59 protein-coding genes and 4 pseudogenes (1 of these 63 running past the window's edge) are annotated in these 115,343 nt (G+C 72.0%); 34 read left to right on the plus strand and 29 right to left on the minus strand.

The window, feature by feature from the left end; genetic code table 11:
- Positions 1-107 precede the first annotated feature (107 nt).
- Positions 108-506 carry a DUF6197 family protein gene (locus ACSYGN_RS40520; protein ID WP_460405836.1) on the plus strand — a complete coding sequence of 133 codons (399 nt, stop codon included), beginning with the start codon at positions 108-110 and terminating at the stop codon, positions 504-506.
- Positions 507-579: 73 nt separating this feature from the next.
- Here the strand turns inward: ACSYGN_RS40520 and ACSYGN_RS40525 are convergent, their stop codons facing one another.
- The 3 genes from ACSYGN_RS40525 to ACSYGN_RS40535 form a co-directional block, all read right to left on the minus strand.
- Positions 580-1,395, minus strand: a complete 816-nt coding sequence (locus ACSYGN_RS40525; RefSeq protein WP_460405838.1) for an NADase-type glycan-binding domain-containing protein — start codon at positions 1,393-1,395, stop codon at positions 580-582.
- 234 nt (positions 1,396-1,629) lie between these two features.
- Complete coding sequence (locus ACSYGN_RS40530; protein ID WP_460405840.1) at positions 1,630-2,418, minus strand: Pvc16 family protein; 789 nt, start codon at positions 2,416-2,418, stop codon at positions 1,630-1,632.
- A gap of 115 nt (positions 2,419-2,533) precedes the next feature.
- Positions 2,534-3,187: a helix-turn-helix transcriptional regulator gene (locus ACSYGN_RS40535; protein ID WP_460406244.1), complete on the minus strand. Its 654-nt coding sequence runs from the start codon at positions 3,185-3,187 to the stop codon at positions 2,534-2,536.
- Between the two features lie 812 nt (positions 3,188-3,999).
- Between ACSYGN_RS40535 and ACSYGN_RS40540 the strand changes: the two genes are divergently transcribed.
- Positions 4,000-6,816, plus strand: coding sequence for a helix-turn-helix transcriptional regulator (locus tag ACSYGN_RS40540; RefSeq protein ID WP_460405842.1), 2,817 nt, complete (start codon positions 4,000-4,002; stop codon positions 6,814-6,816).
- Between the two features lie 97 nt (positions 6,817-6,913).
- Here the strand turns inward: ACSYGN_RS40540 and ACSYGN_RS40545 are convergent, their stop codons facing one another.
- Positions 6,914-7,969 (minus strand): medium chain dehydrogenase/reductase family protein, encoded by a 1,056-nt coding sequence (locus tag ACSYGN_RS40545; protein ID WP_460405844.1) that lies wholly within the window; start codon positions 7,967-7,969, stop codon positions 6,914-6,916.
- Positions 7,970-8,129: 160 nt separating this feature from the next.
- Between ACSYGN_RS40545 and ACSYGN_RS40550 the strand changes: the two genes are divergently transcribed.
- Positions 8,130-8,846, plus strand: coding sequence for a TetR/AcrR family transcriptional regulator (locus ACSYGN_RS40550; RefSeq protein WP_460405846.1), 717 nt, complete (start codon positions 8,130-8,132; stop codon positions 8,844-8,846).
- Between the two features lie 307 nt (positions 8,847-9,153).
- On the opposite strand, the gene ACSYGN_RS40555 is transcribed toward ACSYGN_RS40550, so the two are convergent.
- Positions 9,154-9,642: a GNAT family N-acetyltransferase gene (locus tag ACSYGN_RS40555; RefSeq protein WP_460405848.1), complete on the minus strand. Its 489-nt coding sequence runs from the start codon at positions 9,640-9,642 to the stop codon at positions 9,154-9,156.
- A gap of 367 nt (positions 9,643-10,009) precedes the next feature.
- Between ACSYGN_RS40555 and ACSYGN_RS40560 the strand changes: the two genes are divergently transcribed.
- The 11 genes from ACSYGN_RS40560 (at position 10,010) to metK (ending at position 20,263) form a co-directional block, all read left to right on the plus strand.
- Positions 10,010-11,374 carry a TrpB-like pyridoxal phosphate-dependent enzyme gene (locus ACSYGN_RS40560; RefSeq protein WP_460405850.1) on the plus strand — a complete coding sequence of 455 codons (1,365 nt, stop codon included), beginning with the start codon at positions 10,010-10,012 and terminating at the stop codon, positions 11,372-11,374.
- A gap of 85 nt (positions 11,375-11,459) precedes the next feature.
- Positions 11,460-12,467, plus strand: a complete 1,008-nt coding sequence (locus ACSYGN_RS40565; RefSeq protein WP_460405852.1) for a DMT family transporter — start codon at positions 11,460-11,462, stop codon at positions 12,465-12,467.
- A gap of 15 nt (positions 12,468-12,482) precedes the next feature.
- Positions 12,483-13,277, plus strand: a complete 795-nt coding sequence (locus tag ACSYGN_RS40570; RefSeq protein WP_460405854.1) for a LuxR C-terminal-related transcriptional regulator — start codon at positions 12,483-12,485, stop codon at positions 13,275-13,277.
- Positions 13,278-13,505: 228 nt separating this feature from the next.
- Positions 13,506-14,999 carry an AMP-binding protein gene (locus tag ACSYGN_RS40575; protein WP_460405856.1) on the plus strand — a complete coding sequence of 498 codons (1,494 nt, stop codon included), beginning with the start codon at positions 13,506-13,508 and terminating at the stop codon, positions 14,997-14,999.
- Complete coding sequence (locus tag ACSYGN_RS40580) at positions 14,996-15,253, plus strand: acyl carrier protein (RefSeq protein WP_460405858.1); 258 nt, start codon at positions 14,996-14,998, stop codon at positions 15,251-15,253. Before ACSYGN_RS40575 ends, ACSYGN_RS40580 begins: the two co-directional genes overlap by 4 nt.
- 125 nt (positions 15,254-15,378) lie before the next feature.
- On the plus strand, positions 15,379-15,756 hold the full coding sequence (locus ACSYGN_RS40585) for an ectoine synthase (protein ID WP_460405860.1): 378 nt from the start codon (positions 15,379-15,381) through the stop codon (positions 15,754-15,756).
- An 18-nt stretch (positions 15,757-15,774) separates the two neighbouring features.
- Positions 15,775-16,935, plus strand: a complete 1,161-nt coding sequence (locus ACSYGN_RS40590; RefSeq protein WP_460405862.1) for an acyl-CoA dehydrogenase family protein — start codon at positions 15,775-15,777, stop codon at positions 16,933-16,935.
- An 89-nt stretch (positions 16,936-17,024) separates the two neighbouring features.
- Positions 17,025-17,726 (plus strand): transglutaminase-like domain-containing protein, encoded by a 702-nt coding sequence (locus ACSYGN_RS40595; protein ID WP_460405864.1) that lies wholly within the window; start codon positions 17,025-17,027, stop codon positions 17,724-17,726.
- A 1-nt stretch (position 17,727) separates the two neighbouring features.
- A complete protein-coding gene (locus ACSYGN_RS40600) occupies positions 17,728-18,294 on the plus strand; it encodes a hypothetical protein (protein ID WP_460405866.1) in 567 nt (188 codons plus the stop codon).
- 16 nt (positions 18,295-18,310) lie between these two features.
- Positions 18,311-19,027 carry a nucleosidase gene (locus ACSYGN_RS40605; RefSeq protein WP_460405868.1) on the plus strand — a complete coding sequence of 239 codons (717 nt, stop codon included), beginning with the start codon at positions 18,311-18,313 and terminating at the stop codon, positions 19,025-19,027.
- Positions 19,028-19,039: 12 nt separating this feature from the next.
- Positions 19,040-20,263 carry a methionine adenosyltransferase gene (metK, locus tag ACSYGN_RS40610; protein WP_460405870.1) on the plus strand — a complete coding sequence of 408 codons (1,224 nt, stop codon included), beginning with the start codon at positions 19,040-19,042 and terminating at the stop codon, positions 20,261-20,263.
- A gap of 242 nt (positions 20,264-20,505) precedes the next feature.
- Here the strand turns inward: metK and ACSYGN_RS40615 are convergent, their stop codons facing one another.
- Entirely contained in the window at positions 20,506-21,852 is a 1,347-nt protein-coding gene (locus ACSYGN_RS40615; protein ID WP_460405872.1) for an acyltransferase, read from the minus strand.
- 293 nt (positions 21,853-22,145) lie between these two features.
- Between ACSYGN_RS40615 and rfbH the strand changes: the two genes are divergently transcribed.
- Complete coding sequence (rfbH, locus tag ACSYGN_RS40620) at positions 22,146-23,447, plus strand: lipopolysaccharide biosynthesis protein RfbH (RefSeq protein WP_460405874.1); 1,302 nt, start codon at positions 22,146-22,148, stop codon at positions 23,445-23,447.
- On the opposite strand, the gene ACSYGN_RS40625 is transcribed toward rfbH, so the two are convergent.
- Together ACSYGN_RS40625 and ACSYGN_RS40630 are read right to left on the minus strand one after the other, a co-directional pair.
- Positions 23,428-24,699: a macrolide family glycosyltransferase gene (locus ACSYGN_RS40625; RefSeq protein WP_460405876.1), complete on the minus strand. Its 1,272-nt coding sequence runs from the start codon at positions 24,697-24,699 to the stop codon at positions 23,428-23,430. The two genes, rfbH and ACSYGN_RS40625, sit on opposite strands and share 20 nt — an antisense overlap.
- A 109-nt stretch (positions 24,700-24,808) precedes the next feature.
- Positions 24,809-25,432: a dTDP-4-dehydrorhamnose 3,5-epimerase family protein gene (locus ACSYGN_RS40630; protein WP_460405878.1), complete on the minus strand. Its 624-nt coding sequence runs from the start codon at positions 25,430-25,432 to the stop codon at positions 24,809-24,811.
- A 167-nt stretch (positions 25,433-25,599) separates the two neighbouring features.
- Here ACSYGN_RS40630 and ACSYGN_RS40635 point away from each other — a divergent pair, with 167 nt between their 5' ends.
- Positions 25,600-26,592 (plus strand): NAD-dependent epimerase/dehydratase family protein, encoded by a 993-nt coding sequence (locus tag ACSYGN_RS40635; RefSeq protein ID WP_460405880.1) that lies wholly within the window; start codon positions 25,600-25,602, stop codon positions 26,590-26,592.
- Positions 26,593-26,660: 68 nt separating this feature from the next.
- On the opposite strand, the gene ACSYGN_RS40640 is transcribed toward ACSYGN_RS40635, so the two are convergent.
- From ACSYGN_RS40640 to ACSYGN_RS40655, 4 genes are all read right to left on the minus strand, one after another.
- Positions 26,661-27,449, minus strand: coding sequence for an AfsR/SARP family transcriptional regulator (locus ACSYGN_RS40640; RefSeq protein WP_460405882.1), 789 nt, complete (start codon positions 27,447-27,449; stop codon positions 26,661-26,663).
- Entirely contained in the window at positions 27,443-28,462 is a 1,020-nt protein-coding gene (rfbB, locus tag ACSYGN_RS40645; protein ID WP_460405884.1) for a dTDP-glucose 4,6-dehydratase, read from the minus strand. Before rfbB ends, ACSYGN_RS40640 begins: the two co-directional genes overlap by 7 nt.
- A gap of 195 nt (positions 28,463-28,657) precedes the next feature.
- On the minus strand, positions 28,658-29,905 hold the full coding sequence (locus ACSYGN_RS40650; protein WP_460405886.1) for an activator-dependent family glycosyltransferase: 1,248 nt from the start codon (positions 29,903-29,905) through the stop codon (positions 28,658-28,660).
- Between the two features lie 30 nt (positions 29,906-29,935).
- Positions 29,936-30,205, minus strand: coding sequence for a ferredoxin (locus ACSYGN_RS40655; protein ID WP_460405888.1), 270 nt, complete (start codon positions 30,203-30,205; stop codon positions 29,936-29,938).
- Between the two features lie 266 nt (positions 30,206-30,471).
- On the opposite strand from ACSYGN_RS40655, the gene ACSYGN_RS40660 reads away from it, so the two are divergent.
- The 3 genes from ACSYGN_RS40660 to ACSYGN_RS40670 are packed head-to-tail and all read left to right on the plus strand — an operon-like array spanning position 30,472 to position 34,444.
- A complete protein-coding gene (locus tag ACSYGN_RS40660; RefSeq protein WP_460405890.1) occupies positions 30,472-31,740 on the plus strand; it encodes a cytochrome P450 in 1,269 nt (422 codons plus the stop codon).
- A gap of 26 nt (positions 31,741-31,766) precedes the next feature.
- Positions 31,767-32,987 carry a cytochrome P450 gene (locus ACSYGN_RS40665; protein ID WP_460405892.1) on the plus strand — a complete coding sequence of 407 codons (1,221 nt, stop codon included), beginning with the start codon at positions 31,767-31,769 and terminating at the stop codon, positions 32,985-32,987.
- A gap of 38 nt (positions 32,988-33,025) precedes the next feature.
- Positions 33,026-34,444 carry an acyltransferase gene (locus ACSYGN_RS40670; protein WP_460405894.1) on the plus strand — a complete coding sequence of 473 codons (1,419 nt, stop codon included), beginning with the start codon at positions 33,026-33,028 and terminating at the stop codon, positions 34,442-34,444.
- A gap of 50 nt (positions 34,445-34,494) precedes the next feature.
- On the opposite strand, the gene ACSYGN_RS40675 is transcribed toward ACSYGN_RS40670, so the two are convergent.
- Both ACSYGN_RS40675 and ACSYGN_RS40680 read right to left on the minus strand, forming a co-directional pair.
- Positions 34,495-35,091: a hypothetical protein gene (locus ACSYGN_RS40675; protein ID WP_460405896.1), complete on the minus strand. Its 597-nt coding sequence runs from the start codon at positions 35,089-35,091 to the stop codon at positions 34,495-34,497.
- 14 nt (positions 35,092-35,105) lie between these two features.
- Entirely contained in the window at positions 35,106-36,323 is a 1,218-nt protein-coding gene (locus tag ACSYGN_RS40680; protein WP_460405898.1) for a helix-turn-helix domain-containing protein, read from the minus strand.
- 250 nt (positions 36,324-36,573) lie between these two features.
- On the opposite strand from ACSYGN_RS40680, the gene ACSYGN_RS40685 reads away from it, so the two are divergent.
- Complete coding sequence (locus ACSYGN_RS40685) at positions 36,574-36,822, plus strand: hypothetical protein (RefSeq protein ID WP_460405900.1); 249 nt, start codon at positions 36,574-36,576, stop codon at positions 36,820-36,822.
- 53 nt (positions 36,823-36,875) lie between these two features.
- On the opposite strand, the gene ACSYGN_RS40690 is transcribed toward ACSYGN_RS40685, so the two are convergent.
- The 5 genes and pseudogenes from ACSYGN_RS40690 to ACSYGN_RS40710 all read right to left on the minus strand — a co-directional run bounded on the left by ACSYGN_RS40690 (position 36,876) and on the right by ACSYGN_RS40710 (position 57,136).
- Complete coding sequence (locus tag ACSYGN_RS40690) at positions 36,876-37,322, minus strand: hypothetical protein (protein ID WP_460405902.1); 447 nt, start codon at positions 37,320-37,322, stop codon at positions 36,876-36,878.
- Entirely contained in the window at positions 37,319-37,585 is a 267-nt protein-coding gene (locus ACSYGN_RS40695; RefSeq protein WP_460405904.1) for a hypothetical protein, read from the minus strand. The genes ACSYGN_RS40690 and ACSYGN_RS40695 overlap by 4 nt, the downstream gene beginning before the upstream one ends.
- A gap of 294 nt (positions 37,586-37,879) precedes the next feature.
- Positions 37,880-46,828 (minus strand): annotated as a pseudogene (locus ACSYGN_RS40700) (type I polyketide synthase); the annotation flags it as partial.
- Positions 46,829-46,948: 120 nt separating this feature from the next.
- Positions 46,949-56,101, minus strand: a pseudogene (locus tag ACSYGN_RS40705) (SDR family NAD(P)-dependent oxidoreductase); the annotation flags it as partial.
- 165 nt (positions 56,102-56,266) lie between these two features.
- Positions 56,267-57,136 carry a 1,4-dihydroxy-6-naphthoate synthase gene (locus tag ACSYGN_RS40710; protein WP_460405906.1) on the minus strand — a complete coding sequence of 290 codons (870 nt, stop codon included), beginning with the start codon at positions 57,134-57,136 and terminating at the stop codon, positions 56,267-56,269.
- Between the two features lie 232 nt (positions 57,137-57,368).
- On the opposite strand from ACSYGN_RS40710, the gene mqnE reads away from it, so the two are divergent.
- The 10 genes from mqnE (at position 57,369) to ACSYGN_RS40760 (ending at position 69,798) form a co-directional block, all read left to right on the plus strand.
- Positions 57,369-58,532, plus strand: coding sequence for an aminofutalosine synthase MqnE (gene mqnE, locus ACSYGN_RS40715; RefSeq protein ID WP_460405908.1), 1,164 nt, complete (start codon positions 57,369-57,371; stop codon positions 58,530-58,532).
- A 117-nt stretch (positions 58,533-58,649) separates the two neighbouring features.
- The gene (locus ACSYGN_RS40720; protein ID WP_460405910.1) at positions 58,650-58,952 is read left to right on the plus strand and encodes a ferredoxin; all 303 of its coding nucleotides are present in this window, start codon (positions 58,650-58,652) and stop codon (positions 58,950-58,952) included.
- A 114-nt stretch (positions 58,953-59,066) separates the two neighbouring features.
- Positions 59,067-59,861, plus strand: coding sequence for a thioesterase II family protein (locus tag ACSYGN_RS40725; RefSeq protein WP_460405912.1), 795 nt, complete (start codon positions 59,067-59,069; stop codon positions 59,859-59,861).
- A gap of 107 nt (positions 59,862-59,968) precedes the next feature.
- Positions 59,969-60,874 (plus strand): menaquinone biosynthetic enzyme MqnA/MqnD family protein, encoded by a 906-nt coding sequence (locus ACSYGN_RS40730; RefSeq protein ID WP_460405914.1) that lies wholly within the window; start codon positions 59,969-59,971, stop codon positions 60,872-60,874.
- Between the two features lie 124 nt (positions 60,875-60,998).
- On the plus strand, positions 60,999-62,204 hold the full coding sequence (gene mqnC, locus ACSYGN_RS40735; protein ID WP_460405916.1) for a cyclic dehypoxanthinyl futalosine synthase: 1,206 nt from the start codon (positions 60,999-61,001) through the stop codon (positions 62,202-62,204).
- Between the two features lie 50 nt (positions 62,205-62,254).
- Positions 62,255-63,277, plus strand: coding sequence for an ATP-binding cassette domain-containing protein (locus tag ACSYGN_RS40740; RefSeq protein ID WP_460405918.1), 1,023 nt, complete (start codon positions 62,255-62,257; stop codon positions 63,275-63,277).
- Positions 63,278-63,282: 5 nt separating this feature from the next.
- Positions 63,283-64,191: an ABC transporter permease gene (locus tag ACSYGN_RS40745; RefSeq protein WP_460405920.1), complete on the plus strand. Its 909-nt coding sequence runs from the start codon at positions 63,283-63,285 to the stop codon at positions 64,189-64,191.
- A 37-nt stretch (positions 64,192-64,228) separates the two neighbouring features.
- Entirely contained in the window at positions 64,229-68,227 is a 3,999-nt protein-coding gene (locus ACSYGN_RS40750; protein WP_460405922.1) for an AMP-binding protein, read from the plus strand.
- A 26-nt stretch (positions 68,228-68,253) separates the two neighbouring features.
- Positions 68,254-69,285: a ketoacyl-ACP synthase III family protein gene (locus tag ACSYGN_RS40755; RefSeq protein ID WP_460405924.1), complete on the plus strand. Its 1,032-nt coding sequence runs from the start codon at positions 68,254-68,256 to the stop codon at positions 69,283-69,285.
- A gap of 27 nt (positions 69,286-69,312) precedes the next feature.
- Positions 69,313-69,798 (plus strand): NUDIX domain-containing protein, encoded by a 486-nt coding sequence (locus ACSYGN_RS40760; protein ID WP_460405926.1) that lies wholly within the window; start codon positions 69,313-69,315, stop codon positions 69,796-69,798.
- 113 nt (positions 69,799-69,911) lie between these two features.
- On the opposite strand, the gene ACSYGN_RS40765 is transcribed toward ACSYGN_RS40760, so the two are convergent.
- Positions 69,912-71,888, minus strand: a complete 1,977-nt coding sequence (locus ACSYGN_RS40765; RefSeq protein ID WP_460405928.1) for a ricin-type beta-trefoil lectin domain protein — start codon at positions 71,886-71,888, stop codon at positions 69,912-69,914.
- A gap of 278 nt (positions 71,889-72,166) precedes the next feature.
- Between ACSYGN_RS40765 and ACSYGN_RS40770 the strand changes: the two genes are divergently transcribed.
- A complete protein-coding gene (locus tag ACSYGN_RS40770) occupies positions 72,167-72,439 on the plus strand; it encodes a CopG family transcriptional regulator (protein WP_460405930.1) in 273 nt (90 codons plus the stop codon).
- Complete coding sequence (locus ACSYGN_RS40775) at positions 72,436-72,849, plus strand: DNA-binding protein (protein ID WP_460405932.1); 414 nt, start codon at positions 72,436-72,438, stop codon at positions 72,847-72,849. The genes ACSYGN_RS40770 and ACSYGN_RS40775 overlap by 4 nt, the downstream gene beginning before the upstream one ends.
- Before the next feature lie 64 nt (positions 72,850-72,913).
- On the opposite strand, the gene ACSYGN_RS40780 is transcribed toward ACSYGN_RS40775, so the two are convergent.
- The 3 genes from ACSYGN_RS40780 to ACSYGN_RS40790 form a co-directional block, all read right to left on the minus strand.
- Positions 72,914-73,294, minus strand: a complete 381-nt coding sequence (locus ACSYGN_RS40780; RefSeq protein WP_460405934.1) for a DUF1003 domain-containing protein — start codon at positions 73,292-73,294, stop codon at positions 72,914-72,916.
- Between the two features lie 322 nt (positions 73,295-73,616).
- A complete protein-coding gene (locus ACSYGN_RS40785) occupies positions 73,617-73,817 on the minus strand; it encodes a DUF397 domain-containing protein (RefSeq protein WP_460405936.1) in 201 nt (66 codons plus the stop codon).
- A gap of 4 nt (positions 73,818-73,821) precedes the next feature.
- Positions 73,822-74,673, minus strand: a complete 852-nt coding sequence (locus ACSYGN_RS40790; RefSeq protein WP_460405938.1) for a helix-turn-helix domain-containing protein — start codon at positions 74,671-74,673, stop codon at positions 73,822-73,824.
- A 193-nt stretch (positions 74,674-74,866) separates the two neighbouring features.
- Between ACSYGN_RS40790 and ACSYGN_RS40795 the strand changes: the two genes are divergently transcribed.
- The gene (locus tag ACSYGN_RS40795; RefSeq protein WP_460405940.1) at positions 74,867-75,283 is read left to right on the plus strand and encodes an ATP-binding protein; all 417 of its coding nucleotides are present in this window, start codon (positions 74,867-74,869) and stop codon (positions 75,281-75,283) included.
- Between the two features lie 40 nt (positions 75,284-75,323).
- Here the strand turns inward: ACSYGN_RS40795 and ACSYGN_RS40800 are convergent, their stop codons facing one another.
- Positions 75,324-76,607, minus strand: a complete 1,284-nt coding sequence (locus ACSYGN_RS40800) for a hypothetical protein (RefSeq protein WP_460405942.1) — start codon at positions 76,605-76,607, stop codon at positions 75,324-75,326.
- Positions 76,608-76,667: 60 nt separating this feature from the next.
- Positions 76,668-77,738 (minus strand): NAD(P)H-dependent glycerol-3-phosphate dehydrogenase, encoded by a 1,071-nt coding sequence (locus ACSYGN_RS40805; RefSeq protein WP_460405944.1) that lies wholly within the window; start codon positions 77,736-77,738, stop codon positions 76,668-76,670.
- 39 nt (positions 77,739-77,777) lie between these two features.
- Between ACSYGN_RS40805 and ACSYGN_RS40810 the strand changes: the two genes are divergently transcribed.
- Positions 77,778-79,643 (plus strand): hypothetical protein, encoded by a 1,866-nt coding sequence (locus ACSYGN_RS40810; RefSeq protein ID WP_460405946.1) that lies wholly within the window; start codon positions 77,778-77,780, stop codon positions 79,641-79,643.
- Here the strand turns inward: ACSYGN_RS40810 and ACSYGN_RS40815 are convergent.
- The 4 genes and pseudogenes from ACSYGN_RS40815 to ACSYGN_RS40830 form a co-directional block, all read right to left on the minus strand.
- Positions 79,621-90,426, minus strand: a pseudogene (locus ACSYGN_RS40815) (type I polyketide synthase); the annotation flags it as partial. The gene ACSYGN_RS40810 and the pseudogene ACSYGN_RS40815 overlap by 23 nt on opposite strands.
- Before the next feature lie 130 nt (positions 90,427-90,556).
- Positions 90,557-100,690 (minus strand): type I polyketide synthase, encoded by a 10,134-nt coding sequence (locus ACSYGN_RS40820; RefSeq protein WP_460406246.1) that lies wholly within the window; start codon positions 100,688-100,690, stop codon positions 90,557-90,559.
- Positions 100,691-100,750, minus strand: a pseudogene (locus ACSYGN_RS40825) (polyketide synthase docking domain-containing protein); the annotation flags it as partial. It abuts the gene before it with no gap.
- A protein-coding gene (locus ACSYGN_RS40830; RefSeq protein WP_460405948.1) for a type I polyketide synthase crosses the window boundary here: on the minus strand, positions 100,734-115,343 show its 3' portion. 9,789 nt of this gene lie beyond the right edge of the window; 14,610 of the gene's 24,399 nt are visible here — the last part of the coding sequence; its start codon lies off the right edge, out of view — the gene reads right to left on this strand; the stop codon is at positions 100,734-100,736. The gene ACSYGN_RS40830 and the pseudogene ACSYGN_RS40825, both read right to left, overlap by 17 nt.

The raw sequence follows: 115,343 nt of genomic DNA on the forward strand, positions 1-115,343 counted from the left end.
CCACACCACCCGGTTCCACCCCACACCACCCGCTGCGCCGGACGCCTCATCCCCCAAGGCACCGGCGCAGCACCCACATTTCCCGCCACGAAAGGCAACCACCCCCAATGCCCACGCAGCTCCACTCCTCCGACGCACACACCGCCGCCCCCCAGACCGCCGCCCAGATCGACGAAGTCCTGCGGCGCAGCGCCCTGTTGCTCACCCGGCGCGGCTGGTGTCAGGGGCACAGCCTCCACTGCATCGGCTCCCCCCACGATCCCCACGCAGCGAGCCTCACCGGCGCCCTCGCCTGGGCCGCCACCGGCAACGCCCACACCCACAACGAGAAGGTGAACACGCTCGTCGCCCACATACGCACCCGGCTCGACCCCGAAGGCAGCGCCTTCTCCGACGACCTGGAACTCCTCACCGCCTGGAACAACACCCCCACCCGCACCCGCACCCAGGTCATCAACCTCCTCCTGTCCAGCCGGCACTGCGACGCGCAGCCCGTGGCACGCTGACGCCGGCACGGCCCGGCCCCGGGCATGCCGCACGCCCTGTCCCCCGCCGGGGGCGCAGGGCGTGCGCGTCGTTTCAGGAGCTGCTGTTGGACGGGCCGAAGAACTCGATCTCGGCTATCGCGACCTGCTTGTCGGCGGCCGCCGCGTAGGCCGTCTCCAGGGTGAAGCGGACCGACACGGCGTCCTTGACGCGGAACGGGCGGCGCTGGCCTCCGGCGCCCTGGTCCAGGTTGAGTTCGCGGGTCTGCGTCGTGCCATCGGCCGTCCTGACGGTGGCCTTGATGCGGTGCGGCAGGGCCGACCGGGAGATCTGGTCGGCGCGGGTGGACGTGCCCGGGGTGACGACCAGGTCCAGCAGCCGCGTCGGGTCGGTGAAAATCGCCTCGATCCACTCGCCCTGGCCGGACTGAGTGATCCCCGGGCCCCACCAGGTGTTGTTCAGCTTGTCGAAGGCCAGGTCGGGCTGGTGGCCGGGGTAGGAGCGGGACGCCGTCACCTTGTCCGGGGCGACCGGCGCGCGCTTGGAGAAATGGTCCTTCGTCGCCTGGATGCCGCGCGGGATGTTCACAGCCAGCACGACCAGAAGGGTGAGGACCAGGCCCACGCCCAGCCACGTCAGGATCCGGTCGAAGGTACGGCGCAGCCGGGGGCGGTCGCCCGCCCATGGGGTCTCCTGGCTGCCGAAGCCGAAGATACGGCGCCACCAGGGTCGGCGGCCCGTGGCGTGGCCGTCGGCCGCCATCGGCATGGCGCAGCGGGTGCAGTAGTGGCGTTCGGGGTGGTTGGGGGTGCCGCACCAGGGGCAGGGGATGCCGCCGTCGGCTCCGAGTTCCCGGCCGGGGGCGCGTACCGTCTGGGGGCGCCGGGCGACCGGCCTGCCGGGCAGCACCGGGGCGACCGTAGGGGGTACGGCAGGGCGGGGTCCGCGTCGGCCACAGGGACGAGGAGGCGGCGGGCGCGCTCCGACATGGGGTCGTCGTCATCCCGGACGGTGCCATCATCCCGGACGGTGCCATCATCCCGGACGGTGCCATCATCCCGGACGGTGCCATCATCCCGGACGGTGCCATCACGCCGGACGGTGCCATCACGCCGGCCGACGTCGTCGCCCCGGGCATCAGCGTCATGCTGTGCTTCGGGGTCGCGTCGGGCTTCGGGGGCGCCGGGGGCGTCTTCGTCGTTGCCGCGCGGGGTGGCGTCCGGAGTGGCCTCGGGTTCGTTCCCGCCCTCCGCACCGGGGGTGGTGGCGGGCGCCGGGATCGCCCTGCGGACCGGCTCCGCGGGAGCCGTGTCGCCGACGGACGGTGCCTGCGGTACCGCGGCGGCAGACGCGTCCACCGCAGCCGAGGCCGCCGTCGCCGTCGTGGTGGCGGGGCGGGGGTCCTGTTCGGGGCGTGGGGTGGTCAGGGTGGAAGGGTGCGGTGACCACCACGTCCAGGGACGGGCGCAGTTCGCCGCCGAGCGCGGACCAGATCTCCGCGAGGGAGCGCGACTCGGTCTGGATGCCCGCCACCGAGATCGGCACCGACAGACCGAGCGCCCGCAGGGAGCCGGGGAGTTCCTCGGGCGCGAGCATCTCGCGCGGGATCAGGGTGGCCAGCACGGCGGAGATCAGCCGGTGTTCGTCCTCGGGCTGCTTGGTCCAGGCGATCACCAGGTACGAAAGGCGGAACCAGCGCGGCGGCTGACGGCGTTTCACCACGACATCCCGCTGGTCGCGCACCTCGACATGGCCGCGCTGGCGCCGGTTGACGTCCTCACGGATGTCGTACAAGTAGGCATTGATGACAGGGCCGTTGCGGCGGGCGGACCAGTCGCGGGTGGGGGCCTCGAAGGAGACGTCGATGCCGGAGCCGGTCAGCGCACCGCCCCGGAGCAGGTCCTTCAGAACCCGGTCCACCTCGTGGATCACGCCGACTCGCCTTTCCTTGCCCCACCGCCCATCCTGCCCGCCGGTCCGTCCGCCCCGACAGACACGCCGGGGCAGATCCCGCTGCCCCAAGGTCCGGTGTCGGATGTCTGTTCGGTCAGATGTAGCCTTCCCGCAGTGCGTGGGCGACGGCGTGAGCGCGGTTGCGCAGATGCAACCGTGTGGTCAGACCATGCACCACATTCTTGACGGTGCGTTCGGAGTAGGACAGCTTGCCGGCGATCTCTTTGGTGTCGAGCCCCTCGGCCACCAGCCGCAGCACGTCTATCTCGCGCTGCGTCAGGACCGACGACGGCACCCCGGGCCGCCCGGCGGCACCGCGGTGCAGGGTGCCGACCTGGCTGATCAGCCTGCCGAGCAGATCGGCGGGCAGATCGCCGTCGCCGCGCGCCGCCGCGAGCACGGCCTGCGCCAGCCGGTCATGGGTGGCTTCGTGGCGCCAGACGATCGCGCCGACCCCGCACTCGATCACATCGAGCAGCTCGTTCTCGCGCAGTGTCCCCACCACGAGCACGGCGCGCGCGCCCTCGCTGCGCACCAGTCGGCGCAGCCGGGTGAGCCCGGTCCCGTCGAGGGTGTCGCCGATGAGGACCGCCACCGTGCCGGGGGCGGCCTGGCCCTCCTCGCACAGCTCGATCTCCGGGTGGCGGCGCAGCTGGCAGATCGCGCCTTCCCGGGAGATCGGGTCCGGTGCGTGCACGGCCACCTTGATCCGTCCCGCGCCGTCCGCGCCGCCTGCGGCGGAAGGCAGGGCGGTGAGTGCGGCCGTGGTGCCGGGTCCCGTCGTGCGAGTGGCTGCCCCTCCGGTCGTCCGGCCGACCGCCGCTGCGGTCGTCCGGGTGGCTGCCCCTCCGGTCGTCCGGGTGGCTGCCCCTCCGGTCGTCCGGGTGGCCGCCGCTGCGGTCGTCCGGGTGGCCGGGCCGCTGTATGTGGTGCGGGATGTGCTGTGCAACCGCGTCCCCTGTGCTCTCGTGCCCGTCGCCCGCGCGGGGCCTGTGACAGGCGTGACACGTCCACACTCGTGTGACCCGCGGGGCGGCGGCAATCGTGGAACACCACGACACCGACCACGAGATCCCACGTCCCACGACCACGAGGTTCCGCAGCCCCGAGAGGCCCACGACCACGGGGGTCCGCAACCCCGAGAGGCCTACAAGTTCCCGGGGCCCGGCGACGCGGGCGGAGGCAGGAACGGGGGCGGGAGCGGGGGCGGGGGCGGGGGCGGGGGCGGGGGCGGGGGCGGGAGCTCCGGCCTTGGGGGTCCGCGCGAAGGCCCCGGAAGCGGGTGTCCGCCCGGGAGCACGCCGCCGTACGCCGACCACGGCGGTGCGCTCCGGGCGGACCCCGCCCCTCACTACAGCGGCTCACCCCCGCGACCGTGTCACACCGACCGCGGCGGCGTGCCCGGACGGGCACCGCGACGGACCGGCCACGGTGTGCCCGGACAGCCGCCACGGCCGACCGGCCGCGGCGCACTTCCGCACGCGCCGCACTCAGGCATGTCCCGGCTCGCCGAGCCGTCTCCAACGGGGAACCCCAGCAGGTCCGCGCGAAGAGGTGGCCATGTCGCATCATTTACCTGAACTGCGCGAAGCCGTCGCGCTGGTGGCCGCGGAGGCCCGGCGTGCCCGGTCCGGCAGCGGCTGTCTCGTGCTGCTGCGCGGCGCGAGCGGCACGGGCCGTACGACCGTCCTGGAGGCGGCCGCCGCGGAGGCGGCCGAGGCCGGGACGGTGGTGCTGCGTGCCCGCTGCTCCCCTGCGGACGCCGCGGTCCCCTTCGCCACGGTGCTGCAACTGCTGGGTCCGGTACCGGAGTTCGAGGACCTTGCGGCGGACGGCGACGAGCGGACCGTCGCGGCCGGGCTGTGGCGCGTGCTGCGTTCCTGCGCCGAGCGGGCACCGCTGCTGGTCGCGGTGGACGACGTCCATCTCGCCGATGCTGCCTCGCACCGCTGGCTGGTGGAGGCCGCCCGGTACGCGGACCGGCTTCCGCTGGTGCTGGCCGTCACCGAGCGCAGCCAGTACGACGTGGACCCGCCCACGCCGGGCATCGCGCACACCCTGGCGCCCGCCCTGGTACGCACCCACATCCTCACCCCGCTCACCGAGAGCCAGTCCGCGGACCGGGTCCGGGCGGTGTTCCCGGACGCCCCGCGGTCCTGGGTCGACGGCTGTGTGCGGGCCGGTGCGTGCAGCCCGCTGCTGCTGCACGCCCTGCTGACCGACCTCGGCGCGGGCCGTCACACCACGGTGCCGGTGTCCTGCGCGGCCCTGTATCCGGGGGCGTACCGGGAGGCGGTGGCGTGGTGCCTGGACAGCGCGGGGCCCGGTACGACCGAGGTGGCGCGGGCGCTGGCGGTGCTGGACGAGGGCTGGGACCGGACGGCGGGCGGCTGGGCGCGCGACGCCATGGACATCCCGTCGGCCGTCGTGCCCGGCTGCCCCGGCGGGCCCTGCTGTCCCGCCGAGGACCAGGCCGGGCTGCTGGCCGAGTTGTCGGACACCGATCGGGTGCGGGTGGCGGGCTGGCTGACCGCGATGAGCGGGCTCGGTCTGCTGCGCCCCGGTCCCGGCGGCCATCTCACCTATGCCCACCCGCTGCTGCGGGACGCGGTGCTCGCCGACGTACCGGCCGTACGGCGGCATGCCGCGCACCGGGCTGCCGCCAAGACGCTGCTGCGCCGGGGCGCCTCCGCCGACGCGGTGGCCCGCCGGCTGCTGCTGGCCGATCCGGTGGCCGCCCCCTGGGCACTGGCCGTGCTCCAGGAGGCGGCCTCCCTCGCGCTGCGCGAGCACCGCTCCGGCGATGCGGTGGCATTCCTGCGCCGCACGCTCCAGGAGCCGCTGGCCGACAACCGCCGTCAGCCGCTGCTGACCGAGCTGGGCAGTCTGGAGTACACCGCCGGGTACGCCTCGGCCGGCATCCCCCGGCTGGTGGAGGCGCTGCGGCTGCCGGGCACCCCGCTGGACCGGGTGCGGGCCGCGGTGGCTCTCGGTACGGCGCTGACCGGCAAGGGCCGTACCCGCGCCGCCGTGGAGGTGCTGCGCTCGGTGGACGGCCAGCTGGCCGACCGCCCCGATCTGGTGCGCACCCTCCAGACGGCGTCCGCGCTGCTGGCTGCGGACGGGGACGGCGAGGTCCGCCAGGAGGTGTACGGCTCGCTGGCGCGGACCGCGGAGCACTCTCCCGAGCTGGTCGGCGCGGCCGGGCAGGCGCTGCTGGTACGGCACGCGGCGACCGCCGGGCTGCTGTCCGCCCGGGGCGCGACGGCCCGGCTGCAAGCCCTGCTCGCCGAGCCCGCCGATCCGCTGTCCGAGCCGTTCCTGGTGGGCACCGCGGCCGCGGTCAGTCAGTGGGCCGACGACCTCGACGAGACCGAACGCCTGGTGCAGCGCGGTCTGGCCGCCCTCCCCGACGTCCTGCACCCGATGCACGCGGCACTACTGAACGTCCGTACCGACACGGCGGCGGCACGCGGCGACTGGGCGCTGCTGCTGGCCGAGCCGCTGCCGCCGCCCCCGTCCGCCGCCTGTCCGGCGCCCCTCAACGCCCATGCGCAGGCCCTGATCGCGCTGGTGGAGACGGATCGGCTTGCGGAGGCGGAGCGGCTCGCGGCAGCCTTCGATCTGCGGGAGGCGTCCGACTCCTGGGAGGTGAACCGCTTCCTGTACGCGCGGGGTGTGCTGCGCGCCGCCACCGGCGATCCGGCCACCGCCGTGCACGACTTCGTGGAGTGCGGGCGCCGTCAGTCGGCCCGCGAAGTGGTCAGCCCGGTCGTCACCCCGTGGCGCACGGCCACCGCCGAGTGCCGGCTGGCGCTCGGCCACCCCAGGGACGCGCTCGCGCTGGCCGAGGAGGAACTGCGGCTGGCCCGGCTGTGGAACACGCCCCGCACCCAGGGGCGGGCGCTGCGGGTCCTCGGTACGGCGACGGGCGGCCGGCACGGTCTGGAGCTGACCACGGAGGCGGTAGGGCTGCTGCGGGACTCCCCCGCGGTCACGGAACTGGTGTCGGCGCTGCTGGCGCTCGGCCGTCAGCTGGCGTCCGCCGGGGAGACATCCCGGGCGCGGGAAGTTCTGCGGGAGGCTGCCGACCGGGCGGAGGCGGCGGGGGCGCTGCGGCTGCGGGGGCTCGCGGAGCGGGCGCTGCGGGACGGCGGTGCGCGGCGTGCCAGGGCCCGCACCGGGGCCGGTTCGCTCACCGGGAGCGAGCGCCGCATCGCCGAACTGGCCGCCGTGGGGCGGACGAACGCGGAGATCTCCGACCTGCTGCATCTGGCCCGCCGTACGGTGGAGACCCATCTGACCAACAGCTACCGCAAGTTGGGGATACGGCGGCGCAACGAGCTGCGCACGGCGCTGGGGGGCGAGGAGGGCTGACGGACGTCGGCCGGCGGCTGCGGGTTCTCGTGCGCCGGTCGGCCCGCGCGGCCGGGTGGCCGGGTGGCTGCGGCTACGGCTACGGCTACGGCTACGGCTACGGTACGAGGACGACCTTGCCGTTGACCGTGCCGGACTCGGCGAGGCGCAGGGCCTCGGCCGCCCGGTCCAGGGGGAGTTCGGCGGCGACGGTGGCCGTGATGTCGCCGCGCCGCAGCGCGGTGAACACCTGGGTGAGGTCGGCGCGCAGCCGGGCACGGAAGCGGTTCTTCGAAAGGGCTTTGCCCGCCCAGACGTTGAAGAAGTACGCGTGGCGGCCGTTGGGCAGCGCGTTCCACATCCAGACGCGGGCCAGCAGCTTGAGCACCGGCCACTGCTTGGAGCCGGTGGCGTCGCGGGTGGCCGCGCTGCCGTAGGAGACGAGGGTGCCGCCGGGGGCGAGCAGCCGCCAGGAGTCGGTGAGGCCGGGGCCGCCCACATGGTCGAAGACCGCGTCCACGCCGCCGGGGGCCAGCTCCCGCACCCGGGCCGGGAGATCGGGGGTGCGGTAGTCGAGGGGGGTGACGCCCCGGGTGCGCAGGGCGTCGTGGTGGCGGGGCGAGGCGGTGCCGATGACCCGGACCCCGGCGGCACCGGCGAGCTGGACGAGGACCGAGCCCACGCCGCCGTTGGCGCCGTGCACCAGGATCGTGCCGCCGCGCCGTACCCGGGCCTTGCGGTGCAGCATCTGCCAGGCGGTGATCCCGTTGAGCACCGCGGTCTCTGCCTCGGCGGCGCCGATGCCTTCGGGCACCTCGACCGTGTCGGCCGCGTCCAGCACCGCATGGCTGGCCCAGCCGCCGGTCTTCGTCAGTGCCGCCACCCGGGTGCCGAGCAGGCCCGGGTCCACTCCGGGGCCGGTCGTGGCGACGGTGCCAACGAGGTCGTAGCCGGGGACGAACGGGAACGGCGGCTGGTCGTAGTACCGGCCGCGGCGCATCTGCTGCTCGGCGAAGGACACGCCGGTCGCCTCCACCCGGACGACGACCTGGCCTGCGGCGGGGGCGGGCACCGGGCCACGGCGCAGCTGGAGCTCCTCGGGCTCGACCTTGCCGGGCAGGACGACCTCGGTGCGCTCGGTGGTGTTCGGGGCGCTCGTGTTCGATGTGCTCATCACAGACTCCGTTAGTAGATGTTTCTTGCGTTAGATGCTCTAACCGCCGGGGACAACAATGCTCCGCGACACCCCGCCCCGTCAAGGACGGGTGGAAGTTTTTCTAAGCATCTATGCCGACAGTGATAGCCTCTAACCATCGTCCGACAGGTGGTGAACCATGGCCCAGCACACGACCCCCGTGTCCTCCCCCCGGGACCGGTACCGTGCGCAGGTGCGCACCGAGATCAAGGAGCACGCCTGGGAGCAGATCGCCGGCTCGGGCGCCTCCGCGCTCTCCCTGAACGCCATCGCCAAGCGGATGGGTATGACGGGTCCCGCGCTCTACCGCTACTTCGGCAGCCGCGACGAGCTGATCACCGCCCTCGTCACTGACGCCTACCGGAGCCTGGCCGACACCTGCCGGGAAGCCGCCGCGTCCGCCGCATCCGAGGGGGACCTCCCAGGCCCCGCGCGACTCAAGGGCCTCGCCCACGCGATGCGCCGCTGGGCCCTGACGGACCCTCACCGGTACTTCCTCATCTACGGCACCCCCGTGCCCGGCTACCACGCCCCCGACGACGTCACCCTCATCGCCGCCGAGATCATGGCCACCCTGCTCGACGCCTGCGCCGCCCTCCCGGTCGACGGCGTCGAACTCCACCCGGACGAGGCGGAGTTCGACGCCCATCTCGCCGAGCACCGGGAGTGGGACCGCGGCCACCCCGCACCCACGCCGGTACTGCGCCGCGCCCTCGCCGTCTGGACCCGGCTGCACGGCGTGCTGTCCCTCGAACTCGCCGGGCACTTCACGGGGATGGGCTTCGACCCCGGGCTGCTGTTCGAGGCGGAGCTCGACGCACTGGTACGGGGCACCCAGCGGGACGGTGTAGAGTAGATCTTGAGCTCGCCGCCCCGAACAAAGCGAACAAGGGGAAGCGCGCCGCGCGTTGGTGGTCCAAGGAAAGACGCCCCGCTTCCTGCGGGGAAATGCAGGTGCAAGGCCTGCCCGGCGCTCCGAGTGAGAGTCCCCGCCCCTGGTGTCCAGGAGCGGGGACTTCTTTGTGTCCGCGCACTGCGTCCGTGTCATGTGTGCGCGCAGTGTGGCCACCGGTGTGGCGGCCGGTGCCGACCCGAAGGGGGGAGGCCGGCACCGGCCGCAGGGGGAGGGAAGGTCCGAAGGGCCAGGAGCCAGGGGCCGGGGGCTACGCCTGGCGGGCGAGGTCCGCGAGCGGGGCGCCGGAGAGCCGGAAGACGGTGAGTTCCTTGCCCTGCACCGAGGGGATCTCCGCGCCGAGCGAACGGTAGTAGGCGGCGACCGGTTCGTTGGTGACCCGGCCCCACCACTGCATATGGCGGTAACCGCGCTCGGCGGAGATCGCGGCCAGATGGCTCAGCAGCGCGGTGTCGACGCCGGTGCCGATGGCGTCGGGGCGGATGTAGATGTCGTCGATGTGGATCGCCGTACCGCGCCAGGTGCTGTGGACGAGCGCCCACAGGGTGTACCCGACGACCTCGCCGGTCTTGTCGTCGACCGCGAAGTGGGCCCAGGCCACCGGCTCGGGCCCGAACAGGGCGCGGCCCAACTCGTCCTCGCCGGTGCTGATCTGTTCGGTCGCCTCCTCGTTCTCGGCCATGCCGTGCACCAGCGAGTGCAGCAGGCCGAGGTCCTCGGCGGTGACTGGACGAATCATGTCTGCCATCCCCTGATCCGGTCGGCCCGGACGGTCCGGACGGTCCGCCCCGGGCTCGGACCACCACGGTGGCACACGGCCCGGAACACCGGACGGGGACGGCCGGGAAACTGGTGGAATCACCAGTCTTCGAAGTCGCCGGGGAATTCCATTGTTTTCCCTACCACCTGTCGGCCACCGTATCCGTGCGCTCTCTCCGCTGGCGAGAATGCGTTGTCCGGAGGCGGCCTTGCCCCTTGCCCCTTGCCGCGTGTCCGAAGGCGGCCTCTACGACAGGCCCAGGGTCCAGACGGGGCCTAGGTGACGGCCCGGGAGACCGACGGTCGCGGTGACCGCACGACCTATTCCATTGCGCAGAGAGGCAGCCATGACAGAGCCGGTACGGTTCGAACTCAGCTCCCGGGAGATACCCGAGACCTGGTACAACATCGCCGCCGACCTCGATTATGTGGCGCCGGTGCTGAGCCCGGCGACCGGCAGGCCGGTCACGCGTGACGAGATGGCCCGCACGATGCCCGAGGCCCTGGTCGACCAGGAGCTCAGCCGGGAGCCGGAGTTCGAGATCCCCGGAGAGGTACGGCAGTTCTACGCACGCTGGCGGCCCTCCCCGCTGCTGCGCGCCCGCGGTCTGGAGAAGGCCCTGGACACCCCGGCGCGGATCTACTTCAAGTACGAGGGCGTGGCGCCGACCGGCAGCTTCAAACCGAACTCCGCGATCCCGCAGGCCTATTACAACAAGCGTGCGGGCCGCACCGGACTGATCGCCGAGACCGGCGCCGGGCAATGGGGCAGCGCGGTCGCCTTCGCGGCGTCGCTGTTCGGCATGGAGGCCAAGGTCTTCATGGTGAAGGTGAGTTTCCAGCAGAAGCCGTATCGCCGCGCGCTGATGGAGACGTTCGGCGCGAGCTGCACTCCGAGCCCGAGCATGGAGACCGAGGCCGGGCGGGCCGTGCTGAAGGAGGACCCGGAGCACCCGGGCAGCCTCGGCATCGCCAAGTCCGAGGCGCTCCAGGTGGCGTTCTCCGACCCGCGCTGGGGCTACACCCGCGGCAGCGCGCTCAACCATGTGTGCGCGCACCAGACGGTCATCGGCCAGGAGGCCATCATCCAGATGGAGAAGGCCGGGGACTACCCCGACATCGTGGTCGGCTGCGCCGGCGGCGGCAGCAACCTGGCCGGTCTGTCGTTCCCGTTCCTGCGCGCGCAGCTGCACGGCGGCCCGCAGATCCGCCTGATCGCCGCGGAGCCCGCGGCCTGCCCGTCGCTCACCCAGGGCCGGATCGCCTACGACTACTCGGACACCGCCGGGCTCACCTCTCTGACCCGCACCCACACCCTGGGCCACCAGTTCGTGCCGCCGGCCGTGCACGCGGGCGGTCTGCGGGCGCACAACATCGCCCCGCTGGTCAGCCGGGTGGTGGAGGAGGGCCTGATGGAGGCGGTCGCACTGCGCCAGCGGGACTGCTTCGAGGCGGGTGTGCTGTTCGCCCGTACCGAAGGCATCGTGCCCGCCCCCGAGTCCACGCACGCGATCCGCGGCGCGGTCGACGAAGCGGTGCGCTGCCGTGAGGAGGGTGTGGCGAAGACCATCCTGTTCGGGCTGTCCGGGCACGGCAACTTCGACCTCAGCGCCTACGACCGCTACCTCAGCGGCACCCTCGCCGACGACAGCATCGACCCCGCCGCCCTCGAAAAGGGGCTAGACAGCATTCCGGCGCTGGTCAACGCCTGAACCCGACCGATGCCGGAGCCGACCGGCGCCTGTGCAAGTCGGCATCTGAGCCAGCCGCGCGCGAGAGAAGGGACGGGACGATCCCGTGAAGCGTGTCAGCGCCCTCCAGTTCTTGGCCCTGGGAATCATCTGGGGCTCCAGCTATCCCCTGATCAAGGTGTCCGGCGAAGGGCTGAACCCCGGTCAGCTGGTGCTGGCCCGGCTGGTCCTCGGGGCGGCGGTCCTGGCCGTCGTCGGCGCGGTCACCGGGGCCCGGCTGCCGCGGTTCGGGTTCGTGTGGGTGCACATCACCGTCACCACCGTGCTCGGTATGGTCGCCCCGTTCCTGCTGCTGGCCTGGGGCGAGCAGCACACCAGCGCCGCCATGGCCGGCGTGCTCACCGGGGCCACCCCGGTGCTGACGCTGGGCCTGGCCACCGTGCAGCTGCGCAGCGAGCGGGCGACACTGCGGCGCGGCTTCGGGGTGGCCCTCGGTTTCGCCGGGATCGTGCTGGTCATCGCACCGTGGCACGGGGCGACCGGCACCGTCGGCGGGGAGCTGGCCTGTCTGGCCGTCGCCGTGATCTACGCCGGACACGCCGTGTTCGTCCGCAAGTTCCTCTCCGACCGGGGCATCCCGCCGATCTCGTCGGCGGCCGCCCAGACCCTGGTCGCGATGGTCCTCCAGGCGGCGCTGCTGCCGTTCCTGGGGTGGCGCACCCCGTCGGTCACCTGGCAGGTGGCCCTGAGCATCGTGCTGCTCGGGGTGTTCGGCACCGGGCTCGCCTACGTCCTCTACAACCGGCTGATCGCTGACATCGGCGCGACCGGCGCCTCCGCGGTCAACTACCTCGTGCCGTTCATCAGCCTGATCATCAGCGCGGTGTTCCTCGGCGAGACGATCAGCTGGAACGTGCCGGTCGGCGGTGTGGTGATCGTGGCGAGCATCCTGCTCGGCGAGGACCAGCTGCGGGCGCGGAGCGGGTCGGAGCGGCTACGGCGGTTCAGGCGCCCCGGCGGTCACAGTGACGGCCGCCCCGAGGGTGAGCCGGCGCCCCGCCCCGAACGGCTGCTCACGGTGGCCGTTCCGGTCGCGCGGCCGGAAGAACGCTAGGAGGTCGAGCCACCCATGCCCACCAACGTTCCCGGCGGCCCCGGCGCCATGCCCGGCACCGGACCGGTCCGGGTCGCCGTACTGGCCCGGCGGCCGCTGCTCGTCACGGCGCTGCGCGCCCTGCTGACCCAGGAACCCGGTCTCCGGTCGGCCGGGGAGGCCGCGTCCTGGCCCCAACTGCGTCGCCTGCTGGACACGGCGGCGCCGCGCGTCGTACTGATCGACGACTCCGATCCCGGCTGGGACACCGCCGATGTCCTGCGCGCCCTCGGGCCCGGCGCTCGGCGTACGGCGGCGATCGTCCTCGTCGGCGAGGGCGGCCACGACGGTCGGCCGGGCCGGGGCGGACCTGGCAGCCCGGGGAGCCGGGGTATGCCGGAAGCCCGGGGTGCTCAGGCCCTGGACGCCGGGGCGCTGGAGTATCTGTGGGCCGGGGCCGACGGCTTCGTGCTCCAGGATGCCGCGCTGAGCGAGATCGCCGCCGCGATCCGGGCCGTGGCGGCAGGCCACGCCGTCCTCCCGCCGCCGCTGACCCGCCGTCTGGTGGACCTGCTGGTACGGCGCGTGCCGCCGCAGCCCGATCCGCCCCGGGTGTCCTCGCTGACCTCGCGTGAGCGGGAGATCTTCGACCTGGTCGCGGCCGGCATGTCCAACGGCGAGGTCGCCGAGGCGCTGGTGCTGAGCGAGAAGACCGTGAAATTCCATGTGTCCAATCTGCTGCGCAAACTGGGCGTCCGGAATCGCGCGCAGGCCATCGTCTGCGCATGGGACCGAGGCGTTCTCGCGGGACGGCAGGGCGGGAATTTCTGAGGACATCCACTTTTCTCTGATTCCCTTGGCGCATCGCCCGGGTGGGATTTCCCTGCACTTGTTCAATACCGGACCAAAGTAGGGGTATAAAACCCCGCCACTCGCCCGAAGAAAGCAATAGTGCAACGCCCGCAGAATAGCGGAGAAAACCAGCACCAGAATCAGCAGCAGAATTAGCAGCACATCCATCAGGTCCATCAGGTCCGATGTCCGACTCGAGGGGGAGCCATGTCCAGATCGCTGGCAGGTGACGTCACAGAGCGCGCGAAGCAGACCCCGGACGCCCCGGCGCTGCTGTTCGGCAGCGCCGGTGGCCAGGTCGTCACCTATGCCGAGCTGGCCGCCGCCGCGGACCGGATCGGTGCCGAACTGGCCGCCGAGTACCCCGACTTCGGCCGCCCGCTCGCCCTCCAGGCGACCAAGTCCGCTGCGGCGATCGCGACCGTGCTGGCCTGTCTCCAGACCGGCCGCCCGCTGCTGCTGGCCTCCACCGAGCTCGGCCGGGACCTCCTGGCCGACCTGGTGGCCCGCAGCGGCAGCCAGGCCGTACTCAGCGTCTTCGGCGACGAACTGACGCACCGTCGTACAGAGGGGGACGAGGACAGCGGCAGCGTCACAGCACCCCGGCTCCCCCCGGACACCGCCCTGCTGCTCACCACCTCCGGCTCCACCGGCATCCCCAAGCTGGTCCCGCTCAGCGGCGACGGCATCGACGCCTTCACCTCCTGGGCCGGCACCGCCTTCGACCTGGGTCCCGGCAGCCGGGTGCTCAACTTCGCCCCCCTCAACTTCGATCTCACCCTCCTCGACATCTGGGCGACGCTGCGGCACGGCGGCTCGGTCGTACCGGTGGACCACGACCGGTGTCTCGACCCGCGGTATCTGATCGGGCTGCTGGCCAGCACCAGGCCGCATGTGGTGCAGGCGGTGCCGATGTTCTTCCGGCTGCTGACGGAGTCGCTGCTGACGGAGTCGGGCACCGCGTCCGACTTCCCCAGCGTGCGCGAGGTGCTGCTGACCGGCGACCATGTGCCGCGCCCGGTGCGGGCAGGGCTGGCCCGGCTGTTCCCCGAGGCCCGGCTGCACAACGTGTACGGCTGCACCGAGACCAACGACAGCATGATCCACACCTTCGCCGCGGACCGGGCCGCCGACCGTGACGTCCTGCCGCTGGGCAGCCCGCTGCCGGGTGTGCTGGTGGAGGTCCTGGCCCAGGGCGAGGTGCTGCACGGCCCCGGCACCGGTGAACTCCTGGTCTCCACCCCGTTCCAGACCACCGGCTACCTCGGTGAGGCGGGGGCGCGGGCGGCGGGCCTGAACGACAAGTTCACCGTGCGCGGCGACCACACCTGGTACCGCACCGGTGATGTCGTCACCCGCTCCGACGACGGCGAGCTGACCCTGGTGGGCCGTACCGACTCCCAGGTCAAGGTGCGCGGGGTGCGCATCAATCTGGAGGAGGTCGAGCGGGTCATCCAGATCCATCCGGCGGTCGCCGAGGCTGCAGTGGTCGCCGTACCGGATCCCGCCTCGGGAAGCGCGCTGCACGCCTTCGTCCGGTTCGGCGACGACGCGGTGACCAGGCTCCAGCTGCGCAGCTACTGCGCCGCCCAGGTCAACCGGGCGGCCATTCCCACCGTGTTCCACCTGATGACCGAACCGCTGCCGACCGGCCCCACCGGCAAGGTGAGCCGTCGCCGTCTGATGGAGAAGATCGCATGACCGTCCAACGCGACATCACCGCGTACATCGTGTCCGAGTATCTGCCCGGCACCCCCGCGTCCGAACTGGAGCCGACCTACGACCTGCTGGAGACCGGCGTGATCAGCAGCCTGGATCTGCTGCGGCTGATCGAGTGGCTGGGCGACCGCTACGACATCCCGTTCGCCGACCTGGAGATCTCCCCGGAGGACTTCCGGTCGGTCGCCGCCATGGAGAAGGTCGTCCAGCGCTTCGCCGGCGTCACGACCGACTGACCAGGGAGCCACAACCCCCTTCCCCCACGCGCACTCCCCTCCCAGCGGAGCGCTCAGCACCCGCACGCCCACCCGTCCCCTCCCCCCGAGGTTCCCCCGAGACCCACACCCTGGAGAGACAGAACATGTTCATTCGCGAGAAGTCCAAGGTCGCCCCGGTCGAATGGGGCAGCGGTCCGAGCCACCGTCTCCTGGTCGAGACGGACAACATGGGCTTCGGCATCTGCCACACCTTCGTCCGGGCGGGCACCAAGTCGCGGCTCCAGTACCGCCGTCACCTGGAGGCCTGCTACTGCATCAAGGGCTCGGGCCGGGTGGAGGCCGCCGACGGCAGCGTGGCCGCGGACCTCACTCCCGGTGTGCTGTACGTCCTCGACGACCACGACGCGCACTTCCTGATCGCGTCCCCGGACGAGGACCTGGAGCTGGTGAGCGTGTTCAACCCGCCGCTGCGGGGCGACGAGAGCCACAGCCTGAGCGACGAGGCCTTCTCCCAGTACTGACGAGACGGAAGCCCCATCATGAAACGCTGGAGCGAGGAACAGCAGGAACTGCGCGAGGCGATCGGCGCCGTCGCCGCGAAGGCCGGCACCGACCACCTCGAACGCGACCGGACCGGCACCTTCGACCGGGACGGCTGGCAACGTCTCAAGGACGTGGGCCTGTTCGGGCTGCCGTTCGACCCGCAGTACGGCGGGCTGGGCCAGGACCTGCCGACCACCGTCCATGTGCTGGAGGAACTCGGCTACGCGTGCCAGGACTCCGGGCTGAACTTCTCGGTGTCCACCCACATCGTGAGCACCGGCATCCCGCTCCAGCGCTTCGGTTCCTCGGCCCTCAAGGCCCGCTATCTGCCGGAGATCTGCGCCGGCTCGATGATCGGCGCGCACGCCATCACCGAACCGTCCGGCGGCTCCGATGTGATGGGGATGCGCACCACCGCCGTCCTGGACGGCGACGACTATGTGCTGAGCGGCAGCAAGTCGTTCATCAGCAACGCCTCCATCGCAGATCTCATCGTCGTCTACGCCCGTACCGGCCCACCCGGTGACCTCGCCGGGATCACCGCGTTCCTGGTCCACCGGGACACCCCGGGACTGACCGTGGGCAGCCCCATCTCGAAGATGGGGCTGCGCACTTCACCCTTGTCCGAGGTGTTCCTGGACGACGTACGCGTGCCCCGGGACCACGTCGTCGGCAGCAAGGGCGCCGGGTTCCTCATCTTCGACCACGTGATGAAGTGGGAGATCCTGTGCGGCTTCGGGATCAACGTCGGTGAGATGCGCCGGCGCCTGGAGCGGTGCGTGGAGTACGCCCGCACGCGCACCCAGTTCGGTACGGTCATCGGCGCCAACCAGTCCGTCGCCAACATGATCGTCGAGATGCGGATCGACCTCGAGACCTCGCAGAAGTGGATCCACGACACCGCCGAGAAGGTCCACTCCAAGGCCGACGCGGCGAGCGACGTCGCCATCACCAAGCTGGTGGTGAGCGAGGCCAATGTGCGCTCCGCGCTCAACGCGATCCAGGTCTTCGGCGGTTACGGCTACGTCAGCGAGTTCGGCGTCGAGAAGGACCTGCGGGACGCCGTCGGTGGGCGGATCTACTCCGGCACCTCGGAGATCCAACGCCAGCGGCTGGCCGCCCTGATGGGCCTGAACCGTCCGGTCAGGCCGGCTTGAGCAGGAGGATCCGGCATGTGGATCAGACATGTGGATCCGGAAGATCCGGCACATGGATCCCGCATGGATCCGGAAGGAAGCCCCACGACATGGCAGAGCACACCACCGGCGCCACGACGGCCGAGGCGCCGACGCTGGCAGCGACCGAGTTCCTGGACCACGACTCCCCCGGCGTACGGGAGTTCGTCGACAAGACCCTCGCCGACGCGTCCGTCCCCGGCACGGCGACCGGCACCGAGAAGGCCATAGCCCTCTTCTACGCCGTCCGCGACGGCATCACCTACGAGGTCTACGGCGCCGACCTGACCCGTCACGGCCTGAGCGCGACCGGCGTGCTGGAGAAGGGCTTCGGATTCTGCGTCCACAAGTCCATCCTGTACGCGGCCGCGCTGCGCGCCGTGGGCGTCCCGAGCAAGGTCTACTACGGCGACGTACGCAACCACCTCGCCTCGCCCCGGCTGCGCGAACTGGTCGGCGGCGACGTGTTCCGCTTCCACAGCCTGACCGTGGTCAACCTGGACGGCAGGTGGGTGAAGGCCACACCGGTCTTCAACAAGCTGCTGTGCAGGCTGTACAAGATGAAGCCGCTGGACTTCGACGGGAAGACGGACAGTCTGTACCACCCGTACGACGAGGACGGCCGCAGGCACATGGAGTTTCTCCACGAGCACGGCTCCTTCGACGATGTCCCCTACGACCTGGTCGTCGGCGGCATCCGCGCCGCGCACCCGCAGCTGTTCGCGAGCGCCCACACGACGGTCTCGGGCTCCCTGGCCGAGGAGGCCGCCTGAGATGGGTATGGGAGTGGCTGCCGGCGGCACCGAAGGCGTCACGGACGCTACAGACGCTACGGACGCTCTGGACGGCTACGCCGACTACGGCGACTGGACGCACCCGGTGCACCACAGCGTCCCCGGCGGGCACCTCGCCCTGCCGGGCGCCCTGCTGAAGTGGTACGACATCCGGGTCGCCGGGCAGGACGTCACCCCAGAAGTCAGCGCCGAGGCAAGGGAGTTCCTGCACGCGCAGACGGAGGCGGGACGGCTGGAGTTCCGCCGGGAACTCGGCCACGTACTGCTGCACCGCTGCACCACGGACTTCTATGTCATGCAGGTCTGCGTCTGGCGGGACCGCAACGAGCTGGTCCAGGCGATCTACACCCGCAGCGACGCCACCCACGGCGACTGGCGCCCCTACGAGCAGGAGACGGGTCTCCAGCTCGCCACCCAGGACGTCGTCGAGCTGGACGTGACCGCTCACGAGCGGCGCGCCTGGTCGGCGTATCTGCGGTCGGGGCGCGACACGGCGGCAAAGCGGGCCTACCTCGACGATTTCGACACCGAGCGTGACGTCGGCTGACAGAAGCGGAGAAGCCGTGGCCAGTCCCCCGACGACCCGTCGTCGCCCGCACCTGCCCGAACCCCCCATCACCGACCCGGTGTTCCGCCCGCGGCTGCACGGCGAGATCCGGCGTGACCGCCCGCTGCTCGTCGCGGCCGTGGACGAGGAGGCGGCGCGGCTGGACGACCGGTTCCCGGTGCTGATCACCGGCATGGGCAAGGTGAACGCGGCCACCGCCCTGGCCGTGATGCTGTCCCGCGGCGAACCGCCGAGCGAGATCGTCAATCTGGGCACGGCCGGGGCGCTGAAGGAAGGTTTCCACGGTGTCCACGTGGTCTCCCGGGTCCTCCAGCACGACCTCGACTCGACCTTGCTGCACTCGCTCAGCGGCCGCGTCTACGGCGCCCCGCTCACCGTGTCGGAGGGCCCCGGCCCGACGCTGGCGACCGGGGACGCGTTCGTCACGGACCCGGCCGTCCGCGACCGGCTCGCCGAGGAGGCCGATCTGGTCGACATGGAGGGGTACGCGGTCGCGGCCGTGGCCCGGCGGCTCGGGGTGCCGGTACGGCTGGTCAAGTACGTGAGCGACCGGGCCGACGAGAGCGCGAGCGCCACCTGGCCGGAGGCCGTGGACCACGCAGCCGGAGTTCTCGCGATGTGGGCCGAGGCCCACCTCCCGTCAGCGGCTTGCACCCACGACTTGCCCTTCCGCACCCGTACGTCCGCCACCTTCACCGCCCACCGCGCCTAAAGGGAGCACTTTGTGTCTCACCGACTGTTCACCTCGGAGTCCGTGACCGAGGGCCATCCCGACAAGATCGCCGACCAGATCAGCGACACCATCCTCGATGCGCTGCTGCGCGAGGACCCGGCGTCCCGGGTCGCCGTGGAGACGCTGATCACGACCGGCCAGGTCCATGTGGCCGGCGAGGTCACCACCACCGCCTACGCGGACATCGCGACCCTGGTCCGCAACAAGATCCTGGAGATCGGCTACGACTCCTCCGTCAAGGGCTTCGACGGCGCGTCCTGCGGTGTCTCGGTGTCGATCGGCGCGCAGTCGCCGGACATCGCGCAGGGCGTCGACACGGCGTACGAGAGCCGGGTGGAAGGTGCCGCCGCAGGTTGGATTGCGGACGAGCTGGACCGGCAGGGCGCGGGTGACCAGGGCCTGATGTTCGGCTACGCCACGAACGAGACGCCGTCCCTGATGCCGCTGCCCATCGAGCTGGCGCACCGCCTCTCGCGCCGCCTCACCGAGGTCCGCAAGAACGGCACCCTCCCCTACCTCCGCCCGGACGGCAAGACGCAGGTCACCATCGGCTACCTGGGCAGCAAGCCGCTGCGGCTGGACACGGTGGTCGTCTCCTCGCAGCACGCCTCCGACATCGACCTGGGGTCGTTGCTCACCCCGGACGTCCAGCACGAGGTCGTCGAGCACGTCCTGGACGGCCTGGCCGAGGACGGCATCAAGCTGGAGTGCGACGACTACCGGCTGCTGGTCAACCCGACCGGACGCTTCGAGATCGGCGGCCCGATGGGGGACGCGGGTCTCACCGGGCGCAAGATCATCATCGACACGTACGGCGGTATGGCCCGGCACGGTGGCGGTGCTTTCTCGGGCAAGGACCCGTCCAAGGTGGACCGTTCGGCGGCGTACGCGATGCGGTGGGTCGCCAAGAACGTGGTCGCGGCGGGGCTTGCCGCCCGGTGCGAGGTCCAGGTCGCCTACGCCATCGGCAAGGCGGAGCCGGTGGGGCTGTTCGTCGAGACGTTCGGTACGGGGGTTGCTCCGCAGGGGGCCATCGAGCGGGCGATCACTGAGGTGTTCGACCTTCGGCCTGCTGCGATCATCCGCGATCTTGATCTGTTGCGGCCGATCTATGCGCAGACGGCTGCGTACGGGCATTTTGGGCGGGAGTTGCCTGGGTTCACCTGGGAGCGGACGGATCGGGTCGAGGCGTTGCGCTCCGCGGCGGGGATCTAGGCGATCGGCTGGGGCGCGGGGGGGGTGCGTTTTCGGCTGACAGTTCGTCGTGGCTGGTCGCGCCCACGCGGCGCAGCCGCAAATCGATACAGCCCCGCGCCCCTAAAAGCAGCGGAGTTGCCCGCGCCCGAGTTTTCTGGCGCGGGCAAATCCATGCGCAACACTCCCGTAAGCGCGGCCAGCCGAATACGCGGTCTGCCGTATGCGCGGTCAGCCGGGAGCACGGTCAGCCGGGAGCACGGTCAGCCGTGAGCATGCAGGCGTTTTGTCCACTCCGGGGTTTGCAACGCCTCGGCGATTGCGCGGGGAACTCCGATGTGGATGTCTCGGCCGGCGCCGGGAGTTGGGGTCGGGGTGATCAGGACGGACCACGGGATCGGGTTGGGTGGGAAGCCGAACCAGAAGGGGCGGTCTGCGCCGAAGTCGAGGTCGTAGACCGGGAGTCGGCCCACGTTGTTGATGCCGATCAGGGTGTCGAAGGAGTCCAGGGCCATACGGCTCAGGACCCGGGGGATGCGGCGGGCTCGGCGTTGGGTCTCCAGGTAGGCCGCCTCGTCGCGGATGCGGGACTCGGTGAGGCCGGCGACCGCCTCTCGTACCGTTGCCGCAGCCTCGGAGAGGGGGGCCTCGCGGAGCCGGCGGGCGGGGAGTTCCGCGGTGACGTTCGTGATGCCGTTGCCCCAGTAGCCGTGGGGGAGGCGGTCGCGCAGGGGCCGGCGCAGGCCGACTACGACGCCCAGGCGTTCGGGAGTGGCCGCGGGGCGGGCTCGTAGGGCGGCCAGGACCTGCCAGAGGTGGGCCGTCAGGGCGTCGCTGCTGGAGATACGGGGGGTTGCGGGGGGCAGTGCCGTGCTCGCCTGGTCCTTCAGGGCCGCGATCTCGTCCGCCGTGAAGCGCAGCGTGATCGTGCGCAGGGCTCGGGCGCCGGCGTTCACCCGCACGATGAAGCGAACCTTCCGCCAGCCGCTGACGACCGAGTACTGGGTGCTGTGCGGCTCCGCTTCGGGGGCTGCCAGGGTGTTGAAGGGGGTCCGGTCGTACGGGACCTGGGCCGGGGGCTCCTGGCCCGCGTGGAGCAGCTGCCAGTGGCGTAGGAAGGCCAGGTGGCTCACGCCGTCGGCGATGCTGTGGTTGATCGCTATGCCGAGGACCGAGCCGCCGTCCCGCATATGGGTGATGCGTACCGTCAGGAGCGGGGTGTCCCGGTCGACGACCCGGAAGGCGTTCGCGCGGTGGAGGTAGGTGTTCAGGTCCGGTCGGGCCGGGTGGTCGGGGCCGTAGTCCGGCATGGGGCGGTCGCTGTGCGTCTCCGTGAACGGGATGCCCGCGTCGTTGCAGTCGACGCTCAGGCCGCCGTCGGGGTCGCGGACCAGTCGGCCGGTGAGGAGGGGGAAGCGGGGGAGGGTGGCCGTCAGGGAGTCGCGGAGGGCGGCGGCGTCCAGTCTCCGGCGGTAGAAGAAGACACGGGGCGTGGCGAAGGTGCCGTTCACCAGGTCGTAGACGCTCAGACGGATGCGTTCGCCCGTTGCCGTACCGGCTCGTAGGAGGGTGGTGCGGGACGACGGGGGTGAGGTGGGGGGGTGGGGCATGGGGCCTCGCTGGGTTCGTCGCCCGGGGTGGGGCGGCGGGCGGGACGGACCGGACACTCCAGCGTGGCGGGGGCCGGGCGAGGAAATCCCTAGGCTTCACAACTCGCCGCGGCTCAGGGCGTTTTGGTGGATCCCTAGACTTGCCCGGACGTGCTGGGCAGGGGTGTGGGCGGTGTGCTGGGCTGGTGGGCATCCCGGCCGGCGGTTTCCGGTGCGGGGAGACCCCGCTCGCACTCCTGCCGCCGAGGCACGGCCCGCGTGCCCGTCGGCAGTCACAGGGAGGCCACCAGCCGATGGGTAACGCCAAGACAGAGATCCTCGACCTGGTACGCGAGTACCACCGCAACAGCGCGGCCTCGGGGTTCGTCCCCGGTGTCACGCCCGTCATGGCCTCCGGTGCCGTCCTCGACGAGGACGACCGTGTCGCGCTGGTCGAGGCCGCGCTGGACATGCGGATCGCCGCGGGCCCCAGCTCACGCAAGCTGGAGCGGTCGCTGGCCAAGTACTTCGGGCTGCGCAAGGCGCATCTGACCAACTCCGGTTCGTCCGCCAACCTGCTGGCGCTGAGCGCGCTCACCTCGCCCCAGTTGGAGGACGCCCGTCTGGTGCCGGGCGACGAGGTGATCACCGTGGCGGCCGGGTTCCCGACGACCGTCAACCCGATCATCCAGAACGGGCTGATCCCCGTTTTCACGGACGTCGAGCTCGGCACCTACAACCCCACGCCCGAGCGGATCGAGCAGGCCATCGGCCCCCGTACGCGAGCGATCATGGTGGCCCACGCGCTGGGCAATCCCTACGCCGTGGAGGAGATCGCCCAGATCGCCGACGCCCACGGCCTGTTCCTCGTCGAGGACAACTGCGACGCCTTCGGCAGCACCTACAAGGGGCGCCTCACCGGCACGTTCGGCGATCTGGCGACCGAGAGCTTCTATCCCGCCCACCACATCACCATGGGCGAGGGCGGTGTGGTCCTCACGGACAATCTGGCGCTGGCCCGGATCGTGGAGTCCATGCGGGACTGGGGCCGGGACTGCTGGTGCGAACCCGGTGAGGACAACCGCTGCTTCAAGCGGTTCGAGCAGCAGATGGGCACGCTGCCCGCCGGCTACGACCACAAGTACATTTTCTCCCACGTCGGTTACAACCTGAAGTCGACCGATCTGCAGGCCGCGCTGGGACTTCAGCAGCTCTCCCACATCGACGAGTTCGGCAAGGCCCGCCGGCACAACTGGGCGCGGCTGCGGGAGGGGCTGGACGGGCTGCCGTATCTGATCCTGCCGGAGGCCACGGCGGGCAGCGACCCGAGCTGGTTCGGGTTCGCCCTCACCGTGGAGCCGGGCGCCCCGTTCGCGCCGGGCGCCGTCATCGACCATCTGGAGAGCAGCAAGGTCGCCACCCGGCGGTTCTTCGCGGGCAACCTCATCCGCCACCCGGCCTACGCCGACCGGGAGTTCAGGGTCAGCGGGCCGCTGACCAACAGCGACATCAGCACCGAGAGCACCTTCTGGATCGGTGTCTATCCCGGGCTGACGGACGAGATGATCGACCACAGCATCGCGACGCTCCGATCCTTCATCGAGCGGCCTCACTGAGCAGCTCGGCGTCTCGGGTCGTCCTCCGCGCGTCATGGGCCGCCGCCGACCACTGCTCGATCAGGTCGGCGGCACGTCGTGCGCCTCCGGCGCCGCGGACGGCTTCCCTCATCCGGGTCAGGGCGGCGGGTGTGCGGGGGTCGTCGAGCAGGTCGGTCACCGTGGCGGCGAGCGTGGTGGCGTCGAGGGCCTTCCTGGGCAGTGCCCGGCCCACCCCGCACTCCTCCAACCGGGTGGCGCTCAGGTCGAGTTCATGGGCGCGCGGGATCGCGACGACGGGGGTGCCGTAGTACAGCGCCTCCATGAGACTGCCCATGCCGGCGTGGCAGACCAGGACGTCCGCGTACGGCAGGACCGCGGGGTGCGGCAGCCACTCGTGCACCTCGATGTGCGGGGGGAGCGGCTCCAGTCGAGAACGGTCCGCGCCCCGTCCGAGGGTCATCACCACATGCCATTCGGCTGGGTCGAAGGCGGTGGCGCAGGTGCGGAAGAAGTCGCCGCGGTCCCCGGCCTCCGTGCCGAGAGAGACGAGTGCCGTACGGTGGCCGTCGGCGGGCGGGGTCCACCGGCCGGGCGGGGCGTCGGTGACCGTCGGGCCGACGAAGGCGAACCGGTCGTCGAAGCCGTCGCCATCGATCTGGAACTCCCTCGGCAGGAAGACCAGGTTGTGCTCGTCCCACTCGGTGCCGTAGCGGCCCATCTCGTCGAGTCCGATGCCGTGTTCGCCCATGAAGGCGATGAGTGCGGCGGCGCCGTCCGCCAGCCGCGGATGGCCGTGGTCCCACATCTGGCGTCGCAGCGAGAATGTCTCGTTCGCGGCGTGGCTGGGGAACATCTGGACCGGCAGCGCGCCCAGCACCCGGGCGGCCACCCGGCCGGCGGCCACGTTCTCGAAGTCGTAGAGCACCACGTCGGGGGCGTCCTCGGCGAGGGCGGCGAGCGCGGCGGGGAACACCGTGCGGATGGTGTCCACCAGCAACGCGTATCCCTCCTCGGCGAGTTGGTCGGGGCTCGGGTCGGCGGCCCGGTAGAAGTCGCCGCGCGCGGAGGGGTAGGTGACGGCGCGGGCGCCCGTCTCCTCGACCAGGGCGGCGAACCGTTCGTCCACGACGTAGGTCACCCGGTGGCCGCGCGCGATCAGCTCGCGGGCGGGGCCGAGGCTCGGGGCGACATGGCCGAAGTCCGCGAAGGGGAAGACGGCGCAGTGCAGTTCGCGGAAGGGGGCGGCATCGGTGGTCTGCGGGTGCGGCATCGGCGGGTCCTTCGGTGCGGGCGGTGGCCGGTCCCTCGGTGCGGGCGGCGGCGGTCCTTGGTGCGGGCGGCGGCTGGTCCTTCGGGTGCGGGCGGCAGTGCCAGGGCCGTCAGGCCGTGGGCCCGGTGGCGGCGACGCCGCGCAGGGCCGCGTAGTGGGCGAGGCAGTCCTCGTACGTCGGCAGCAGGCCCGCTTCACGTGCGTGGGCGACGGAGACGGCGGCGGAGTCCTTGGCCGACATCACCGGCGTCTCCGACAGCTGCCAGGGCAGGCCGAGTTCGGCGTCGAGGGGGTCGATGTCGATCTGGGTGCCGGGCACGAACTCGGTGGAGCAGAGGTAGGAGACGCAGGTGTCGTCGGTGAGGGCGAGGAAGCCGTGCACGAGCCCCTCGGCGACGAAGACGGTGTCGCCCGACTCGGCGGTCATCCTGTTCGCCTCGTGCACACCGAAGGTGGGCGAGCCGATCCGCAGGTCGACGACGATGTCGAGGACCGCGCCCCGCACCACGCACACCACCTTCGCCTGGCCCGGCGGCAGCAGGGTGCCGTGCAGACCGCGCAGGGTGCTCCTGCGCGAGACCGAGTAGTTCACCTGGGCCACGGGCACCGGCCTGCCGATCTCGGCGGCCAGCCTGTCGTGGCGGAACGACTCGTAGAAACTGCCCCGCGCGTCGCCGTGCTTGTGCGGCGTGATGTGGAAGGCGTCCGACACGGCCATCTCTCGAACCTTCATGGTGTCAGCACCCTATGGCGTGCCGCTCGAGGACCGTTCAAGGACGTTTCGAGCCCGGCGCAGGCCCCGGTCGAGTCCAATCGTCCTGGAGAGGTCCTCGACCGCCGGGTGCCACAGTGACCGTACGGAATCTTCGGCAGAAGCCGTCGGCAGGAGGAGAGAGCGGCATGGCGCTGGTCGGTACGCGGGGGCTGCCGGGAGGGCGGGGCGACGGGTCGTCGTCCGGCCGGGTGGTCGTTCTGGGCGCCACCGGGTTCGTCGGCCGGCACGCCGGTGCCGCCCTGGAGGCCGCCGGGCACGAGGTGCTCGCCGTCGCCCGGTACGCCGCCAAGATCCCGGCGTCGTGGCGGTTCTGCCCGATGGACCTGGTCAAGGACGGGCCCGCCCCGCTGACCGAACTGATCGACGCCGAGCACCCGGTGGCCGTCGTCAACGCGGCCGGGGTGGCGTGGTCGTCGTCGCCCGGTGTGATGCGGCAGGGCAACCAGCTCCTGGTGGACCGGCTCCTCGCGGCCCTCGGTGCCGCCTCCTGGCGGCCGCGGCTGGTGCATCTCGGCTCGGTGCACGAGTACGCGCCGCAGCCCGCCGGGGTGCGCCTCGCCGAGGACTCCCCCACCGTGCCGACGACCGACTACGGCCAGTCGAAGCTGCTCGGCACGCAGGCGGTGCTGCGCTCGACGGCCGAGGGCCGCACCGACGCCGTGGTGCTGCGCCTGTCGAACGTGATCGGCGCCGGGACCCCGCCGAGCAGCCTGCTGGGCCGGGTCGCACGCCAGTTGCTGGCCCCGCCCGCCGTACCCGGTGAGCCGGTCACCGTGCAGTTGTCGCCGCTGCGCAGCAGCCGGGACTTCGTCGACGCCAAGGACGCCTCCGAGGCGATCGTCGCGGCGACCCGGACCCCGGCGGTGCGGGGGCGGGTGCTGAACATCGGCAGCGGCGCCTCGCAGCATGTGCGCACCATGGTCGACCTGCTGATCGCGGCCAGCGGCCGGACGACCCGGCTGGTCGAGGACAGCGGCGGCACGGTACGGCCCGCGGCGGACGCTGACTGGATGTGCGTCGATGTCACCGCGGCCCGAGAGCTGCTGGGGTGGGAGCCGAGGCGGGGGGTCGAGGAGGCGGTGCGGGATCTGTGGACGGCGGTGGAGGCGGCGGGGTGAGTCCCGCCCCACCAGGTTTTGCGGGCAGGCCGAATTCCCCTCCGGGCCACGGCCGTACGACGTCGGGGTCAGCCCACCAGCAGGCTGAGGTCGGCCGCGGTCACCCGGTCGGTGAGCACATGCTGGCGGATCTGCTGGAGTCCCGGTGACGGGTCGAGGCCGAGTTCGTCGCGCAGCAGACCGCGCAGCCGCTGGTAGACCTGGAGGGCCTCGCTGCGGCGGCCGCAGCGCTGGAGCGCGATGATGAGACCGCCCTGGAACCACTCGTGCAACGGATAGGTGCTGGCGAGTTCCTTGAGTTCCGGGACGAGTTCACGGTGCAGCCCCAGCAAGAGGCCCGCGGTGATACGCAACTCCAGTGCGTGCATGTGCAGTTCCTCCAGACGCAGGCCGTACGCCTGGAGGTAGGGGCCCCGCGGCACATCGGCGAACGGCTGCCCGGCCCACCAGGCCAGAGCCGCGCCGACGCGTTCCGTCGCCGTACGGGCGTCGCCGGTGTCGAGCGCGGAGCGCGCCTGCACGGTGAGCCGTTCGAACTCCTCGGCGTCGTAGTCACCGGGGGCCACCCGCAGCAGATAGCCGGTGGCCCGGGTGACGAGCGGGCCGGTGCCGGTGACCGTGTCGCCGTCGCTCTGGAGGAACTTGCGGAGCTGGTAGACGTACGTCTGGATGGTGGCCGTGGCGCTGCGCGGCGGGGTGTGGTCCCACAGTTCGGCGGAGATGGCCGGGACGGACACCAGGGTGTTGCGGCGGGCCAGCAGCAGGGCCAGCATCTGGCGGACCTTGGGGGCGGTCGGGGTCACCGGCCGCCCGTCCTGGGTGACTTCGAGCAGTCCGAGGGTGCGGAAGGTCAGCATGCCGGGTCTCCGTTCCCCGTCGTGGCCGCACCGTCCGGAGCGGGCTCCCACCAGTCACGGTTGTCGCGGTACCAGGCGACGGTCTCGGCGAGGCCCTCGGTGAAGTCCTTCTGCGGCTTGTAGCCCAGCTCCGTGTGGATCTTCTGCCAGTCCACGGAGTAGCGGCGGTCGTGGCCCTTGCGGTCGGTGACGTACTCGACCTGGTCCCAGCCCGCCCCGCACGCCTCCAGGAGCCGGTCGGTGAGCTGACGGTTGGTCAGTTCGGTGCCGCCGCCGATGTTGTAGATCTCTCCGGCCCGGCCGCGGGTGCGGACGAGTTCGATGCCGCGGACGTGGTCGTCGATGTGCAGCCAGTCGCGCACGTTGAGGCCGTCGCCGTAGAGCGGGACCTTCTCGCCCTTGAGGAGACGGGTCACGAAGAGCGGGATGATCTTCTCTGGGAACTGGTGGTGCCCGTAGTTGTTGGAGCAGCGGGTCACCCGTACGTCCATGCCGTGCGAGCGGTGGTAGACCAGCGCCAGCAGGTCGCCTGCCGCTTTGGACGCGGCGTAGGGGGAGTTGGGGTCCAGGGACTTCTCCTCGGAGGAGGAGCCCGACTCGATGGAGCCGTAGACCTCGTCGGTGGAGACGTGCACGAAGGTGCGGATGCCGTGGTGCAGTGCGGCGTCGAGGAGGACCTGGGTGCCCAGCACATTGGTGCGCACGAACTCGGCGGAGCTGGACAGCGAGCGGTCGACGTGCGACTCGGCCGCGAAGTGCACGACCTGGTCGTGCTCGGCCATCAGCGGCTCCACGACGGACGGGTCACAGATGTCGCCGACGACCAGCCGGAAGCGCGGCGAGCCGGCCACCTCGTCGAGGCTCTCCCGCTTGGCGGCGTAGGTGAAGGCGTCCAGGACGGTCACCGACACGTCGTCGAGGCCTAGGGGGCCGAGAGGGCCGAGGAGGGTGCGGACGTAGTGGGAGCCGATGAAGCCGGCACCGCCGGTCACCAGGATGCGCGTCTGACTCATCGGGGTTACGGCGTCCGGCACCCCGTAAGTCCGGGATGGGGTGGCGGGAGCGCCGTCCTCCTTCCTCGTGTGTGCGGTGCGGGCAGGGCGGGGTCTGCGGATGTGGGTGACCTGCGGGCGTCGCGGCGTGCGGTCTGCAGCGGCGGGTGGCGAGTGGCAGTGGCGGGTGGCGGGTGGCGGGTGGCGGGTGGTGGGTCAGCGGTCCGCCGTGAGGCGTTCCAGGACGGGGACCAGGGCGTGCGGGCTGGGCAGGGCGGCGGACTCGTCGCGCAGCCGCCCGGCCGCCGCCGCGAACGACGGGTCCTCCAGGAGCATCCGGGTGTGGACCAGGACCTGTCCGGCGTCCACGTCGCTGTGGTGTACGAAGATCCCGGCGCCGGCCTGCTGGAGGGCGAGGCCGCGCAGTTCCTGGTCGGCGACATGGGTCGAAAGGGCCAGCTGGGGAACGCCGTTGACGAGGGCTGTGGAGAAGGAGCCCCAGCCGCCGTGGTGGACGACGGCGGAGCAGGTCGGCAGCAGGGTGCTCAGCGCGATCCCGCTGACGGCACGGACGTTGGGCGGCAGGTCGCCGAGCTGATCGGCCTGCTCGGGCATGAGCGCGGCGACGACGTCCACGCCGAGGGCGCCGAGGGCGGTGAGAATGTCGTCGAGGGGGACGTAATCGCCGCCGTACGCCTCGGTGTTGGTGCGGCCGAGGGTGACGCACACCCGGGGCTGCTTGGGCTGTTCGCGCAGCCAGTCCCAGGCGACGGCGGGGCCGTTGTAGGGGACGTAGCGCATCGACATCTGGTGCAGCTCGCTCGGCGGGCGCAGGCTCGGCGGGAGGGTGTCGATGGTGAACTGGCCGTTCAGCAGCTCCTCGTCACAGGTCACGCCGTAGGGCGCGCCGCGTTCGCCGAGCCAGTCGGCGAGCGGGTCGTCCCGGCTCGACTGCGGCTGCTGCTGGGCGAGTTGTACGAAGGTGCGTCGGGCCCTGCCGTAGACGTCGGCGCACCAGAGCAGCCGGGCGTGGGCGGCGCCGCAGGCGCGTGCGGCGACGGCGCCCGCGTAGGCGATGGGGTCGCGGATCACGAGGTCGGGGCGCCAGGCGCGGGCGAGGGCGACCATGTCGTCGAGGACGGGGTCGTTGTAGCGGGCGAAGCCCCAGGGCACGCTGATCTCGTAACGCTCGCGCAGGGCGGGCCAGTCGGTCTCACCGGGGCCGAGGCGGCTCCAGTTGGCGACGTCGGCGTCCTGGGAGTCGCGGGCGGCGGCCATGTCGGCGTGGATGGCGTGGTCGTCGCCGACGGGGGCGGCGGTGAGTCCGGCGCCGGTGATGGCGGGGGTGAGGGACGGGGCGTTGGCCATCAGCACGTCGTGTCCGGCCGCCGCGAAGGCCCAGGCCAGCGGCACCATGGTGTAGAGGTGCGACTTCTCCGACAGACCGGCGAACAGTACGCGCATGGCAGCCTCTCGTCCTCGTCCGGTTCTCGCTCAGTCGTCCTCGTGGACGGTGATGGCGCCCAGCGGGCAGGAGTAACCGGCGTCCCGGATCGCCTCGTGGTGCTCGCTTCCCGGCCGTTCGACGAGCAGCAGGGCGTGGCCGTCGGTCTCGTCCTGGTCGAAGACCTCGGGGGCGATCAGCGCGCACTGACCCGCTCCCATGCACTTGTCGTGGTCGATCGCGATGTCCATGCCGGTGTCGGCCTTCCGCGTCGTGGGCGGTACGGACGCCCGGCGGTACGGTCCGCCGGGCGAGCCCATCTTGGGCTCCCTGCCGCCCTGTTGAGGCCGGTGAGCGGCACTGTCTGGGGTTTCCTCCAGAGATTCGGGCCGGGTGCGAGCAGCGGCGGCGGGCGCCGGGCGGTCGGTACTCGGTGAATCCCTAGACTGCGCCGTCGTTCCTGGCCCGCCGGGTGCGCCGCGTGCTGGAGTGGCGCGAGAGCCGGGCCCCGCCGGGGTGCCGGTCGGACTCGGTGCGCCGTGGGCCGCGTTGCACGCACCCGGGCCGCACGAAAGGGGATTCACTGGTGGCCAAGGAAGGACCCGGAGCCGTATCCGAAGCCGTGCCCGGAACAGCCCCCGGAACCGCTCCTGGCGTCGGCAAGCCCCCCACGGTCGAGCCGGACGGCGGTACGGCACTGCTCGCCTGGCTGGCGCGGATGCGGGGCGAGAGCCCGGTGTGGCGGGACGAGTCGGGCGAGGTGCACCTCTTCCGGCACGCGGACATCCAGCGCGTCCTGGCCGACCCGGCGACCTTCTCCTCGGACACCGTCGGCCGCCTGTCGGGCGGCGTGAAGCAGGCGCCGCGCGGCACGCTCCTGCTCCTGGACCCGCCGCTGCACGGCAAGATGCGCCGGCTGGTCAGCCGCGCCTTCACCCCGAACCTGATCACCGGCCTGGAGCCGTGGATCACCGAGCTGACCGCCGAACTCCTCGACACGGCGGCCGACATGGACGGCTTCGACCTCGATGACGTCGACCTGGACGGCTTCGACCTGGTCGACACGCTCGCCAACCCGCTGCCGGTCACGGTGATCGCCCGGATGCTCGGCGTGCCGCCCTCCGACCGGGACCGTTTCCAGGGCTGGGCCGACCAGCTGCTGACGACCGACCCCGAGGACCCCGAGGCCGTACGGCGCATGGAGGAGACCGGCACGGTCATCGCGTCGTACCTCCAGGACTTCATCGACGACCGGCGCCGCACCCCGCAGAACGACCTGCTGGGCATGCTGGTGGGCGCGGAGCTGGACGGCGAGCGTCTCGACGACGAGGACATCGCGAGCTTCGCGACGCTTCTGCTGCTCGCCGGGCACATCACCACGGCCGTGCTGCTGGGCAACACGCTGATGACCCTGGACGAGGACCCGCTCCTGTTCGACCAGGTGCGTGAGGACCGGTCGCTGGTGCCGGCGCTGCTGGAGGAGACCCTGCGGCTGCGGCCGCCGTTCACCCGGATCGAGCGGGTCACGGCGACGGCGACCGAGTTCGCGGGAATCGAGATCGGTCCGGACACCCTGGTCCACCTCTGGGTGCTGTCCGCCAACCGCGACGAACGGGTCTTCGAGGACGCGTCCACCTTCCGCCTCGGCCGCTCCAACGCCCGCCAAGCGGCCTTCGGGCACGGCATCCACTACTGCATCGGGGCGCCGCTGGCCCGTTTGGAGGCGCGGATCGCGCTGAACGCGCTGCTCGACCGCTACGTCCGCGTCGAGGTCGCCCCGGACGCCCGGCTCACCTACCACGGCACCAATGTGTTCGGCGCGCGGCACCTGCCGCTGGTCGTCAAGCGCGCCTGACCGAATCCTGACGCGAGGAGCAAGCGATGAAGACCAGGCCCGACGCCCCCGTCATCCCGTCGGACCGCGGCAGGTGCCCCTTCGACCCGCCCGCGGAGTACGCCCGGCTGCGCGAGAAGGAACCGGTCAGCCCGATCACCTTCCAGGTGTACCCGAAGGACCCGAACGGCTGGCTGGTCACCCGGCACGACCTGGTGCGGCAGATCCTCGCCGACAACCGCTTCAGCCACCGCAACGAGCTGCTGGCGCATGTCGTGGCGCCGCCGTTCCCGATGACCGGGTACGCCCCGCAGCCGTCCGCGCCGGGCGCGTTCGCGAAGACGGACGCACCCGAGCACGCCAAGTACCGGCGTCTGCTTGCCGGTTTCTTCACGGTGCGCAAGATCCAGCAGTTCGAGCCGGAACTGGTCCGCATCGTCGACCAGGCCCTGGACGAGATGGCGGCGCAGGGCTCACCGGCCGATCTGCTGAAGTCGTTCGCGGAGGTGGTGAGCGTCCGTTCGGTGCGGTCGCTGATGGGGGTGTCCGCCGAGCTGATGGAGGTCATCTCCAGGAGCTTCGCGCTGATGATGACGCTGACGTACACGCTGGAGGAGTTCGTCGGCGCGATCGAGGCGATGGACGCGGCGCTGCGGCCGGTGATCCGGGAGCGGATGGCTCAGCAAGGGGACGATTTCTTCGGCCAGTTGGCGGCGACCGGTGAACTGACCGAGGAGGAACTGGTCAACCTCGCGGTCCTCACGCTGGGCGGCTCGCTCGACACGACGCCCAACATGCTGGCGCTGGGCACGTTCGCCCTGCTGGAGCACCCGGAGCAGCTGGCCCGGCTGCATGCCCGCCCCGAGCTCTACGAGACGGGCGCGGTGGACGAGTTGATGCGCTACCTCACCATCTCCCAGATGGGGTCGAGCCGTTGTGCCCTGGAGGACGTCGAGCTCGACGGCGTCACCGTCAAGGCGGGCCAGACGGTGGTCCTCTCCCTGCCCGCCGCCAACCGCGACCCCTCGGTCTTCGACGACCCCGACACCCTCGACGTCACCCGCGTCCCGCGGGGGCACCTCGCGCTGGGCTTCGGCGCCCACCAGTGCCTTGGCCAGCACCTGGCCCGCACCAGCCTGCGGGTCGGGCTGCGCGCCCTCTTCGACCGCTTCCCGACCCTGCGCCTCGCGACCCCGGCGGACGAGGTCCCGCTGCGCGACCGGGCGGTGCATTACGGGGTGGACCGGCTGCTGGTGGCCTGGGACTGACGAGGGGGGCGGGGTCGAGTGACGAGGTGGGTGACGTCATGACACGGACCGGGGCGGTGCCGTTCCGCCGGACGGTGGAGAGCCGGGAGGTCGGCTCGTACATGGTGCGCGCGGGGTCGCCCGACGGGCGCACCCGAGGTGAACGTCTCCGGCTGAGCGGCTACGACCTGCTGACAGGCGCCTGGTACACCCCGATGACGTTCTTCTACCGCGGCACGCTGGACGGCGCGGAACTGCGCGCCTCGCTGGCCCGCACCCTCCGCCGATACCCACCCCTCTCCGGCCGTCTGGTCCGGGACCCGGCCCGGTCGGGCGGAGGGGTGAGCGTGCTGTGCGACGACGCCGGGGTCCGCTTCACGGAGGCGGAGTCACCGGAGCCAATGCGGGAGTACGGCCCGTCCCTGCGCACCGAGCCGGTGATCGGCAACCTGCTGCGCGAGGTGAGCGCGTTCCACGTGATCGGCAAGGACACCCCGCTCCTGAAGATCCGCCTGACACAGATGCGCGGCGGTGGCTCGATCCTCGGCGTGACGATCAACCACAGTCTCGCCGACGGCGGCAACTCGGTGGCGTTCCTGGAGAGTTGGTCTCGGGAGCACAGGGGGCTGCCGTGGCGGGCGCCGGACCACGACCGGGCGGCGCTGGACGCGCTGGGCCGGCTCTCCACGACTGCGGACACGGTGGCGGCCCGCGCCTTCGTCCGCGTCTCCCGTCTGCGCCTGCTGCGGACGAACCTGAAGGCGGGCCTGCACAAGCTGGCGACGGTGGCGACGCGCTTCGAGGCGGCCGAACTGGCGGCGCTGAAACGGAAGGCGCACACCGACCTCGCGGGCACCGGCGCCTGGGTGTCGACGAACGACGCCCTGACAGCGCACCTGTGGCAGCTGTACGCCGCACTCCGCGACCGCCCTACCGAGGCACCGGAGTGGCTGGGCCTGATAGTCGGCGCGCAGTCCCGGCTGGGCACGGACGCGCTCCCGGCCGGCTACTGGGGCAACTGCGTGACCAACAGCTGGACCGGCACGACGGCGGGCGCCCTGCGCGCCGCACCACTGGGCGCAGTCGCCCGGGACGTCCGATCCTGCCTGGACGCCAACACGGCGGAGAAGCTCCGGGACGAGATCGCGTACCTGAACTCCTACCGCCGCTCGGGAGTCTCCCGGCACGTGATGTCGGTACGGGCGCCGGACGTCTCGGAGACAAGCCTGACCGTCAACAACTGGTCGCAGTTCCCGCTCTACGGCATCGACCTGGGCGCGGGGAAGCCGTTCTGGTACGAGTTCCCGGACCTCCCGGTCCCGACGGTGCACATCGCCCCGACCCCGGCGGAGGACGGCGGCAGGGACGTCTACCTGTGCCTCCCCCTGGAGCACGCGACGAGGCTCCGCGACGACCCGACCTGGCTGCAACGCCTCCACCCCGAACTCCCCGTGCCGTCGACGGCCCCCGGGGACTGAGACGGGCGGGCCCTACCCCCGGGACCCGCACCATGGACGCCGTTCCCGGCTCAAGGCCGGCCCACACGTCCCAATCGGCCGGACATGAACTCCGCAGCCGTGTAGTCCTTCCCCCGTTCGGCGGCCTGGAGAGCAGTCGAGAAAGCTGCCGCCGCATCGGCAGCGAGGCGGCCCTCCTGGACCATGCGCGCCAGAAGCTTGTGTGTACTGAAAGGTGTGAGGTTGTGGTGGAGCGCTTCGACGCGTGCGTTGTAGTCCTCGCACAGCATGTACGGATCCACCTGCTGAAGCCGCTCGGACATGGCCATGATCACCGACTCGGCCCAGTGTTCGAACGGATGCCTCAAGGGCCTGCCGCTGCGCATGACGTCCTGGATCTCTACGATCCGCTGAGGCTCGACAAGGTCACCCGCGCTCACGGGATCGCCGAGCCAGCCGAGCTGTCCCAGAGCTGCGAGCGCCAAGCCTTTGAGATCAGGCGGCCCCTGACTCGCCAGTCCTTCCAGCTCGGCGGCGACGACATCCAGCAAGACGCGGTGTTGCGACGCGAGTTCGTCCTGGACCCGCCGACGCAGGTTGTCATCGGCAGCGAGCGTCAGCAGGGAGGAGGTATCAAAGGGAGGTCTTGCGGGCGCGGGAGTCGGCACCGCGCCGGTCGGCGTCAGATGAGCACCTCGGGATCGGGTTCCATCACCGCGTCCCACAGCGCATCGTCGTCCTCACGTTGGAGCAACGTCGCGACCACGCCCAAGCCCACACGCTGTTCTCGGGCAGCTTCGACCGCGGCGCTCAGGAGACGCTCGGGCGCACGGACCGTCCGCCGGACCGCGATCCCCGCGCCGGTGGGAGCCACTGACGCGTGGCGCGTGACGAGATCACCCACCCTCCTGCTGCGGATGCTCTTGCTCTGGTCATAGGTGATCAAGCCCATGCCACAGAGTTGGTGGACCAGAGCCGCCAGGGAAACACCGAACTGTTCCATGAGCGCCACCAGAGCGCGCTCCACGACGCGTCCGGCGCTCAGCCATTGCAGGGTCTCCCGAATGCCTTCCTCGGGCATCAGCAAGTGGCCCGCGAAGGCGTTGACACGTCTTTCCTGCAGGCTGTCCGCGAACATGTCCCGCTCACCCTCGTCAATGACATCACGCGGGTCACCCAGCAGGTGGTGGCCGAGTTCGTGAGCAAGCGTGAACCGTACATGGCCTTGGGAGAAGTCAGTGCTGGCCACGATCAGCGCCACACCGTCGCCGTGGACGCACAGTCCGTCCGTACGGGTTCCGAGCGGGGACAACGCCACGTCGACTCCGAAGTGCCGTTCGATCAGCCCCGGCAAGTCGCCCAGTTCATGTGATCCGAGACCGAGGCTGATTCGCGTGTGCCCGGCCAGTTGCCGACCCTGCCGTTCGGCCTCGGCCCTGTTGCGTGGGCGCTGGGCCAGTTCCTTGCGCGCGTAGTCGAAGACCTGCTGTCCTGCTGCCGTCGGCACGGCAGACGGTGGCGTCGCACGCTGGGCCAGGATGTCCTCGACTTCGAGCAACTGCACGGCACGGCGCTTCGCGTCGCCGCCGTCCTCTTCCGGTCCGGTCTCACCCGCCAGCCGGTGGGCCATGGCCAGTGTCGGCCGGGACGGCATCCCCAGCAGATGGGCCACTGTGACCCCCAGGACCTCGGCGAACATCGGCAGCTCCCGGACGCTGATCTTGCGCCGACCGTTCTCGATCTTTGAGATCTGGTCCTTCCCCAGCCCGACGAGCGCACCCAGCGCCTCCCCCGTGAGCGCACGACGGGCACGGGCCTGGCCGACCCGGCGGCCGACATCGGCAGGGCTCGCAGCCTGAGGCGAGGGCTCTACAGGACGTAGCGAACCCAACGCTTCCATGCCCGTCAGGCCAGTCGGTCCGTCTCGCACAGCAGCCTCCCCGGTCCGTCAGCGTTCCCTCATCAGGATCAGCATCGCAGCGCAGCGCAAGAATCGCAACTTTTCCTACAAGGCAGTTGCGATCAGTTGCAGTCATGGCTGCGGATTTGACGACCCTGACTGCTGGGGCAATATCAACCGATGACCATGCCCGATCGGCTACCGGAGCAGAGCAGCGACCCTTGCCGACGTACAGGTGATCCACCGGTTGGTGGCGGCATACGAACTCGATCTCCACGGCCGTGTGTCGACCGGGGCCGATCGCGTTGCCGCCGATCTCAGCTTGCCCGGGCTGGAGTTGGGGGCCGACACCGTGCTGATGCATGGCGCGGAAGGGCAACTGGTCGGCTGGGGCCGGGTGCGGGCCCGAAGGGTTGACGGGGCTGCGAAGTCGGACGTGACGCTGTTGACCGGCCTGAGTGCGCACGAGATCGCCCCGGTCGGCGGGATCGACGGGTAGCGAGAGCCGAGGGCACAGCGGCGGCCCACCCGGCCACGATCCGACGCCGTCCGTCAGATCTTCTCGACCCGCACCGGGTGTTCTGCGAGGAGTCGGGTCAGGTCGTCCGGGTCGGAGGTGAAGACGGTTGCCTGAGCTCCCTGTGCGGTTTCACGTGCGGCCACAGCCGCCAGAACGGCATTGATGGCGTACTTGTGACCATGCAGGCCGGCCGCTCTCAGCATGCCGCGCGCCATGGCGATGACCCGCTCGTCCGTGTGCACGACTCGGACCCGGGACAGCGTCCAGTCCCAGAGCGCCTGCCTCGACGTCTCACGAGGGTCCCCCGCCTCCAAGGTCGTGAGCGCCGAGGTGACGACCGGGATGTCGAGCCTCGGAGCGGTCTTGATCAGCGCGGCCATCTCCCGGTCGCCGCGGACCGCCTTGGAAAGAGCTTCGGAGTCGAACACGAAGACCCGCTGTCGTGGCCGCTGCAGCCTCGCTCGGTCGGTATGGCTCACGCCGCCCGGTCCGAACCCGGTCGCCGCTCGTCGTGCCAGCCGTCGATGGCGGCGATACGGTCCAGCGCCGCCTGCTGCTCGTCGTCCGTCACGGCGCCGTGCTCTTCTTCGAGACGTTCGGCCAGCTCACGCAGTCGGTCCATGGCGTCCTGGTGGGCGGCGGCGGCCGCGATGTAGCCGGACACCCCGCGCGCGTCGACACGATCCTTGATCGACTCCACCAGCTCTTCCGGCACGGTGATGGTGATCTTCCGAGTTGCCATACTTCGAGTATGCCGCACCTATGACTGGTCCAGTTGTCGGCTGATGAGGTCGAAGAGTTCCTCGTCGGTCGCCTCGTCCAAGCGGTCGGCCATCGACATGCCGTCCGTGGAGGTGTCCGGGCCGGTGTCCGTGGTTTCCAGCCGGGTCAGGAGTGTCCTGAGGCGCGTCTTCAGAAGGGTCTGTGCGTCCGGGCCCGCCAGCATGATCTTCGCCACCGCGTTCTCGACCTCCGCCAGCAGCACCGCGGCGTTCTCCGGGCCGTCGCCGAACAACTCACCCGCCAGATGGCGGGCCAGGTCGGCCGGGGTGGGCCGGTCGAACGCCAGCGTCGTGGGCAGGCGCAGGCCCGTGTCCTGGGTCAGCCGGTCGCGCAGTTCCACGGCGGTCAGAGAGTCGAAGCCCATCTCCCGGAAGGCTCGGGTCGGTTCGATGCCCTGCACGCCGTCGTGGCCCAGGGCTGTTGCGGCGACCCTCCGTATGTGGTCCTGGAGGTGCTGGAGTCGTGCGTCGGCCGACAGTGTCGTCAGCTTCTCCACCAGCGGACTCACGCCACCGTCTCCGGCCGCTGGCCCCGTCGTCGGGCCCGGCGTGGGATCTGCCGCTTCCGGGAGCGCCGCGAGGAGCGGGCTCGGGCGGCGGCTCGTGAACGGCGGCAGGAATCGGCCCCAGTCCACATCGGCCACGATCACTGCCGTGTCGTCCAGTTCCAGGGCCCTGCCCAGTCCGGTCAGCGCGCGTTCCGGGGCCATCACCCTCAGGCCCCTGCGGGCCAGTTCGGCCGCCGCCTCCTCCGACACCATCCCTCCGCCTCCCCAGGGGCCCCAGGCGACGGCCGTCCCGGCCTGGCCTCGGGCACGGCGGCGTTCGACCAGCGCGTCCAGGTGGGCGTTGGCGGCCGCGTAGGCGGACTGGCCTCCGCTGCCCCATACGCCGGCGATGGAGGAGAAGCAGACGAAGGCGGTCAGGTCGCTGTCGCGGGTGAGGGTGTCCAGGTGGTCTGCCGCCGTGGCCTTTGCTGCCAGGACAGCCGCCGTGCGTTCGGGGGTCAGGCGGTCGATCAAGTCATAGTCGAGAATGCCCGCCGCGTGGAAGATCGCGTCCACCGGATGGTCGTGCAGGAGCGTCGCCACAGCGTCGCCGTCCGCCATGTCGCAGGCCACTACGGCCACCTCGGCACCCAGGGCCGCGAGTTCGGCCGTCAGGTCGGTGGCACCGGGGGCGGCCGGGCCTCGGCGGCTGGTCAGGGTGAGGTGGGTGGCGCCTCGGGCGATCAGCCAACGGGCCAGATGGGCGCCTACGCCTCCGGTACCGCCGGTGATCAGGACTCGCGCCGGTGCCTGCCAGGCCGCGTTCGCGTTCAGGGGTGCGGGGGCGTGGGCGAGGCGGCGGGCGTAGGCCTCGGAGTCGCGGACCGCTGCCTGGTCCTCCGTGCCGTCCGTCACGAGTGCGGCCACTGTGGCCAGGTTCGAGTCGGGTGTCGTGTCGATCAGGCCGCCCCAGCGGTCGGGGTGTTCCAGCGCCGCGACGCGGCCGAAGCCCCACAGGGCTGACTGAGCAGGGTCCACGACGGCCTCCGTGGCCGTTCCGGTGGCCACGGCTGACTGCGTGAGCAGCCAGAGGGGGGCCGTCAGATCGGCGTCGCCCAGGGACTGGACCAGGGTGAGGGCTGTGGTTGTGTCGGCAGAGCAGGCCAGTACCGCTGTGATCGGGGCTTCTGCCGTCGCTGCCTCGGCCAGGGTTCGGGTGAGGGTGACTCGGTCGGAATGTGGGTCGTAGGTGACGCGCTCGGTGCCGGGCAGGAACTCCTCGATGTCCGGGAGGAGTTCCTTCTCGCCGTCCGGCTGGAGCAGGAGTCGGCGTGCGGTGTCGGGGGTGGCGGGTGGGACCGTGATCTGCTCCCACTCGACGTGGTAGCGCCAGTCGTCGGTTCCTGGCTGTGCCGGCCTGGGCCAGTAGCGCTCGCGCTGGAAGGCGTATGTCGGCAAGTCGACCTTGCTGGCTCCGGTGCCGGTCAGGAGAGCCGGCCAGTCGACGGGCGCCCCGTACTCGAACGCCTTCGCCACGGCAGCTACGACCGCATCCGGCTCCGGACGGTCCTTGCGGAGGGTGGGGACGAGGAGCGCGTTCCGGCCTTCGGGGACGCTGGAGGCGGCGAGGGCGGTCAGGGTGCCGTCGGGGCCGAGTTCCAGGTAACGGGTCACTCCCTGGTCGTCCAGGGTTCGTACGCCGTCGGCGAAGCGGACCGCCTCGCGGACGTGCCGGACCCAGTACTCCGGTGACGCCAACTCCCCATCGGCTGCTGTCCGTCCGGTCACGTTCGACACGACCGGGATGACCGGCTCGCTGTACGTCACAGTCTTCGCGAGTGTGCGGAAGCCGGCGAGCATCGGGGTCATCAGGGGAGAGTGGAAGGCGTGGGAGACGCGGAGGCGGGTGGTGCGGCGGCCGAGCGTCGTCATCTCCTTCGCGATCGCCTCCGCTTCCGAGGCCGTGCCTGAAATCACCACGGAGCGGGGGCCGTTGATCGCCGCGATGGAGACTTCGTCCGTCAGCAGCGGCACGATCTCGTCCTCCGATGCTTCCAGGGCGAACATGGCGCCGCCGGTGGGCAGCTGCTGCATCAGGCGGCCACGGGCGGAGACTAAGCGGCAGGCGTCGCCGAGGGTGAGGACTCCGGCGACGTGTGCGGCGGCCAGTTCACCGACCGAGTGGCCGATCAGGAAGTCCGGACGGACACCCCACGATTCGAGGAGACGGAACAGCGCGACCTCCATCGCGAACAGGGCGGGCTGGGTCCAGCCGGTCCGGTTCAGCTCGTCGGCATCGGTGCCGAAGACGACCGGCTTCAGGTCGTTGTCGAGGTGTGCGCAGACGTCGTCGAAGGCGTCGGCGAAGACCGGGTAGACGTCGTACAGTTCCCGGCCCATACCCAGGCGCTGCGAGCCCTGGCCGGAGAAGAGGAAGGCGAGTTTGCCGTCACCCGCGGCGGCCGGTCGGGCCTCGCCCCGGGCCACGGCGGCCAGTCCGGCGAGCAGGTCCTCACGGCCGGTGCCGCGGATCACCGCGCGGTTCTCGAACGCGGTGCGGCTGGTGGCCAGGGACAGGCCGACGGCCACCGGATCGAGGCCGGGATGGTCCTGGAGGTGGGTGAGGAGGCGTGCGGCCTGGTCACGGAGGGCGTCCGCGCCCTGGCCCGACACCACCCACGGGACGAGGGGCACTTCCCCATCTGTCTCGGGCACAGCAACGGTTTCCCGCGGTGCCTGTTCCAGCACGATGTGGGCGTTGGTGCCGCTCAGCCCGAACGACGACACGCCCGCACGGCGCGGGCGGTCGCCCGTCTCCGGCCAGTCGACCGCCTCGGTCAGCAGCCGGACCTCGCCCGCCCCCCAGTCCACATGCGACGACGGCTCATCCACATGCAACGTCGCCGGGAGGACCCCGTTGCGCAGGGCCAGCACCATCTTGATCACACCCGCCACACCCGCAGCCGCCTGCGTGTGACCGATGTTCGACTTCACCGAGCCCAACCACAACGGCCGGTCCCCGGTCCGGTCCTGCCCGTAGGCGGCCAGCAGCGCCTGCGCCTCGATCGGATCACCCAACGCCGTACCCGTCCCGTGCGCCTCCACCGCATCCACATCACCCGGCATCAGCCCGGCACTGGCCAGGGCCGCCCGGATCACCCGCTGCTGGGAGGGCCCGTTCGGCGCCGTCAGACCGTTCGACGCACCGTCCTGATTGACCGCCGACCCCGCAACCACCGCCAGCACCGGATGCCCATTACGACGCGCGTCGGACAGCCGCTCCACCAGCAGCACACCCACACCCTCACCCCACCCCGTACCGTCCGCACCCTCCGCGAACGCCTTGCACCGCCCGTCCCCCGCCAGCCCACCCTGACGGCTGAACTCCACGAACGCACCCGGCGTCGACATCACCGTCACACCACCCGCCAACGCCAGATCACACTCACCCGTCCGCAACGACTGCGCGGCAAGGTGAAGAGCGACGAGGCTGGAGGAGCATGCCGTATCGACGGTGACGGCCGGGCCTTCGAGGCCCAGCACGTACGACACCCGCCCGGAGAACACGCTGGCCGCATTCCCCGTCCCCACATACCCCCCGAAATCCCCGTCAGCCAGCGACAGCAAGGCCGGATAGTCCTGACCGTTCGTCCCCGCGAACACGCCGGTCCGCGACCCCCTCAACACCCGCGGGTCGATCCGCGCCCGCTCCACCGCCTCCCACGAGGCCTCCAGCAGCAGCCGCTGCTGCGGATCCATCGCCAACGCCTCACGCGGCGACACACCGAAGAACCCCGCGTCGAACAACCCCACATCCGACAGGAACCCACCCACCCGGGCGAACGGCGTCCCCTCGTCCACGCCGTAGGACGAGCCGATCCCCTCCCAGCCTCGGTCCTCCGGGAACCCGACGATCCCGTCGCGCTCCTCCGACAGCAGCGCCCACAACCCCTCAGGAGACTCCACCCCACCCGGGAAACGGCACGCCATCCCCACGATCACCACAGGATCCGAGGACACCGCGCCGACACCCGGAAGCACCGGCGCCGCCACAACCGCGCCCCCCAACTCCCCATACAGGAATTCCCCCAGCGCCGCGGGCGTCGGATGGTCGAACACCACCGTCGCCGGCAACCGCACCCCGCACTCCGCCCCCAGCACATTCCGCAGCTCCACCGCGATCAGTGAGTCGACGCCCAGATCACGGAACGCCCGGTCGGCAGGCACCGACTCCGCACCCGCATACCCCAGCACCGCCGCCGCTCGCACCCGCACCAGGTCCATGGCGGCCCGGATCCCCGCCTCCCGGGGCAGGGAGCCGATGCTCGCGGCCAGACCCTCGCCACGGCCGGCCGCACCCGGCTGCCCCTCGTCCCCGGAACGGGACCCGGCCACAGCCTCCGGCAGGTCCCCAAGAAGCGCGCTCGACCGTGCCGTCGTGAACGCCGGAGCGAACCTCTCCCAGTCGATGTCCGCCACAAACTCGCAGGTCACGCCGGAGTCCAGTGCCGTCGCCAGAGCGGCCACGGCCAGATAGGGGTCCAGCGGCGTCACGGTGCCCCGGCCGTGCTTCCGGCCGCTCGAAACCGACTCGACCGGCGTGGCCATGCCACCGCCCGCCCACGGTCCCCAGGCCACGGACGTGGCCGTCAGCCCTTCGGCCCGCCGTCGCTCAGCGAGCGCGTCGAGGACGGCGTTGGCGGCTGCGTAGGCACCCTGTCCGGCATTGCCGAGCACCCCGGCGAGGGAGGAGAAGAGCACGAAGGCCGAGAGGTCACGGTCGCGGGTCAGCTCGTCCAGGTGCAGCGCTGCTTCGGACTTGGCTCGCATGACCTGCCGTACGCGTTCCACGTCCGCGCCGCCGAGTACGGCATCGTCGAGCACGCCGGCCGTGTGGAAGACGGCGTCCACGGTGTGCCGGGCCAGCAGCTCGGCGACCTCCTCCCGTACGGAGACGTCCACCGCCGCCAGCGTGACCCGCGCCGCGCCCAACGACCGCAGCTCCGCCTCCAGTTCGGCCGCACCCGGAGCCTCCGGGCCGCGCCTGCTGACCACGACCACCTCCTCGGCGCCCCGCTCGACCACCCACCGCGCCACCCGGGCGCCGATGGCCCCCGTGCCCCCGGTGATCAGCACCGGTCCACGTGGCTGCCAAGTCTCCTGCAAAGCCACCGCCGTCCTCGACAGCCGTCGTCCGAAGACCGCGGAGTCCCGGACTGCCACCTGGTCCTCGCCCGACTCCCCGGGAAGCGTGGTCAGAACGGCGGCCAGCCGCCCGATCTCGCGCTTGCCGAGCGTCTGCGGCAGGTCGACCGACCCGCCCCAGAGATCGGGGTGTTCCAGCGCGGCCACGCGGCCGAGCCCCCACACCGCCGCCTGCCCGGGCTCGGTCACAGCGTCCGAACGGCCCACCGACACCGCTCCGCTCGTCACCGACCAGACCACCGGGCCACCGGACAGACCGGCGTCCGCCAGCGCCTGGATCATCGTGACCGTGCCGGTCACCGCTCTGTCGCCGTCTCCGGCGAGCGGGAGCAGGGACAGCACCCCCTTGAACGGGCCGAACTCCTTGTCCGCCCGCGTAAGTTGAGCCGCCAAGTCGGCACGGCCGTCGGCCGACTCGATCTGGTGCAGGTCGAAGCCACAAGCTCGGAGCCCATCGAGTACGGCGTCGATCACAGACGTGTCCGCACCCGCGTCGCCCGCCCTCGGGACGATCACCAACCTGCGGCCGGACGGTGCCGCACCTCCCGTCGCCGTGACCTGGGTCAGCGGGCGCCAAGTGACGTCGTAGCGCCAGGAGTCGGTGATGTGCCGGTCGCTGCGCCTGCGGTGCCAGAGGGACAGCGCCGGGACGACCGCGTCCAGCGCTTCCCGGGTCACCTCCAGGTCGTCGGCCAGCGTCTCGATGTCCTGCCGTTCGACCGCTTCCCAGAACTCGGTGTCCACCACGGCGTGGGGATACCGGGCGGTCGCCCCGGGGGCAGGCTTCGGGCCCTGGGCGGAAGGGGCCAGCCAGTAGCGCTCCCGCTGAAAGGCGTACGTCGGCAGGTCCACGACGCTCTCACCGGTACCGGCGAAGAACTTCCGCCAGTCGACCGGGACGCCGTCCACGTGCAGTCGGGCCAAGCCCCGTAGGACCGCTGCCGGTTCGGCGCCCGTCTTGTGCAGCGTGGGTGAGAACAGCAACCCGTCCGCGTCACCGGACACGCACGACGCCGCCAACGCGGTCAGGGTGCCGTCGGGGCCGAGTTCCAGGAAGCGGGTCACGCCCTGCCCCTCCAGGGCCCGTACCCCGTCGGCGAAACGGACGGCCTCGCGGACGTGGCGCACCCAGTACTCCGGCGACGCCAACTCCCCATCACCAGCGACCCGTCCGGTCACGTTCGACACCACCGGGATGACCGGCTCGCCGTACGTCATGCTCTCCGCGACCGCACGGAACTCCGCCAGCATCGGCTCCATCAGCGGGGAGTGGAACGCGTGCGACACCCGTAGGCGGGTGGTACGGCGGCCGAGAGCAGCGATCTCTTCCGCGAGCACCGATCCAGCAGCCTCGGCACCCGAAATCACCACCGAGCGGGGACCGTTGACCGCCGCGATCGACACCCCGTCCGTCAGCAGCGGCGCAACCTCGTCCTCCGCCGCCTCCAGCGCGAACATCGCCCCGCCGGAAGGCAGCTCCTGCATCAGACGGCCACGGGCGGACACGAGACGGCAGGCATCGTCCAGCGACAACACCCCCGCCACATGCGCCGCCGCCAACTCCCCCACCGAATGCCCCACCAGGAAGTCCGGCCGCACACCCCACGACTCCACCAACCGGAACAACGCCACCTCGATCGCGAACAACGCAGGCTGCGCCCACCCCGTCCGGTTCAGCTCCTCGGCATCCGCACCGAACACGACCGACCTCAGGTCACCCTCCACCCAGGCGCACACCGCATCGAACGCCTCCGCGAACACCGGACAGGCGTCGTACAACTCCCGCCCCATCCCAACCCGCTGAGCCCCCTGCCCCGAGAACAGGAACGCGACCTTGCCCTCCTCACGGGCTCCCCGCCCCGTCACCACCTGCGGCGTCGACTCGCCCTCGGCCAGGTCGCGTACAGCACAAAGCAACGCATCGCGGTCGGCGCCCAGCGCTACCGCACGATGGTCGAAGACCGACCGTGTCGTCAACAGGGACCGCGCCACGTCCAGCGGATCGCCGCCCGGGTGCTCGGTAAGGAAGGCCGACAGGCTGCGGGCCTGGGCGCGCAGGGCCTGCGGGGTGCGGGCCGAGAGCAGCCACGGGATCACGGCCAAAGCAGTCGGCGACGCAGCCGTGCTGGCAGGCGTCGAGGTCGCTTCCGAACCCGCCGTCTCCTGTTCCAGCACCACATGCGCGTTCGTCCCGCTCACCCCGAACGCCGACACCGCCGCCACCCTCGGGCGGCCTGTCTCCGGCCACGCCCGCGCGCCGGTCAGCAGGCGTACCTCGCCCGCTTCCCAGTGGACGTGGGTCGAGGGCCGGTCGACATGCAGCGTGGCGGGCAGCACCCCGTGCCGTAGGGCCTCCACCATTTTGATCACGCCCGCGACGCCCGCCGCCGCCTGCGTATGACCGATGTTCGACTTCACGGAGCCCAGCCACAGCGGCTCGTCCCCGGACCGGTCCCTCCCGTACGTCGCCAGCAGTGCGTGGGCCTCGATCGGGTCGCCCAGCGCCGTGCCCGTTCCGTGGGCCTCCACCACGTCCACATCCGCTGCCGACAGGCCCGCATTGGCCAGCGCCGCCCGGATCACCCGTTGCTGCGAAGGGCCGTTGGGCGCCGTGAGGCCGTTGGACGCGCCGTCCTGATTGACGGCGGAGCCGCGCACCACCGCGAGCACCCGGTGCCCGTTGCGGCGGGCGTCGGACAGGCGCTCCACCAGCAGTACGCCGACCCCCTCGCCCCACCCGGTGCCGTCCGCGCTCTCCGCGAACGCCTTGCAGCGGCCGTCCCCGGCGAGCCCGCCCTGTCGGTCGAACTCGGCGAAGACGTCCGGCGTCGACATCACCGTCACCCCGCCCGCCAGGGCGAGGTCGCACTCACCCGTGCGCAGCGCCTGCACCGCCAGATGCAGTGCCACCAGCGACGACGAGCACGCCGTGTCCACGGTCACCGCCGGGCCCTCCAGGCCCAGCGTGTAGGACACCCGACCGGAGACCACGCTCGCCGCGTTGCCCGTCAGCAGGTGCCCCTCGATGCCTTCGGCGGCCTCAAAGGCCCCGGAGCCGTAGTTCTGGTTGCTGGATCCGATGAACACACCCGTACGGCTGCCGCGTACCGCCGACGCGTCGATGCCCGCCCGTTCCAATGCCTCCCACGACGCCTCCAGGGTGAGGCGCTGCTGCGGGTCCATCGCCAGGGCCTCACGGGGCGAGATGCCGAAGAAACCGGCGTCGAACTCCGCCGCGGTCGCGACGAATCCGCCGCGTAGGGCGGCCGGGTCGGTCGTCGAGGCGGTGAGGTCCCAGCCGCGGTCCGCCGGGAGCCCGGTCATCGCGTCCCGGCCCTCGGTCACCAACTGCCACAGGTCCTCGGGTGAGTTGACGTCCCCCGGGTAGCGGCAGGCCATGCCGATCACGGCGACGGGTTCGATCGCCGCGCGCACGAGGGTGTCGTTCTGCTTGCGCAGCCGCTCGTTCTCGAGCAGCGACGCACGCAGAGCCGCGACTACGCGTTCCTCGGAGGTGGGCATACTCAGCTCCACTGTTCTTGCTTCGGCATCGGTCTACGGCACGGTCTTCGGCACCGGTCTACGGCACCGGTCTACGGCGGGTGCTACGGCATATGTGTGGCAGGGCGGTCAGTGCGCCACGTCACCCAGGGCCAGTTGGACGAGGTCGTCGACGTCCATCACCTCGATCAGGTCGGTGGAGTCGTCCTCCGCGACTGGCTCCGACGGCTCGTCCGGCTCGGCCAGGGCCAGCAGCGCCGTCAGCAGACCGCTATCCCTCAGCCGCGCCAGCGGGACGGTCGACAGCTTTCTGCGCACCATCGCCTCGTCCCCGTCGGCCACGGATGCCACGGCCGCCAAGTCCTGTGTGTCGGGGAACAGTTCGGCGGACAGGAGATCGGCCAGGTGCCCGGGGGTCGGGTAGTCGTAGACGAGGGTGCTCGGCAGGCGCAGGCCGGTGTCCCGGCCAAGCCGGTTGCGGAGTTCCACGGCGGTCAGTGAGTCGAAGCCGATGTCCCGGAACGCCTGCGCGGGCGCCACGCCCTCGCCGTTCGCCCGGCCGAGCACCGCGGCGGCGCGGTCGCGTACGAGGTCCCGCAGCGCCGACTTGCGGTCGGCGGCGGAGAGTCCGGCCAGCCGGGCGCGCAGTTGCTCGGACGCGTCCGCGGCGCTCCTCTCCGGCGCCTTACCGGTCACCGGCTCCGCCGTGGCGGCGAGCGCGGAGAGCAGCGGGCTCGGGCGGCGGCTGGTGAACGTGGGCAGGAACCTCTCCCACTCCACATCCGCCACGACCACCGTCCCGTCGCCCACGTCCAGGGCGCGGCCGAGTGCGGTCAGTGCCCGGTCGGGGTCCATCACCCGCAGGCCCCGGCGGGCCAGGTCGGCCGCGCCGTCGTCCGTCACCATGCCGCCCCCGCCCCACGGGCCCCATGCCACAGCCGTACCGGCCAGACCGCGCGCCCGGCGGCCTTCGACCAGGGCGTCGAGCTGCGCGTTCGCCGCGGCGTACGCCGACTGGACGCCGCTGCCCCACACCCCTGCGATCGAGGAGAAGACGACGAAGGCGGACAGGTCCCGGTCGCCCAGCAGGGCGTCCAGGTGCGCGGCACCGGCCGCCTTCGCGCCCCATACGTCGTCGAGGTGCCGGTCGTCGGCCTCGTCGAGCGGCAGCGCATCACCCCGGCCCGCCGCGTGGAAGACGGCGTCGAAGTCGTACTCGTGCCGGTCCAGCAGTGCCTCTACGGCGGCTCGGTCCGCCATGTCGCATGCCTCTACGACGACTTCGGCGCCGGCGTCGCGCAGCCCGGCGGCGAGTTCGGCGGCGCCGGGCGCGTCCGTACCGCGGCGGCCGGCCAGGACCAGATCGCGGGCGCCGCGCCGTACCAGCCAGCGGGCGAGGTGTCCGCCGATGGCACCGGTACCGCCGGTCACCAGGATCCGGCCGCGCGGGATCCACGTCCGGACCGAGGCGGAGGGGGCCGGGGCAGGGGCGAGACGTCGTACGAGCGAGGCGCCGGGGCCGCCGCGTACGGCGATCTGGTCCTCCCCGGAGTGACCGGGGGCACCGGAGACACCTGAGAGTAGGGCCGCCGCGATCCCGGCCAAGGTGTCCCGGTCGGTCGGCTCGGAGTCCTTCGTGGCCGGTACGTCCACCAGGCCGCCCCAGCGGTCCGGGTGCTCCAGCGCGGCGACGCGGCCGAGGCCCCAGACCGCGGCCTGGGACGGATCGACGGCCGGATCCTCGCCGGGTGCGCCTGTTGCCACGGCTCCGCTCGTCACCACCCACAGGGGTGCCGTCAGGCTCGCGTCACCCATCGCCTGGATGAGCGCCGTCGTCGCCCGGACATCCCCGGCAGGGGCCAGGTACGACAGCACGCCGTCGATCAGGCCGCACTCCGCTGCCTGTGTCAGGACCCGCGCCAGCGAAGAGCGGTCCAGCGCGTCCGCCGGGCAGGTGAACCGGTCGACGCCGGGGACGAATTCCTCGATCCCGGCCAGTACGTCGCCGTAGGTGCCGGAGGGCTGGAGCAGGACCCAGCGGCCCGGCACCGTCGGCGCGGAAGATGTCGGGGTGGGCATCTGCTCCCAGGTGATCCGGTAGCGCCAGCCGTCGACCCGGGCGCGTTCTGCGGCACCCTGCGCGGGCTCGGGCCAGTACCTCTCACGCTGGAATGCATACGTCGGCAAGTCGACTTGCCGCCCTACGGGGGTGGCTCCGGCGCCCGTCAGGAACGCCGCCCAGTCGACGGGCACCCCGTGCTCGAACGCCTTCGCCAGAGCGGTTACGACCGTTTCGGGCTCGCGGCGGTCCTTGCGGAGGGTGGGTACGAAGACCAGGTCCACGTCGCCCGACACGCAGGACGCGGCCAGGGCGGTCAGGGTGCCGTCGGGGCCGAGCTCCAGGAAGCGGGTCACCCCCTGGTCCTCCAGGGTTCGTATCCCATCCGCGAAGCGGACCGCATCGCGGACGTGACGCACCCAGTACTCCGGCGACGACAACTCCCCGTCGCCCGCAAGCCGTCCGGTCACATTCGACACGACCGGGACAGCCGGCTCGCCGTACGACACCCCCTCCGCGACCGCACGGAAGTCCGCCAGCATCGGCTCCATCAACGGCGAGTGAAACCCATGCGACACACGGAGGCGGGTCGTACGGCGACCGAGAGCAGCGATCTCCTCCGCGAGTACCGATCCCGCCGCTTCCACACCCGAAATGACCACCGAACGCGGCCCGTTCACCGCCGCGATCGACACCTCGTCCGTCAGCAGCGGCACTACCTCGTCCTCCGCCGCCTCCAGCGCGAACATCGCACCACCGGGGGGCAGTTGCTGCATCAGTCGGCCACGGGCGGAGACCAGACGGCAGGCGTCGTCCAGCGACAGCACCCCAGCCACATGCGCAGCGGCCAGCTCACCGACCGAGTGCCCGACCAGGAAGTCCGGCCGCACACCCCACGAGTCGAGGAGCCGGAACAGCGCGACCTCGATCGCGAACAGCGCGGGCTGTGCCCAGCCGGTCCGGTTCAGCTCCTCGGCATCGGAGCCGAAGACAACCGACTTCAGATCGCCCTCCACCCGCGCGGCAACCTCGTCGAAGGCCTCCGCGAACACCGGACAGGCCTCATACAACTCCCGCCCCATCCCCACCCGCTGAGCCCCCTGCCCCGAGAACAGAAACGCGACCTTGCCCTCCCCCGCAGCACTCCCCACGGCAGCACTTCCCGCCGCCGTCCTCTCGCCCCCGGCCACCGCACCCAGCCCTGCAAGCAGTTCCTCCCGATCCACCCCCCGCACCACCGCACGGTGCTCGAAGACCGACCGCCCGGCAACCAGTGACCACGCCACATCAGCCGTATCCAGCTCCGGTCGGCCACCCACATGAGCCAGCAACCGCTGAGCCTGAGCCCGCAGCCCGGCCTGACTACGCCCCGACACCACCCACGGGACGACAGGCAGCGCCCCGGAAGCGGCACCCTCCGCTGCCCTCGGCGCCTCCTCCAGCACCACATGGGCGTTGGTCCCGCTGAACCCGAAGGCCGAGACCCCCGCCCGGCGCGGACGCTCGCCGGTGCCCGGCCACTCCACCGCCTCCGAGAGCAGCCGGACCTCCCCCGCCGTCCACTCCACATGCGACGACGGCTCGTCCACGTGGAGGGTCGCGGGCAGCACCCCGTGCCGCAGCGCCTCCACCATCTTGATCACGCCCGCCACACCGGCAGCCGCCTGCGTGTGCCCGATGTTCGACTTCACCGATCCGAGCCACAACGGCCGTTCGGCGTCCCGCCCTTGCCCGTACGTCGCGAGCAGCGCCTGCGCCTCGATCGGGTCACCCAGTGCCGTACCCGTACCGTGCGCCTCCACCGCGTCCACGTCACCCGGGGTCAGACCCGCCCTCGCCAGCGCGGCCCGGATCACCCGTTGCTGCGAAGGACCGTTCGGTGCCGTCAGGCCGTTGGACGCGCCGTCCTGGTTGACCGCGGAGCCGCGTACCACCGCCAGAACGGGATGGCCGTGCTTCCGCGCGTCGGACAGCCGCTCCACCAGCAGCACGCCGACACCCTCACCCCACCCGGTCCCGTCCGCGCCCTCCGCGAACGCCTTGCACAGGCCGTCCGCCGCGAGGCCGCCCTGCTTGCTGAACTCCACGAAGGCGGCCGGGGTCGACATCACCGTCGCCCCGCCGACCAGGGCCATCGAGCACTCCCCGGCGGTGAGCGCGCGGATGGCCCAGTGCAGGGCGACGAGGGACGCCGAGCACGCCGTGTCCACCGTCACCGCCGGGCCCTCCAGGCCGAGGACGTACGCGACGCGGCCCGAGACGACGCTCGCCGCGTTACCGGTGCCGAGGTAGCCCTCGGTGTCGGCGTCGGCAGTGTTGAGGATGTGGACGTAGTCCTGGCCGTTGGTGCCGGTGAACACACCGGTCCGTGAGCCACGCAGCGACCTGGGGTCGATGCCGGCCCGCTCGACCGCCTCCCACGAGGTCTCCAGCAGCAGCCGCTGCTGCGGGTCCATCGCGAGCGCCTCGCGCGGCGAGACACCGAAGAACTCCGTGTCGAACGATCCGGCATCCTTCAGGAAGCCGCCGCGGCGAGTGTATGTGGTGCCCGGGCGCCTCGCCTCGCGGTCGGGGTCGTAGAGGGAGGCCAGATCCCAGCCGCGGTCGGCCGGGAAGTCGGTGATGCCGTCCTCGCCCTTGAGGAGCATCTCCCACAGCTGCCCGGGACTCTCCACCCCGCCGGGGAAGCGGCAGCCCATGCCGATGATCGCGATCGGATCGTCGGCCGACTCCGAGCGTACGAGGGGCTGTTCGCTGACGGAATCCGTCGCCGCAGGGACGAGCCCGGCCAGGATCGCGTCGGCCACGGCGGCCGGACTCGGGTGGTCGAAGACCAAGGTCGCAGGGAGCGTGAGCCCGGTGGCGCGGGTGAGGGCGTTGCGCAGTTCGAGGGCGGTGAGCGAGTCGAAGCCCAGCTCGGCGAAGGGTCGGTCGGGGGCGATCGCGGCCTCACCGCTGTGGCCCAGGACGCCCGCGACCGTCGTACGGACCAGGGAGAGTACCGCCGCCTGCCGCTTCTCCTCCTGCAGGGCGGCCAGCGCGGCGGCGGCGTCCGCCGTAGTCGGGTCGTCAGCCGTGTACGCAGGGGCGGCGGGGCCGTTCAGGGACCGTAGGACCGGGGGCAGCGCGGCCGCGTTGCGGCGCAGCGCGGGCAGATCGACGCGCAGCGGCAGCAGGGTCCCGGTGGCGGGGGGCCGGGCGAGGCAGCGGTCGAGCAGGGCCAGCGCCTGCGCGGTGGGCAGGGCGCCGACTCCGCTGCGGTCGATACGGTCCCTCCGGGCGGAATCCAGGCCGCCGGTCATGGCGCTGTCCTCGGCCCACAGGCCCCAGCCGATGGCGAGGGCGGGGTGTCCGTTGTCGCGCAGGCGGGCGGCGTAGGCGTCGAGGAAGGAGTTGGCGGCGACGTAGTTGCCCTGGCCGGGGCCACCCAGTGCGGCAGCGGCCGAGGAGTAGAGGACGAAGGCCGACAGGTCCAGATCCGCGGTCAGTTCGTGCAGATTGACGGCGGCGTCCGCCTTGGGGCGCAGGACGGTGTCGAGGCGTTCGGGGGTGAGGGCGGTGACGACTCCGTCGTCCAGGACTCCGGCCGCGTGTACGACGGCTCCGAGCGGGTGGTCCTGCGGTACGGCCGCCAGGAGCGCGGCGAGGGCGTCCCGGTCGGCGGCGTCGCAGGCGGCCACGGTGACCTGTGCCCCCAACTCGGTGAGTTCGTCCACCAGTTCGTGGGCGCCGGGTGCGTCACTGCCGCGCCGACCGGCCAGCAGCAGATGCCGTACGCCGTGCTCGGCGACCAGATGCCGGACGGTGGCCGCGCCGACCGTGCCGGTGCCTCCGGTGACCAGGACCGTGCGGTCGGGGTCGAAGGACAGAGCTGGGGCCGGGGACGGGGTCGCGGCCGTCTGGGGTGCGGTGGCGGCTCGGGTGAGGCGGGGGACCAGGATCCGGCCGTTCCGGAGGGCGATGTCCGGCTCGCCGAAGCGAAAGGCCTCCGCTACCTGCGCCTCTTCCACCGGAGCGTCGTCCGCGTCCAGGAGCAGAAAACGCCCCGGGTTCTCCGCCTGTGCGCTGCGGACCAGGCCGCGTACCGCCGACGCGGGCAGGTCGGTGACCGTCTCCCCGTCGGCCGCCGCGACCGCGCCGGTCGTGAGGAACAGCAGGCGGGAGCCGGTGCAGCGGTCGTCCGCCAGCCAGGTCTGGAGCAGGGCGAGCGCGGTCGCGGTGGCCCCGTGGACGGCTTCGGCGCTCACGCCACCTGCCGTACGGACGGGCAGGGCGACGATCTCGGGCAGGGGGCCGCCGGACGACGCCAGACGGCCGCCGGACGACGCCAGGAGATCGCCGGACGACACCAGGAGGTCGTCCAGGGAGGCTACGACCCTCACCTCGGGTGCCGTCGGCAGCGCCGCCGCTTCCTGCGGAGGCGTCCATACGACGCTGAAGAGGTCGTCGGTCTCCGTCTCGCCGCCCCGGGTCGGCGCCCCCTCCCGGGGTACCGGGTCGAGCCAGTAGCGGCTGCGCTGGAAGGCGTACGTGGGCAGCGGGACCGGCGGGCGGGGGTCGGCCGGGATCACGGCCGCCCAGTCGACGGCGACGCCTCGTGTGTGCAGGGCGGCGATCGCGCCGAGCGCCGTGAGCGGCTCGGGGCGGTTCTTGCGGAGGGCGGGGGCGAAGAGGGTGTTCTCGTCCTCGGTGACGCAGGCCTGGGCGAGCGCGGTGAGGGTGGCATCGGGCCCCAGCTCGACAAAACGGGTCACGCCCTGTTCGGCGAGCGTCCGTACCCCGTCGGCGAAGCGGACGGCCTCGCGGACATGCCGGACCCAGTAGTCCGGTGACGCCAACTCGCCTGCTCCGGCGGGCTTTCCGGTCACATTCGACACGACCGGGATGCCCGGCTCGCCGTACGTCACGCTCTCCGCGACCGTGCGGAACTCTGCCAGCATCGGGTCCATCAGCGGGGAGTGGAAGGCGTGGGAGACGCGGAGGCGGGTGGTGTGGCGACCGAGAGAAGCGATCTGATCCGCGAGCACTGATGCCGCGTCCTCGGCGCCCGAAATCACCACGGAACGAGGGCCGTTGATCGCGGCGATCGACACGTCCGCCGTCAGTAGCGACGCCACCTCGTCCTCGGTGGCCTCCAGCGCGAACATCGCCCCACCGGCGGGAAGTTGCTGCATGAGGCGGCCACGCGCCAACACCAGACGACAGGCGTCGTCCAACGACAGGACCCCGGCCACATGCGCTGCCGCCAGCTCACCGACCGAGTGCCCGATCAGGAAGTCGGGCCGTACGCCCCACGATTCGACCAGCCGGAACAGCGCGACCTCGATCGCGAACAACGCGGGCTGCGTCCACCCCGTCCGGTTCAACTCATCGGCGTCCGCCCCGAAGACGACACCCTTCAGGTCACCGTCCACCCGCGCACACACCGTGTCGAAGGCTTCGGCGAACACGGGATAGGCGTCGTACAACTCCCGCCCCATCCCCACCCGTTGTGCCCCCTGCCCCGAGAACAGAAAGGCGACCTTCCCCCCGCCCCGCCGCGCCTTGCCCACCACGCTCTCCAGCGGCGCCGGTACATCGTCGCTGAGGGCCTTGAGCCCCCGGAGCAGGGTGGCGCGGTCCGCGCCGAGGACCACCGCGCGGTGTTCGAAGACGGAGCGGGTGGTGGCGAGAGCGTGGGCGACGGCGTGGACGACGGCGTGATCGTCGACGCGGCCGTCGGCGCCGCCGGGGTGGTTCTCCAGGTGGGTGAGCAGTGCCGCGGCCTGTGCCCGCAGCGCCTCGGGGGTCTGCCCGTACAGCAGCCACGGCACCACCGGCAGATTCGCACCATCCGTCGGTGCCGCCTGCGAGTCCTCGGTCGGCGCCTGCTCCACGATCACATGGGCGTTGGTCCCGCTGACCCCGAACGCGGACACGGCGGCCCGCCGGGGACGGTCGCCGGCGTCGGGCCAGTCGACCGAGTCGGTGAGGAGGCGGACGTTGCCGTCGGTCCAGTCGACGGTGGTGGACGGCTCGTCGACGTGCAGGGTGCGGGGCAGGACACCGTTGCGCAGCGCCATCACCATCTTGATGACGCCCCCGACACCCGCCGCCGCCTGGGTGTGGCCGATGTTGGACTTGAGCGAGCCGAGCCACAGCGGCCGGTCGGCGGGGTGCTCCTGGCCGTAGGTCGCGAGGAGGGCCTGGGCCTCGATGGGGTCGCCGAGCCGGGTGCCGGTGCCATGGCCCTCGACGGCGTCGACGTCGCCCGGCCGCAGTCCCGCGGCGGCCAGCGCGGCGCGGATGACGCGTTGCTGGGCGGGGCCGTTGGGAGCGGTGAGGCCGCTGCTGGCGCCGTCCTGGTTGACGGCGGAGCCGCGGATCACGGCGAGCACCTGATGCCCGTTGCGGCGGGCGTCGGACAGCCGCTCGAGGAGGACCATGCCGACGCCCTCGCCCCAGCCGGTGCCGTCGGCAGCCTCGGCGTAGGACTTGCAGCGGCCGTCGGCGGACAGTCCGCGCTGGCGGCTGAACTCCAGGAAGGTGACCGGGGTCGACATGACGGCGACGCCGCCCGCGAGGGCGAGGTCGCACTCGCCCGCGCGCAGCGCCTGCGCCGCCAGATGCAGGGCGACCAGCGACGACGAGCACGCCGTGTCGACGGTGATCGCCGGTCCTTCGAGGCCGAAGGTGTAGGCGATACGGCCGGAGGCGATGCTGGCGGCGCTGCCGTTGCCGATATAGCCGTCGAGGCCCTCGGGGGGCTCGGGGAAGCGGGAGCCGTAGTCGTTGTACATGACGCCGGCGAACACGCCGGTCGAGCTGCCGCGCAGGTCGGCGGGGCGCAGTCCGGCGCGTTCCATGGCCTCCCAGCCGACCTCCAGGAGGAGGCGCTGCTGGGGGTCGGTGGCGAGGGCCTCGCGGGGTGACATGCCGAAGAACCCGGCGTCGAAGTCGGCGGCGTCGTGCAGGAAGCCACCCTCGCGGGTGTAGCAGGTGCCGGGGCGGTCGGGGTCGGGGTCGTAGAGGCCGGCCACGTCCCAGCCGCGGTCCTCGGGGAAGCCGGAGACGGCATCGGCGCCGGTGTCGACGAGTCGCCAGAGGTCCTCGGGGGTGCGTACGCCGCCGGGGTAGCGGCAGGCCATGGAGACTACGGCGACGGGTTCCGTGGCCCGTGACTCGACCTGGCGCAGCCGGGTGCGGGTGCGTTGGAGGTCTGCGGTGACGCGCTTCAGGAAATCGCGGAGCTCGCGAATGGTGTCGTCGCTCACGGTCGGTTCCCTTCGACAGCGGGTCCATCGTTCTCGCCGATTATGCGAACGGCCGTACGGGGCCCCGGACATGCTCCGACCAGCTCTAAGCGAACCCCTAGTGCTGGGCGGTCCCTGCGTGCGGCAGACCTGCCGCTACGAGGCGGCGGCCCCCGGGAAGTCCAGGGCGCCCTCCGGCACGGCGGGCAGCAGTCCCTGCTCCGCGCTCCGGTCGAGCAACGCCCGTACGGCGGCCCGCCCTTCGTCGCCGAGGTCCGCGGTGAACGAGTTGACGTACAGGTCGATGTGCTGGTCGACGACGTTCGTCGCCAGTTCCTGGGCGTGCTCCAGGACGTACGGCCTGGAGGCGGCGGGGCTGGACCAGGCGGCCTGTGCGGACGCCCGTACGGCGTCGGCGAGTTGGGTGAGCCGCCGGGTGCCGAGGCTGCGGCGGGCGATGATCGCGCCCAGCGGGATGGGCAGCCCGGTGTCCTTCTCCCACTCCTCGCCGAGGTCGGTGAGGCAGTGCAGTCCGTAGTGGCCGTAGGTGAAGCGGGCCTCGTGGATGACGAGTCCGGCGTCGACCTCGCCGTCGCGGACGGCGGGCATGATCTCGTGGAACGGCATGACGACCGTCTCGCCGACGCCGCCGGGCGCGGCGCGGGCGGCCCAGAGGCGGAACAGCAGGTACGCCGTGGAGGTGGTGCTCGGTACGGCGACCCGGGCGCCGGCGAGGGCGTCGGCCGGGTCGGTGGCCCGACGGCCGAGGACGAGCGGTCCGCAGCCACGGCCGACGGCGCCGCCGCAGGGCAGCAGGGCGTAGTCGCCGAGGACGTGCGGCAGGACGCCGTAGGACACCTTGAGGACGTCGAGTGCGGCGCGGCGGGCGAGGCCGTTGGTGATGTCGATGTCGGCGATCCTGAGGTCGGTCTCGGGGGCGCCGGGCAGCAGGCCGTGCGTAAGGGCGTGGAAGACGAAGGTGTCGTTCGGGCACGAGGAGTGCGCCAGGGTCAGTCGTGACGTCATGCTGCCCGCCTCATTCTGTTCGCTGCTCGGTTCGACTGCGCGCTTGGTGACCTCCAGGAAACCCGTGATGGATGTGGGGTTTTCCCCAGACTGCCCTCCGCGACTATGAGGGGGCCTCATCCGAAGCGGCCGAATTCCACCGGATCCGCCGATCCGCCGGATCCACCGCACCCATCGCCATCCACCGCATGTACGTGTGCCGCCAGGCACTGACCGAGGAGGTTCCCCGGTAATGGACGCTGGGCTCAAGCGTGAGCTGGAGGAGAAGGTCTACTCCGGTGAGCGGCTGTCCCGTGAGGACGGTCTCGCGTTGTACGAGTCGGACGACCTGGCCTGGCTGGGCGGTCTCGCGCATCACCGGCGGGCCGCCAAGAACGGCGACGTGGTCCACTTCAACGTCAACCGCCACCTCAACATGACCAATGTGTGCACCGCGTCGTGCGCCTACTGCTCGTTCCAGCGCAAGCCGGGCGAGACGGACGCGTACACGATGCGCATCGAGGAGGCCGTGCGGCTGGCCAAGGCGATGGAGAGCGAGCACCTCTCGGAGCTGCACATCGTCAACGGGCTGCACCCGTCGCTGCCTTGGCGCTACTACCCGCGGTCGCTGCGGGAGCTGAAGAAGGCGCTGCCGAACGTCTCCATCAAGGCGTTCACAGCGACCGAGATCCACCACTTCGAGACCATCTCAGGGCTGCCCGCGTCGGACGTCCTCGACGAACTGATCGACGCGGGGCTGGAGTCGCTGACCGGCGGCGGCGCGGAGATCTTCGACTGGGAGGTGCGGCAGCACATCGTGGACCACCGCACCCACTGGGAGGACTGGTCCCGTATCCACCGGCTGGCGCACCAGAAGGGCCTCAAGACGCCCTGCACCATGCTCTACGGCCACATCGAGGAACACCGGCACCGGGTCGATCACGTCCTGCGGCTGCGTGAGCTCCAGGACGAGACCGGCGGGTTCCAGGTCTTCATCCCGCTGCGCTACCAGCACGACTTCGTCGACATGAAGGACGGCAAGGTCCGCAACAGGCTCCAGGCACGGACCACCATGGCCACGGGCGCCGAGGCCCTGAAGACCTTCGCGGTCTCCCGCCTCCTCTTCGACAACGTGCCGCACGTCAAGGTCTTCTGGGTGATGCACGGTCTGCACACGGCCCAGCTCGCCCTGCAGTTCGGCGCGGACGACATGGACGGATCGGTCGTCGAGTACAAGATCACCCATGACGCGGACAACTACGGCACGCCGAACAAGCTGACCCGCGACGACCTCCTCGACCTCATCCGCGACGCCGGCTTCCGGCCCGTGGAGCGCAATACGCGCTACGAGATCATCCGCGAGTACGACGGCCCGGACCCGGCCCGCCGAGACGCGCCGCAGCCGATGCGGGTCTGAAGCCCCCGCCAGGGAGAGCTCCTGTCCGGGAGGGCTCCCGTCCCCTCCGGGAGGGCTCCCGCTCTTCACCTTCACTCCCCCACGACCGAACCCGGCAGTGCAGACAGGCAGGTGGACATGTCCCCGCAGACGAGCGACGAGCAGGGCTACGAGGTCTGGATCGACCACGACCTGTGCACCGGCGACGGCATCTGCGCCCAGTACGCGCCCGAGGTCTTCGAACTGGACATCGACGGCATCGCCTATGTCAAGGACGAGGACGACGAACTCCTCCAGCAGCCCAAGGCCAGCACCCGGGTGCCGCTCCAGCTGCTCCAGGACGTCACCGACTCGGCCAAGGAGTGCCCCGGCGAGTGCATCCACGTACGGCGCGCCGATGACGCCGTAGAGGTGTGGGGGCCGGACGCGCAGAGCGCCTGACGGCGCCCGACCGCGTCTGCCCCAGACCCCGAACCCGGCCCCCGGCCCCCGTTCCTGGCCCCCGTTCCTGGCCCCGGTACCTGGCCCCGGACCCTGGAAGGACATCCGCGTCCCATGAGTACAAGCCTCCCGAGTGCCCTGCGTCCCCCGAGTTCCCGGGACGATCTGTGGATCCGCAGTTTCCGTCCCGCTCCCGACGCGCCGGAGCGGCTGGTGTGCTTCCCGCACGCGGGAGGCTCCGCCAGCTTCTATCTGCCGGTCGCCACGGCTCTCAGCCCCCGTATCGACGTGGTCGCCGTGCAGTACCCCGGACGGCAGGACCGGCGCGGCGAACCCGGGCTGACGTCGATCGCGGAGCTCGCCGACCGGATCGCCGAGACGCTCTACGGCTGGGACGACAAGCCGCTGACCTTCTTCGGGCACAGCATGGGCGCGGTGGTGGCCTTCGAGGTCGCCCGGCGCCTGGAGCGGTCCGGCACCGGTCCGGTACGGCTGTTCGCGTCGGGACGCCGGGCGCCGTCCCGCACCCGTGACGAGCGCACCCACACCCTCGGCGACGACCGGCTGATCGCCGAGATCCGCACACTCAGCGGCACCGACTCCCGGTTCCTGGACAACGAGGAGCTGCTGCGCATGGTGCTGCCCGCGATCCGCAGCGACTACACGGCCGTGGAGACCTATCTGGCCGCGCCGGACGACACCGTGCGCTGCCCGGTGACGGTCCTGACCGGCGACGACGACCCCAAGACGTCGATCGACGAAGCCCGCGCCTGGGAGGGTCACACCCTCGGCGGCAGCGAGCTGCATGTCTTCCCCGGCGGCCACTTCTATCTCACCGAGCGCGCGGCGGACGTCCTCGCCGTCCTCACCGAGCACTTCACCACCGCGTCGGCCGTCCGGGGGGCGTAGCCGAGGCGGCGGGTCTCTCCGACCGCCGCTGTACGCCGACGACCCACCCCCCTTGAACCGCTGAACCGCTGAACCGCCCGACAGAAACGTCACGGGAGCGCCCAGAGATGACCGAACAACTCGTCGCCGCAGCACCCTCGCCCGCGCTGCGCGGCAAGCGCCGCCGCCCCCGCGTCGGGCACATCCAGTTTCTCAACTGCCTGCCGCTGTTCTGGGGGCTGGCCCGCACCGGCAGCCTGCTCGGCCTGGATCTGCACACGGACAGCCCGGACGGCCTCAACGAGGCGCTTGCGGTCGGCGATCTCGACATGGGGCCGATCAGCCTGGTCGAGTTCCTGCGCAACGCCGACGAGTTGGTGGCGCTGCCCGACATCGCTGTCGGCAGTGACGGCGACGTGATGTCCTGCCTGATCCTCAGCGAGGTCCCGCTGGACCAGCTCGACGGTGAGCGGGTGGCGCTCGGTTCGACGAGCCGGACCTCGGTGCGGCTGGCCCAGTTGCTGCTGGAGGAGCGGGTGGGGGTGCGGCCCGAGTACGTCGTCCACGCGCCCGACCTGCGCGCGATGATGGCCGACGCGCGCGCCGCCGTGATCATCGGCGACGTCGCGCTGAGCGCCGCCCTGTACGAGGCTCCGCGGCTCGGTCTCCAGGTGCACGACCTGGGCCGGATGTGGAAGGAGTGGACCGGACTCCCGTTCGTGTTCGCCGTGTTCGCCGCGCGCCGTGACTTCCTCGCCCGCGAGCCCGAGCTGGTCCGCAGTGTCCACGCCGATCTGCTGGCCTCCCGGGATCTGTCGCTGCGGGAGGTGAACGCGGTGAGCGAACAGGCCGCGCAGTGGGAGGAGTTCGATGCGGCGACTCTGGAGCAGTACTACACGACGGCGCTGGACTTCCGGCTCGGCGCCGAACAGCTCGCCGGCATACGGGAGTTCGCCCGCCGGGTCGGCGGCGCGGGCGCGGGCTTCCCGCCCGATGTGACCGTACGCCTGCTGGAGGCCGTCGGCGCCGAGTGAGGCCGCCGACGGCGGCAACCGGATCCGACTCCCGTGGCCTCCGTCTCCCGTCGCCTCGCCTCGCCTCCGTACGACTGCTCCCGCTCGACCGAGATCCCACCCACGCCCCGGAAAGGCCGGCACCATGTCCCGACCGACCCCGTCCACACTCCAGTCCGTGCTCGACCGTGCCGCCGACGGCGGGCGGATCACGCCTCAGGAGGCGCTCGCCCTCTACCGTGACGCCCCGCTGCACGCCCTCGGCGCCGCCGCCGACACCGTGCGCCGCCGCCGGTACGCGGGCAGCGAGCACATCGCGACGTACATCATCGAGCGGAACATCAACTACACCAACGTGTGCGTCACCGCGTGCAAGTTCTGCGCCTTCTACGCGGCCCCCAAGGACACCGCCAAGGGCTGGAGCCGCGACCTGGACGACATCCTGCGCCGCTGCGCGGAGACCGTCGAACTCGGCGGCACCCAGATCATGTTCCAGGGCGGCCACCACCCCGACTACGGCGTCGAGTACTACGAGAAGAACTTCACCGCCATCAAGAGGAACTTTCCGCAGCTGGTCATCCACTCCCTCGGCGCCTCCGAGGTCGAGCACATGGCCCGCATCTCCGGAGTGTCGGTCGAGGAGGCCATCTCCCGTATCCACGCCGCCGGACTGGACTCCTTCGCCGGCGCGGGCGCCGAACTCCTGCCCGCCCGGCCGCGGAAGGCGATCGCGCCGCTGAAGGAGAGCGGCGAGCGCTGGCTGGAGATCATGGAGATCGCCCACAACCTCGGCGTCGAGTCCACGACCACCATGCTGATGGGCACCGGCGAGACCAACGCCGAACGCATCGAGCACCTGCGGATGATCCGCGATGTGCAGGACCGCACGGGCGGCTTCCGCGCGTTCATCCCGTACACGTACCAGCCGGAGAACAACCACCTCAAGGGCCGCACCCAGGCGACCGTCTTCGAGTACCTGCGCATGATCGCCGTCGCCCGCCTCTTCCTCGACAACGTCCAGCACATCCAGGGCTCCTGGCTCACCACCGGCAAGGAGATCGGTCAGCTCACCCTGCACTACGGCGCGGACGATCTCGGCTCCGTGATGCTGGAGGAGAACGTGGTCTCCTCCGCCGGTGCCAAGCACCGCTCCAATCTGATGGAGCTGATCACGCTGATCCGCGGCGCCGGACGGGTGCCCGCGCAGCGCTCCACGACGTACGAGTACCTCGCGGTGAACGACGACCCGGCGAACGACCCCGTCGACGAGCGGATCGTCTCGCACATCTCGTCCGTGGCGATCGAGGGCGGCACCGCGCACCCCGAGCTGAAGCTGATCGCGGCGAACTGAGCGCCCGCCGACCCCTTGAACGCGGCAAGCACAGACAGGACGGAGAAGCCATGCCGGGCGCCATCCACGCCGAGGGCCTAGTCAAGACCTTCGGGGAGCTCCGGGCCCTCGACGGAGTCGATCTCACGGTCCCGGAGGGCAGTGTGCTGGGGTTGCTCGGCCCCAACGGTGCGGGCAAGACCACCACCGTCCGGGTGCTCACCACCCTGCTGCGGCCGGACGCGGGCACCGCCACGGTCGCGGGCCACGACGTGGTCCGCACCCCGGACCTGGTGCGCCGCTCCATCGGACTCTCCGGTCAGTTCGCCGCCGTCGACGACCGGCTGACGGGCCGTGAGAACCTGCGCATGTTGGGCGAGTTGTACGGCATGCGGCCCCGCGCGGCACGGCAGCGCGCCGAGGAACTGCTCGCCCAGTTCGAGCTGACCGGTGCCGCCGACCGTATGTCGAGCACCTACTCCGGCGGGATGCGCCGCCGTCTCGACCTCGCCGGTGCACTGGTGGTCCGGCCGCCGGTGATGTTCCTCGACGAGCCGTCGGTGGGGCTCGACCCCACCAGCCGTCTGATGCTGTGGGACGCCATCGACCGCCTGGTCGGCGAGGGCACCACCCTGCTGCTGACCACGCAGTATCTGGAGGAGGCCGACCGGCTGGCGCAGGACATCGCCGTCGTCGACCAGGGCCGGATCATCGCCCACGGCACGCCGCGCGAGCTCAAGAACCGCACCAGCCGCCAGCATATCGAGATCGTCGTGGAGCGCGGCGAGCAGATCGACGGCGCCGCCGGCACTCTGGCCCGCTTCAGCACCCACGCCCCGGATGTGGACCGGGCCAGGCTGCTGGTCTCCGCGCCGGTGGAGGGCGGTGTCCGGCTGCTGACCGAGGTGGTCCGCGCCCTGGACGGCGCCGGGATCGAGATCAGCGACATCAGTCTGCGCCGCCCGACCCTCGACGAGGTGTTCCTGGCCCTGACGGAACCGGGCCGCGTGGACGCCGAACCGGCCCCTGCCCCCGCCCCTGCCGCGGCGGGCCCCGCGCTGGCGGTCGCCGGTGCGTCCAGCGAGAAGGAGTGACGACCATGTCATGGGCCCTGCGCCCCGATACCCCCACCGACATCGCCCCCGAGGCCTCCGCCCCCGCGGCCTCACCCCCAGCGGTGGACGACGCGCTGCTGCGTCCCGCCTCAGCAGCCAAGGCGGTCCGTGACCTCGTCGTGGTCACCCGCCGCAACCTGATCAGGATGATCCGTATCCCCGAGGTGCTGGTCCTCAGCCTGATCCAGCCGATCGTGTTCGTGCTGCTGTTCGCCTATATTTTCGCGGGCTCCTTCAGCCTGCCCGGCACGGAAGGCGCTTCCGTCTACCGGGAGTACATGATGCCGGGCTTCTTCGCCCAGACCATCGCCTTCGCGACCGCCAGCAACAGCAGCGTGAGCATGGCGAACGACCTCCAGAGCGGCATGGTCGACCGGTTCCGCTCGCTGCCGATGGCCCGGGGCGCGCTGCTGACCGGCCGGACGGTGGCGGACCTCGTGCAGAACCTCATCGTGATGACGGTGATGGTCGGCTGCGCGCTGATCGTCGGCTGGCGCATCCACCACGGGCTGCTGCACGCCGCCGCGGGCTTCGCGCTGCTGCTGCTCATGGGCTACGCCCTGTCGTGGGTCGGTGTCCTGATCGGACTGTCGGTGCGCGCCCCGGAGGCCGCCGCGACCGGGAACTTCCTGTGGCTGTTCCCGCTGACCTTCCTGTCCAACGCGTTCGTCGCGCCGTCCACGCTGCCGACGGTGCTGCGCTGGGCCGCGGAGTGGAATCCGCTCAGCGCCACGGTGCAGTCCGCCCGGCAGCTGTTCGGCAATCCGGGACTGCACACGTCGACCGCCTGGCCCGCCCAGCACCCGGTGGCGGTGTCCATCACCTGGTCGGTCGTCATCGCCCTGGTCTGCCGGACGCTCGCGGTACGCCGCTACCGCTCGTCGGGCGCCTGAACCGCGAGCCATCAGTTCGTCTGTTCGAGGAGCGCGGATGAGCGTGAGTCACGTGAGCGAGATGTCCCGTACCGATGCCCGGACCCGTAGGCCGTCGGCCCGTAGGCCGTCCGTCTTCCGCTCGGACCTGATGCGGCCGGTGCACGAACTACTCACCGGGCACGCGGAGTCACGGCCGGAGCAGATCGCCTTCGCCGACGCCCACCGCTCGGTGACGTACGCCGAACTCGCCGGGCGCACCGCCCGGTTGGCCGGTCACCTCGCCGAACTGGGCCTGGAACGCGGCGCACGCGCGGTGATCTATCTGACCAACCGTGTGGAGACGGTGGAGAGTTACCTCGCCATCACCCGCGCGGCGGCGATCGGTGTGCCGTTCAACCCGCAGTCCTCCGACTCCGAGCTGGCGTATCTGCTCGACGACTGCGCGGCGAGCATGCTGATCACCGGGACGGCCCAACTCCCGCAGGTGCGGCGGGTGCTGGCGGACCGGCCGGGGATCGGGGTGGTGGTCGTCTCGGACCCCGCGACGGCGGAGTCCGGAGCTGACGACGGCCTGCCGCACTACGAGTCCCTGGCCACCACCTGGTCGATACGCCACCCTCCGCGCGACGACCTCGGCATGGACGAGCCGGCGTGGATGCTCTACACCTCCGGCACCACCGGAAGCCCCAAGGGCGTGGTCTCCACGCAGCGTTCGTCGCTGTGGGCGACCGGCGCGTGCACGGCGCCGGTGCTCGGGCTGTCCCCGCAGGACCGGGTGCTGTGGCCGATGCCGCTGTTCCACGCGGTGGCGCACAACGTGGGTGTGCTGGGTGTGGTGGCGGTGGGCGCGACCGCCCGGATCACGGACGGCCTCGCGGCGGACGACATCCTGCGCACGGCGCGCAAGGAGCGCTCGACGTTCCTCGTCGGCGTCCCGACGATGTACCACCACATGGTCGAACTGGCCCGCTCCGGCGCCTTCGGGATCCCGGCCGGGCTGCGGGTCTGCATGGTCGCGGGTTCGTCATGCCCGGTTCCGCTGCACGAGGGGTTCCGCGCCGCCTTCGGCATCGCGCTGCTGGACAGCTACGGCAGCACCGAGACCGGCGGCGCGATCACCACCAACCTGCCCGAGGGACCGTATGTACCGGGTTCCTGCGGGCTGCCGGTACCGGGCCTGAGGCTCCGGCTGACCGACCCGCGCACCGGGGCGGAGGTCCCGGAGGGCGCCGAGGGCGAGATCCGGGTGTCCAGCCCGGCGCTGATGCGCGGCTACCACCGGCGCGAGGAGGCCACGGCGGAGGTCCTGGCCGACGGCTGGTACCGCACCGGTGACATCGGGCGGCTGGACGAGGCCGGGTATCTCACCATCACCGGGCGGGTGAAGGAGCTGATCATCCGCGGCGGCGAGAACATCCACCCCGGGGAGATCGAGAAGGTCCTGCTGCGGGTGGACGGCATCGCGGACGCGGCGGTCGGCGCCCAGCCGCACGAGGCGCTGGGCGAGGTCCCGGTGGCGTATCTGGTGCCGCGGCCGGGCTCGGGCGGCATCGACGTGGAGGCGGTCCTGGCGATGTGCCGGGCGGAGCTGTCGTCGTACAAACTCCCTGAAGAACTGCACGAGATCGACGAGGTGCCGCGCAACGCGGCCGGGAAGATCGCCCGCAAACGGCTGGGCAGCCTGCGCAGCCGTTTGCTGTGGCGCAAGGCGCAGGAGTCGGCGCGGACGACACGGTCGTACGAAGGGGCCCTGGAACTGGGCCTGTTGGACGGTACTCATCCTCTCCTCCAGGCGACGGTCGAGCTGCCCGGCGAGGGCGACGGCGACGGTGTGCTGTTCTCGGGACGTCTGCCGGGACTGGCAGCTCTCGCGGACACGGACGCACGGGTGCTTTCGCGGACGATGGCCGGGGTTCCGGTCGTGCTCCCCTCCGTCCTGGCGGAACTGGCCCTGCACGCGGGCGATCACGTCGGCTGCGGGCGTCTGCTGGAACTGACGACGACCGAGCCGCTGGTGGTGCCCGAGCAGGACGGCGCACAACTGCGGGTGACCGTGGGGGCGCCCGGCGCGGACGACGGCGTACGCACCGTGACGGTGCACGCCCGCCGCGACGGCCTGGGCGCGGCCGGACGCCCGTGGACCTGCCACGCGACCGGCGCTCTGTCCCCCGGCACGGCGGCCCCGCCCCCACCCGACCTGGCGGTATGGCCCCCTGCGGGCGCCGAACGGGTCCCGGCGGCCGAACTGGGCGCGGCGGACGGCCTCCCCCGCGAGCTGCGCTCGATCTGGCGGCGCGACGGTGAACTGTTCGCCGAGGTGGCCCTGGTGGACGGCAACCGTGAGCAGGGCGCGCTGTTCGGTCTGCATCCGGCGCTGCTGGACGCGGCGCTGAGCCCGGCGCTGCTGCACACACCGGTGGACCCGGTCGAGGCGGTGGTGCCAGTCGTCGACGACGGTCTGTGGTGGCCGCAGTCCTGGCACGGGGTGACGCTGTACGCGTCCGGGGCGTCGGTGCTGCGGGTGCGGGTACGGCCGCGTCCCGACGGCGGCTTCGGCATCGAGGCGGCCGACGCGGCGGGCGATCCGGTGCTGGCGGCGGAGTCCGTGACGTCGGGCCGTACGACGGCGGCGGCGCTGGCGCGTGCGTCGGCGGTGCAGCAGGACGGGCTGTTCGCGCAGGTGTGGGACGACCGGGTGCTCGCGGCGCGGGGTGCGGGGAGTTCCGGCGAGCGGTGGGCGGTGGTGGGCGACGATCCGCTGCGCGCCCGGTCCGGCCTGATGGCGGCGGGCCGCTATGCGGAGACGTATCCCGACCTGGGCGCCCTGGCGAGGGCGGTGGAGGAGGGGACGGCGGCGACGCCGGACGTCGTGGTCGTCATGTGCGCCGACCGGTCCGATCCGGTCGCGGAGGCGGTTCGCGGGGCGGTGCGCGAGGGCCTGGAGTGGGCGCGGCACTGGGCGGATCCGCTGTTCGCGGAGGCGCGGTTGGTCGTACTGACGAGGAACGCGGTGCCCGCGTGGGGCCTTTCGGCTGACCTGGACCTGGACCTGGCGGGCGCGGCGGTGTGGGGTCTGATCGGGGCGGCGCAGGACCGGGCACCGGGGCGTTTCGTCCTGGTGGACACGGACGCGTCGAAGCGGGCGTGGCGGGTCCTGCCGGACGCGCTCACCTCGGGTGAGCCCCGGCTGGCGCTGCGCGGCCGGGCGGCGCGGGTGCCGCGTACGGAGCGGGTGACGCCGGGGGCGGGGGCTACGGCGCCTGCGGGCCCGTTGCCGGCCATGGGCGCGGCGGACGCGGAGCCGGACTCCGTACAGGGAACGCCACCGTCGGCTGTGCTGTTCGCCACGGCGGTGGACCCGGCGGCCGACGAGGACGTGGACGTCGTACTGCGCCCGGTGGTGGACGCGGCGCTGACCCTATTGCCCGCAGAGGCCGGTGAGTTGGTCATCACCTCGCCCGCGCCCTCCCCCGCCCCCGGCCTGGTGTCGGAGGCGGCGGCGGCTTTCCTGGACGCGTGGGCGACCCGTCTGCACGCGGCCGGCGTCCCGGCGGTGTCGATCCGCACCGCCGATCTGCTCAACTCCCGTGAGGCTCGCGACCTGTTCGACGTGGCGCGGACGCTGGGCCTGCCCGCGGTGCTGGCGGCCCGGACCGACCTGAGCGGAGAGGCCGCGATGGGCCCGCTGTCCGGCTCGGCGGCGCTGCGGCGCGGCCTGGTGCGCGGTACGCCACGCCGGGTGGCGCGGGACGAGCTGGCCGACCCGTCGGGGCTGCGGCACCGGCTGGCGGCGCTGTCGGACGCGGAGCAGGAGGAGGCCGTACTCGACCTGGTGCGGGCGCAGTTCGCGACGGCGCTGGGCCTGCCGGGCGGGGACCGGATACCGCCGGACGGCGAGACAAGGGATCTGAACTTCGATTCCCTGACGGCGCTGACGGCGCGGAACGCGCTGGTGGCGGCGACGGGGCTGCCGTTGCCGGCGGCGGTGGTGTTCGACTACGCGACACCGGCGGCACTGGCCCGCCATATGAAGAAGCAATTGCTCGCCCGCTGACCACAGCTGATCACAGAGGGGGACCGATGAGGGTCGAGAACGTGTACATCGAGTCGCTTGGCGTGGTCCTGCACGAGTGGGCGAGCGCGGCCGAGGCGGTGGCGGCGGGCAGGCTGGACGCGGAGGTGCAGGCGGCGAATGGCCTGACGGGCGTTCATATAGCTGGCGACATACCGGCGATGGACATGGCGGTGGAGGCGGCACGCACCGCGCTGGACCGCTCGAAGATCGACCCGGAGGACATCGGGGCGCACATCCACTGCGCGGTCCACTACCAGGGCCCCGACGGCTCGTACCCGCCCGGCTACATCCTGCGCGAACTGGGCCTTCCGTCGATCCCCGCCCTCTACCTGCGGCAGGGCTGTGACGGCATGCTGAGCGCGCTGGAGGTGGCGATAGGCAAGCTGACGGGACCGGCGGAGGCGGGCGCGGTGCTGCTGACCACGGGCGAGAACTTCTCGTCCCCGGACATGGACCGCTGGAAGGGCTTCGGCCAGGCGTACATCCTGGGCGACGGCGCGGCGGCGGCGCTGGTGAGCGACGAGCCGGGTTTCGCGGAGGTCCGCTCCCTGACCTCGGGTGTGCTGCACGAGCTGGAGTCATGGCACAGGGGCGACGGCCCGCTGTTGTTGCGTGCGGAGGACGGTCCGACATCCGGAATGGTGGAACGGGCGGAACAGTTCGAGCAGCAGATGCCGCTGTCGGAGACGATGGAGAAGCTGACGCTCTTCGGCCTGGACATCATCCACCGCGCGTTGGTGGACGCCGACTTGAACGCGTCCGACCTCGCCATGGTGATCCCGATCAACATGGACGGCCGGATGATCGAGTACTCCATCATGATGCCGCTGGGCCTGCCGATGACCCGCTGCGGCTGGGACTTCGGCCGCTCCGTGGGCCATGTGGGTGGGGCGGACGTCTTCATCACCCTGGAACACATGATCCGCACCGGCAAACTGACCCCGGGCGACAACGTCCTCCTCTTCTCCCAGGCCCCGGGCTGGCTGTGCAGCGCCGCGGTGCTGACGATCACGGAGCGGCCGGGGTGGGCGGAGTGAGAGGGCGGCCACGTCACAATGACGGCCATGACGGACAAGTGGCTCCCGCCGGAGCAGTACATCGAGACGATCGCTCGCTCCTCGTCCTACGCCTGCCTGTACTTCACCGACACCACCGGCCGTCCGTTCCAGCTCCGTTCCCACAGCGACCCGGGAGTCTGGCAGTGGCCGGGCGGCAACATGGAGCGCGGCGAGACACCGTGGGAGGCCGCCCGGCGCGAGACCCTGGAGGAGACCGGCATCGACTTCCACGGCCCGCAGCGTCTCCTCGGCGTGCATTTCATCTCCCAGCGCGAGGACTGGCCGGCCAACCACATCGGGTTCATCTTCGACGGCGGCGAACTGACTGACGCCCAGATCGCCGAGGTCCGGCTCACCCACGAGCACACCGAGTGGCGCGTGGCGACGGTCGAGGAATGGCACCGTGAGATGAAGCCGGTGATCTTCAACCGCCTGGACGCGATCGACACCGCGCGGAGGACGGAAACGGTGGCGTATATCGAAGGGTTCTAGAGGGAGAGCCGAGTGATCCCGTCGATCCCGCCGACGTTCACGTTCGGCGGGATCGGCGGGATCTGAGGAATCCAAGAGATCCCGGGAATCCAAGGGATCCACGCGTCAAAGCGTCACGTCAGCATCCACTTCTGGTTGGTGCCGCCGGTGCAGGACCACAGGACGAGGTTGGTGCCGTTGGATGTGGCCGCGTTGTAGGCGTCGAGGCACAGGCCCGCGTTGACGTTGGTGATCGTGCCGTCGGAGTTCACGGTCCACTTCTGGTTGTTCTGGCCGTTGCAGTCCCAGATGACGACCTTGGTGCCGTTGGTGGTGCCCAGGTTGTAGGCGTCCAGGCACTTGTCGCCGTACAACACGAGCTCCTTGCGGGAGGTGTACGTCCATGCCTGGTTCTGGCCGCCGTTGCAGTCCCAGAGTTCGGCCTGGGTGCCGTTGGTGATCGTGTTGTTGTAGATGTCGGCGCAGCGGCCGGACTGCTGGCCGACGACCAGGGAGCCTGCCGTGCCGGGAATCGGCCTGACCGTGGCGGTGCCCAGGGTCGGCAGTGAACTGCCGGACAGGGTGAGGGAGTTGCTCGATCCCTTGGACAGGTCGACCTGGACCGAGACGGTGCCCTGGGTGGAGCCGGTGGGCGGGAAGGAGACCGTTGTCGCCGTCTGGCTGTTGACCTGGAGGGTCGCGGTGGCGGCGGTCGAGGCGGTGTTGGTGTAGGCGATGTCGACGACGTTGAGACCGGTGGCGGCCGCGCTCACGCCGGTGTAGTGGCCCGCGGAACTGGTGCTGTAGCCGTTGCCGGCCGCCTCCGTCGCGCCGCTGATCTTCAGCATGACCGAGCCGCCCGCCGGAACGCTGGTGGTGTAACTCGTACCGTACGTCCCGAGGTTCTGCTGCGCCCACAGGTCGCGGACAGTCGCGGAGGCGCTGGTCAGGCCGAGATCGGACCAGCGGACGGTGATGTTCTGGGCGGAGGAGGTGCGGTTGAGGAGGACGACGGCGCGGTTGCCGGTGCCGGAGAGGACCTTGCCGTAGACCTGGAGTCCGGTGGTGTCCTCGGCGACCTTGACGCCCTGGAGGCCGCGCGGATCCTGGTCGACGGCGACGACGTCGGAGTTCTTGAGGATGTTCGCCGTCTCCGTGGTCATGGTGGTGAGGTCGTTGCCCGCGAGGAGCGGGGCGCCGGAGATCGCCCAGAGGGCCATGTGGGTGCGGTTCTGGGCGGCGGTGAAGCCGGACATGCCGACCATCAGCATGTCGGGGTCGTTGTAGTAGCCGGTGTGCTGGGCCGCGGGGTGCAGGGCCTGGTCGAAGTTGGACAGCATGTTCGTCTGCGACGGCGAGTTGCCGTAGTAGATGATGTCCGTGCTGGTCCGCCACATGGGGGCGAGGCCGGGCGCCCAGTTCCAGGGGTTCTGGTAGCCCCAGTTGCAGATGGAGAGGGTGAGCGGGCGGCCCGTGGTGGCCGTCGCCGTGCTCACGGCGGAGCTGATCGACTTGTACGTCGTCGCCGCGTCGAGGCCCTCCGCGTCGCCGCCGCACCAGTCGACCTTCACGAAGTCGAAGCCCCACTTCGAGAACTGGAGCATGTCCTGGCCGTAGTGGTCCTCGCTGCCGGTGTTGGCGGCGGCGGGGCGGCCGGTCGGATAGTAGTAACCGCAGCCGTTCTTGCCGGCGTCGGTGTAGATGCCGGCCTTCAGGCCCTTGCTGTGGATGTAGTCGGCGATGGCGCTCATGCCGCCGGGCCACTCACTGGTGTCGACGGTGATGTTGCCGTCGCTGTCGCGGGTGCCCTGCCACCAGCCTTCGTCGATGTTGATGTACTTGTACCCGGCCGCCGGCAGACCCGCGGCGACGAACGCGTCGACCTGCTGCTTGATGACGCTGTAGTTGATCTTCGAGGCGAAACTGTTCCAGGAGGCCCAGCCCATCGGTGCGGTGGGGACGGCTGCCTGAGGGGTCGCCGCCTGCGCCGGGGCGGACCCGGCGAAGAGCAGTGCGGCGGCCGCGGTCACTGCGAGGGCGAGGACGCGTACGGCGGCGGCTCTCCAGCGTCGTACGAGACCTCTGCCTGCGGGGCGCGGTGGCGGGTACATACGGCGGCTCCTTCGTGCGGGAGGAACAGGCGGCATGGTCGAAAAGGCAATTGCGTGGCCACGAACATTGGATGGGGCCGATATACCGAACAGGGATCGGTTAACCGAACACCTTTGCGCGCCGAAAATAGAGCCGGGTGAGGGGGAAGTCAACGGATGTGGCAAGGGTGGCGTCGAAACGCGGAACCCCCCGTCCCCGTCGGGGAGTTCGCCCCGCAGGGCCGGTCGCGGCGCCACCCTCCTACCGCATGCGGAACACCAGGGGTAGGATAAGTGGCATGAGTGAGCCCACCGGCAAGTACTCGATCACCATGCCGCGCGACATCGCCGAGGCCGCCAAGGCGCGCAGCGGCCCTTCCGGGCTGTCCGCCTACGTCGCCGCCGCCGTCGCCCGGCAGATCGAGCGGGACAACCTCAACGAGCTCATCCAGGTCGCCGAGGCCGAGCACGGCCCCGTGACGGACGAGGAGATCCAGGCACTGCGCGACCAGCTCCACCTGGCACGGCAGGAGCAGCAGGCACGGGGCGGGGCCGGGGCGGACGCCGCGTGACACGCTCCCCCGCCGTCCCCGGCGGCACACTGGTCCTCGATAGCGAAGGGCTGGCCAAGGCCGTCCTGCGCGACCGCACCGTCACCGGCTGGCTCGCCCTCGCCCGCGCCGACGACCTGCGTGTGATCACCTCCGCGGCCACCCTCGTGGAGGTCGTCCACCCCCGGATCAACCGCCCGGCCCTGGAATGGACACTGTCCCGCCTCATCGTCGAACCGGTCACCGAGCCCATCGCCCGCCACGCCGCCGCACTCCTCGCCGACGCCGGCCTGCACGGCCACAAGTACGCCATCGACGCCATGCTCACCGCCACCGCGCTGGCCGCACCGGGCCCGGTCACGATCCTCACCTCGGACCCGGAGGACCTGATGATGCTGTGCGGTAGGCGCGTCACCGTCATCAAGGTCTGACCAAGAGTCGCCCTCATGGCAGCCGACGAGCGGACTGGTCACCCGGAGGACTGACCGGAGCCGGTCATCCGGGCACGGTTCTCCGCGAGGACTTCCTGCACCTTGCGCTCGACCTCCTCCGGGTCGACGCCCAGGGCGCGGCCATGTGGATCGACCACACCTCCGAGCGCACATTGGTCTCGAAGTCGAGGTCGGCGCGGACATTCTCGCGAGCGGCCTGGCGGTTCTGGCTCACCATCACGAAGGTGGACAGGAAGATCGCCTCCAGGCTGACGATCATCGTGAGCAGCCCGAAGGGATAGGGATCCCAGACCACCTCCCGACCGAACACGCCTTCGTTGCACACGATCCAGACCGTGAACCACGCCGCGTGGATGTAGACGAACAGCATGGTGCCGGCGAAGGCCGTGATCGCGTCCGCGATCCGGTCCTCGGTCCCGCGCATCCGCGCGAGCACATCTTGCTCCCGCCGCAGCCGAAGAGCCAGGCCGCCCGGACCCCTCGGACCACCGGGACCCCTCGCCGCACCGCCCATGCCCACTCCCGACCGCCGTCCACGTGCACCGCCCGACAGCGTACGGGCGGGCCGGTGCCACCCTCGCGACGACCGACAGTGGACACACGTGAATACACCGCGCGGTGGAACGGCGCCCGGCGCAGCGCAGGCCACAAGCGCCCACAACTCCCAAGGGGGCCCAAGGCACCGCTCCACCGGTTGGTCATCACAGTTCGAGGTGGTCCACGTCGAGTGGTTCTAGCCGCGGCGGTTATCCGCGGGCGGAGTCCTCTGCCTTGAGGGATTCCAGGAAGGTGACGAAGGCTGCGGGCGGGAAGGTTAGGGTGGCTCGGGCCGGGGTCTTCGAGTCGCGGACGGCTGTGCGGGTGGGGGAGGTCGATATCTCTACGCAGGCGTTTCCCTCGCCACCGCCGGAGTAGGACGACTTCTGCCAGGTTCCGGGAGTGCTCATCGCTTCACAGTTCCTTCGCCAGCTTGTAGATGAAGTCGCGCGAACGCTCGGGGTCGAGTGACGCTGCCTCCAGCCTACGGAAAAGTGTTCGGAAGCGAATGAGTTGGGCCTCGGCGTCGATGAACACCGTGCCATGGGGACCGTCGCGCAGCACCGTGTCCAGCTTGGGAATTGGGCCGCCCGCGTACACCATGGCGCTCCCGGCCCCGGCGAACCCGTCCAGGTCGAAGGGGATCACCCGTACGGTGACATGGTCGGCTTCGGACAGTTCCAGGACGCAGGCGAGCTGAGCGCGTGCCGCAGCGCGATCACCGACTCTTATGCGTAGCGCCCCCTCGTGGACGACAGCTTCGTAAGGGACAGGATCGGGGCGCTCGATGATGACCCTGCGCTTCATCCGGTGTTCTACACGTAGTTGCACCTCGCGTTCGGGGAACTCGGGGTTCACGTAGGAGAAAAGGGCACGCGCGTAGTCCTGGGTCTGAAGAAGACCGGGAACATGCAGAAAGTCCACGTCCCACCGGTAGTCGGCGTGGTGCTCCAGCTCGGACAGGTCCAGATAGGCCGTGGGCAGGACTCCGCGGTACTCCTCCCACCAGCCACGCGAACGATCGGTCGCCATGGCCACCAAGGCGTGGATCAACTCGGCATCGGTGCAGGCGTAATTGGCTGCCAGACGGTGGAGTCTTTCCTCGCTCACTCCAGTGAGGCCGGACTCGATGTGACTGATTTGGACGTGGCTCACTCCGAGAAGCGCCGCAGTCTCACGAGCGGAGAGTCCCGCCGCCTCGCGCAATCTGCGCAGTTCGACCGCCAGACGCACCTGACGTGCCGTCGGTTCGCGCCTCGTCGTCATCGATGGCTCCTCGGTGCAACGCGCCTGCGGGCGCAACTCGTTCGGGGGCAGATTACGCGGCCGGCTTGCTCAACCGAAACTGTAACCCCTACCGTCGGTGACGCGACGCACACGCTGCGAAACGCCGGGGCACCGGAAGCGCACCACTCCGTCCTGCCGTGACAACCCGCGACCCACCGACTGGATTTGACCCATGCCCGAAACCACCACCTGCGCCGTCACCGACTCCTGGGAGTACTGCCTCTCCATCCCCAACGACCTCCGCGCCGTCACGGTGAGCCGCCGCACCCTGCGTCTGATCCTCACCCTGCACGGCATGATCCACCTGACCGACACGGCCGAGCTGCTCACGGCCGAGTTGGTCGGCAACGCCGTACGGCACACCAAGGGCCCCGCCGCACTGCGGGTGCGCAGCGCGGCGGGTGTCCTGCGGATCGCGGCGTGGGACGCGGACCCCGCCCCGCCGGAGCCACTGGAGCCGACCACAGATCTGGAGGACGGCCGGGGCCTGGTACTCGTACGGGCCTGCGCCGACCTGTGGGGCTGGCACCCCCAGACGAGAGACGGCAACCACGGCAAACTCGTCTGGTGTGAACTGGCTACCGCCTGAACGCCGATCGAGTCGGGGCGCGGACGTCAGTTGACTCGTGTCAGTCGGCTTCGCCCAAGCGGTTCAGGGCCTCACGGAAGTCGGCGAGGGCGGGATTGAACTCCCCGGCGGCGGCGCGGAACGTCGAGCGGTCGATGAGGGCGTCGGCCAGTGCAGGGACTCCGTCCGCCGGACGGTGGCGCCGCAGCCGGTCGGCCAGGTCCACTCCGCCGTCGAACAGGGAGTGCAACCGCTCCGTGAACGGGTTGTGGCGGTTCTCCCAGTACACCGCGGAGCGGATGGTGAGGATCCGGTGCAGCCGGACCAGTTCGGCGAGGTGCCGGTCCGGGTCCTCAGCGGCTCGTACGGCCAAGGTGTCCACCTCCTCGCCGAGAGTGCCGAGGCTGTCGAAGTAGAGCCGCCGGGCATCGGGAGACCAGCGCATGACGGTCGCTCCCAGAGGGGGACGTGGTCCGACGGACTTCAGCCACTCCCTGTCGGCGCCGGAGAAGGACAGCAGGACCGCCCAGAAGGACGTCTCGTAGCTGCCCGTTCTCCGCCTGTCACCGGTGGCGCACAGCACCGTCAGCACGGCGAGCGCCTCCTGCCATACGGAGGCCGCCTGTTCGGCCCGACCGTAGGCGTCGAGCTTCTGCGCGTACCCGACCAGCGAGTGGAAGTGGCAGACCGCCAGGCCGTGTTTGTCCGCGGCGGCGGCCGCTTCCCTGCTGACGAACGTCCCGAAGGCGGCGAGCAGTTCGTCGGACCGGCCGGCGGCGTCCAGGGCCGCGACCCACTCCATGAGCGACCAGGCGTCGCTCCCGCCGTCGGACCGACCGGGCAGGAGCGCCGCGACGGACTCGGTCAGGGCATCGGCGGCCTCGTCGTAGCGGCCTTCCTCGGACAGACCGATGGCCCACACCGACAGCCCTCTGACCTCGGGGTTACCGGACCGTTCGGCCTGCGCGCGGCCGACGGCGACCATCTCAGCGCGCATGGCGAGCCCCTCGGCACGTCGCCCGCGGGCGTACAGCTCCCGCTGGCAGCTGTCGAGTGTGTTGTACAGGAGGTTCGCACGGCCGGGTTCGGCAGGATCGACGGCCCGTGCCGCGGACACCGCTTCCTCACACAGCGCGAGGCGGGCCGGGTGCCCGTCGCCGAGGCCGGCGTCGTGACTCAGGTGGACGAGGGCCTTGGCCAGACGGTGGAGGTAGGAGGCGGGGCTCACCTGGGCGAGCACCCGGTAGGCGGCGACTTCCTCGAGTGGTGTGCGGCGTCCCGAAGCGAGCAGTGCGGTCCGCGCTCGCACGATGTCGTCATGATCAAGCTTCCCCGAGCGATTCATGACGGAAAGTCTGGATGTCACGGAGAGCGATGAACAGGGCTGACGGCTGTGCCGTTCATCCTACGAAAATGGCCTTTGACCTGTCATGATGGGTGTGCCATAACCTCCCGTCAGTTCCCAGTGCTCGGGTTTCGGCGGCCGGTCCATCAGAGCGGTGACAGCTTCGGCGAGCGTGATCCTCCGGTGCAGCAGCGCCGTGATGGTCTGTGTGATCGGCATGTCCACCCCGTGCGCGCGGGCGAGGTCGAGGACCGCCTCGGCGGACTTGACGCCCTCGGTGGTCTGGCGCGTCGCCGCGGCGGCCTCGTCGAGGGTCAGGCCCCGGCCGAGGTGGGTACCGAAGGTGCGGTTGCGGGACAGCGGGGAGGTGCAGGTGGCGACGAGGTCGCCCAGGCCGGCCAGACCGGCCAGCGTCACCGGGTCGGCGCCCATCGCCGTGGCCAGCCGGGTCGTCTCCGCCAGGCCGCGGCTGATGAGTACGGCCGCGGCGTTGTGGCCGGTGCCCATGCCATGCGCGATGCCGACCGCGAGGGCGATGACGTTCTTCACGGCGCCGCCCAACTCGCAGCCGATCACATCGGTGCTCGTGTAGGGGCGGAAGTACGAGGTGCGGCAGGCCTGTTGGAAGCGGTGCGCGACCGTCTCGTCGGGGCAGGCGACGGTGGCTGCGGCGGGCTGCCCGGCCATGATCTCGCGGGCCAGGTTCGGCCCCGACAGCACCGCGATCCGGCACGCGCTCACGCCGGTCACTTCTCCGATGACCTGGCTCGCCCGCTTCCCGGTGTCCTTCTCGATGCCCTTCATCAACGAAACGATCACCGTGCCGGGGCCGATGTACGGCGCCCACGCGATGAGACAGGCCCGCAGGGACTGTGCCGGGACGGACAGGACGAGATGGTCCGCGCCGTCGAGTGCAGGGGCCGGGTCCGTCGTGGCCTTCAGGGACACGGGCAGCTCGACGTCGGGGAAGTAGGCCGGGTTGCGGTGCCGGGTGTTGATCGCGTCGACGACCGCACTGCGGCGGGCGTGCACGGTGACATCAGTGCCGGCATCAGCCAGAACCTTGGCAACCGCGGTGCCCCAGGACCCGGCCGAGAACACCGCCGCGCTGACGGGGCGGGGCTGGGTCACTACGGGGCCTCCACGAGGGTGCGGTGCCGTCGACGGTCAATGGCAGAGCTTGGCATCGCCAGCGGCGGTCAGAGCGAGCCGGGTGTGGAAGGGCAAAAAGAGAGGGGCAGTGGCCGTGACCGGCGAGTGCCCCTTCAAGTCTTCGATCAAGTTAGCACGCCCCGGAGGCACTCCGCTACGGTACTCGGCGTGAAAGCGTCACCACTCTACGTGTCCGACACTTACCCGCGTCACGTTCTCGCACGCCTGATCGACTACTTCACCGACGAGGGAACTCCGTGGGCCCGGCGGCTGTGGGACATCGGCTCTGTACTGGCGTTGGAAGAGCTGTGGGAAGCAGGCGCCTGGCAGGCCCATGGCGTCCTTTCGCCTGCTGCCTGTGACTGGCAACGCGCCGAACTGCGCGCACTCATCGGTCCGGACAGAGGATTGGGCGAACGTGAGCTGCGAAAAGAGCTCACCGCCCTGCTGAACTCCCCGCTGCCCGACCCAAGTCCGGCACGAAGGCGCCTTCGCCAGATCATCGACCACGCGCGCACCGGATACCTCGAGCGCTGGGCTGTCGCAGTCGCCCGAGCCGACGGCCCCGGACCCGAGCGGTTCTCACGGACGGTTGCCGCACATCTGCTCGACCTCGGGTACAGCGCGAGCCACCTGCTGACCTGGGCCAAGGCGCTCTACTCGGAACGCGCGGACACCGTCGGCATCGCCGAGAGCGCCGCGGCTCTCGCACGATCTTCTCCCAGATCCTTCGACGTGCTGGTCGCCCTTGGCGGGGTTCCGCAGCGGGAGCTCGCCGAGCCCCTGGCCAACTGGCTGCCGAAGGGAAGAGTGATCTCTTGGTTGCGGGAACACGGGCACGACACGGCGGGTGTCCGCCCCGGAGGCGGCTTCATCTACCAGTTCTACGCCCTGGACGCCTACGGTGCCGCCGAGCAGGCTCGCCAGATGATCGAACGCATGATCGCCAGATCCTCGTTCCTCCGCCGCCACCGTGGTGGGATCACCCCGCTGCCGTCGGTGTGGGTGGCCGGGCATCCGCAGCCGATCCCCGTCACTCCGCCGGCCCGAGGCGCTGACGTACTGACGCTCGTCAACGAAGCGCACCTGTACCGTGTCCACGATTCCCGCAGCCGCATCGACGACGCTCTGGAGCTGGCCGCGCCCATCAACCAAGGTCCTCTCGGACCGGCGGTCGCCGGTGCCTGGGCGGCCATCGAGGCGCTGCTCTCCCATCCGGACGATCCGCAGGATTCCGAGCGGTCCGGCAAGGCGGTCGCCGCTGACCGGCTCGCGGCAATCATCGCCTGCTCATGGCCCAGAGCCGAGCTCACCTCGCTCGCCCACCGGCACAGGCCTCGGCAGCCCGATGAACTCTCCGAACGCCTCGCCGCCTGTGCAACGAACCTGGAACGCGCCTCATGTATCGCGGCCACGCTGAGTACGTCCGGCGCGGCGATGCTGGACTTCTCGGGGGCTCGCACAAAGCACAGTGACCGCCCTGCCGCCGAGCGGATGACTGGCCTGCTCACAGACCCGCGTCGCGTTCTGAGCGAGGTCATGGGCACGTACCGCATCGTGCTCCGCCGTCTGTATCGCACCCGAAACATCGTGCTGCACGGGGGAGCCACGCAAGGGGTCGCGTTGCATGCGTCTCTGCGTACCGCCGCGCCGCTCGTCGGGGCCGGTCTGGACCGGATCGTGCACGCCGACCAGCTCGAGCGGCTCGCCCCTCTCGACCTCGCGGCTCGTGCGGAAATCGCGCTGCGGCTGGTGGGTGGCGAGACAGGGCTGTCGGTGGTCAAGCTCCTCGAGTCACCCGATCCCGCCAGTCCTGCGCGACCGCCGGGCGCGGCGTCATCCGTTTCCCTGCCTCGGCCTTTCAGCCCTGGTCAAGACGCTTGAGCCACTCGCCCGTCGCCGCCGCCGTGGCTCGGGCGTGGGTCTCCATCATCGTGAAGTGGTTGCCGGGGACGTCCAGGACCGTGTGGGCTCGGTGCCAGGTCGTCTGCCATTCATCCGCGGGCAGGGGGCCTGTCGTCTCCTCCGGGACCGGGGGTTCGCTGGAGCGGATCAGGAGGACCGGGGTGTTCAGCGGGTCCGGCTCCCATTCGCCGATCATCGCCACGTACCAGCTCATCGCCGTCAGGCGGTCGCTGTCCATGTGCGCGAACATCGACTCCCTGTCGAACATCCCGCCCAGCATCTGCTGCGAGAAGCGCAGGAACGGTGAGTCCGGGCGCGGCATGTACGTGTCCAGCAGGACCACGGCTGCCGCCGGCGTGCCACGTTCCTGGAGTCGGCGTGCCGTTGCCAGGGCCAGGACTCCGCCCGAGGAGGAACCGAGGAGGACGGCCGGGGCGTCGCCCACCGTGCGGGTGACCACGTCGGCGTGCAGTTCGGTGACTGCGTCGAACGACTCCGGCAGCGCCTCGTCCTTCCCGAAGCCCTGCGTCGGCAGCGCCCATACGTCGCGCTCGCCCCGGAAGGCTGAGGCAAATCGCGCGTACTGGTGTACTCCCGCCAGCGCCACGTACGAGCTGAAGCAGATCAGCGGTGCCGCCGCATCCCCCTTTGCCAGACGGATCGGGTCCGGGAGGGTCGGGAGGTCCGTCGGGGTGGTGAAGGTCGGGCGTAGGTCCGCCGCCGCCTTCAGGAGTGCGAAGCCCTCGTCCACCTTGCCCGTCTCACATGCCCGTTTGAACAGTCCGCTCAGAGTGTCTGCCGCGGGGGCAACCGTCAGCGGCAGGTCCGCGGTGGGTGCCGGGGGCTTCTCCGCCAGGCGGGTGTCCAGGTGCGCTGCCAGGAGTTCCGGCGTCGCGTGGTCGAACAGCAGGGTCGGGGGGAGCGTCAGAGTCGTCGCCGTTGCCAGGTGGTTGCGCAGTTCCACCGCCGTCAGGGAGTCGAAGCCCTGCTCCGTGAAGAAGCGGTCCGGCTCTATCGCCTCCGGGGAGGCGTGGCCCAGCACCGTCGCCGCCAGTTCCCGGATCAGGGTGGTGAGGGCGGCTGGGCGGTCCGCAGGGGGCAGTGTTGCCAGGCGAATAGCCACCGGCTCTTGGTCCCGCTTCGTCGTGGCGTTGCGGCGGCCGGTGGTCGTACGGGGCTTCGGGCGCAGGAGTGATTCCAGCGCCGTCCTTCCGGCCTCCGTCGTACTCATCGCTATCACCGTCGACGGGCTGCCCCCCGCCAGTGCCTTGTCCAGCAGCGACAGGCCGTCCGTCGGCTTCAGCGGGTTCATCCCGCCCCTCGTCATCCTCCTCCGGTCCGTTTCCGACAGTGTCGACGTCATCGCGCTCTCGCTCTCCCACAGGCCCCACGCGATCGACGTCGCCGGCAGGCCCAGGTAGCGGCGCTGTGCCGCCAGCCCGTCCAGGAACGCGTTCGCCGCCGCGTAGTTCGCCTGGCCCGGGCTGCCGAACGTGCCCGCCGCCGACGAGAACAGTGCGAATACCTTCAGGGTGGGGATGCCCGCGGTCAGTTCGTGCAGGTGCCAGGCTCCGTCCGCCTTCGGGCGCAGTACCTCCTCGAAGTGGGACGGTTCCAGGGCCGTCACCGGTTTGTCGGCTATGACTCCTGCCGCGTGCACCACTCCCGTCAGGGGGCGGTCCACGGGTACGGCCGTCAGCAGCTCCTCCAACTCGGTCCGGTCCGCCGTGTCGCACGCCGCCAGCGTGACCTCGGCGCCCAACTCCGCCAACTCGTCGCACAGTTCCGCCGCGCCCGGCGCCTCCGGGCCCCTGCGGCTCGTCAGCAGCAGGCTTCGTACGCCGTGTGCCACCACCAGGTGGCGGGCCACCAGCGTGCCCAAGGCGCCCGTCGCGCCCGTCACCAGAACCGTGCCGGACGACAGGTCCGGTGCGTCTCCCGTCGTCGAGGGCTCCGTCAGGGTCGGAAGCAGGACCTTTCCGTCCCGTACCGTCGTCTGCGGCGCCGATGTCGCTACGGCAGCGAGAAGTGCCGTCGCATCGCCCTGCGGATCGTTCGGCAGGTCCACCAACTGGAAACGGCCGGGGTGTTCCGACTGTGCCGAGCGGATCATGCCCCACAGTGCGGCGCCCGCCGGGTCAGTCGACGCAGTCCTCGTCACGAACACCAGGCGGGCGGTCGCGAAGCAGTCGTCGGACAGCCAGCCGTGCACGCGGTCGTGGGCCGTGGTGAGGGTCGTACGGACCGTCGTAGGCGCGTCTGCCGTGCTACGGACGGGCTCCGGGGCGACCAGGACCACCTCCGGCATCGTCATCCCCGTGTCCACCGCTTTGCCCAGCGCCTCCAGGTCCGCGTACGTCTCCAGGTGCACGCCCGCCCCGTCCAGGGCCTCCGCCAACCGGTCGTCTCCCTCGCCCAGGATGATCCACCGCACCGACTCGGGGCGCGGCGACGCCGGGGCGGCCGCTGCCGCCGGGGTCCAGGCAAGGTGCAGCAACTCCGGTGATCTGTCGGAGGATTCCTCCAGCAGCCGGTCAGCCGGTACCGCGCGCAGCGTTATGGAGTCCGCCGAGGCTACCGGGCGGCCGGTCGTGTCGGTGACCAGCACCGCGTAGCCGTTGTCGTGGCCTGCCGGGCTCAGCCGTACCCGCAGCTCCGTGGCGCCCTCGGCGTACAGCGTCAGGCCGCTCCACACGAACGGCAGCATCGGGTCCGGTGATCGCGGTGCCCCGCCGGGGAGTTCGACCAGGAGCGTCTGGACGGCCGCGTCCAGCAGGGCCGGATGCAGGGCGAAGCGGGCCGCGTCGGATCGGTGGTCCTCCGGGAGGGCCACCTCCGCGTACACCTCGTCGCCACGGCGCCAGACCCGGCCCAGGCCCTGGAAGCTCGGGCCGTACGCGAATCCGGCCGCCGTGAACTCCGCGTAGTTGTCGCCCGCCGATACCTGCTCCGCTCCCTGCGGGGGCCACACCGAGAGGTCGTCGGCCGCTGTCTCAGGTGCCTCCGGGGTCAGGACGCCCCTCGCGTGCGGCTCCCATGCGGCCGTCTCCGTGTCCGGGCGGGCGTACACGCCGAAGGTACGGCGGCCTGTCTCGTCCGGTGCTTCCACCGTCATCTGGAGCTGTACGGCGCCCTCGTGCGGGATCACCAGCGGGCTGTGCAGGGTGAGTTCGGCGACGTGGGCGCAGCCGGTGCGGTCGCCGGCGTGGACCGCCAGGTCCAGGTACGCCGTCGCGGGCAGGATCACCCGGCCCAGCACCTCGTGGTCCGCCAGCCAGGGGTGGGTGCGCAGGGAGAGGCGGCCGGTGAGGAGCAGGGTGTCCGAGTCCGCGGGGGTCACCGTGGCGCCCAGTAAGGGGTGCGTCGTCGGCTCCAGGCCCGCGGCCGTTACATCGCCGCCGGTCCAGGGGGCGCTGGGGAGCCAGTAGCGCTGCCGCTGGAAGGCGTAGGTGGGGAGGGGGATGGGGTGGCCGCCGTCGAAGAGTGCCTTCCAGTCGGGGGTCAGTCCGTCCGTGAACAGGGTCCCGAGGGCCGTGAGTACCGCCCTCGCCTCCGGTACGTCCTTCCGCGCCGCCGGGACCAGCAGCGGCTGCGCCCTGTCCGGGTCGTCCAGGATGTTCTGGGCCAGCGCCGTCAACGTGGCGTCCGGGCCCACCTCCAGGAAGCGGGTGGCGTTCAGGTCGTCGCGCAGGCGCCGTACGACGTCGTGGAAGCGAACCGGTTCGCGGACGTGGCTCACCCAGTACTCGGGGTCCGCCAGCCGTCCCGCGTCCGCCACTTCGCCGGTCATGCCCGAGACGTAGGTCAGCTGCGGCGGCAAGTAGGTCAAGTCAGCCGCCACCGTGCGGAATTCGTCCAGGACCGGTGTCATCAGCGGGGAGTGGAAGGCGTGCGAGACGCGCAGGCGGGTCGTCTTGCGGCCCAGCTCTGCCACCGCAGCGGCCACTTCGGTCACTGCTGCTTCCGTCCCCGAGATCACCGTCGCCTGTGGGCCGTTGACCGCCGCTATGCCGATCTCCGTCTCCCTGCCCGCCAGTAGCGACAGCACCTCCGCCTCGGATGCCTGGAGGGAGAACATCGCGCCGCCCGGCGGCAGTTGCTGCATCAGACGGCCCCGGGCCGTGACCAGCGTGCACGCGTCCGGCAGAGACAGCACCCCTGCCACATGTGCTGCCGCGATCTCGCCCACCGAGTGACCGGTCACCTGGTCGGGGACCAGGCCCCATGACTCCAGCAACCGGTACAGGGCCACCTCGTAGGCGAACAAGGCGGGTTGGGCGTGCTCGGTGCGGTTCAGGGTCTGCGGGTCGGTGTCGCCCAGGACTATGTCGCGCAGTCCGGGGATGTGCTCGCACACCGCGTCGAAGGCCGCCGCGAACACCGGGTACGACTCGTGAAGTTCACGGCCCATGCCTACGCGCTGGGCGCCCTGGCCGGTGAACAGGAACGCCGTCCTGCCGCCACCTCGCGCGATGCCCATCGGAGTGCGGGGCGCTATGCGGCCGTCGGCCAACGCCGCAAGCGAGTCGATGAGTTCGGTTCGGTCGGCCCCCAGAAGCACCGCTCGGTGGTCGAAGTGGGTCCGGGTCGTCGCCAGCGACAGGCCGACGTCGGCCGGGTCGGCCTCCGGGTGGGCGGCCACGTGCTCCAGCAGGCGGGTCGCCTGGTCGCGGAGGGCCGTGGCGTTGCGGGCGGTCAGCGGCCATGCGGTCAGCGGGGCTCCGTCGGCTGGCTCCGCCGTCTCGACAACGTCATCCGCCGCTTCCAGGATCACGTGCGCGTTCGTACCGCTGATACCGAACGACGAGACACCCGCCCGGCGCGGGCGGTCACCGGTCTCGGGCCACTCCACCTGATCCGTCAGCAGACGTACCTCACCCGCCGACCAGTCCACGTGCGTCGACGGCTCGTCCACGTGCAGCGTCGCGGGCAGCACCCCGTGCCGCAGCGCCAGCACCATCTTGATCACGCCCGCCACACCCGCACCGGCCTGTGTGTGACCGATGTTGGACTTCACCGAGCCGAGCCAGAGCGGTCGGTCCGCGTCCCGGCCCTGCCCGTAGGTCGCCAGCAGGGCCTGCGCCTCGATCGGGTCGCCCAGCGTCGTACCAGTGCCGTGCGCCTCAACGGCGTCCACGTCCCCGGCTGACAGGCCCGCGTCGGCCAGCGCCGCGCGGATCACCCGCTGCTGCGAGGGGCCGTTGGGTGCGGTCAGGCCGTTGGACGCGCCGTCCTGGTTGACGGCCGAGCCTCGGACCACCGCGAGTACGGGGTGGCCGTTGCGGCGGGCCTCGGACAGCCGCTCCACGAGCAGCATGCCGCCGCCCTCGGAGAAGCCTGTGCCGTCGGCCGCGTCCGCGAACGCCTTGCAGCGGCCGTCCGTCGACAGGCCGCCCTGGCGGCTGAAGTCCATGAACAGGCCGGGCGTCGACATCACCGTCACACCGCCCGCCAGGGCCAGGTCCGTCTCGCCCGACCGGAGCGACCGTACCGCCAGATGCAGCGCGACCAGCGAGGCCGAGCACGCGGTGTCGACCGTGACCGCCGGGCCCTCCAGGCCGAAGGTGTAGGAGAGGCGTCCGGACATCACCGCCGCCGAGTTGCCCGTGCCCAGGTGGGCGCCGGAGTCGGCGTCGACGAGCAGCGGACGCGACGAGTAGTCCTGGAAGTTGGTGCCCGCGAACACGCCTGTACGGCTGCCCCGCAGGGTCCTCGGGTCGATACGGGCCCTCTCGAACGCCTCCCACGACATCTCCAGGAGCAGCCGCTGCTGCGGGTCCATGGCGGCCGCCTCACGCGGCGAGATGTTGAAGAAGCCCGCGTCGAAGTCCGCACATCGGGACAGGAATCCGCCGACCCGGGTGGCCACACCGCTGGACTCGCCACCCCGCAGCGCCTCCAAGTCCCAGTCGCGGTCGGTCGGGAACTCGGTCAGGGCGTCCGTGCCGTCGGCGAGCAACTGCCAGAACTCCTCCGGCGTACCCACCTCTTGGGGGAAGCGGCAGGCCATGCCGACGATCACGATCGGGTCGTCGTCGACAGCAGCTTCAGCGGTCACCGGCGTCGTCTCGGCGGGAGCAACGACGCCCGCGGGCGCCAGCTCCGTGTTCAGATGCGCCGCCAGCGCCGCCGGGGTCGGGTAGTCGTACACCAGGGTCGCGGGCAGGCGCAGGCCGGTGGCCTCGTTGAGGTTGTTGCGCAGTTCGACCGCTGTGAGGGAGTCGAAGCCCAACTCCCTGAAGGCTCGGCTGGGTTCCACGTCGTCCGGGCTCGGGTGGTTCAGCACGTACGCGATATGGGCACGGACCAGGTCCAGCAGCGCATCCCTGCGGTCGTTGTCGCCGAGCGCGGCGAGCTGCCCGGCGAGGCCGGAACCCTCCGCGGACTCCGGTTCCGCCGTGCTTCTGTGGGCCGCCTCGGTCTGGCTCCGGTGGGCCTCCGGCAGGGCGGCGTAGAGGCGGCGCGGGCGGCCCTTGGCCAGTTCGGCGCCGAACACCTCCCAGTCGATGTCGGTCACGACGAGCGCGGTGTCGTCGTGGTCCAGGGCCTGCTGGAGCGCGACGACGGCGACGGCCGGGTCCATGAGCTGGACGCCGTGCCGCTGGAGCCGTTCGCCGACCGTGCCGGAGGCCATGCCGCCGGACGCCCAGCCGCTCCACGCCACGGCGGTGGCCGGCAGTCCACGCGCCCGGCGGTCCTGGGCCAGGGCGTCGAGAAAGGCGTTGCCGGGGGCGTAGTTGCCGTGGCCGGGGCTGCCGAAGACGCCCGAGGACGAGGAGAACAACACGAATGCCGACAGGTCCAGGGCTGCCGTGGCGGCATCGAGGTTCAGGGCGCCGCCCACCTTCACCCGCAGTACCTCGGCAAGGCGTTCGGGGGTGAGGGAGCCGATGACGCCGTCGTCGAGGACGGCCGCCGTGTGGAACACGGCCGTCAGGGGGCGCTCGGCGGGTACGGCGGCCAGCAGGCGGGCCAGGTCGTCGGGGTCTGCGATGTCGCAGCCGACCAGCTCAGCGCGGGCGCCCAATTCGGCCAGCTCGGCGGTGAAATCGGCGGCGCCGGGCGCGTCGGGGCCCGAGCGGCTGACCAGCAGCAGATCCCGTGCCCCGGAGCGGGCGAGCCAGCGGGCGACATGCCGGCCGAGGGCACCGGTGCCGCCGGTGACCAGGACCGTGCCCTGAGGGGTCCAGTGGCGGCCGGTCGGCAGGGCGCCGGTCGCGGCGCGCAGCAGGCGGCGGCCCAGGATGCCGGGGGCCGCCGTGGGGCGGATCGCCACCTGGTCCTCGTGGTCGCCGCGGGCCAGGACGGCCGCGAAACGGTCGGCGGCCTTGTCGTCCAGGGTTGCGGGCAGGTCCGCCAACCCGCCCCAGTTTCCCGCCTGTTCGAGGGCTACGACCCGGCCGAAGCCCCAGATCAGCGACTGGAGGGGGGAGTCCGGTGCCTTCTCCGCACCGGTTGCCACGGCGCCCCGGGTGGTGAACCACACCGGTATGCGTGCGCGCAGGTCGTCCAGGGCTTGGAGGAGGGCTACCGTCGCGGCGAACCCTCGTGGCAGGACCGGGAGTTCGGGTACGGGCGTCTCGTCCAGGCCGAGCAGGGACACAACGCCGGACGCCTCGCCCACGGCGGGTACGGCGGCGCCGAGCGCGGCGGCCAATGCCACCCGGTCGGACGCAGTCCCGTCGGCAGCGACGGTCACCGGCTCCGCGCCCGCCCTCCGCAGGGCGTCGCCCACGACAGCACCGGCATCAGGAGCATCCTGCGGGACTACGACGAGCCACGTCCCGGAAAGACCGCCCGCCGGTACATCCTCCACCGCCTGCCACGCGATTCGGTACCGCCAGCCGTCCGCCGTCGCAGTCTCCGCGCTCTGCCGCCGGTACTGCGCCAGCGCGGGCACCAGCCGGGCGACCTCCTGCTCACCGAGTTCGAGGGCCGCCGTCAGCGCGCCGAGGTCCCCCTGCTCGACGGCATTCCAGAACGCCGCGTCGGTCGTACCCGACGCCGAAGCACCGGCGTTCGCCGCCGCCTTGGTGAACGTCGGCCAGTACCGCCGCCGTTGGAAGGCGTAGACAGGCAGGTCCACAGGCCGCCCGCTGCCCTCCAGTCCGGCGTCCAGCGCCACCCGGCAGCCGCGTACGTGGAGTTCGGCGGCGGAGGTCAGGAAGCGGGCCGGGCCTCCCTCGCCGCGGCGCAGGGTGCCGACGGCGGCGCTGCCGGTGGCGCCCGCGGTCTCCAGGATGTCGCCGACGGCCGTGGTGACCACAGGGTGCGGGCTGACCTCGACGAAGACCCGGTGTCCCGCCCCCGCCAGGGCCCGCACGGTGTCCTCGAAGAGCACTGGCTGCCGGATGTTGCGGTACCAGTGGTCCGCGTCCAGCGTGGTGGTGTCCTCGATGCGCTCCCCGGTCACCGTGGAGTAGAGCGCCACCTCCGCCTGGCGCGGGGCGACCGGCGCGAACCCGGTGAGCAGGGCCTCGCGCACCTCCTCGACCTGCGCGGAGTGGGAGGCGTAGTCGACGGGCACCCGCCGGGCCCGTACGCCCTCCTCGGTCAGCTCGGCCAGCAGCCGGGCCACTGCCTCCTCCTCGCCGGAGACGACAACGGCGCGCGGCCCGTTGACCGAGCCGACGGAGATACGGCCCTCCCACGGCGCGAGCCGCCGCTCCACCTCCGCGAGCGGCAGCGGTACGGAGACCATGCCGCCTCGGCCGGACAGCGGGCCGAGTTCACGGGAGCGGGTGACGACGACGCGGGCGGCGTCCTCCAGGGTGAGGGCGCCCGCAATGTGCGCGGCGGCCACCTCGCCCTGGCTCTGGCCCGCCACAGCGGCGGGGTGGACGCCGTAGGACTGCCACAGGCGGGCGAGGGCCACGCACACCACGAAGAGGGTGGGCTGGACGACGTCCAGGCGCTCCAGCGGCGGGGCGCCCTCGGCGCGGCGCAGCACGTCGAGGACCTTGTAGTCGGTGAACGCCTCCACGGCGGTGGCGACTTCGGTGAAGTGGGCGCGGAAGCGGTCGTCCCTGTCCAGGAGTTCCACCGCCATGCCCTCCCACTGCGGGCCCTGGCCCGGGAAGAGGAACACGGGGCCGCCCTCGGTGTCGGCGACTCCGCGCACGGCGCCGGGGGCGGGGGCGTTGTTCGCCAACGCGTCCAGGCCGGTGAGGAGTTCGTCCTGATCGGACGCGACCACGACGGCCCGGTGTTCCAGGGCCGAGCGGGTGGTGGTGAGCGCGTGCGCGAGGTCGGCGGGGTGCGCGGCGGGAGTGGTGGGCGCCGTCAGGTGGTCGCGGAGGCGGGCGGCCTGGGCGCACAGCCCGTCGCCGGTGCGCGCGGAGACGGGGAAGGCGTAGGGGCCTTCAGGAGCGGACCGATCCTCGGCGTCATCGTGCTCGGCCGGGGCCTGTTCGAGAATGATGTGGGCGTTCGTACCGCTGACACCGAACGACGACACCCCGCAGCGCAGCGGGCGGTCGGCGGACGGCCAGGGGCGGGCGTCGGTGAGCAGTTCGACGTGCCCCGCCGTCCAGTCGACGTGGGTGGAGGGCCGGTCCACGTGCAGGGTGGCGGGCAGCTCCCGTTCCCGCAGCGCGAGGACCATCTTGATCACGCCCGCCACACCCGCCGCCGCCTGGGTGTGGCCGATGTTGGACTTCACGGAGCCGAGCCACAGCGGACGCTCGGCGGGCCGGTCCTGCCCGTACGTCGCCAGCAGGGCCTGCGCCTCGATGGGATCGCCGAGGGTCGTGCCGGTGCCGTGGGCCTCCACGGCGTCCACGTCGGCCGGGGCGAGGCCCGCCGCGGTGAGCGCCTGCCAGATGACCCGCTCCTGGGAGGGGCCGTTGGGTGCGGTGAGGCCGTTGGAGGCGCCGTCCTGGTTGACGGCCGAGCCGCGTACGACCGCGAGGACCGGGTGCCCGTTGCGGCGGGCGTCGGCCAGGCGCTCGACGACGAGGACGCCGACGCCCTCGCCCCACGCCGTGCCGTCGGCCGATTCGGCGAAGGCCCGGCAGCGGCCGTCGGCGGACAGTCCGCGCTGACGGCTGAACTCCAGGAACACGGTCGGTGTCGTCATGAGGGTGACGCCGCCCGCGAGCGCGAGATCGCACTCCCCCGCCCGCAGCGCCTGCACGGCCAGGTGCAGGGTCACCAGGGAGGAGGAGCAGGCGGTGTCGAGGGAGACCGAGGGGCCTTCCAGGCCGAGGGTGTAGGAGATACGGCCGGACAGGACGCTCGCCGCGTTGCCGACGCCGTCGTCGCCCGCGTTGTCGGAGTGGGCGAGCAGGGTCGTGTAGTCCTGGAGATTGGTGCCCGTGTAGACGCCGGTACGGCTGCCGCGCAGGGCCTGCGGGTCGATACCGGCCCGCTCCAGGGCCTCCCAGGAGACCTCCAGCAGCAGCCGCTGCTGCGGGTCGGTGCCGACGGCCTCCCGGGGTGAGATGCCGAAGAAGCCCGCGTCGAAGTCGGCGACCCGGTCGATGAAGCCGCCGGTCCGGGTGTAGCTGCGGCCGGGGGTGCCGGGCTCGGGGTCGTAGAGCGCCTCGGTGTCCCAGCCGCGGTCCTCGGGCCAGTCGGTCATGGCGTCGCGGCCCGACCGCAGCAGCTCCCACAGTCCCTCGGGGTCCGACACTCCGCCGGGGAAACGGCAGCCCATGGCGACGATCGCGACGGGCTCCCTGCCCCGGGCCTCGGCCTCGCTCAGCCGCTGCCGCGTCTGGGCCAGATCGGCCGTGACCTTCCGCAGGTAACCGAGGATCTTCTCCTCATCGCTCATGTGCAGTTCACCCGTTTCCCCGGTCCGGTGTCGGTGCTCGCCCGCCGTGTGGCGGCGGGTTCAGGAGATCCGTCAGTCAGCAGTCGGTCAGGAGGTGGTCGCCAGAAGGCGGTGGTCAGGAAATGCCGAGGTCGTTCTCGATGAAGGCGAAGATCTCGTCCGCGCCCGCGGAGTTGATCCGTTCGCTGACGTCGTCGGAGGCGGTCGCGGGCGCCGTGGTGCCGTCCGTTCCGTCCCACCGCGCCAGCAGTGACCGCAGCCGCACACCGATCCGCTCCCGCCTGCTGTCGTCGTCCGGCAGCTCCCCCAACGCCGTCTCCAGGCGGTCGAGTTCGCCGAGCACCCGGGCGGCGCCGTCCGTGCCCTCGGTGAGCCTGCCGCGCAGATATCCGGCCAGGGCCGTCGCGTTGGGCTGGTCGAACAGGAGCGTGGCGGGCAGCACGAGGCCGGTGACGGCGCCGAGCCGGTTGCGCAGTTCGACGGCGGTGAGGGAATCAAAGCCGAGAGCGTTGAAGGCCCGGGTCGCGCCGATACCGTCGGTGTCGGCGTGGCCGAGGACCCCGGCAACCTGGGTGCGGACCAGGGTGAGCAGGGTGCGGTCCTGCTCGGCGGCCGACTGCCCGGCGAGCCGGGCGCGCAGCGCGTCCACGCCCTCGCCGTCGCCGCTGTCCGCAGGGCGGGCGACGGCCAGTTCGCGGACCTCGGGCAGATCGGACAGCAGGGCGCTGCGCCGGGTTGCGGCGAAGCCCGCGGCGAACCGCGCCCAGTCGACGTCGGCCACGGCGACGGCGGCGTCGCGGCGGGCCAGGGCGCGGCCGATGGCCTGCGGGGCGCGCTCCGGGTCCAGCGGGGTCATACCGCCGCGCCGCATCCGCTGCTCGGTGTCGGTGGACTGCGCGGCCATACCGCCTCCGGCCCACGGGCCCCACGCCAGCGACACGGCGGGGAGTCCGGCAGCCCGACGTCGCTGGGCGAGGGCGTCCAAGTATGCGTTGGCGGCTGCGTAGTTGGCCTGGCCGATGGTGCCGAGGGTGCCGGTCACCGAGGAGTACAGGACAAAAGCCGTCAGCTCTCGGTCGCGGGTCAGCTCATCGAGGTTGCGGGCAGCGGCGAGCTTCGGCCGCAGTACGGTCTCCAGGCTGTCCGGCGTCAACGTGTCGACGAGACGGTCGTCGAGCACTCCGGCCGTGTGCACCACGGCGTCCACCGGGTGTTCGGCGAGCAGCGCGGCGAGGGCGTCACGGTCGGCGACGTCACAGGCAGCGATCACCAGCTCGGTGCCGGTGCCGTCGAGCGCGGCCTTGAGCCCGGCCGCGCCGTCCGCCCCGGCGCCGGAACGGCTGACCGCCAGCACCCGCCCGACGCCCTGCTCGGCCAGCCAGGCGGCGGTGCGGACACCGAGGGCGCCGGTGGCGCCGGTCAGCAGGACGACGGTGCCATGCCAGTCGACGGGGGCCCCAGGGGTGCCGGGGGTGCCGGGGATGCGCTCCAGGCGTCGTAGGAAGGTCCCGGAGCCGCGTACCACGACCTGGTCCTCGCCGTCGCGGGCCGCGAGGACCGTGCACAGACGGCGGGCCACGTCCTCGGCGACCGGTGTGCCGGTCCCGGCGGGCAGATCGGCCAGGCCACCCCAGCTCACCGGGTACTCCAGGGCCGCGGTGCGGCCGTAGCCCCAGACGGCGGCCTGCTCGGGCGACTCGGGTGCCTCCTGGGCGTGCACGCCGACGGCGCCCGCGGTCAGGCACCACAGAGGCGCCGAGGAGCCCGCCGTGTCGAGCGCCTGGGTCAGGGCGACCGTGGCGGCGAGGCCGCTCGGGGTCGCCGGGTGGCCGGGCAGCGGCCGTACATCGGCGGCCAGCAGCGACAGCACACCGGTCACCGCAGATTCCTCGTATCGGCCCAACTGCACTATCAGCCCGGCACGTTCGGCCGCAGCGCAGTCCACCGGCACCGGCACCACCTCCGCGCCATGCGCCCGCAGCGCGTCGGCGACCGAGGTGGCCCAGGGGCCGTCCGCCAGGGTGTCGGGCACCGGCAGCAGCCAGGTGCCGGTGAGGGCGGCGGCGGCCTCGTCGGCGGCGGGCTTCCATACGACCCGGTGTTCCCAGCCCGCCGCCTCTGCCGACTGCCGGCCCTCTCGGCGCCACGAGGCGAGCGCGGGCAGTACGGCGTCCAGGGCGTCCAGGGGTGCGCCCGCGTCGAGACCGAGCCGGGCGGCCAGGTCACGCGGGTCGCCCTGCTCGACCAGCTCCCAGAACCCGTCGTCCGCACCCGTGCTCTCGGGCGCCTTCGCGGCGGACTCCAGCCAGTAGCGCTCGCGTTGGAAGGCGTAGGTGGGGAGGTCTGCGGTGCGGCGGGCGTCGGGGGCGTGGAGCCGGGCGGGGTCGGCTCCGGCGCCGCGCGCGTGGAGCAGGCCCGCGGCGAGCAGGGCGGTGCGGCGTTCGTCGCTGTCGCGCCGCAACAGGGGTACGGCAGCCAGGGCGGCGGGGTCGGCGGCGCTGTCGGCGACCATGGTGGTCAGGGTGGCGTCGGGGCCGAGTTCGACGTACGTGGTGACGCCGTGGTCCTCCAAGGCGCGCACCCCGTCGCGGAAGCGGACCGCCTCGCGCACATGACGGGTCCAGTAGGCGGCGGTGCGCAGGTCGTCGCCCTCGGCGAGCCGTCCGGTGACGTCGGAGACGACCGGGGTGGTCGGCTCGGCATAGGTGACACCGGCGGCGACCTGCTCGAACTCGTCGAGCATGGCGTCCATGCGCGGCGAGTGGAAGGCGTGGCTGACGCTTAGGCGCCGGGTGCGGCGGCCACGGGCGGTGAACTCGTCGGCGATGCGCTCCACTTGGTCTTCGTCGCCGGAGACGACGACGGACGCGGGGCCGTTGATCGCGGCGATGCCGACGCGGTCGGTGAACCCGTCGAGCAGGGGCAGTACCTCGTCCTCGGTCGCCTCTACGGCGGTCATCGCGCCGCCCTCGGGCAGCTCCTGCATCAGCCGTCCGCGCGCGGCGACCAGGGCGCAGGCGTCCTCCAAGGTGAGGATGCCCGCGGCGTGGGCGGCGGTCAGCTCGCCGATGGAGTGACCGGCGAGGGCGTCGGGGCGGGCGCCCCAGGAGTGGACCAGGGCGTGGGCGGCGGTGCCTACGGCGAACAGGGCGGCCTGGGTGTGGGCGGTGCGGCCGAGGAGGTCGGCCTCGGGGGTGCCGTCGGTGCTGAGGACGACCGCGCTCAGCGGAGGGCCGTCGAGGTGCCGGTCGAGTTCGGCGCAGACCCGGTCGAACGTCTCGGCGTACACCGGGTAGGTCTCGTACAACCCGCGGCCCATGCCGGGGCGTTGAGCACCCTGCCCGCTGAACAGGAACGCCGTTTTGCCGCCGGCCCCGGTGACTCCGGTGACCGTGCCGGGGGCGGCCGAGCCCTGGCTCACGGCTTCGAGCGCGGCCAGCAGTTCGGCGGTGTCGGCGGCGACGGTGGCGGCGCGGTGGTCGAGGGTGTGGCGGGCCTCGGTGAGGGTGCGGGCAAGGTCGCGCGGGTCGGTGGCGGGGTGGGCGAGGAGGTGGGCGCGCAGCCGGGCGGCCTGGGCGCGCAGCGCGCCGGGGGCGTGCCCGGAGAGGGTGAACAGGCGCGGTTCCTGGGTGGCCTCGGCTCGCGGGGGTACGGCGTCCTCGGCGGGCGCCTCCTCCAGGACGACATGGGCGTTGCTGCCGCTGATGCCGAAGGAGGACACCCCGGCGCGGCGCGGGCGGGCGGGGTCGGCGGGCCAGGGGTGGGGTTCGGTGAGCAGTTCGATGGCGCCGCCGGACCAGTCGACGTGCCGGGAGGGCTGGTCGATGTGGAGGGTGCGGGGCAGTTCGCCGTGCCGCATCGCCATGACCATCTTGATGACTCCGGCGGCGCCCGCCGCGGCCTGGGTGTGGCCGAAGTTGGACTTGGCGGAGCCGAGCAGCAGCGGCCGGTCCGCGGGGCGTTCCCTGCCGTAGGTGGCGAACAGGGCGCGGGCCTCGATGGGGTCGCCGAGGGAGGTGCCGGTGCCGTGCGCCTCGACTGCGTCGACGTCGGCCGGGGAGAGCCCGCCGGAGCCGAGGGCCTGGCGGATGACGCGTTCCTGGGAGGGGCCGTTGGGTGCGGTGAGCCCGTTGGAGGCGCCGTCCTGGTTGGTGGCCGAGCCCCGGACCACCGCCAGCACGGGGTGGCCTTGGCGGCGGGCGTCGGAGAGGCGTTCCAGAAGCAGTACGCCGACGCCCTCGGAGAAGCTGGTGCCGTCGGCGTCGTCGGAGAACGCCTTGCAACGGCCGTCCGCGGCAAGGCCGTTCTGCGCGGTGAACTCGGTGTAGGTACCGGGGGTCGCCATCACGGTGACGCCTCCGGCGAGCGCCATGCCGCACTCGCCGGTGCGCAGGGCGTGCGCGGCCAGGTGGAGGGCGACGAGCGCGGAGGAGCAGGCGGTGTCGATGGTCATAGTGGGGCCTTCGAGGCCGAAGGTGTAGGCGACGCGGCCGGAGATGACGCTGCCGGACACGCCGAGCCCGATGTAGCCCTCCATGCCCTCGGGGATGTCGGCCAGCCCGGAGGCGTATCCGGAGCCCATGGCGCCGACGAACACACCGGTACGGCTGCCGCGCAGCGACAGCGGGTCGATCCCGGCGCGCTCGAACACCTCCCAGGACGATTCGAGGAGCAGCCGCTGCTGGGGGTCCATGGCGAGGGCCTCGCGCGGGGAGATGCCGAACAGGGCGGCGTCGAAGTGGGTGGCGCCGTAGAGGAATCCGGCCTGGAGTCCGGGGAGGCGGTCGAGGTCCCAGCCGCGGTCGGTGGGGAACGCGGAGATGGCGTCGCCGCCGCCGGCGACGAACCGCCACAGGTCCTCGGGCGAGCTGACACCGCCGGGGTACTGGCAGGCCATGCCGATGATGACGACCGGGTCGTCGTCGGCGGCAGCGACTGTCGGTATCTCCGACTGGACGGTGCCGCCGCCGAGTTCCTCGCGCAGATGGCGGGCGAGGGCGGCGGGGCGGGGGTGGTCGAAGACGAGGGTGGCGGGCAAGCGCAGTCCCGTCTCGGCGCCCAGGCGGTTGCGTAGTTCGACGGAGGTCAGCGAGTCGAAGCCGAGGTCGCGGAAGGACTGGTCGGCGCCGACGGCTCCGGCGGAGCCGTGGCCGAGGGCGGTGGCCGCGTGGCGGCGCACCAGGTCCAGCAACAGCCGTTCCTGGTCGGCGGGTTCGAGTCCGGTCAGCTTGGCGGCCAGGCGCGGCGCGTCCCCGGCGCCCGCCTCGACGGTGCGGCGTGCCGGGGCGCGGACCAGGCCGCGCAGCAGCACGGGGAGCCGTCCGGCACCGGCCGCGCCACGCAGGGCCGCTGTGTCCAACTTGAGCGGGGCGAGCAGCGGTTCGTCGGTGGTGAGGGCGGCGTCGAGGAGGGCGAGGCCCTGCTCGGCGGTGAGGGCGGGCAGTCCGGAGGCGGCGATCCGCTGGACGTCGTCGGCGCCGAGTCCGCCGGTCATGCCGCCGTCGCCCTCCCACAGGGTCCAGGCGAGGGAGGTCGCGGGCAGTCCATTGGCCCGGCGGTGCTGGGCGAGGGCGTCCAACACCGTGTTGGCGGCGGCGTAGTTGGCCTGTCCGGCGCCGCCGAGGAGTCCGGAGGCGGAGGAGAACAGTACGAACGCCGTCAGGTCGGCGTCCCGGGTGGCGTGGTGGAGGGCGAGCGCGGAGGCCGCCTTTGCGTGCAGTACGGCGGCCAGGCGGGCGGGGGTGAGCGAGCCGAAGACGCCGTCGTCGAGGAGTCCGGCGGTGTGCACGACGCCGCGCAGCGGGCGGTCGGCGGGGATGCGGGCGAGGAGGGAGGCGAGGGCTTCGGGGTCGGCGGTGTCGCACGCCTCTACGGCCACTTCCGCGCCCTCGGCGGTGAGTTCGGCCGCGAGTTCGGCGGCGCCGGGGGCTGCGGGGCCCCGGCGGGACGCGAGGACGAGGCTGCGTACACCGTGCCGGGCGACGAGGTGGCGGGCGACCAGCGCGCCGAGGAATCCGGTGCCGCCGGTGATCAGGACGGTGCCTTCGGGGTCCCAGGGGGTGGCAGCGGTGTCGGCCGCGGGTACGCGGGTCAGGCGTGGGGTGTGCAACGTGCCTTCGCGGAGGGCGAGTTGCGGCTCGCCGGTGGCGAGGGCGGCGGCCAGGACGGGGGCGGTGGGGGCTTCGGTGCCGGTGTCGAGGAGGACCAGCCGGCCCGGGTTCTCGGTCTGCGCAGACCGGACCAGGCCCCAGACCGCCGCGGCGGCCAGGTCGGGGACGTCCTCCCCGTCCCGTACGGCGACGGCGCCCCGGGTGAGGACGACGAGCGGGGCGTCGGCGGCCAGCCATGTCTGGACGGCGTTCAGAACATGGGCGGCGACCGCGTCGGGCTCCCCGGTAGGCACCGGCAGCAGTACGGCGTCGGCGGCCTCGCCCTCGGGCAGCTCACCGGGCCCGGCCACCCGGGGCCAGGCGGTGTCAAGGCGGTCGTCGGAGTCCCCGGCGACGTACCACCGGCCCGCCTCAGCAGCCCCGCCGCTCTCGACCGGGCTCCACGTCACCCGGTGCAGTGCCCCGGCACCCTGCGGTACGGCTCCCCGCAGGGCGTCCGGGGAGACCGGACGGGAGACCAGCGTGCCGACGCTCGCCACCGGACGCCCCTCGGCGTCGGCGATCTGCAGCGCGACCCCGCCTGCGCCGGACGGCGCGATGCGCACCCGCAGCCGAGTGGCGCCGACGGCGTGCAGCCGGACCCCGCTCCAGGAGAACGGCAGCCCGACCCCACCCGGACCGTCCTCACCGTCCTCACCGGCCGCCGGACCGGCGAGTTGGGCGTGCAGGGCGGCGTCGAGGAGCGCGGGGTGGAGGCCGTAGCGTGCCGCCTCCTTGTGCTGGTCCTCGGGCAGCGCGACCTCGGCGTACCAGGCGCCGCCCGCCCGCCAGACGGCCTTCAGGCCCTGGAAGACGGGGCCGTACTGGTAGCCGGTGGCGGCGAGGGCGTCGTAGAAGCCGTCGAGCGCCACGGCAGCGGCGCCGGGCGGCGGCCAGGCGGCCAGGGCGAAGGAGTGGTCAGTGGGCGGATCGAAGGACTGCTCGGCGGCCGGGGTGGCGGCGAGGACCGCCGAGGCGTGCCGAGTCCACTCGCCGTCCGTGTTGTCCGTGTCGCCCAGGTGCTCTGGCCGGGCGTGCACGGTCAGGGTGCGGCGGCCTGAGCCGTCGGGGGCGCCGACGACGAGCTGGAGCTGGACCGCGCCCTTCTCCGGCAGGACGAGCGGCGCCTCCAGCGTCAGCTCCTCCAGCAGATCGCAGCCCACCGTGTCGCCCGCGTGCAGGGCGAGTTCGGCGAAGGCGGTGCCGGGGAGCAGGATCGCGCCGGAGACGGTGTGGTCGGCGAGCCAGGGCTGGGTGCGGGTGGAGAGCAGTCCGGTGAGCAGCACCCGGTCGTCGTCGGCGACCCGGACGACGGCGCTGAGCAGCGGGTGTCCGGTGCTGCCGAGGCCCGCGGCGGTGAGGTCTCCGGCGGCGCGGGCGCTCATGCGCAGCCAGTAGTTCTCGCGCTGGAAGGCGTACGTCGGCAGCTCCACGCGCGCCGCCCCGGCGGGAGCGGGGCCGAGCAGCCGCTGCCAGTCGACGGGGCCGCCGTGCGCGAACAGCCCGGCGACGGCGGTGAGCAGCGTCCGCGCCTCGGGCCGGTCCTTGCGCAGGGCGGCGAGGCAGACCCGCTCGGTGGTGTCGTCGGGCAGGGAGGTGCGGGCCAGCGCGGTGAGCGTGCTGTCGGGGCCGACCTCCATGAACCGGCTGACCCCGTGCCCGGCGAGCCAGGAGACTCCGTCGGCGAAGCGGACGGGCTGCCGCAGATGGCGAACCCAGTAGTCGGGCGAGCGCAGTTCGGCGGCGGTGGCGGGGCGGCCGGTGAGGTTGGAGACGACGGTGATGCGAGGCTCGTGGTAGGTGACGGACTCGGCGACGGTGCGGAACTCGTCGAGCGCGGCGTCCATCCGGGCGCTGTGGAAGGCGTGGCTGACGTCGAGGCGTTTCGTCCGCCGTCCCCTGGCGCGCAGTTGCTCGGCGACCGCCTCGACGGCGGCCTCGTCGCCCGACAGTACGGTGGAGGCGGGGCCGTTGACTGCGGCGATGCCAACAGCGTTGCCGTGGCCTTCCAGCAGGGGCAGCACCTCGTCCTCGGTGGCCTCCACAGAGATCATCGCCCCGCCGGACGGCAATGCCTGCATGATCCGCCCGCGAGCGGCGACCAGCCGGCAGGCGTCGGCGAGCGACCACACCCCGGCGACATGCGCGGCGGACAGCTCACCCAGCGAATGCCCCACCAGATAGCGGGGCTTGACGCCCCACGACTCCAGCAGGCGGTACAGGGCGACCTCTACGGCGAAGAGGGCGGGCTGGGTGAGGTCGGTGCGGTCGAGAACACCTGGTTCGGAGGGCTGGAACACCAAGTCCTTGAGGGAGCGGCCCAGTTCGGTGTCGAGGTGGGCGCAGATCTCGTCGAAGGCCGCGGCGAACGCGGGGAAGGTCTCGTACAGCTCCCGTCCCATGCCGGGGCGTTGGGCGCCCTGCCCGGAGAACAGGAAGGCGGTGGCGCCGCGCAGGGCCCGGCCGGTGACGATGCCCGGTACAGAGGTAGCCCCGTCCTCGGCCTCCATGAGTGCGGCCAGGGCGGCCGTGTGGTTCTCGGCGAGGACGACCGCGCGGTGCTCGAAGAGCTGGCGGGTGGTGAGGAGGGCGCGGGCGACGGCGGCAGGCTCGGCCGACGCGACGCCGGGGTCGGCGACAAGCCGGGCGGCCTGACCGCGCAGGGCGGCGGCACTGCGGGCGGAGACGATCCAGGGGACGACGGGCGCGGCGCCGACTGTCTCTACGGGCGCCTCACCGGGAGCCGGCTCCTCGGGGGGCGCCGACTCCAGGATCGTATGGGCGTTGGTGCCGCTGATGCCGAACGACGAGACGGCGGCCCGGCGCGGACGGTCGGGCTCCGAGGGCCGGGAGGGCCAGTCGGCGGGCTCGGTGAGCAGCCGGACATGGCCCGCCGACCAGTCGACGTGGGTCGACGGTTCGCTGATGTGCAGGCTGCGGGGCAGTCGGCCGTGCCGCAGCGCCATGACCGTCTTGATGACGCTGGCGACGCCCGCCGCGGCCTGGGTGTGGCCGAGGTTGGATTTGAGGGAGCCGAGCAGCAGCGGGTGTTCGGCGTCGTGGGCCTGGCCGTAGGTGGCGAGGAGGGCCTGGGCCTCGATGGGGTCGCCGAGGGAGGTGCCGGTGCCGTGGGCGTCGACGGCGTCGATGTCGGCGGCGGTGAGCCCCGCGCTCGCGAGGGCCTGCTCGATGACGCGCTGCTGGGCGGGGCCGTTGGGCGCGGTGAGGCCGTTGGATGCGCCGTCGGAGTTGACGGCGGAGCCGCGGACGACGGCGAGCACGGGGTGGCCGCCTCGCCGTGCGTCGGAGAGGCGTTCGACGAGCAGCATGCCGACGCCCTCGGACCAGCCGGTGCCGTCGGCGTCGTCGGAGAACGCCTTGCAGCGGCCGTCGGGAGCGAGACCGCGCTGCCTGCTGAACTCGAAGAGCAGCCCGGGCGTGGCCATGACGGCGACGCCGCCGGCCATCGCGAGGTCGCACTCTCCGGACCGCAGGGCCTGCACCGCCCAGTGCAGGGCGACCAGGCTGGAGGAGCAGGCGGTGTCGACGGTGACGGTGGGGCCCTCCAGGCCGAGGACGTAGGAGATACGGCCGGAGGCGACGGAGGTGGCGTTGCCCGCGAGCATCAGCCCGTGGACGTCCTCGGGCACCTCGACCGGGCCTTGGCCGTAGCCGGAGCCGGCGGCGCCGACGAAGACGCCGGTGGCGCTGCCGCGCAGGGCGGCGGGCGGGATCCCGGCCCGCTCCAGGAGTTCCCAGGATGCCTCCAGGAGCAGCCGCTGCTGGGGGTCGGTGGCGAGGGCCTCTCGGGGGCTCATCCCGAAGAAGGCGGCGTCGAAAGCGGCGGCGTCGCGCAGATAGCCGCCCTCACGGGTGGAGAAGGTGCCGGGTTTGTCCGGGTCGGGGTCGAAGCGGTCCTCGATGTCCCAGCCGCGGTCGTCGGGCAGCGGTCCGATGGCGTCGCCGCCCTCGTCGACGAGCCGCCACAGGTCTTCGGGGGTGGCGACCGAGCGGGGAAAGCGGCAGCTCATCGCGACGACGGCGATGGGTTCGCGCTGCCGGTCCTCGACGTCCTGGAGCTGACGGCGGGTCTGCCGCAGCTCTGCCGTCACCCGCTTGAGGTACTCGACGTACTTGCCGTCGTCAGCCACGTGTGTCACTTCCTTGACCCGGGCCGGGCAGCGCGCCCAGCTCCCTGTCGATGAGGTCGAACAGCTCGTCGGCGGTCTCGACCGCGGCCAGTTCCCCGTCACCGTCACCGTTGACTGCGGCATCGGCGTCCGCCGCGGTGACCGCGACCCGCTCGCCCGACCAGCGGGCCAGCAGGTCCCGCAGCCGGTCGGTGACGCGGGCGCGGGCGTCGGCGTCGTCGCCGCCGGTGAGGTCCGTGCCGCCCAGCGCGGCCTCCAGCCGGTCCAGCTCGGCCAGCAGGGCCTGCGCGCCGCCGGGGGCGTCGGGCAGGTCGAGGCCGGTGAGCAGATGGCGGACCAGGGCGGTGGGCGTCGGGTAGTCGAAGACGAGGGTCGCCGGGAGCCGCAATGCGGTGACGGCGCCCAGCCGGTTGCGGAGTTCGACCGCGGTGAGCGAGTCGAAACCGAGTTCCTTGAAGGTCTGGTCGGGCTCGACGAGGTCCGCGGAGGCATGGCCGAGGACGGCCGCGGCCTGTTCGGCGACCGCGTCGAGCAGCAGCAGTTCACGGTCGGCGGCGGACAGCGGGGCCAGCCGCTCGGCCAGCGTCTGGGCGGCGTCTTCTCTGCTGGTCGCGGTGGTCTCGGCGCGGCGGCGGGCGGGGGCCTTGACCATGCCGCGCAGCAGCGGCGGCAGGACGTCGGCGTGCTCGCGCAGGGCGGCGTGGTCGACGTCCATGGGCAGCAGTACGGCGCGGTCGGTGGCCGGTCCCGCGTCGAGGAGCCGCATGCCGAGGGTGGCGTCGAGCGGGACCATGCCGGTCCTGGCGTGCCGGTCGCGGTCGGCCTGGCTGAGCTCGCCGGTCATGCCCGCGTCGGGCAGCCAGGTGCCCCAGGCGAGCGTGGTGGCGGGCAGGCCCAGGTCGCGGCGGTGGTGGGCGAAGGCGTCCAGGAAGGCGTTGGCGGCCGAGTAGTTGGCCTGTCCGGCGCCGCCGAAGGTGCCCGCGACGGAGGAGAACACCACGAACCGGGCGAGGTCCAGATCGCGGGTCAGCTCGTGCAGGGCGATTACGGCGTCGGCCTTGGGCCGCAGGGACCGGTCGATGCGTTCCGGGGTCATCGAGGAGATCACGCCGTCCGCGAGGACGCCCGCCGTGTGGATCACGGCGGTCAGCGGGTGCTCGTCGGGTACGGCGCCGAGCAGCGCGGCGAGCGCGTCCCGGTCGGCGACGTCGCAGGCGACGACGGAGACCTCGGCGCCCAAGTCGGTCAGCTCGGCGGCGAGTTCGGCGGCGCCGGGTGCGTCGGGGCCCTTGCGTCCGGCGAGCACCAGGTGCCGTACGCCGTGCTCGGCGACCAGATGGCGGGCGGTGATCCGGCCGAGGCCGCCGGTGCCGCCGGTGACCAGGACGGTGCCCTCCGGGTCGACGGCGACCGGCATGGTCAGGACCACCTTGCCGATGTGGCGGGCCTGGCTGAGGTGGCGGAACGCGTCGGGCGCGCGCCGTACGTCGAACACGGTCAGCGGCAGCGGCGGCAGCGCGCCCGCCTCGAACAGGGCGAACAGTTCACGCAGGATCACGCCGATACGGTCGGGCCCGGCCTCGACGAGGTCGAACGCCTGGTAGGCCACGCCCGGGTGGTCGGCGGCGACCTGGGCCGGGTCGCGGACATCGGTCTTGCCCATCTCCAGGAAGCGCCCGCCGCGCGGCAGCAGCCGCAGCGAGGCGTCCACGAACTCCCGTGCCAGCGAGTCGAGTACGACGTCCACGCCGCGCCCGCCGGTGGCCTCCAGGAACAGTTTCTCGAAGCCGAGGTCGCGGGACGAGGCGATGTGGGCGTCGTCGAGGCCCGCCGCGCGCAGCGCGTCCCATTTTCCGGGGCTCGCGGTGCCGTAGACCTCGGCGCCGAGGTGGCGGGCGAGGTGCAGGGCGGCCGTGCCTACCCCGCCGGCGGCGGCGTGCACCAGCACGGACTGGCCGGGGCGCAGCCCGCCGAGGTCGATCAGGCCGTAGTAGGCGGTCAGATAGACGATGGGCACGGTGGCGGCCTGGGCGAAGCTCCAGCCGCCCGGCACCCGTACGACCATCCGCTCGTCGGCGACGGCGAGCGGTCCGAACGCCCCGGCGAACATGCCCATCACCCGGTCGCCGGGCGCGAACTCGACGACCTCGGCGCCGACTTCGGTGATCACACCGGCACCCTCCAGACCGATCGCGGTGGCGTCGCCCGGGTACATGCCGAGCGCGGTGAGCACATCGCGGAAGTTGACGCCCGCCGCGCGCATCGAGATACGGACCTCGCGGGGGGCGAGCGGCGCCGTCGCGTCGGGGCACTCGGCCAGCCGCAGGCTCTCCAGCGTGCCGCGCTCCTCGACGCCGAGACGCCACGCCTTCGTCTGCGTCTCCGTCTCCGTCTCCGGGGGTTCGGTGAGTGCCCGCCGCGGGTCGAGCGGCACGATGCGCGGGGCGGTCACCGTGCCTTCCCTGACGGCGAGTTCGAGGCCCCCGGTGGCGAGGGCGGCGGGCAGCACGGCCGCCGACGCCGGGTCGGTGTCGAGGTCTGCGAGCAGGAAACGGCCGGGGTTCTCGGAGCGGGCGGCGCGAACCAGGCCCCAGGCGGTGGCCTGCGCCGGGTCGGCGGGGCGGACTCCGACGCGCATGGCGTCCCGGGTGACGACGGCCAACCGGGCGTGTGCGAAACGGGGTTCGTCGAGCCATTCCTGGACGAGGGCGAGGGTGGTGTGGGCGGTGCGGTGGGCGGCGGCGGCCAGGTCGGCTCCGTCCGCGGTGGTGGGTGGGGTGAGGAGTACGGTCTCCGGGATGCCGACGCCGGAGGTGCCGGGGGCTCCGGAGGCGCCGGACGCGGCGAGGGCGGCCAGGTCGGGGTGCACCCGCACCCGGGCACCCGTGCGTTCCAACTCCGCGGCCAGCCGGTCGGCTTCGGCTCCGCCGACCAGGCACACGTCCTGTGCCGTGGTCGCCGAGGTGTCCACCGTCACCGGGTTCCAGTCCAGCTCGTACAGACTCTCCTGACGTGCGGCCCCGATGGTGGATCCGGCGACGTCGCCGGTGAGTTCGCGGAAGGTGAGCGAGCCGACGGTGGCAACGGTACGGCCGGACGGGTCGGCGAGCGCCAGGCTCACCGATTCCTCGCCCTCCTGCACCATCCGCACCCGCAGCGAGTCGGCGCCGGACGCGGTCAGATGGACGCCGTTCCAGGAGAACGGCAGCCGTCCGGCGTCCTTCATCGGCACGAACATCACCGCGTGCAGGGCAGCGTCGAGCAGCGCAGGGTGCAGATCGAACGCCCCGGCGGCCGGGTCGGCGCCCTCGGGCAGCGCGACCTCGGCGAACACCTCCTCGCCGCGCGTCCACACCGACTTCAGGCCCTGGAACAGCGGCCCGTAGAGGTGGCCGCGCTCGGCGAACCGCTCGTAGAAGCCGTCCAGCGGCACTTCGGCTGCGTCGTTCGGCGGCCATACAGCGAAGTCGTACGGGGTCTGCTTCGGCTCGCCGCCGCCGGTCTCGCCACCGCTGGTGAGCAGGCCGGAGGCGTGCAGGATCCACGGCTGGTCCGCACCGGGGTCGGTGCCCTCGGCGGGCTCGGGGCGTGCGTGCACGGAGAGCGGGCGGGCGCCGGTCGGGTCGGGCTCGGCCACCTGCACCTGCAGCTGTACGGCGCCGTGGTCGGGCAGCGGGAGCGGGCTGAGGATGGTCAGTTCCTCCACCCGGTTGCAGCCGACCTGGTCGGCGATGTGCAGGGCGAGGTCGAGGAACCCGGTGGCCGGGAAAAGGGCGGTGCTGGTGAGCGCATGGTCGGCCAGCCAGGTCTGCCCGCGCAGTGACAGGCGCCCGGTGAAGAGGCGGGCCTCCCCGCCGGCCAGCGCGACCTCGGCGCCGAGCAGCGGGTGGGCGGCGCTGCCGAGCCCGGCCGAGCCGACGTCGCCGAGCAGTTGGGGCGGCTTGGGCCAGAACCGCTGCCGTTGGAAGGGGTACGTCGGCAGGTCGGTCGTGCGGGCGCCGGTGCCGTCGAAGACACGCGCCCACTCGACGTCGACGCCCTTCACGAACGCCTGCGCGAGACCGGTGAGCAGTGCTTCCGGTTCGGGGCGGTCCTTGCGGAGGGTGGGGACGAGCAGCGCGTTCTCGCCGTCGGCGACACTGGCGGCGGCGAGGGCGGTGAGGGTGCCGTCGGGGCCGAGCTCCAGGAAGAGGCGGACGCCCCGCTCCTCCAGCGCCCGGATGCCGTCGGCGAACCGGACGGCTTCCCTGACGTGCCGCACCCAGTATTCGGGCGACTCCAACTCCCCTGCGGCAGCGACCTGCCCGGAGACATTGGAGACGACCGCCATGCGGGGCGTGCCGTAGGTGATGCTCTCTGCGACCGTGCGGAAGTCGGCGAGCATCGGCTCCATCAGCGGTGAGTGGAAGGCGTGGGAGACACGGAGGCGAGTGGTGCGGCGGCCGAGAGCAGCGATCTCCTCCGCGAGCACCGATCCGGCGGCCTCGGTTCCCGAAATCACCACCGAGCGGGGGCCGTTGACCGCCGCGATCGACACCTCGTCCGTGAGGAGAGGCGTCACCTCGTCTTCCGTCGCCTCCAGCGCGAACATCGCCCCGCCGGAGGGCAGTTGCTGCATCAGTCGGCCACGGGCGGAGACGAGACGGCAGGCCTCGTCCAGCGACAGCACCCCAGCCACATGCGCAGCGGCCAGCTCACCGACCGAGTGCCCGACCAGGAAATCCGGCCGCACACCCCACGACTCGACGAGCCGGAACAGCGCGACCTCGATCGCGAACAACGCGGGCTGCGCCCAGCCGGTCCGGTTCAGCTCCTCGGCATCCGCACCGAAGACAACCGACTTCAGATCGCCCTCCACCCGCACGGCAACCTCGTCGAAGGCCTCCGCGAACACCGGACAGGCGTCATACAACTCCCGCCCCATCCCCACCCTCTGAGCCCCCTGCCCCGAGAACAGGAACGCGAGTCTGCCCTCGCCGCGGGCAGAGCCGGTGGGCACGGCGACAGGGTCGGGCCGGTCGTCGGCCAGGGCGCGCAGACCCCGTACGAGGGTGTCATGGTCCTCGGCGAGGACGACCGCGCGGTGCTCGAAGACGGAGCGGTGTGCGGCGAGGGAGAGGGCCAGGTCGGCGGGGTTGCGGTAGTCCTGCGGTTGCGGGTCGAGGTGGGCGAGCAGTGCGGTCGCCTGTGCGGCGAGGGCGGCGCGGCTGCGGGCGGTGACCACATAGGGCAACGGACCTTCGGGGAGCGCGAGTTCGCCGGTTGCGGCTTCGGTGATGTCCTCCGCCGCCTCGATGATGACGTGCGCGTTGGTGCCGCTGATGCCGAAGGACGAGACACCGGCGCGGCGGGCGTGGTCGCGGTGGTCGCCGGTGCCGGGCCAGTCGACGGCCTCGGTGAGCAGGCGCACCTCGCCCGACTCCCAGTCGACGTGGGTGGACGGCTGGTCGACGTGCAGGGTGCGGGGCAGGACGCCGTTGCGCAGCGCCAGGACCATCTTGATCACGCCCGCCACACCCGCACCGGCCTGGGTGTGGCCGATGTTGGACTTCACGGAGCCGAGCCAGAGCGGCCGGTCTGCGGGGCGGTCCTGGCCGTAGGTCGCGAGGACGGCCTGGGCCTCGATCGGGTCGCCGAGGGTCGTGCCGGTGCCGTGTGCCTCGACGGCGTCGACCTCGGCCGCCGCCACGCCCGCGTCGGCCAGCGCGGCGCGGATGACGCGCTGCTGCGCGGGTCCGCTGGGGGCACTGAGCCCGTTGGAGGCGCCGTCCTGGTTGACGGCGGAGCCGCGGACCACCGCCAGCACGGGGTGCCCGTTGCGGCGGGCGTCGGACAGCCGCTCGACGAGCAGGATGCCGCCGCCCTCCGAGAACCCGGTGCCGTCGGCCGCGTCGGCGAACGCCTTGCAGCGGCCGTCGGCCGACAGGCCCTGCTGGCGGCTGAAGTCGACGAACAGGCCGGGCGAGGCCATGACGGTCACGCCGCCGGCCAGCGCCAGATCGCACTCGCCCGAGCGCAGCGACCGTACCGCCAGATGCAGCGCCACGAGGGACGCCGAGCAGGCCGTGTCCACCGTCACCGCCGGGCCCTGAAGGCCGAAGGTGTAGGAGAGGCGGCCGGAGACGACGCTGGCGGCGTTGCCGGTCAGCATGTAGCCCTCGAAGTCCTCACCGGAGGCGGCCAGCATGCCGGTGTAGTCCTGGCCGTTGGTGCCCGCGAAGACACCGGTACGGCTGCCCTTCAGGGTCTTGGGGTCGATACCGGCCCGCTCGAACGCCTCCCAGGACATCTCAAGGAGCAGCCGCTGCTGCGGGTCCATGGCGACGGCCTCGCGCGGCGAGATGTTGAAGAACGCCGGGTCGAAGGCGCTGGCGTCGCCGATGAAGCCGCCGGTGCGGGTGGAGACGCGGCCGGGTTTGCCGGGCTCGGGGTCGTAGAGCGCGTCGAGGTCCCAGCCGCGGTCCTCGGGGAACGGTACGAGTCCTTCGGCACCGTCGAGCAGCATGGTCCAGAGCTGCTCGGGGGTCTGGACGTCGCCGGGGAAGCGGCAGCCCATGGCGACGACGGCGATCGGCTCGTCGTCGCGGGGGGCGACGACCGGCAAGGGCGCGGCGGTGACCGGCTGTTGCACCCCGGCGAGTTCGGTGAGCAGATGGGCGGCGAGGGCGTCGCAGGTGGGGTGGTCGAAGACCAGGGTGGCGGGCAGCCTGAGGCCGGTGACGCGGTTCATGCCGTTGCGCAGTTCGACGGCGCTGAGCGAGTCGATGCCCAGGTCGGTGAAGGGGCGGCCCGGTTCGACGTCCGTGGCGGACGGGTAGCCGAGGACCTTCGCGACGTAGGAGCGGACGACGTCGAGGACGGCGTCCGCGCGCTCGTACTCGGGCAGTTGCGCAAGCCGGGCGGGCAGGGCGGAGGCGTCGGTGTCGGTGGTGCCGGCGGTACCGGTCTGCTGGGCACGGGCGGCGTCCAAGGCACGGCGGGCCGCGGGCAGTTCGTCGAGGAGACGGCTGGGGCGGGGACCGGTGAAGGCGAGGGCGTACGTGTCCCAGCGCAGGTCGGTGACGGTGACGGCGGTGTCGTCGGCGTCGACGGCGCGGCCGAGGGCCTCGCAGGCGGACGCGGTGTCCATGGGGTGGACGCCGTGGCGGCGCATCCGGTCCCCGGCGGCGTCGCCGACCATGCCGCCGTCGGCCCACAGGCCCCAGGAGACGGCGGTGGCGGGCAGGCCCTGGGCGCGCCGGTGCTGGGCAAGGGCGTCGAGGTAGGCGTTGCCAGGGGCGTAGTTGCCGAGTCCGGCGCCGCCGAGGACGCCCGCGGTGGAGGAGAACAGGACGAACGCCGACAGGTCGAGGTCGCGGGTGAGTTCGTGGAGGTGGTGGGCGGCGGTGGCCTTGCCTTGGAGGACGGGGGCCATGCGGTCGGCGGTGAGGGAGTCGATCACACCGTCGTCGAGGGAGCCGGCGGCGTGGAAGACGGCGTCCAGGGGGTGATCCGGGTGGTCGTCCGGTATCGCCGCGAGGAGTTCCGCCAGGGCATCCCGGTCTGCGACGTCGCAGGCGGCGAGGGTGATGTGCGCGCCGAATGCGGTGAGTTCGTCGCGTAGTTCGGTCGCGCCGGGGGCTTCGGCGCCCCGGCGTCCGGCGAGTACGAGGTGGGTGGCGCCGCGTCCGACCAGCCAGCGGGCGATGTGGGCGCCGAGGGCGCCGGTGCCGCCGGTGACGAGGACGGTGCCGCGCGGCTGCCATTCCTCGGAGTCGGCGGTGCCGGTCAGCGGTGCGGCGGGGGTGCCGGACAGGGGTGCGGGGGTAGTCAGCGGCGCGGCGGCGTGGACGAGACGGCGGGCGTAGGCGCCGGAGGGGCGCAGCGCGATCTGGTCCTCGCCGCCCGGGTCGCCGAGCACGGCGGCCAGCCGGATGGCGGTACGGGTGTCGAGGTCGGCGGGCAGGTCGATGAGACCGCCCCAGCGCTCGGAGTGTTCGAGGGCGGCGACCCGGCCGAAGCCCCAGACCAGCGCCTGGCCGGGCGCGGTGACCGTCTCCGAGGCAGAGGCAGAGGCAGAGGCTGAGACGGAGGCGGACACGGCGACCGCGCCGCGCGTGGCGCACCACAGCGGGGCGTCGAGTGCTGCGTCGCCGAGGGCCTGGACGAGGGCGAGGGTGCCGGCGAGGCCCTGTGGGAGGGCTGGGTGGTCGGGGTGCGGGCGCTCGTCGAGGGCGAGGAGGGACAAGATCCCGGTCACCTCGGACAGCTCTTCCGCTGTCAGGAGTTCGGCGAGCGCGGTCCGGTCGATGGCGCCGTCGGGCACGGTGACCAGCCGTACATCACGCGCGCCGCCGCCGGTCAGCGCCTGCCGTACGGCCGTGACGGACGCGTCGTACCCGGTGGGCGCCACCAGGAGCCACGTGCCGGTCAGGGTCCCCGCGGCGCTGCTGGTGAGCGGCGTCCAGCCGACGCCGTAGCGCCAGGACTCGGTGACGGAGCGGGCCCGGCTCACGCGCCGCCAGTCGGCCAGCGCGGGGAGTACAGCGCTCAGCGGGGCGTCGGCGGGCAGGTCGAGGGCGTCGGCGAGGGCGCCGGGGTCGCCCTGGTCGACGGTCTCCCAGAACCGCGCCTCGACCGGGTCCGACAGGGCGGCGGACGACTCGGTGTCACCGGGCTGCCGTACGGTCGGCCAGTACCGCTGCTCCTGGAACGGGTAGGTCGGCACATCGGCGGGCCGGGCGCCGGTCCCGGCGAAGACGGCGGCCCAGTCGACGGCCACGCCCTGGACATGGGCCTCGGCGACGGAGGTGAGGAACTGGTCGAGGCCGCCCTTGTCGCGGCGCAGCGAGCCGAGGACCACGCCGTCGGTACCGTCGTTGCCGGCTGTGTCGTCGAGGGTCTCGCGCAGTCCGACGGCGAGCACGGGGTGCGGGCCGACCTCGATGAACGTGCGGTGCCCTTCGGCGATCAGCCCGCGCACGGCCTCCTCGAAGCGGACGGTCTCACGTAGGTTGGTGTACCAGTACTCCGGGTCGAGGCCGGTGGTGTCCTGCCAGTCGCCGGTGAGGGAGGAGCGGAACGGGATCTCGGCGGCGCGCGGCTCGATCCCGGCGAGGGCGTCGAGGACGGTCGCGCGGATGGGCTCGACCTGCGGAGAGTGGGAGCCGTAGTCGACGGCGACCTTGCGGGCGCGGACGCCGTCCTCGGTGAGGACGGTGAACAGTTCGTCCAGCGCGTCCGCGTCGCCCGAGACCACCGCGGATGCGGGCCCGTTGACGGCGGCGATCGCGAGCCGGTCGGCCCAGGGGGCCATCCGGGCGCGGGTCTCGTCGGCGGTGAGCGGCACGGACATCATGCCGCCGGTCCCGGCGATCTCGACGATGGCGCGGCTGCGCAGGGCGACGACCCGCGCGCCGTCGTCGAGGGACAGCGCCCCGGCGACGCACGCGGCGGCGATCTCGCCCTGCGAGTGCCCGACGACGGCCGCCGGGACGACGCCGAGGGAGCGCCACAGTCCGGCGAGGGCGACCATCACGGCCCACAGCGCGGGCTGGACGACATCCACCCTGCCGAGGTCGGCCGCGTCCTCGTCGCCACGCAGGACGGCGGTCAGCGACCAGTCGGCATGGGGCGCGAGGGCACGTTCGCAGTCGGCGACGAGCGCGGCGAACACCGGTGACTGGTCGAGGAGTTCGCGGGCCATGCCGGTCCACTGGGCACCCTGGCCGGGGAAGACAAGGACGGGTTCGGAGGTGCTGAGGGCCGCCGCGGTGACCACGCCGGGGAGTACGGCGCCGGGGCCTTCGGCGGCCAGGGCGGCAAGGGCCTCGTCGAGCGCTTCGGGGCCGTCGGCGAGGACGGCGGCGCGGTGCTCGAACGCCGGGCGCGTGGTGGCCTGGGCGTGGCCGATGTCGGCGAGTTCGGTGCCGGGGTGCGCTAGGAGGTGGGCGCGAAGCCGGGCAGCCTGGTCGCGTAGGGCGGCCTCGGTACGGCCGGACAGGAGGGTCGGGACGAGGGGGAGGGCGGGGGCGAAGACAGGGGCGCCGTCGGGGGTCTGCCGCGTCTCTACGACTGCGGGCGCCTGCTCGACGATGACGTGGGCGTTGGTGCCGCTCATGCCGAAGGCCGAGACACCGGCGCGGCGCGGGCGGCCGGTCTCCGGCCAGTCCCGCTGCTCCGTCAGCAGCCGTACGTCGCCCGCGCTCCAGTCGACGTGCGGGGTGGGCGTGTCGGCGTAGAGGGTGCGGGGCAGGACGCCCTCGCGGATCGCCATGACCATCTTGATGATGCCGCCGACACCCGCGGCGGCCTGGCTGTGGCCGATGTTGGACTTCAGGGAGCCCAGCCACAGCGGCCGGTCCTCGGCCCGGTCCTGCCCGTACACCGCGATCAGCGCCTGCGCCTCGATCGGGTCGCCCAGCGTCGTCCCCGTACCGTGTGCCTCTACGGCGTCCACCTCGCCCGGGGCGAGTCCGGCCGCGGCGAGCGCCTGCCGGATCACCCGCTGCTGCGAGGGTCCGCTGGGGGCGGTGAGGCCGTTGGAGGCGCCGTCCTGGTTGAGGGCGCTGCCGCGCAGCACGGACAGCACGGGGTGACCGCCTCGGCGGGCGTCGGAGAGGCGTTCCAGGACGAGCATGCCGACGCCCTCGGCCCAACTGGCGCCGTCGGCATCCACGGAGAACGGCTTGCAGCGGCCGTCGGGGGCGAGGGCGCGCTGGCGGCTGAACTCGATGAGCGAGCCCGGCGTCGACATCACGGTCACACCGCCCGCGAGAGCGAGCGTGCACTCGCCCTGGCGCAGCGCCTGCGCGGCCAGGTGCAGGGCGACGAGCGAGGACGAGCAAGCGGTGTCGACGGACACCGCCGGGCCCTCCAGGCCGAGGGCGTAGGAGATACGGCCGGACAGCACGCTGGGCGAGTTGCCGGTGCCGACATAGCCCTCGACGCTGTCCTCGGCGGCGGCCAGGATCGTGACGTAGTCCTGGTAGGTCACGCCGGCGAACACACCGGTACGGCTGCCGCGCGCGGCGGCCGGGTCGACACCGGCCCGCTCCAGGGCCTCCCAGGACGTCTCGAGGAGCAGCCGCTGCTGGGGGTCCATGGCGAGGGCCTCGCGCGGCGAGATGTTGAAGAACGCCGGGTCGAAGCGGCTGGCGTCGTGCAGGAAGCCGCCCTCGCGGGTGTAGACGGTGCCGGGGTGGTCGGGGTCCGGGTGGTACAGGGTCTCGGGGTGCCAGTCGCGGTCGGTGGGCAACGGGGAGATGCCGTCGGCCCCGGCGACGACGAGGTCCCACAGGTCTTCGGGGGTGCGGACACCGCCGGGGTAGCGGCAGGCCATGCCGACGATGACGATCGGGTCGTCGTCGGTGGACACCGGGCGCGGGAGAGTGTCGCCGAGATCGGCTGCGGTGCCGAAGAGGTCGGTGTCGAGGTGCTGGGCGAGGGCGTTCGGGGTGGGGTGGTCGAAGACGAGGGTGGCCGGGAGCGCCACACCGAGCGCGGTGCCTAGGCGGTCGCGCAGTTCGACGGAGGTGAGAGAGGTGAAGCCCAGGTCGGAGAAGGAGCGGGCGGGTTCGACGTCGGCGGGGCCGTCGTAGCCGAGGACGGCGGCGACCTCGGTGCGGACCGTGCCGAGCAGGGCTCGGGTGCGGTCGGCGGCAGGGCGGGCGGCGAGGCGTTCGAGGAGGGTGCCGGGAGGTTGGGTGCGGGCGGCTGTGCGGCGGGTCGAAGTCCGGGTGGGGGTCCGGGTGGGGGTCTTGCCGTTCTTCGGAGCGGCGGCGGCCGGGGCGGCTGGGGCGCTCGGGTCGGCTACCGACTGCTGGTCGACCGGGCGCATCAGCAGCGCGCCGACGGTGAGGACGGGCTCGCCGATGGCATCGGCTGCCTGGAGGGTCAGGGTGTCGGGTCCGCTTCGGGTGAGGCGGACGAAGAGGGTGGTGGCGCCGGTCGCGTGGAAAGAGGCGTCGGTGACGGAGAACAGGACGCGTCCGTCGCCGAAGCCGTCGAAGACACCGAGGCCGAGGGGGTGGAGGGCGGCGTCGAGGAGCGCCGGGTGCAGGTCGAAGCGTGCGGCGTCGGCTGCGGCGTCCTCGGGGAGGACTACTTCGGCGTAGACGGCGATACCGTCCTGCTCCTGCTCCTGCGTCTGCCAGGCGGCGCGCAGGCCGCGGAAGACGGGCCCGTAGTCGAGACCGACGGCGGCGAGACGGTCGTAGAGGCCGTCGATGTCCAGGGGTTCGGCGCCCGGTGGCGGCCAGGCGCCGAAGTCGAACTCCCTTACAGGGGAGGCGGGTTCACGAGCACCGAGGATGCCCCCGGCGTGCCGGGTCCAGGATCCGTCGGCTCCGTCGGCATCCGCGTCGTCGCCGCGGCCGTACACCCCGAAGGTGCGCGTGCCGAGCGCGTCGGGCTCCGCCACCCTGAGCTGGAGGTGGACACCGCCGCGCTCGGGAAGCACCAGCGGGGCCTCCAGGACGAGTTCACGCACGTACGCGCAGCCCGAATACTCCCCGGCGCGCAGGGCGAGTTCGAGGAACGCGGTGCTCGGCACGACTGCCGAGCCGCCGATGCGGTGGCCGCCGAGCCAGGACTGGGTGTGGGCGGACAGGCGTCCGGTGAGGACGAGTTCGCCGCCGTCGGCGGGCGGGACGACGGCCGCGAGCAGCGGGTGATCCGCGTCGAGGAGACCGGCGGAGGCAGGATCGCCGTAGCGAGCTCCCGCGGGAGTGTCGAGCCAGTAGGAACGGTGCTGGAACGCGTATGTGGGCAGCGGGACTTGGTGTCCACCCGGGCTGATCGAATCCAGCAGCGCCGACCAGTCGACAGAGGCGCCTCGGGTGAACAGAGCGCCCACGGCGGCGACGAGGGCGACCGGTTCGGAGCGTTCGTCACGTCCGCCGCGCCCGTCACGGTGGTCGCGGCGATCGGGCAGGGCGGGCACGGCGAGATGGCTGTACGACTCCCAGCAGCCGCGGGTGAGGGCGGTGAGGGTGGCGTCGGGGCCGAGTTCGAGGTAGCGGGTGACGCCGTGCTCCTCCAGCGTCCTGACTCCGTCGGCGAACCGGACGGCCTGCCGGACTTGGCGGACCCAGTAGTCGGGCGAGGTGAGTTCGGCGGCCGTGGCGGGCTCGCCGGTGGTGTCGGAGACGACCGGGATGCGCGGTTCGCCGTAGACGACGCTCTCGGCGACGGCCCGGAAGCCGTCCAGCATCGGCTCCATGCGGGGCGAGTGGAAGGCGTGGGAGACCCGCAGCCGGGTCGTCTTGCGGCCCTGGGCGGCGAAGTAGCCGGCGACGGAGAGCACGGCGTCCTCGTCGCCCGCGACCACGATGGAGCGGGGGCCGTTGAGGGATGCGAGGCCGATCTCGTCCTCGCGTCCGGCCAGCAGGGGCAGTACCTCGTCCTCGGCGGCCTGGAGGGCCACCATGGCTCCGCCGGGCGGCAGTTGCTGCATAAGACGGCCACGGGCGGCGACCAGTCGGCAGGCGTCGGGGAGCGAGAACACGCCCGCGACATGCGCGGCGGCCAGTTCACCGACGGAGTGCCCGAGGAGGTGGTCGGGCCGTACACCCCAGGACTCGACGAGCCGGTACAGCGCGACTTCGAGGGCGAAGAGGGCGGGCTGGGCGTATTCGGTGCGGTCGAGGAGGACGCCGGTCGTGCCGTTCTCGTCGTCGCTGAGGACGACTTCGTGGAGCGGGTGGTCCAACTGGCCGTCGAAGTGGGCGCATACGGCGTCGAAGGCGTCGGCGTAGACGGGGAAGGCGGCGTACAGCTCGCGTCCCATGCCAGGGCGTTGGGTGCCCTGACCGGCAAAGAGGAACGCGGTGGTGCCCTCGGTGAGGGTGTCGCCGGTGACGGTCCCGGCGTGGTTCTCACCGGCGGCTGCGGCGGCCAGCGCCTCAAGCAGGTCCGCCCGGTCGATGCCGGTGACGACGGCCCGGTGCTCGAAGCCGGCGGGGCGGGTGGTGACGAGGGCGCGGGCGAGGTCGGCGGGGGCGAGGCCGGGGTGCGCCTCGGCGTGGGCGAGGAGGCGGGCGGCCTGCCCGCGCAGGGCGGCGGCGCTGCGGGCGGACAGTACCCACGGTGTGAGGGGTGCCGGCGCGGTGGCGGGCGTAGCCTCTTCGGTCGCCGGGGCCTGCTCGATGACGACGTGGGCATTCGTACCGCTGACACCGAAGGCGGAGACACCGGCGCGGCGCGGACGGCCGCTGTCCGGCCACTCCTGCGACTCGGTGAGCAGCCGTACGTCGCCCGAGCCCCAGTCGACGCGCGAGGTGGGCGTGTCGGCGTGCAGGGTGCGCGGCAGGACGCCCGCCTCGATGGCGAGGACCATCTTGATGATCCCGGCGGCACCGGCGGCGGCCTGGGTGTGTCCGATGTTCGACTTGACCGACCCGAGCCACAGCGGCCGGTCGGCGGGCCGGTCCTGCCCGTAGGTCGCGAGCACGGCCTGTGCCTCGATCGGGTCGCCGAGGACGGTCCCGGTGCCGTGTGCCTCGACGGCGTCCACGTCGGCCGGGGTGAGTCCGGCGGAGGCGAGGGCGGCGCGGATGACCCGCTGCTGGGAGGGGCCGTTGGGCGCGGTGAGCCCGTTGGAGGCACCGTCCTGGTTGACCGC

Source organism: Streptomyces sp. YIM S03343, assembly GCF_054729195.1.

Bases quoted from the DNA above. Each gene is read 5' to 3' on its own strand.
- ACSYGN_RS40520 (WP_460405836.1), top strand. From the start codon at position 108: ATGCCCACGCAGCTCCACTCCTCCGACGCACACACCGCCGCCCCCCAG.
- ACSYGN_RS40540 (WP_460405842.1), top strand. From the start codon at position 4,000: ATGTCGCATCATTTACCTGAACTGCGCGAAGCCGTCGCGCTGGTGGCC.
- ACSYGN_RS40545 (WP_460405844.1), bottom strand. From the start codon at position 7,969: ATGAGCACATCGAACACGAGCGCCCCGAACACCACCGAGCGCACCGAG.
- ACSYGN_RS40550 (WP_460405846.1), top strand. From the start codon at position 8,130: ATGGCCCAGCACACGACCCCCGTGTCCTCCCCCCGGGACCGGTACCGT.
- ACSYGN_RS40555 (WP_460405848.1), bottom strand. From the start codon at position 9,642: ATGATTCGTCCAGTCACCGCCGAGGACCTCGGCCTGCTGCACTCGCTG.
- ACSYGN_RS40560 (WP_460405850.1), top strand. From the start codon at position 10,010: ATGACAGAGCCGGTACGGTTCGAACTCAGCTCCCGGGAGATACCCGAG.
- ACSYGN_RS40570 (WP_460405854.1), top strand. From the start codon at position 12,483: ATGCCCACCAACGTTCCCGGCGGCCCCGGCGCCATGCCCGGCACCGGA.
- ACSYGN_RS40575 (WP_460405856.1), top strand. From the start codon at position 13,506: ATGTCCAGATCGCTGGCAGGTGACGTCACAGAGCGCGCGAAGCAGACC.
- ACSYGN_RS40580 (WP_460405858.1), top strand. From the start codon at position 14,996: ATGACCGTCCAACGCGACATCACCGCGTACATCGTGTCCGAGTATCTG.
- ACSYGN_RS40585 (WP_460405860.1), top strand. From the start codon at position 15,379: ATGTTCATTCGCGAGAAGTCCAAGGTCGCCCCGGTCGAATGGGGCAGC.
- ACSYGN_RS40590 (WP_460405862.1), top strand. From the start codon at position 15,775: ATGAAACGCTGGAGCGAGGAACAGCAGGAACTGCGCGAGGCGATCGGC.
- ACSYGN_RS40595 (WP_460405864.1), top strand. From the start codon at position 17,025: ATGGCAGAGCACACCACCGGCGCCACGACGGCCGAGGCGCCGACGCTG.
- ACSYGN_RS40600 (WP_460405866.1), top strand. From the start codon at position 17,728: ATGGGTATGGGAGTGGCTGCCGGCGGCACCGAAGGCGTCACGGACGCT.
- ACSYGN_RS40615 (WP_460405872.1), bottom strand. From the start codon at position 21,852: ATGCCCCACCCCCCCACCTCACCCCCGTCGTCCCGCACCACCCTCCTA.
- rfbH (WP_460405874.1), top strand. From the start codon at position 22,146: ATGGGTAACGCCAAGACAGAGATCCTCGACCTGGTACGCGAGTACCAC.
- ACSYGN_RS40625 (WP_460405876.1), bottom strand. From the start codon at position 24,699: ATGCCGCACCCGCAGACCACCGATGCCGCCCCCTTCCGCGAACTGCAC.
- ACSYGN_RS40630 (WP_460405878.1), bottom strand. From the start codon at position 25,432: ATGAAGGTTCGAGAGATGGCCGTGTCGGACGCCTTCCACATCACGCCG.
- ACSYGN_RS40635 (WP_460405880.1), top strand. From the start codon at position 25,600: ATGGCGCTGGTCGGTACGCGGGGGCTGCCGGGAGGGCGGGGCGACGGG.
- ACSYGN_RS40640 (WP_460405882.1), bottom strand. From the start codon at position 27,449: ATGCTGACCTTCCGCACCCTCGGACTGCTCGAAGTCACCCAGGACGGG.
- rfbB (WP_460405884.1), bottom strand. From the start codon at position 28,462: ATGAGTCAGACGCGCATCCTGGTGACCGGCGGTGCCGGCTTCATCGGC.
- ACSYGN_RS40650 (WP_460405886.1), bottom strand. From the start codon at position 29,905: ATGCGCGTACTGTTCGCCGGTCTGTCGGAGAAGTCGCACCTCTACACC.
- ACSYGN_RS40655 (WP_460405888.1), bottom strand. From the start codon at position 30,205: ATGGGCTCGCCCGGCGGACCGTACCGCCGGGCGTCCGTACCGCCCACG.
- ACSYGN_RS40665 (WP_460405892.1), top strand. From the start codon at position 31,767: ATGAAGACCAGGCCCGACGCCCCCGTCATCCCGTCGGACCGCGGCAGG.
- ACSYGN_RS40670 (WP_460405894.1), top strand. From the start codon at position 33,026: ATGACACGGACCGGGGCGGTGCCGTTCCGCCGGACGGTGGAGAGCCGG.
- ACSYGN_RS40680 (WP_460405898.1), bottom strand. From the start codon at position 36,323: ATGGAAGCGTTGGGTTCGCTACGTCCTGTAGAGCCCTCGCCTCAGGCT.
- ACSYGN_RS40695 (WP_460405904.1), bottom strand. From the start codon at position 37,585: ATGGCAACTCGGAAGATCACCATCACCGTGCCGGAAGAGCTGGTGGAG.
- ACSYGN_RS40710 (WP_460405906.1), bottom strand. From the start codon at position 57,136: ATGACGTCACGACTGACCCTGGCGCACTCCTCGTGCCCGAACGACACC.
- mqnE (WP_460405908.1), top strand. From the start codon at position 57,369: ATGGACGCTGGGCTCAAGCGTGAGCTGGAGGAGAAGGTCTACTCCGGT.
- ACSYGN_RS40720 (WP_460405910.1), top strand. From the start codon at position 58,650: ATGTCCCCGCAGACGAGCGACGAGCAGGGCTACGAGGTCTGGATCGAC.
- ACSYGN_RS40725 (WP_460405912.1), top strand. From the start codon at position 59,067: ATGAGTACAAGCCTCCCGAGTGCCCTGCGTCCCCCGAGTTCCCGGGAC.
- ACSYGN_RS40730 (WP_460405914.1), top strand. From the start codon at position 59,969: ATGACCGAACAACTCGTCGCCGCAGCACCCTCGCCCGCGCTGCGCGGC.
- mqnC (WP_460405916.1), top strand. From the start codon at position 60,999: ATGTCCCGACCGACCCCGTCCACACTCCAGTCCGTGCTCGACCGTGCC.
- ACSYGN_RS40740 (WP_460405918.1), top strand. From the start codon at position 62,255: ATGCCGGGCGCCATCCACGCCGAGGGCCTAGTCAAGACCTTCGGGGAG.
- ACSYGN_RS40745 (WP_460405920.1), top strand. From the start codon at position 63,283: ATGTCATGGGCCCTGCGCCCCGATACCCCCACCGACATCGCCCCCGAG.
- ACSYGN_RS40750 (WP_460405922.1), top strand. From the start codon at position 64,229: ATGAGCGTGAGTCACGTGAGCGAGATGTCCCGTACCGATGCCCGGACC.
- ACSYGN_RS40755 (WP_460405924.1), top strand. From the start codon at position 68,254: ATGAGGGTCGAGAACGTGTACATCGAGTCGCTTGGCGTGGTCCTGCAC.
- ACSYGN_RS40760 (WP_460405926.1), top strand. From the start codon at position 69,313: ATGACGGACAAGTGGCTCCCGCCGGAGCAGTACATCGAGACGATCGCT.
- ACSYGN_RS40765 (WP_460405928.1), bottom strand. From the start codon at position 71,888: ATGTACCCGCCACCGCGCCCCGCAGGCAGAGGTCTCGTACGACGCTGG.
- ACSYGN_RS40770 (WP_460405930.1), top strand. From the start codon at position 72,167: ATGAGTGAGCCCACCGGCAAGTACTCGATCACCATGCCGCGCGACATC.
- ACSYGN_RS40780 (WP_460405934.1), bottom strand. From the start codon at position 73,294: ATGCGCGGGACCGAGGACCGGATCGCGGACGCGATCACGGCCTTCGCC.
- ACSYGN_RS40785 (WP_460405936.1), bottom strand. From the start codon at position 73,817: ATGAGCACTCCCGGAACCTGGCAGAAGTCGTCCTACTCCGGCGGTGGC.
- ACSYGN_RS40790 (WP_460405938.1), bottom strand. From the start codon at position 74,673: ATGACGACGAGGCGCGAACCGACGGCACGTCAGGTGCGTCTGGCGGTC.
- ACSYGN_RS40795 (WP_460405940.1), top strand. From the start codon at position 74,867: ATGCCCGAAACCACCACCTGCGCCGTCACCGACTCCTGGGAGTACTGC.
- ACSYGN_RS40800 (WP_460405942.1), bottom strand. From the start codon at position 76,607: ATGAATCGCTCGGGGAAGCTTGATCATGACGACATCGTGCGAGCGCGG.
- ACSYGN_RS40810 (WP_460405946.1), top strand. From the start codon at position 77,778: ATGGCAGAGCTTGGCATCGCCAGCGGCGGTCAGAGCGAGCCGGGTGTG.